Genomic DNA, 111156 nt, shown 5'->3' on the forward strand with positions numbered 1-111156 from the left:
CAACCCGGTCGCCATGGACGAAGGCCTGCGCTTCGCCATCCGCGAAGGCGGCCGTACCGTCGGCGCCGGCGTGGTCTCCAAGATCATCGCGTAATCTGTTAGAATCTGCGCCCCGATGTTGCCTGGGTAGGGCATCGGGGCGTAACCAAACGGGAAAAGAGGCGCAGGACGCTCCTCGTGTTCCCCAGACCAGGAAGGGTCGCGCCATTCAGGCAGTGTCAACAGGTCCCCTGTTGACCGCCGCGTTGTATGCGCGCTATACTTTTTGTCTGGGCAGATCGGGAGACCGGTCTGCCTCGATTTTTGAGGTCTATGGAAAGATCTTGTCGCCGCACGGGAATGTGCGGCGTCCGCATTCAGGATATTCATGGGACAAGGCAACCCAGAGGCCTTGTCCGTCGCTCTTTTAACGAAGGAACCCACCGTCATGGCGGACCAAAAGATCCGGATTCGGCTGAAGGCGTTCGATCATCGTTTGATCGACCGTTCGGCCAGCGAGATCGTAGAAACGGCAAAGCGGACCGGCGCGCAAGTGCGTGGCCCGATCCCCCTGCCGACCAAGATCGAGCGTTACACCATTCTCGTTTCCCCGCACGTCGACAAGGACGCGCGTGACCAGTACGAGACCCGCACGCACAAGCGCGTGCTCGATATCGTTGACCCGAACGACAAGACCGTGGACGCGCTGATGAAGCTCGAACTGGCTGCCGGCGTCGACGTTCAGATCAAGCTGACCTGAGGACTACGACCATGACGAAGAAATATTCGTTGGGCTTCGTGGGCCGCAAGGCTGGCATGAGCCGCGTGTTCACCGAAGATGGCCAGGCCATCCCGGTAACCCTGATTGAAGCCACCCCGAACCGCATCGCGCAGATCAAGACCGTCGAAGCCGACGGCTACAGCGCCGTGCAGGTGACCGTCGGTGCGCGTCGCGCTGCCCTGGTCAACAAGCCGGAAGCCGGTCACTTCGCCAAGGCGAAGGTCGACGCGGGTCGCGGCCTGTGGGAATTCCGCGTTGAAGACGCGCAGCTCGGCGATTTCGCCGTCGGCGGCGAAGTCAAGGCGGACATCTTTGAAGTTGGCCAGAAGGTCGACGTCCAGGGTGTCACCAAGGGTAAGGGCTTCCAGGGCACCATCAAGCGCTACAACTTCCGTATGGGCGATGCAACCCACGGTAACTCGCTGTCGCATCGCGCGCCGGGTTCCTTGGGCCAGCGCCAGACCCCGGGTCGCGTTTTCCCGGGTAAGAAGATGTCCGGCCACATGGGTTCGGTGCAGCAGAGCACCCAGAACCTTGAAGTGGTGAAGGTCGATGTCGAGCGTGGTCTGATCGCGATCCGTGGTGCCGTTCCGGGCGCAGCGGGTGGTGACGTGATCGTTCGTCCGGCTAGCAAGGCATAAGGAGAGATGACGATGGAACTCGTTATCACGGGTAGCAACAACAAGGTCTCGGTCTCCGATGCCGTGTTCGGTCGCGATTTCAGCGAAGATCTGGTTCACCAGGTCGTCGTTGCTTACCGCAACGCCGGTCGCGCCGGCACCAAGGCACAGAAGACTCGCTCTGAAGTGGCTGGTACCACCAAGAAGTCGAAGAAGCAGAAGGGCGGCGGCGCGCGTCATGGCGCACTGACGGCTCCGATCTTCGTCGGCGGCGGTGTCACCTTCGCGGCCAAGCCGCGCAGCTTCGAGCAGAAGGTCAACCGTAAGCAGTACCGTGCAGCCATGTGCGCGATCCTGTCCGAGCTGAACCGCCAGGGCCGTCTGACGATCGTGGAGTCCTTCGATGTCGAAGCGACCAACACCAAGTCGTTGATCGCCAAGCTGGCCGGCCTGGAAGTGGGCAAGCGTCCGCTGATCGTCACCGAAGATGCTTCCGAGCACCTGTACCTGTCGGCGCGCAACATTCCCTACGTGGAAGTGCGTGACGTGCAGGGCCTGGACCCGGTGTCGCTGGTCGGTGCCGACACGGTCGTCATCACCGCTGATGCGGTCAAGAAGGTCGAGGAGTGGCTGGCATGAGCGCCAACGAGAAAATCTTCAGCGTTCTTCGCGCTCCGCGAGTCTCCGAAAAGACCGCGCGCCTGCAGGAACATTCCAACCAGTATGTCTTCGAAGTCTCGAACGAAGCCACCAAGGCCGATGTAAAGGCCGCGGTTGAGCAGCTGTTCGACGTCAAGGTCGAGTCGGTCAACGTGCTGAACGTGAAGGGCAAGAACAAGTCCTTCCGTAACCGCACCGGCCGCCGCGGCGATTGGCGCAAGGCGTACGTGCGTCTCGCCGATGGCCAGTCCATCGATGTAACGGCCAAGGCCTGAGGTACATCCCATGCCATTGATGAAATTCAAGCCCACTTCCCCCGGCCGCCGTTCGGCCGTGCGCGTGGTTACGCCCGATCTGCACAAGGGCGCACCGCACGCAGCGTTGCTGGAGCCGCAGAGCAAGTCCGGTGGTCGTAACCACCACGGCCGCATCACCACCCGTCACGTTGGTGGTGGCCACAAGCAGCACTACCGTGTCATCGACTTCAAGCGCAACAAGGAAGGCATTCCGGCGCGCGTGGAACGCATCGAATACGATCCGAACCGCACCGCCCATATCGCCCTGCTGTGCTACGTCGACGGCGAGCGCCGCTACATCATCGCACCGAAGGGCCTGAAGGCCGGTGACCAGGTGATCGCGGGTTCGGATGCGCCGATCAAGACCGGCAACACCCTGCCGCTGCGCAACATCCCGGTCGGTACCACTGTCCACGGCATCGAACTGAAGCCGGGCAAGGGTGCCCAGATCGCGCGTGCCGCCGGCGCTGCCGTGCAGCTCGTCGCTCGTGAAGGCATCTACGCCACCCTGCGCCTGCGCTCGGGTGAAATGCGCAAGGTGCCGGTCGAGTGCCGCGCCACCATCGGTGAAGTCGGTAACGACGAGCACAACCTGGAAAAGCTGGGCAAGGCTGGCGCGAAGCGCTGGCGCGGTGTCCGCCCGACCGTTCGTGGTGCTGCCATGAACCCGGTTGACCACCCGCACGGTGGTGGTGAGGCGAAGGCCGGCCAGGGTAATCCGCATCCGGTCACCCCGTGGGGTGTCCCGACCAAGGGTTACAAGACGCGCAAGAACAAGCGCACCCAGCAATTCATCGTCCGCGATCGTAGGGGCTAATCGACCATGGCACGTTCACTCAAGAAGGGCCCGTTCGTCGATCACCACCTCGTCAAGAAGGTGGAGGCCGCTGCGGGTAGCAAGAAGCCGATCAAGACCTGGTCGCGCCGTTCGATGATCCTGCCGGAAATGGTAGGCATCACCATCGCCGTTCATAACGGTAAGAACCACGTTCCGGTGCTCGTCAACGAGAACATGGTCGGCCACAAGCTCGGCGAATTTGCCATCACCCGGACCTTCAAGGGCCACGGTGGTGACAAGAAGTCGGGCAAGTAAGGAGAGATGACAATGGAAGCGAAAGCAATCCTGCGCTCCGCGCGCATCTCTGCGCAGAAAGCCCGCCTGGTCGCTGACCAGGTGCGCGGCCTGCCGGCCGAGCGTGCGGTCAACCTGCTGAAGTTTTCGGACAAGAAGGCTGCCCACCTGATCAAGAAGGTGGTGGAGTCGGCTATTGCAAATGCCGAAAACAACCAGGGCGCCGACGTCGACGAGCTGAAGGTTCAGACCATCATGGTAGATGAAGGTCCGACCCTGAAGCGTTTCATGGCGCGGGCGAAAGGCCGCGGCACCCGCATCCTCAAGCGCACCAGCCACATCACTGTGGTTGTGGGCGCCGGCAAGTAAGCGGAAAGGAAAACACCATGGGTCATAAAGTTCATCCGATTGGTATCCGCCTCGGCATTTCCAAGGACTGGAACTCCAAGTGGTACGCCAACAAGGCCGAGTTTGCTGGTTACCTGGCAGCCGACCTGAAGGTGCGGGAAATGCTGCGCAAGAAGCTTGCGCAGGCCGGCATCAGCAAGATCCTTATCGAGCGTCCGGCCAAGACCGCTCGCGTGACGATCCACACCGCCCGTCCGGGCGTGGTGATCGGCAAGCGCGGTGAGGACATCGAGAAGCTGCGCAAGGAAGTGAGCGAAATGATGGGCGTCCCGGCGCACATCAACGTCACCGAAGTGCGCAAGCCCGAGCTGGACGCGCAGCTGGTCGCCGAGTCGATCGCGCAGCAGCTGGAGCGTCGCATCATGTTCCGCCGTGCAATGAAGCGCTCGGTCGGCAACGCGATGCGCCTCGGTGCCCTGGGCATCAAGGTCAACGTCGGTGGCCGCTTGAACGGTGCTGAAATCGCCCGTTCGGAGTGGTACCGCGAAGGCCGCGTGCCGCTGCACACGCTGCGTGCCGACATCGACTATGGCTTCGCTGAAGCCAAGACGACCTACGGCATCATCGGCATCAAGGTCTGGATCTACAAGGGCGAGGTTTTCGATTTCTCCCAGGTTGGCCAGGAAAAGCAGGACGATTCCCCGCGTAACGATCGTAACGATCGCGGCGACCGTGGTGACCGTCAGCGCCCGGCCCGTGAAGCGAGGTAACGACAATGTTGCAACCCAAGCGAACCAAGTACCGCAAGGTACACAAGGGCCGTAACGATGGCCTGAGCTGGAGCGCCAACGCTGTCAGCTTCGGCGAGTACGGCCTGAAGGCAACCGCCCACGGTCAGCTGACCGCGCGTCAGATCGAAGCGGCCCGCCGCTCGATCAGCCGCTACGTCAAGCGCGGTGGCAAGATGTGGATCCGAGTGTTCCCCGACAAGCCGATCACCAAGAAGCCCATCGAAGTCCGAATGGGTTCTGGTAAGGGCAACGTGGAATACTGGGTCGCCCAGATCCAGCCCGGCCGCATGATCTATGAAATTGAAGGTGTGGGTGAAGACGTGGCTCGCGAGGCGTTCCGCCTGGCGGCTGCCAAGCTCTCCGTGACCACCACCTTCGTGACCCGGACGGTGATGTAATGGATATCAAACAACTTCGCGAAAAGTCGGCTGACGATCTGAAGGCCCACCTGACCGATCTGCGTAAGGAGCAGTTCTCGCTCCGTATGCAGCAGGTTACCGGCCAGCTGCCGAAGACTCACGAAACCCGCCGGGTCCGCCGCGAGATTGCTCGCGTCAAGACCCTGCTCGGCAGCACCAAGTAAGGATGGCCGCGATGAGCGACAATACTGAAAACAAGACGCTGCGCACGGTCGAAGGCCGTGTCGTCAGCAACAAGATGGACAAGACGGTCACCGTGTTGGTGGAGCGCCTGGTCAAGCACGCCCTGTACGGCAAGTACATCAAGCGTTCGACCAAGCTGCACGCACACGACGCCGACAATGCCTGCAACGAAGGCGATGTCGTCCGCGTGACCGAGATTGCTCCGATGTCCAAGACCAAGAACTGGCGCGTGGTGGAAGTCATCACGCGTGCGGCTGAATAAGGAGATCTGAATCATGATCCAGATGCAGAGCTACCTCGAGGTCGCGGACAATTCCGGTGCCAAGGAAGTGATGTGCATCAAGGTGCTGGGCGGCTCCAAGCGTCGCTACGCCCACATCGGTGACATCATCAAGGTCACCGTGAAGGATGCGATCCCGCGCGGCAAGGTCAAGAAGGGTGAAGTGTTCGACGCCGTCGTGGTGCGTACCCGCAAGGGTGTGCGTCGCGCCGACGGCTCGCTGATCCGTTTCGACGCCAACGCTGCCGTCCTGCTCAACAACAAGCAAGAGCCGATCGGCACCCGCATCTTCGGACCGGTGACGCGTGAACTTCGTACCGAGAAGTTCATGAAGATCGTCTCGCTCGCTCCCGAAGTGCTGTGAGCGACAGGAGATAATCATGGCTAACCGTATCAAGAAGGGCGACCAGGTCGTCGTCAACACCGGCAAGGACAAGGGCAAGCAGGGCGAAGTCGTCCGCGTCGACGGCGATCGTGTGATCGTCGCCAACGTGAACATCGTCAAGCGCCACACCAAGCCGAACCCGCAGGCAGGCGTTGCCGGCGGCGTGGTCGAGCGTGAAGCGTCGATCCATATCTCCAACGTGAACGTGCTCAACCCGGCTTCGGGCAAGGGCGAACGCGTTGGTTTCAAGGTGCTGGAGGATGGACGCAAACTGCGTGTGTTCCGCTCCAGCGGTGAGGCGCTCGACGCCTGAGGATGCGCTGATGAATACCCGTCTCGAAAAGTTCTACAAGGAAGAAGTGGTGCCGGCGCTGATGAAGCAGTTCGGCTACACCAATCCGATGCAGGTTCCGAAGCTGGTCAAGGTCACCCTGAACATGGGTGTCGGCGAAGCAGCCACGAACAAGAAGATCCTGGAAAACGCCGTCGCCGACATGGCCAAGGTCTCCGGCCAGAAGCCGATCGTGACCAAGTCCCGCGTCTCGGTGGCGTCGTTCAAGATCCGCGATGGTTGGCCGATCGGCTGCAAGACCACGCTGCGTCGTGAAAAGATGTATGAGTTCCTGGATCGCCTGATCAACATCTCGCTGCCGCGCGTGCGCGACTTCCGTGGTGTCTCGGGTCGTTCCTTCGACGGTCGCGGCAACTTCAACATGGGTGTGAAGGAACAGATCATCTTCCCGGAAATCGACTTCGACGCTGTCGACGCGATCCGCGGCATGGATATCGCCATCACCACCACCGCCAAGACCGATGCGGAAGCGAAGGCGCTGCTGGCAGCGTTCAAGTTCCCGTTCCGTAACTGATACGTCGAGGAATCCGAAATGGCAAAGACCTCCATGGTCAACCGCGACCTGAAGCGCGCCAAGCTGGCCGTCAAGTTCGCTGGTAAGCGTGAAGAGCTGAAGAAGATCATCTCCAGCACGACCGCTTCGTACGACGAAAAGGCTGACGCCGTAGTCAAGCTGCAGAAGCTGCCGCGCGATTCGTCGCCGAGCCGCCACCGCAACCGCTGCGAACTGTCCGGCCGCCCGCGTGGCGTCTACAGCAAGTTCGGCCTCGGCCGCAACAAGCTGCGCGAAGCCACCATGCGTGGTGACGTGCCGGGCCTGCGCAAGGCCAGCTGGTAAGGGATTCGTCCCGGAACCTGCCCCGCATCCCCTGGGTGCGGGGCAGGGGGACCGACCGGTTCATTCAGGTTTGTCCCCAATTGAAGAGTCCGGCGCAAGTCGGGCTCTTTTTGCCGTATACTCCCGCGTCTTGCCTTTTCACAGGGGCGGGCGCCGGGCGGGCCATCGGCCTGCAGATCACAATGTGAAGGGTACTGGCCCATCCCAGGAACACAGCAAGATTTTCGCGAAAGCGGATATCGGTGCACTCAAAGGTATCGACTATGAGCATGACTGATCCCATCGCCGACCTGCTGGTACGCATCAAGAATGCGGCCGCGGTTGGCAAGCAGACGGTGAAGGCACCGTCCTCCAAGATCAAGGTTGCAATCGCAGAAGTGTTGAAGGCCGAAGGCTACATCACCGACCTGCGCGTCACCAAGATCGAGAACAACAAGGCCGAGCTTGAAATCGTCCTGAAGTATTTCGAAGGCAAGCCGGTCATCGAGACCCTGAAGCGCTTCTCGCGTTCGGGTCTGCGCCAGTACCGTGGCAAGTCCGAGCTGCCGAAGGTCCTCAACGGCCTGGGCATCTCCATCATCTCCACCTCCAAGGGCATCATGACTGATGCGCAGGCGCGCCAGTTGGGCGTCGGCGGCGAAGTCCTGTGCTTCGTGGCCTAAGGCGAGAAGGAAACTACTATGTCCCGCGTAGCCAAGAAGCCGGTCAACCTGCCCAAGGGCGTTGAACTGAACATCCAGCCTGACTCCGTCAGCGTGAAGGGCCCGAAGGGCACCCTGTCGCTGCCGAAGGTCGCTGGCGTTGAAATCACCATCGAGAACGGCGTTGCCAACCTGGCTGCCAACGATCCGTCGCTGACCGCCCTCACCGGCACCGTCCGCGCGATCCTGGCCAACATGGTCCACGGCGTCACCGAAGGCTTCGAGCGCAAGCTCGAGCTGGTCGGCGTCGGTTACCGTGCCGCCATGCAGGGCAAGGACCTGAACCTGTCGCTGGGTTTCTCGCACCCGGTCCTGTTCGTGGCGCCGGAAGGCATCACCCTGTCGACCCCGACCCAGACCGAAATCCTGGTCCAGGGCACCGACAAGCAGCGCGTTGGTGAAGTGGCAGCCAAGATCCGTGGCTTCCGTCCGCCGGAGCCCTACAAGGGCAAGGGTGTGAAGTACGCCGGCGAAGTCATCATTCGTAAGGAAGCCAAGAAGGCCTAATCAGGCGCGGGAACTTCCATGGGCGCCTGGCCTTCACCGGTCGGGCGTCTCAAAGCAAACGCCCGCTTCACTTCAGCTTTCAAGGAACTCAAATCATGAGCATCAACAAGAACATCGCCCGCCTGCGTCGCGCCAAGTCGACCCGTGCACACATCCGCGTTCTCGGCGTGCCGCGTCTGTCGGTGCTGCGCACCGGTCAGCACCTGTACGCCCAGGTCTTCACCGCCGATGGCTCCAAGGTGCTGGCCGCTGCCAACACCACCCAGGCCGACGTCAAGGAAGGCCTGAAGAACGGCAAGAACAGCGACGCCGCCGCCAAGGTGGGCAAGCTGGTCGCCGAGCGCGCCAAGGCTGCGGGCATCGAGAAGGTCGCTTTCGACCGCTCGGGCTACCGCTACCACGGCCGCATCAAGGCACTGGCCGATGCAGCCCGCGAAGGCGGCCTGCAGTTCTAAGGGATAAGGAAACGGGGCAGGTCCCCGTTTCCGCCTGCCTGCCGGCGTGGGTTGCGCCGGGCGACGTCCTTCTTCTGCAAGGCCGATCGAAACACCGCACCACTTCACAGCTATAAGCGGCCCCGAGCCGTACATACCCAATCAATCAAGGAATCAACATGGCAGAAGAACGTCAGCAGCGGGGTCGCGATCGCGACCGTAACCGCGAAGAGAAAGTCGACGACGGCATGATCGAAAAGCTGGTCGCGGTCAACCGCGTCAGCAAGACCGTCAAGGGCGGCCGCCAGTTCACCTTCACCGCACTGACCGTGGTCGGTGACGGCGCAGGCAAGGTCGGCTTCGGTTATGGCAAGGCGCGCGAAGTGCCGGTCGCCATCCAGAAGTCGATGGAGCAGGCTCGCAAGAACCTGGCCGACGTCGATCTGAACAACGGCACCCTGTGGCACCCGGTGAAGTCCGGCCACGGCGCAGCTCGCGTGTTCATGATGCCGGCCTCCGAAGGTACCGGTGTGATTGCCGGTGGTGCCATGCGCGCCGTGCTGGAAGCCGTTGGCGTCAAGAACGTGCTGGCCAAGGCCGTCGGTTCGCGTAACCCGATCAACCTGGTCCGTGCCACGCTGAAGGGCCTGACCGAAATGCAGTCGCCGGTCCGCATCGCGGCCAAGCGCGGCAAGAAGGTGGAGGATCTCAACCATGGCTAATGAAACCGGCAAGACCGTCAAGGTCCGCCTGGTGGGCGGCCTGCGTGGCACCCAGTCGCGTCACCGCCTGTCGGTGCGTGCCCTGGGCCTGAACAAGCTCAACGATGTCCGTGAACTGAAGGACAGCCCGCAGGTTCGCGGCCTGATCAACAAGGTTCATTACCTCGTCAAGGTTGAGGAATAATCCAATGACCATGCATCTCAATGAACTGAGCCCGGCACCGGGCGCGCGCAAAGAGCGCACCCGCGTCGGCCGTGGTATCGGCTCCGGCCTGGGCAAGACCTGCGGCCGCGGCCACAAGGGTTCGTTCGCCCGTAAGGGTGGCGGCAAGATCAAGGCTGGCTTCGAAGGCGGTCAGACCCCGATGCAGCGTCGTCTGCCGAAGGTCGGTTTCCGTTCCAAGATCGCCAAGGACACCGCGGAAGTGCTGTCCTACCAGCTGGAACGCCTGGAAGCCGGCGAGATCGACTTTGCCGCGCTGCGCGCTGCCAAGCTGGTCCCGAGCACCGCCAAGCGTGCCAAGATCGTCATGAAGGGCGACCTGACCAAGGCGTTCACCCTGAAGGGCGTCGCTGCAACGGCCAGTGCCAAGGCCGCGATCGAAGCTGCCGGCGGCAGCGTACAGGAGTAAGACATGGCGCAAGCTGGCATTGGTAACCTCGGCGGCGGGCTCGGCAAGTTCACGGAACTTCGCCAGCGTCTGCTGTTCGTCATCGGGGCATTGATCGTCTATCGCATCGGCTGTTATGTGCCGGTGCCGGGCGTGAATCCCGAAGCCATGCTTGCGCTCATGCAGGCGCAGGGCGGCGGCATCGTGGACATGTTCAACATGTTCTCGGGCGGCGCCCTGCACCGTTTCAGCATTTTCGCGCTGAACGTGATGCCGTACATCTCGGCGTCCATCGTGATGCAGCTGGCGGTCCATATCTTCCCGGCATTGAAGGCAATGCAGAAGGAAGGTGAGTCGGGCCGTCGCAAGATCACCCAATATTCCCGCATCGGCGCCGTGTTGCTGGCCGTGGTGCAGGGCGGCAGCATCGCGCTGGCGCTGCAGAACCAGGTGTCGCCGAGCGGCGCGCCGGTCGTGTACGCCCCGGGCATGGGCTTCGTGCTCACCGCCATCATCGCGCTGACCGCCGGTACGATCTTCCTGATGTGGGTTGGCGAGCAGGTCACCGAGCGTGGCATCGGCAACGGCGTCTCGCTGATCATCTTCGCCGGCATCGTCGCCGGCCTGCCGGGCGCGGTCATCCACACCGTGGAAGCCTATCGCGACGGCAACATGAGCTTCATTTCGCTGCTGCTGATCGTGCTGGTGGTGCTGGCCTTCACCTACTTCGTGGTGTTCGTCGAGCGTGGCCAACGTCGGATCACGGTGAACTACGCGCGCCGCCAGGGCGGTCGCAACGCGTACATGAACCAGACGTCGTTCCTGCCGCTCAAGCTGAACATGGCGGGCGTGATTCCGGCCATCTTCGCCTCCAGCATCCTGGCGTTCCCGACCACCCTGGCCATGTGGTCCGGCCAGGCCAGCTCGGCGACCTGGCTGCAGAAGGTTGCCAACGCCCTGGGCCCGGGCGAGCCGCTGCACATGATCGTGTTCGCGGCGCTGATCACCGGTTTCGCGTTCTTCTATACCGCGCTGGTGTTCAACTCGCAGGAAACCGCCGACAACCTGAAGAAGTCGGGCGCGCTGATTCCGGGCATCCGTCCGGGCAAGGCCACCGCCGACTACATCGACGGCGTGCTGACCCGCCTGACCGCGGCCGGTTCGCTGTACCTGGTGATCGTCTGCCTGCTGCCGGAAATCATGCGTACCCAGCTGGGTGCCTCGTTCTACTTCGGCGGCACCTCGCTGCTGATCGTGGTGGTGGTGGTGATGGACTTCATCGCGCAGATCCAGGCGCACCTGATGTCGCACCAGTATGAGAGCCTGTTGAAGAAGGCCAACCTGAAGGGCGGCAACCGCGGCGGTTTTGCCCGCGGCTGATAAGCCTGTTACACTTTCGTCTTCCTGACGTGATGGTCCTCCGCTTCGCGGACCTGGCCACACAAACGAAGGGCGGCCCCCGCAGCGGTTCCGGGTGGGGGTGAGATCGGGTCGTCCCGCGCGGGAGTAGCGCGGGCGGCACCGGGAAAGGGCACGAAAGCGCCTTTTCACCGGGGTCAACCTGATCCGGCGCCGGAGCCTGGGCACACTCCCTGGGCCGGGTTCGTGAAACCTTGTGTTTCACGGGCTTCCAAGTAGACCGGAACCTTGTTAGTATCGCTAGTTCACTTTTTGATCCATCCTGCCGGATTGGCGCGCCTTGGGTGCGCCGTCGGCCATCACTCAGCTGGAGAACCGCGTCATGGCGCGTATTGCAGGCGTCAACCTGCCAGCCCAGAAGCACGTCTGGGTCGGGTTGCAAAGCATTTACGGCATCGGCCGTACCCGTTCGAAGAAGGTCTGCGACGCCGCAGGCGTGACCTCGACCACCAAGATCCGCGATCTGTCGGAGCCGGAAATCGAGCGTCTGCGTCTCGAAGTCGGCAAGTACATCGTGGAAGGCGATCTGCGCCGTGAAATCGGTATCGCGATCAAGCGCCTGATGGATCTGGGCTGCTACCGCGGTCTGCGTCACCGTCGCGGTCTTCCGCTGCGTGGCCAGCGCACCCGTACCAACGCCCGCACCCGCAAGGGCCCGCGCAAGGCGATCAGGAAGTAAGGGACCTAAGAAATGGCTAAGCCCGTCGCTAAGACCAAGAAGAAGATCAAGCGCGTCGTCACTGACGGCGTCGCCCACGTCCACGCTTCTTTCAACAACACCATCGTGACCATCACCGACCGCCAGGGCAATGCTCTGTCGTGGGCGACCTCCGGTGGCGCTGGCTTCCGCGGTTCGCGCAAGTCCACCCCGTTCGCTGCCCAGGTGGCTGCCGAGAAGGCCGGCCGTGCCGCGCTCGACTACGGCGTCAAGTCCCTGGAAGTCCGCATCAAGGGCCCGGGTCCGGGTCGTGAGTCGGCCGTGCGCTCGCTGAACAACGTGGGCTACAAGATCACCAACATCATCGACGTGACGCCTATCCCGCACAACGGGTGCCGTCCGCCGAAGAAGCGTCGCGTCTAAAGGAGCGATAAGAAATGGCTCGTTATATCGGTCCTACCTGTAAGCTCGCCCGCCGCGAAGGCGCCGACCTTTCCCTCAAGAGCCCGGCGCGCGCGCTGGACTCCAAGTGCAAGCTGGAGCAGAAGCCCGGCCAGCACGGCGCCACCGCCCGTAAGGGCAAGCTGTCCGACTACGCCACCCAGCTGCGTGAAAAGCAGAAGGTCAAGCGTATCTACGGTCTGCTGGAGCGTCAGTTCCGCAACTACTACAAGAAGGCCTCGACCAAGAAGGGCAACACCGGCGAGAACCTCCTGCAGCTGCTGGAAACCCGCCTGGACAACGTTGTCTATCGCATGGGCTTCGCTGTGACCCGTCCGGCTGCCCGTCAGCTGGTCTCGCACCGCGGTGTCACCGTGAACGGCAAGTCGGTCAACCTGGCTTCGTACCAGGTCAAGGCTGGCGACGCTGTCGCGCTGTCCGAGAAGGCTGCCAAGCAGTTGCGCGTTCAGGAAGCCCTGACCGTGTCTGCCACGCACGACCTGCGTCCGTCGTGGGTTGAAGTGGATTCCGGCAAGTTCGCCGGCATCTTCAAGGCTGTTCCGGATCGTGCGGACCTGCCTGCGGATATCAACGAAGCGCTGATCGTCGAGTTGTATTCGAAGTAATTCACATTGGAGAATCCCCGGCGACGGCCGGGGATTCACTAGGAGAACCCGCAACATGACGGTTACCGCCAACCAGGTTCTGCGTCCTCGCGGTCCGCAGATCGAACGCCTTACCGACACCCGCGCCAAGGTCGTTATCGAACCCTTGGAGCGTGGTTACGGGCATACGCTGGGCAATGCCCTGCGTCGCGTGCTGCTGTCGTCCATCCCGGGCTTCGCCATCACGGAAGTTGAGATCGACGGCGTCCTGCACGAGTACACCACGCTCGAAGGCTTGCAGGAGGACGTGCTTGAAGTCCTGCTCAACCTGAAGGACGTGGCCATCCGTATGCACACGGGTGACAACGCGACGCTGTCGCTGTCCAAGCAGGGTCCGGGTGTCGTGACCGCTGCCGATATCAAGGTCGACCACAACGTCGAGATCCTCAACAACGACCATATCATTTGCCACCTGACCAAGGACACGGCAATCAATATGCGTCTGAAGATCGAGCGTGGTTTCGGCTACCAGCCGGCGGCCGCACGTCGTCGTCCGGATGAAGAAACCCGTGCCATCGGTCGTCTGGTCCTGGACGCCTCGTTCTCGCCGGTCCGTCGCGTCGCCTACTCGGTGGAAGCGGCCCGCGTCGAACAGCGTACCGATCTGGACAAGCTGGTGCTGGACATCGAAACCAACGGCACGATCGATGCCGAGGAAGCCGTGCGCACCGCCGCCGACATCCTCAGCGATCAGCTGTCGGTCTTCGGTGACTTCACCCACCGCGACCGCGGTGCAGCCAAGCCGGCCAACAACGGCGTGGATCCGGTGCTGCTGCGCCCGATCGACGATCTGGAGTTGACCGTTCGCTCGGCCAACTGCCTGAAGGCAGAGAGCATTTACTACATCGGCGATCTGATCCAGAAGACCGAAGTGGAACTGCTCAAGACCCCGAACCTCGGCAAGAAGTCGCTGACCGAGATCAAGGAAGTCCTCGCACAGCGCGGCCTTTCGCTGGGCATGAAGCTGGAGAACTGGCCGCCGGCCGGTGTCGCCCAGCACGGCATGCTCGGCTGATCCAGCACGACGCAAGATGCTTGACCCCGCACCTTCGGGTGCGGGGGCTTCACCGTAACACCACGCATCGACAGGCCCATAGCCTGCGGTGACGGTCGGCCAGGAGGGCCGGCATCGGACCAACCGCAGTCCAAGCAGCAACGCCAGGATGGCGACAGCGATACCCAACCGATCCAGCATTCAATCAAGGAATCACTCCCATGCGTCACATGAAGTCCGGCCGCAAGTTCAACCGTACCAGCGCCCACCGCGAAGCGATGTTCAAGAACATGGCCGCCTCGCTGTTCAAGCACGAGCTGATCAAGACCACCCTGCCGAAGGCCAAGGAACTGCGCCGCGTCGCCGAGCCGCTGATCACCCTGGCCAAGGTCGACTCCGTCGCCAACCGTCGTCTGGCCTTCGCCCGTCTGCGCGACAACGAAGCCGTGGGCAACCTGTTCACCATCCTGGGCCCGCGTTACGCGACCCGTCCGGGTGGCTACCTGCGTCTGCTGAAGTGCGGTTTCCGCGCTGGCGACAACGCTCCGATGGCCTACGTCGAACTGGTCGACCGTCCGGCTGCCGTGGCGGAAGCCGTCGAAGAATAATCGACGCGCAACACCCGTAATTCGGTGAAGAACCCGGCCTTGTGCCGGGTTTTTCCGTTTAGGGACAGGAGCCGTGCCGCGGGCGGACGAACACGCTGTCCGGTCTTCTACGCCGACAATCGGCACGTGCGTGGCGGCGGCGGCAGGTGAGGGCCTGTTAATCTTGGCGCCTGGACTTTGACGAGTGTTGGCAATGAATCCACTGCGCTGGAATTACCGCGCCCAGTTCCTGCTGGGGTTTTTGATCTGCGCCGGGCTGTTGGCCTACGCGATCTTCCTGCAGCTCAAGATCGGGCTGGAGCCGTGCCCGCTGTGCATCTTCCAGCGGATCGCCTTCGCCGCGCTCGGGCTGCTGTTCCTCATCGGCGCCCTGCATGGCCCGCGTGATCGCGCCGGGCGCGGCACTTACGGCGTGCTGGCCTTCATCGCCGCGGCCGTTGGCATGGGCATCGCCGGCCGCCACGTGTATGTGCAGTTGCTGCCCAAGGACATGGGCTCCAGCTGTGGCCCGCCGCTGGCGTTTCTCAGCGAAACGATGGGGCCGTTCGAGGTGTTCCGCACGGTGCTCACCGGCACCGGCGATTGCGGCAACATCGACTGGCGTTTCCTCGGCCTGACCATGCCGATGTGGAGCCTGGTGTGGTTCGTGCTGCTGGCCGCCTGGGCGCTGTTCGTCTCCTTCCGCACGCCGCGCGTCTGATCGAGGCGGCGCGCTGATCGCGCGCCTGCTGCGCCCGCCCGCATCATGCCGGCGGGCGCCGTCGTTCAGAAGTCCTGCTGAAGGCTCAGGTAGGCGCCGCGACGCGGACCCCACTGTGGGGCGAACACGCCGATGCCGCCGCCGTCGCGGAGTTGATAGCTGCGGTCCAGCGCGTTGACCAGTGCCAGCTGCGCGTGCAGCGGGTGGCCGCTGTCGGCGTTGAAATCATGCGCCGCGCTGAGGTTGACCTGCAGGTAGGACGGCAGCTCACCGCCATTGGGCACGCCCTCGATGTCCGAGCGCAGGCCGCTGCCATACACGTAGTTGGCCCCGACCCGGTTGTGGCCGGCGAACGCATAGCTCACGCCGCCGGAAGAGGTCAGCGTCTGGTCGTGGTCCAGGTGGATCCAGTTGTCCTGCACGTACGCCAGCGCCTCCGGGTCCAGGTTGTACTGGCCGGTGATCACCTGCTTGCCCATTGCCTTGTTGTAGGCCGCATTGACATACGCACCGAGCGGGCCGCTGCTGTAGTCGGCGCTGAACTCCACGCCATGCACGTGCCCGTAGCGGTAGTTGAAGGTGGAATAGATGTAGGCCGCGCCGAACTGGCCTTCGTCCTGCAGGCGGTCGACCTTGCGGTCGTAGGCGTCCAGGCCGAGGGTGAGGTGCTCGCCAACCTGCTGCGACACGCCCACGTCGTAGTAGTCGCTGCGCTCGGACAACGGCGTGGTGCTGCCGGTGACCGGCTGCTGGTTGGTGGTGCCGGCGTAACGCGCGATGTCGCTGCCGGCCACCAGTTCGCTGGCCGGCGGGGTGAAGTAGCGCGAGTAGCCGGCGTGCACGGTGGTGCTGTCGCTGGCGTTCCAGACAACGCCCAGGCGGGGGCTGAGCTGTCCTTCGGTGCCGCCGAAGGCCTTGTAACGGTCTGCGCGCAGGCCGTAGTTGACTGTCCAGTCCTGGCCGATCCGCCATTCGTCCTGCACGTACGCCGCCGCGGTGCTGGCATGGAAGGCGCTGGCATCGGCGATCACGATCGGCGTGGTGCTGGCCTGGTTGCCATCGGCGTCGACCGGAAACACCCAGGCGGTGCTGCCGGCGCGTGCGCGTTCGCTGTTGCCGTACAGGCCATAGCGCAGGGTGTGGTTGTCGCCCAGTGGCGTGGAGAAATCGGCCTGCACGGTGCTGGCGCGGTTGCTGCGGTCCACCTGCGAGGCCACGCCGTCGAAGACCAGGTCGCCGGCCACGTCGGGGTTGAAGGCCAGGTCGCTGTAACGCTGCCCGGCCGACACCTGGTAGGCGGTCTGGCCGAGCGTGCCCTGCAGCACCAGCATGCCGAAACGCGTGGTCTCGCCCTGGGTTTCGTCCAGCTGCGACGAATCGGCCTGGACCGTATCCAGGTAGCCGAACTGCGGCGTCTGGCCCGGGTTGACCGGGATCTGGAAGCGGTTGTTGGCGAAACCGGCGAACAGGCTCAGGCGGGTGGTGTCGTTGACCAGGTAGGTGAGGTCGGCGAATGCCTTGCCCTGGTGGGTGTCGTCGTGGTCGGGCCGGCGCGAGGCGGTGGGGTTTTCCAGGCCGACCTCGTTCTGGGTGTAGTTCCCGGTCAGGTACCAGCTCCAGCGGCCCTGGTTGCCCCACCACGAGGCGTTGGGGTTGAGGGTGCCGAACGACCCGGCGGTGATGCCGGCGCTGCCGCCATTGCCCAGCTCGGCGCCGCTGCGGGTGGTGATGTCGACCACCGCGGCGGTGCGTTCGCCGAACTGCGCCGGCAATGCGCCATCCATCAATCGGATGCTCTTGATGGTGCGCGCATCCAGGGTCTGGCCGAAGCCGGAGATCGATTCGGGCAGGAGCACGCCGTTGAGGCGGTACTGCAGGTTGGCGTGGTCGCCACGCACGTGCACGCCGCCGTAGCTGTCCTGGACCACGCCAGGCGCCTGCAGCAGCACCTGGCTGAGCGGGGCCGAGGCGCCCAGCGGCTGTTTCTGGATGTCCTCGGCGGTGATCTGGTACTGGCTGCTGCCGATGTCGGGGGAGAGGGCGTTGCGCGCCTGGTCGAGCTGGGCGCTGACGGTGACCGCGTCCAGGTCGGTGACGGCCGGAGGGGCGGCGTCGGCCGTGGCGGCCAGCGCGGGCAGGCTGGCCACGGACAGGGCCAGGGCGATACCGCGGGCAAGCAGGGATGGCTTCATGGGGGAGGACTTGGTGGCTGGACGTAGGGGAGGGGGCCGGCCTGGCGAGTGTTACTCCGTAACAAATCATGCGCCTGTCCACGGTAGGGAGGGAATGCGGTTTGGGGCGAGTGGCCGAGTTCGTTTTCCGCCGTTCAGCTGTCGCCGTCGCACAGGCGGCGCTTTGCGCCAGCGGCGCGCTCTGCGACCATGACCGGTCCCCACCCCCCGGAAGTCTGTGATGAGCCCGTCCGCACCGCCCGTAGTCGATCCCGCCGCCACTGCCGCCGCCGACAGCGCAGCCTGGTCGCCGGAGAGCTGGCGCGGCAAGACCGCGCTGCAGATGCCGACCTATCCCGACCCGCTGGCGCTGGACGCGGCCCTGCATGAGCTCAAGCGGTTGCCGCCGCTGGTGACGTCCTGGGAGATCCTGGCGCTCAAGCAGCAACTGGCCGATGCGCAGGAAGGCAAGCGCTTCCTGCTGCAGGGCGGCGACTGCGCCGAGAACTTCAGCGACTGCGAGTCGACCACCATCTCCAACCGGCTCAAGGTGCTGCTGCAGATGAGCCTGGTGCTGGTGCACGGCATGCGCAAGCCGGTGATCCGCGTCGGCCGCTTTGCCGGCCAGTACGCCAAGCCGCGCTCGGCCGATACCGAAACCCGCGACGGGGTAACCCTGCCCAGCTACCGCGGGGATGTGATCAACGGGCCGGAATTCACCGAGGCGGCGCGCCTGCCGGACCCGCGGCGGATGCTGCAGGCCCACGCGCACTCGGCGATGACGATGAACTTCGTGCGCGCCCTGATCGATGGCGGTTTCGCCGACCTGCACCACCCCGAGTACTGGAACCTGGACTGGGTGCAGCATTCGCCGCTGGCCGCCGACTACCAGAAGATGGTCGGCTCGATCGGCGATGCGGTGCACTTCATGGAGACCCTGGCCGGGGTGCGGGTGCACAACCTCAACCGCATCGATTTCTACACGTCCCACGAGGCGCTGCTGCTGCCCTACGAACAGGCGCTGACCCGCCAGGTACCGCGCCAGCACGGCTGGCTGAACCTGAGCACGCACTATCCGTGGATCGGCATGCGCACGGCGGCGCTGGATGGCGCCCACGTGGAGTACCTGCGCGGCGTGCGCAACCCGATCGCGATCAAGGTCGGCCCGTCGGTACAGCCGGACCAGTTGTTGCGCCTGATCGACGTGCTCAACCCCGATGACGAACCGGGCCGCCTGAGCTTCATCCATCGCATGGGCGCGGCGCAGATCGCCGAGAAGCTGCCCCCGCTGCTGGATGCGGTCAAGCGCGACGGCCGTCGCGTGCTGTGGGTGTGCGATGCGATGCACGGCAACACCGAGAGCACCAGCAACGGCTACAAGACCCGTCGCTTCGACAACGTGCGCGGCGAGGTGGAGCTGTCCTTCGACCTGCACGCCGCGGCCGGCACCCGTCTCGGCGGCGTGCATCTGGAGCTGACCGGCGAGGACGTGACCGAATGCACCGGCGGCGCCCGCGAACTGACCGAGCGTGACCTGGAACGTGCCTACCGCTCATCGGTGGACCCGCGCCTGAACTACGACCAGTCGCTGGAGATCGCCATGGCCATCGTGCGCAAGCAGCAGCATTACGCGGGCTGAGGCGTCGCAGCGGCGCCACGCACGGCGTGGCGCTGGCCGGCGTTGTCCACGCACGGCTTACATTCGCCTGACATGGTGGTCATGGCGATACAGGCATGCTGCGGCCTTCCTTCGATGATCGCAGGAGCGTGCAGTGACGGTGGACTGGCAGCAAGCGGCGTTGTACCTGTGGCCGATCGGCATTGCGCTGGCGGTCGGGCTCACCGGCTGGTGGTTGTTGATGGCGCTGACCCGCCGGCTCAAGGGCCGTGAGCAGCGTCGCGCGCGCATCGGCCGGGTGATCAGCCGCCCGATGGCGTTCGCGCTGCCGCTGCTGGTGCTGATTCCCGCACTGGAAGCTACGCCGCTGCAGGGCCATTGGCTGGACCAGTCGCTGCGCCTGCTGCACATCGGGCTGACCGCCTGCGTGATCTGGTTGCTGGTGCGCGCGGTGGCTGCCGGCGAGCAGGCGATCCTGCGCGACCACCCGATGGAGGTGGCCGACAACCTGGAGGCCCGCCGCATCCAGACCCAGACCCGCGTGCTCAGCCGGGTGCTGATGGGCGCGATCATCCTGGTCGGCGTGTCGCTGATCCTGTTGACCTTCCCGATGGTGCGCCAGATCGGGACCGCGTTGCTGGCCTCGGCCGGCATCATCGGCCTGGTCGCCGGCATCGCCGCCAAGCCGGTGTTCGGCAACCTGATCGCCGGCCTGCAGATCGCCCTGACCCAGCCGATCCGGCTGGACGACGTGGTGATCGTGGAAGGCGAGTGGGGGCGGGTGGAGGAAATCGGCAGCAGCTACGTGGTGGTGCGGATCTGGGATGAGCGGCGGATGGTGGTGCCGCTGACCTGGTTCATCGAGCATCCGTTCCAGAACTGGACCCGGCGCAGTGCCGACCTGCTGGGGACCGCGTTCCTGTGGCTGGACTACCGCGCACCGATCCCCGCCATCCGTGCCGAGCTGGAGCGCATCTGCAAGGGCGAGGCGCTGTGGGATGGCCGGGTCTGCGTGACCCAGGTGACCGAGACCACCGAGCACACGCTGCAGGTGCGCCTGCTGGTGAGTGCGCGCAACTCCGGCGATGCATTCGACCTGCGCTGCATCGTGCGCGAACGGATGCTGGATTTCCTGGCCCGCGAGCATCCGCAGGCGCTGCCGCGGACCCGCGCCGAACTGCTCCAGCAGCCCGATCCGGGCCTGCGTGGCCCGCGTTCGCAGCCGGCCGAGGACGTGCGCTCGCCGGGGGCCGAGGACGGCGCACCGGCGGTGGTGCCCGCGCCGTAGGCGCCGGTGGGCGTGGCGGCACGCCCCTCAGGGGGCGACGTTGTGCGGCAGCAGGGTGTGGGTGCCGAAGCGTGGCGGACGTCGGGCACGGGTGCGCTGCTCGTAGGCATAGCCCAGTTCGATCAGGCGGGGCTCGCTCCAGGCGGTGCCCATGAACAGCAGGCCCAGCGGCAGCCCGTTCACATGCGCCATCGGCACGCTCAGGCTGGGGTAGCCGGCCACGGCGGCGGCACTGTAGCTGCCGCCGGGGAAATCATCGCCGGCCCCGGCACGGATCGGCCAGGCAATGCCGGTGGTGGGGGCGATCAAGGCATCCAGCCGTTGCGCACGCAGGGCTGCATCGATGCCTGCCGGGCCCGCTAGGCGGCGGGCCTCGGTACGCGCCGCGATGTACGCCGGATTGCCCAGGCCGCCTGTGGAAGCCGCGCTTTCCATCAGGTCCTGGCCGAACGGCAGCAGTTCCTGGTCGGCATGCCCGCGGTTCCAGGCGATCACCTGGTCGAGGTCGCGCAGGGGCGCGTTGTAGGTGGTGAGATAGCGTTGCAGGCCCGCCTTGAACTCGTGCAGCAGCACGATCCGCTCGGCGTCTTCCCACTGGCCCTGGGTAGGCAGTTGCACGGGCACCACCACCGCGCCGGCCTCGCGCAGAACCTCCACGGCGTGCTGCAGCGCCGGGCCCACCCCGGGCAACTGGTCGAGCGGTCCCGACAGCACGCCGATGCGCGCGCCACGCAGGCCGTCCGGGTTCAGGCGTGAGGTGTAGTCGTAGACCGCGCGCCCGGGCATGGTCGCGGTGGCCGGGTCGGCATCGTCGCGGCCGGCCATCGCGGTCAGCAGGGCCGCCGCGTCGGCGACGCTGCGCGCCATCGGGCCGGCGGTGTCCTGGCTGAAGGAAATCGGGATGATGCCCTCGCGGCTGACCAGGCCGACGGTGGGCTTGAGCCCGACCACGCCATTGACCGCCGCCGGGCACACGATGCTGCCATCGGTCTCGGTCCCAATCGCCGCGGCCGCCAGGTTGGCCGACACCGCCACCGCGCTGCCGCTGCTGGAGCCGCAGGGCGTGTGGCTGAGCCGATAGGGGTTGCGGGTCTGACCACCGCGCGCGCTCCAGCCGGAGATGGACTGGCTGGAGCGGAAGTTGGCCCATTCGCTGAGGTTGGTCTTGCCCAGGATCACCGCGCCGGCCGCGCGCAGCCGGGTGACCAGGAAGGCGTCGTCGGGGCGGAACCTGGCCAGGGCCAGGGACCCCGCGCTGTTGCTCATCGGGCGCGCGCCGATGTTGTCCTTGAGCAGCACCGGGATGCCGTGCAGTGGGCCACGCAGCTGGCCGCGGCGGCGCTCGGCATCCAGTGCGGCGGCGTCCTTGAGTGCCTCGGGATTGAGCTCGATCACCGCGTTCAAGCGCGGGCCGGCACGGTCGATGCGGGCGATCCGCTCCAGGTAGGCGCGGGTCAGGGTGGTGCTGTCCAGCGCCCCGGCAGCCATCTGCGCCTGCAGGTCGACGATGTCGGTCTCGGCGTAGGCGAAGGGGGTATCCGGGCGCGGCGCGGCGGCCGCAGCGGGGGCTTCGCTGGCGTGCACCGGGGCAGGTGCAGGCGCACAGCCGCAGAGCGACACGATCATCAACATCGATGTCAGCGGCAGACGCATCAGGGTGTCCCGTAAACCGGCGCTCAGGCTAACCAGCCGGTGCCACGCTTGGCAACTCAGGAGGTAGCGGTGGGCGTGGGATGGCGCTTGCGGATATCGCGGGCGAGCACGCCGACCACGATCAGGTTGATCACCAGCACCGACCACGAGGCCCAGCCAGGGTGGCGGATGATGGCGTAGATATCGAACGGCAGGTAGATGCCGGCAGTGACGCAGCCCAGCCAGGACGCCCAGGCCTTGGCGCGCCAGAGGCCCCAGGCCTCGAAGAGATGCAGCACCCCGTAGGCCAGCATGGCCACGGCGGCCAGGTGCACCGCATCGGGATTGATCATGTTGAGCAGCGAGGGCAGGGTGCCGTGATCCGGGTCCAGGCTGAAACGCCGGATCAGGGCATTGACCGCATCGCGCAGGGGCTGCGGACCGAGCATTTCCAGCCCGGTCGCGGCCAACAGCGCCAGGACCGCCTTGCTGGCTTCCAGCAAGGCGATCAGGTGAAGCCCCGGATGCCTGTGAGGATCCGGGTTGTAGGGCTTGTCGATCACGACAATGGGTCCGATCAGCCGCCGCGCGACGCCTTCTTGCGCTCGCTTTCGGTCAGGCCCTTCTTGCGCAGGCGGATTTCCTTCGGGGTGATCTCGACCAGCTCGTCGTCTTCGATGAAGTCCAGGGCCTGTTCCAGCGAGTACTTGATCGCCGGGGTCAGCTGGATCGCATCGTCCTTGCCCGAGGCGCGCATGTTGGTCAGCGGCTTGGTCTTGATCGCGTTGACGGTCAGGTCGTTGTCCTTGGAGTGGATGCCGACCAGCTGGCCTTCATACACGTTGTCGCCTTCCGCAGCGAACAGCTTGCCGCGTTCCTGCAGCGGCCCCAGGGAGTACGCCGGGGTGGCGCCCGGAGCATTGGCGATCATCACGCCGTTCTGGCGCTTGGCGATCGCGCCCTGCTCCTTCGGGCCGTAATGGTCGAACACGTGGAACAGCAGGCCCGAACCCTGGGTCAGGGTCTTGAACTCGTTCTGGAAACCGATCAGGCCACGGGCCGGGATCTGGTATTCCAGGCGCACGCGGCCCTTGCCGTCCGGCTCCATGTTCTTCAGCTGGCCCTTGCGGGTGCCCAGCTTTTCCATCACGCCGCCCTGGTGCTGCTCTTCGATGTCCACCACCAGCTGCTCGATCGGCTCCATGGCCTGGCCGTCGATCTGCTTGATGATCACTTCCGGGCGCGACACGGCCAGCTCGTAGCCTTCGCGACGCATGTTCTCGATCAGCACCGACAGGTGCAGTTCGCCACGGCCGGAGACCAGGAACTTGTCGGCGTCTTCCAGCTGTTCGACCTTCAGGGCCACGTTGTGGACCTGTTCGCGATCCAGGCGGTCCTTGATCTGGCGGCTGGTCAGGAACTTGCCACCGGACAGGTCCTTGTTGCCGGCGAACGGCGAGTTGTTGACCTGGAAGGTCATCGAGATGGTCGGCTCATCGACGGTCAGTGCCGGCAGCGCTTCCGGGGTGTCCGGGTGGCACAGGGTGTCGGAGATGGTCAGCTCGGCGATGCCGGAGATGGCGACGATGTCGCCGGCCTCGGCGGTGTCCTGCTCGATGCGCTCCAGGCCCAGGAAGCCCAGCACCTGCGCGACCTTGCCGTTGCGCTTCTTGCCTTCACGGTCGATCACCGCGACCTGCATGTTCTTCTTCAGGGTGCCGCGCTGGATGCGGCCGATGCCGATCACGCCCACGAAGTTGTTGTAGTCCAGCTGGCTGATGCGCATCTGGAACGGGCCGTCCGGGTCCACTTCCGGCTTCGGCGCGTGCTGCATGATCGCTTCGTACAGCGGGGTCATGTCGCCGTCGCGCACGCTGTCTTCCAGGCCGGCATAGCCGTTCAGGGCCGAGGCGTAGACGATCGGGAAGTCGAGCTGCTCATTGGTGGCGCCGAGCTTGTCGAACAGGTCGAAGACCTGGTCGATCACCCAATCCGGACGCGAGCCCGGGCGGTCGACCTTGTTGACCACGACGATCGGCTTGAAGCCCATCGCGAAGGCCTTCTGGGTGACGAAGCGGGTCTGCGGCATCGGGCCGTCCATCGCGTCGACGAGGATCAGCACGGTGTCCACCATCGACAGCACGCGCTCCACTTCGCCGCCGAAGTCGGCGTGTCCCGGGGTGTCGACGATGTTGATCCGGTTCTTGATACCGGTCTTCTTGTCTTCCCAGGTGATGGCCGTGTTCTTGGCCAGGATGGTGATGCCACGTTCCTTTTCCTGGTCATTGCTGTCCATCACGCGCTCGGCGAGCACGGTGCGCTCGGAGAGGGTGCCGGACTGCTTGAGCAGCTGGTCGACGAGGGTGGTCTTACCGTGGTCGACGTGGGCGACGATGGCGATGTTGCGAAGATTTTCGATAGACATGCGAAAGGGGGCCAGTCGGCGCCGGATTTGGAAAAAGAAGTCCAACATTATACGGCCAAGATGACCAATCGCGAAAAGTCTCTTGCAAGCCTTGCCGGACGGGCATTCATCTCTGTGAGGGGCGCCTGTCCGGAGCACCGGTCGGGTGCCGCCGAGGGGGTGTTCGACCATCGTCAGGCAGGCCCCCTGCGAGTCCCGGGTGTATCCTATGGGGCTAACGACAAACCCCCGTACCCCAAGGATTTGCATGTCCCTCATCGCCACTTTCGACACCACCCAGGGCCCGATCAAGGTCGAGCTGTTCGCCGACAAGGCCCCGCTGACCGTCGCCAACTTCGTGAACCTGGTCAAGCACGGCTTCTATGACGGCCTGATCTTCCACCGCGTGATCCCCGATTTCATGATCCAGGGCGGCTGCCCGCAGGGTCGTGGCACCGGCGGCCCGGGCTACAAGTTCGAGGACGAGAAGAACGGCGTGCGTCACCAGGTGGGTTCGCTGTCGATGGCCAATGCCGGCCCGAACACCAACGGCAGCCAGTTCTTCATCACCCACATCAAGACCGATTGGCTGGACGGCAAGCACACCGTGTTCGGCCAGGTCCTGGAGGGTCAGGCCATCGTCGATTCGGTGAAGCAGGGCGACGTGATCCACTCGATCACCCTGGAAGGCGACACCGACGCCGTGCTGGCCGCCCAGGCCGAGCGCGTGGCCGAGTGGAACAAGCTCATCCCGGCCGCCTGATCCGATCCCGACGGCCCCCTGTGAAGGGGGCCGTTTTCACGTTCCGGCCGCCCCGCCAGGCCTGTCCCCGCCCGCGCGGCCATCTCCCCCATCGCTTCTTAGCTTCTTAGCAGAGGAAATCCCCATGAAAGCACCTGTTCGTGTTGCCGTGACCGGCGCCGCCGGCCAGATCGGCTACGCCCTGCTGTTCCGCATCGCCTCCGGCGACATGCTGGGCAAGGACCAGCCGGTCATCCTGCAGCTGCTCGAGCTGCCGGTCGACAAGGCCCAGGCCGCCCTGCGCGGCGTGATGATGGAACTGGAAGACTGCGCGTTCCCGCTGCTGGCCGGCATGGTCGGTACCGACGACGCCGAAGTGGCCTTCAAGGACGCCGACATCGCCCTGCTGGTCGGCGCGCGTCCGCGCGGCCCGGGCATGGAGCGCAAGGACCTGCTGCTGGAAAACGCCAAGATCTTCACCGCGCAGGGCGCGGCGTTGAACAAGGTCGCCAAGCGTGACGTCAAGGTGCTGGTGGTCGGCAACCCGGCCAACACCAATGCCTACATCGCCATGAAGTCGGCACCGGACCTGAACCCGCGCAACTTCACCGCCATGCTGCGCCTGGACCACAACCGTGCGCTGAGCCAGCTGTCGACCAAGCTCGGCAAGCCGGTCGGTGGCATGGAGAAGCTGATCGTGTGGGGCAACCACAGCCCGACCATGTACCCGGACTACCGTTTCGCCACCGCCGATGGTGCCTCCATCGCCGAAGCGATCAACGACCAGGAATGGAACGCGTCCACCTTCATCCCGACCGTGGGCAAGCGCGGCGCGGCGATCATCGAAGCCCGTGGCTCCTCCTCGGCCGCCTCGGCCGCCAATGCTGCCGTCGACCACATCCGTGACTGGGTGCTGGGCAGCAACGGCAAGTGGGTCACCATGGGCGTGCCGTCCGACGGCTCCTATGGCATCCCGGAAGGCGTGATCTTCGGCTTCGCGGTCACCACCGAAAACGGTGAGTACACCCTGGTCAAGGACCTGCCGGTGGACGACTTCAGCCAGAAGTACATCGACAAGACCCTCGCCGAGCTGGAAGAAGAGCGCGCCGGCGTGGCCCACCTGCTGGGTTGATCGATCCGCGGGCGCATACCGACCGTTGGTCGGTGAGTTGACGAAAACGCCAGGCATCGCCTGGCGTTTTTTTTTGCCCGTCCGGTAGAGCCGAGCCATGCTCGGCTCGCCGTGCGCAGCACGGCAACGATCGGCGCCAAAGCAGCCGAGCATGGCTCGGCTCTACCTGGCCGTGCGACCGAGGTCGGGCGTCCCACGCCTCACCATCGGACCCTGCTCGACAAACGGTGAGCACACGCTGGTCAGGGATCTGCCGGTGGACCACCCGGTAGAGCCGAGCCATGCTCGGCTGGCCGTGCGCAGCACGGCAACGATCGGCGCCGAAGCCGCCGAGCATGGCTCGGCTCTACCGGGCCGTGCGACCGAGGGCGGACGGCCCCCGCCTCACCATCGGACCCTGTTCGACAAACGATGGGTACACGCTGGTCAGGGATCTGCCGATGGACCACCCGGTAGAGCCGAGCCATGCTCGGCTGGCCGTGCGCAGCACGGCAACGATCGACGCCGAAGCAGCCGAGCGTGGCTCGGCTCTACCTGGCCGTGCGCAGCACGGCAACGATCGGCGCCGAAGCAGCCGAGCATGGCTCGGCTCTACCCGGCCGTGCGCAGCACGGCAATGATCGGCGCCGAAGCAGCCGAGCATGGCTCGGCTCTACCGGGTCCTACGACCAAGGTCGGACGGTCGGGCACCGACCATCGGACTATGCTCGATCCCATGGCTTTGTCTGGGAGGGCTGTCATGCGTTACGAGGAAATGTACCGACGTTCCATCGATGAACCCGAGGCGTTCTGGGCCGAGGAGGCGCAGCGCATCTACTGGCACAAGGCACCGGAGCAGATCCTCGACTACAGCACCCCGCCGTTCCGGCGCTGGTTCGTCGGTGGGGAAACCAACCTCTGTTACAACGCGGTCGATCGGCACCTGGCCGAGCGACCCGACCAGCTGGCGCTGGTGGCCGTCTCCACCGAGACCGACGTGACCCGCGAGATCACCTACCGCGAGCTGTATCGCGAGGTGAACGCTTTCGCCGCCGTGCTGCAGCGGCTGGACGTCGGCCGCGGCGACCGCGTGGTGATCTACATGCCGAACATGGCCGAAGCGGTGTTTGCGATGCTGGCCTGCGCCCGCATCGGCGCGATCCACTCGGTGGTGTTTGGCGGCTTCGCCGCGCACAACCTGGCACTGCGCATCGATGATGCCCAACCCAAGCTACTGATCGCCGCCGATGCCGGCAAGCGCGGCGGCAAGGTCATTCCGTACAAGGCGATGGTGGATGCCGCGTGCGCCGAAGCCGCCTCGCCACCGCCGCACGTGCTGATCGTGTCGCGCGGGCTGGACCCGGCCGAGCCGAAGGTGCCCGGCCGCGACCTCGACTACGCCACCTTGCGCGAGGAAGTCGGCGACCAGGACGTGCCCGTGGTGTGGCTGGAATCCAGCGAGCCCAGCTACCTGCTGTATACCTCCGGCACCACCGGCAAGCCCAAGGGCGTGCAGCGTGATGTGGGCGGCTACGCGGTGGCGATGGCGCAGTCGATGCAGACCGTGTTCGACTGCAAGCCGGGACAGGTGATGTTCTCCACCTCGGACGTGGGCTGGGCGGTTGGCCATTCCTACAACGTGTACGGGCCGCTGATCGGTGGCTGCACCTCGCTGCTCTACGAAGGGCTGCCGACCCACCCCGACCCCGGCATCTGGTGGGCACTGTGCGAGCAGTATGGGGTGCGCACGCTGTTCTCCTCGCCCACCGCCATCCGCGTGCTGAAGAAGCACGATACCGACTTCATCACCCGCCACGACCTGGATGCGCTCAAGTACGTGTTCCTGGCCGGCGAACCCCTCGACGAGCCGACCGCGCACTGGATCAACGATGCGCTGGGCAAGCCGATCATCGACAACTACTGGCAGACCGAAACCGGCTGGCCGGCGCTGACATTGCTGCCCGGCGTGGACATGAAGCCGGTGCGCTTCGGCTCGCCCGGCTTCCCCAACCTCGGCTACAAGATGAAAGTGATCGACGAGAACACCGGCGACGAAGTCGCGCCCGGGCAGAAGGGCGTGCTGGTGATGACCCCGCCGTTGCCGCCGGGCTGCATGAGCACGGTATGGAAGGACGACGACCGCTTCCTGCAGAGCTATTTCAGCCACTTCAAGGAGCTGCTGTACAGCTCGCTGGACTGGGCGATCCGCGACGAGGATGGCTACACCTTCATCCTGGGCCGCACCGACGATGTGATCAACGTGGCCGGGCACCGCCTGGGCACGCGCGAGATCGAAGAGTGCATCTCCGGCCACCCGCTGGTGGCCGAGGCGGCGGTGATCGGGGTCAAGGACGAGTTGAAGGGCCAGGTGCCGCTGGTGTTCGTCACGCTGCGCCAGGCGGTGGAGGGTGACGGCAGCGCGGTGATCACCGAGATGATGCAGCGGGTGACCCAGTCGCTGGGCGCGCTGGCGCGACCGGCGCACATCCACATCGTCAACGCCCTGCCCAAGACCCGCTCGGGCAAGCTGCTGCGGCGCTCGCTGCAGGCGCTGGCCGAAGAGCGTGATCCGGGCGACCTGTCCACGCTGGATGATCCGGCGGCACTGGACGAGATCCGGCGCGCGCTGGGGCGGTGACCCGCACCGTCCGCTTCGCCGGGGACGAACACGCAGGCGCGGCCCCGGACGGGGCCGCCGCGGACCCGGTCGCCGTGCGGCGCAGCATGGCTGTCGAACACAGGATGCGGGCGGGCAGGGCGCTGGCTGCGGCGATCGGCTGGGGCGGCCTGCTGGCCCATGCGGTGTATCCGATTGCCGAGGCGGGGTGGCACTCGCGACGACTGAACCTCCTGCACGATCGCGTTGCCGGTCCTGCTCATGGTCCTCATCCGCGCTACCGCCGGCATCTGCAGTTCCGCGCCGACGCCTGACCGATGCGTGCTGCAGCGCATTATCGGTGTCGGCCGGCCTCAGGTAAGCTCCGAACGTGACCGCTGCAGGCCCCGGGGCCTGGCGGTGCGTGCTGGGGACACGGTGCGCACGGGGGCGCCGGCGTGGGCAACCACCTGGAACGGTCGCAAGGGGACGCACGGGCACCGGCCGAGGGCTGGCTGCCGGGCGTGGCAACACCGCAGTAACAGGGGGAACCACCACATGGCCTATATCCATGCCAAGACGGCCGCGGGCCGTCAGGAAATCGAAGACCGCGCTCGGCGCCTGCCGCCGGCATTGCGGTCCATTCTGCTGATGGTCGATGGTCAGCGCGATGACGACGCGTTGACCGCGCTGTTACCGGGCCTGCGCGCGCCGGAGGACGCATTGGCACAACTGGCGCAGGCCGGACTGATCGAAGTGGTTGGCGGCGCGGTTGCGGCACCGGCCGCGCGCACGCTCACCGCCGGCCGCGAGCAGGATCCAGACCTGTACAAGCGCCTGTACGACTGGATGAGCGAATCGGTGCGCAGGCACCTCGGGCTCAAGGGCTATTTCATGCAGCTCAAGATCGAGCGCTGCACCGATGCCGGCGCGTTGGAGAAACTGTGGCCGGACATGGCCGCCGCGGTCGCCAAGGCCAGGAGCCCGGCGTTGGCCAGCCGCTGGCTGAGCGACACCCATGCGCTGCTCGACGCACCCGCCGCGCCAGCGACAGCGGTGCCGGACACGGCGACCGCGGTTCCTGGCTGAATCGTGGCGTCTTGGAAGGGTGGTGGTCGTCGCGCCCGGGCGTTACCTTGCCTGGCTACACCCGCAGGAGCCACGCGATGGACCCCACGAAGGACGATGACGGCACCCCGGGCTGGGATGCGATCAACGCGGCGCTGGCCGCGCTGTATCCCGGCCAGGAGCCGAAGCATTACGGCACGGCGCTGCCCTACACATTGGGCGGCGACGATCCGCTGGACGGCATCAGCGTGTACTGGGCCGACGCCCCGCGCCCGCACTGGCACTACGTCACCTACGGCTTCTCCGAGCTGTACGACAAGCAGAGCGATGACGCGGCTGACAGCGGCTACGGTTTCGAACTGACCTTCCGCCTGGCCGCCGCGCCGGGAGAGGCGCCGGACGCCGCGCCGCCGGTGTGGCCGATGAACCTGCTGCAGAACCTGGCGCGTTATGTATTCGGCAGCGGCAATGTGTTCGAGGCCGGCCATCATCTGGACGCCAACGGTCCGATCGCGCTGGAGACCGATACCGTGCTGCGCCACCTGGCCCTGGTCGAGGATCCGCAACTGCCGGCGCGTGACACCGCCAACGGCCGTATGCGTTTCCTGCAGGTGGTGGGCCTGAGCGATGACGAGATGGCCGCGGTGCGGCGCTGGTCGACGCAGGGCGTGCTGGACGCGTTGGCGCCGGCCATGCCGCTGTGGATCACCGACCTGCAGCGCGGCTCGCTGCTGGCCGATCCGGCGCTGGCCGCGGCGGTCGAGGCCGGCAGCGCCCGCGAGGGCTCCACCACCGGCATGCTGTTCATCGAAACGCTTGGATGGGCGGTGGAGGGCGACACCGTCGAACTGGTGCTCGGCGCCGGCCAGGTGCCGGGCGTGCTGGAGCTGTTGCCACTGCGGCTGGACCACGGCCGTGCGCTGACCCTGGCCGACCGCGAGCGAAGCTGGCGCTTCGAGCCGGGCGAGGCCGACCATGTCGCGCTCGAACAGGACAGCGCGCGCTGCGTGCTCAGCCCGGCCACCCTGCGCGGCGTGCTGGAGCACGTGCAGGCCCAGCGCGGCACCTACCCGCTGCCCGGTGGCCGCCTGCGGATCCGGGTGGTGCCGACCGAGCTGCGCGACGCCAGCGGCAACGTGGTGCGTACGCTCGGCTAGCAGGGCGCAGGGTGCTACCGCCACACAAAAAAGAGAGCCCGGCAGTGCCGGGCTCTCTTCTTATATATGCGCAACGCCGAGCGACTCAGCTCAGGCCTTCGGCCTTCAGCGTGGCCTGAACGCCGGCATCGGCGTCCATGCGCTTCTTGTAGGCGGCGATGTTGTCCAGGCCGCTCAGGTCGACCTTGGCGCCCGCCGCCCAGCGCAGGGTGATGTAGAAGTACGGGTCGGCAAAGCTGCGGAAACCGGCCAGCCACGGGCGGTCGGCGAGCTGCTTGTCGGCACGTTCGAACAGGCCGCGCAGGCGCTTGAGCGCGGTGGCGCGGATGGCGTCGTACTGGCTGTCGTCTTCGATGAAGGTGCCCGGGCCGAACAGCGGCTTGAACGCCGGGTGCAGGTCCGAGTTGACGAAGGACAACCAGCGGGTGGCCTCGGCGCGCTGCTGGGCGCTGCCGTCACCGGCCAGGCCGGCCTGCGGGTAGGTATCGGCGATGTAGCCCATGATCGCCGCGTTCTGGGTCAGGATGAAATCGCCATCGACCACCGCCGGCACCGAGCCGGCCGGATTGATCTTCAGGAACGCCGGCGCCTTCAGGGTGTCCTTGTCGAGCAGTTCCACCTCGAACGGCTGGCCGGTCCACTGCAGGGCGATGTGGTCGGCGGTGGAGCAGGCACCGGGCTTGCTGTACAGCTTCATGGGAACTCCGTTGGGAGGGTGATGGGGCAGCCGCTCACTATTCCAGAGCGGGACCCGTATCCTCAACGGTATGGCCGTAACAGATCGTTACGACGCGCGCGGCTTGAGTTTCTGCACGCGGTAGAAGGTGTGGTCGCCGATCGTGGCCACCTGGTAGGCGTTGCGCCAGCTCGGGTTGGCGATCGACAGCGCGGCGAAGTGGCTCGCCCCGGGCACGATCTCCTTGCGCTCACCGGCCGGCAGGGCCCAGTTGCGTTCGGCATCGAAGGCCACGGTCATCGCTTCCTGCCAGGCGTCCGCGTTGCCCAGCTGGGTGCCGGGGGCGACGATGGTCGGGGCGAACTGCTTGCGCGCGGTGACCACCTTGCACATCGAGTCGCCCCACAGGCCGCTGTCCAGCCGGCGCAGGGCCACCTCCGCGACGGCTTGCTGGCCGCGCAGGGTCTGGTCACGCGCTTCGAGGTAGACGGTCGTGCTCAGGCACAACGAATCGGCGGCAGGCTGCGGCAACAACTGTGACAGCCAGAGAATCCAGGCCAGTTTCATAAATCTCCTTGCTCCGTGTGGGCCGCACCTGGCTGTCCATCCGATCGTGCGGACGGGGCGAGGGTACGACTTGGCGTCATGGGGAGGCGGCCATCGGGGCCGCCCGGGAGCGGACCCGAACAAGACGTGGGGTCCGCGCGCTCACTCGAACTGGGTGGTGAGCGGGAAAGTTGGCGCACGATAGGGGGCCATTTCCCAATGCATCCTGAACCCGAAGGCTTGACATTCAGGTTCGGAGCGGGGCCCGGATCGCGTTCACGGGCCCGTATTCAGGTCGCTGTCGGGCGCCCTCAGAGTGCGGCGGCGAGGTGGCTTCCCTGGTGGATGGCGCGCTTGGCGTCCAGTTCCGCGGCGACATCCGCGCCGCCGATCAGGTGCGCGTTGATCCCGGCCGCCTGCAGTGCCGCATGCAGATCGCGGCGCGGTTCCTGCCCGGCGCAGACCACCACGTGGTCGACCGGGAGGGTCTGTTCCTGGCCATCGATGCGGATGCGCAGGCCGTCATCGTCCACGCCCAGGTACTCCACGCCGCCGAGCATTTTCACGCCCTTGGCCTTGAGCGTGGCGCGATGGATCCAGCCGGTGGTCTTGCCCAGCCGGGCGCCGGGCTTGCCCGGGCTGCGCTGCAGCAGCCAGACCTTGCGCGCGGCCGGCTCCGGCGCCGGCCTGGCCAACGCGCCGCGCCCTTCGAAGGTGGGATCCACGCCCCATTCGGCCATCCAGCGGGCCGGGTCCAGCGCGCTGGACGGACCATCATGGACGAGGAACTCGCCGACATCGAAGCCGATCCCGCCAGCGCCGATGATCGCCACCTGTGCGCCGGCCTGGACCCGGCCAAGCAGTACGTCCAGGTAGTTGACCACCTTGGGGTGGTCGGCGCCGGGGAAGTCGACCCGACGCGGGGTGATCCCGGTGGCCACCACCACCTCGTCGAAGCCGGCCAGCGTGGCCACGTCGGCCACGGTACCCAGCTTCACGTCCACGCCGGTCTGCTCGAGGGTGTGGCGGAAGTACCGCAGGGTCTCGTGGAATTCTTCCTTGCCCGGGATGCGCTTGGCCACGTTGAACTGGCCGCCGATCTCGCTGCCGGCGTCGAACAGGGTGACCGCGTGGCCGCGCCCGGCCGCGACCGTGGCGCACGCCAGGCCGGCCGGGCCGGCGCCGACCACCGCCACGCGCTTGGCCACGGTAACCGGGCGGTAGACCAGCTCGGTCTCGTGCGCGGCACGCGGGTTGACCAGGCAGCTGGCGGTCTTGTTCTCGAACACGTGGTCCAGGCACGCCTGGTTGCAGGCAATGCAGGTATTGATCGCCTCGGGCCGACCGGCGCGGGCCTTGTTGGCCCACTCCGGATCGGCCAGCAACGGGCGCGCCAGCGACACCATGTCCGCGCCGCCGCCGGCCAGGATGCGCTCGGCCACGTCGGGCATGTTGATGCGGTTGGTGGCGATCACCGGCACCTGCACGTGCGGCTTCAGCTTGGCGGTGACCCCGGCAAAGGCCGCGCGCGGCACCGAGGTGGCGATGGTGGGGATGCGTGCTTCATGCCAGCCGATGCCGGCGTTGATCAGCGTGGCGCCGGCGGCTTCGATCGCCTTGGCCTGCGCCACGATTTCCGCCCAGTTGCTGCCGTCCTCGACCAGGTCGACCAGCGACAGGCGGTAGATGATGATGAAGTCCGGGCCGCACGCTTCGCGGATGCGGCGCACGATCTCCACCGCAAAGCGCATGCGCTGGGCCGCATCGCCGCCCCAGCGGTCGGTGCGCTTGTTGGTGCGCGGGGCGATGAACTCGTTGATCAGATAGCCTTCCGAGCCCATCACTTCGACGCCGTCATAGCCGGCCTCGCGCGCCAGCCGCGCGCTGCGCGCGTAATCGGCGATATGGCGCTCCACGCCGCCGGCGGACAGCGCGCGGGGGGTGAACGGATTGATCGGTGCCTTCTGCTTCGACGGTGCCACCGACAGGGGGTGGTAGGCATAGCGGCCGGCATGCAGCAGCTGCAGGCAGATCTTGCCGCCGTTGGCGTGCACCGCGGCCGTCACCTGGCGATGCGGGCGGACCTCCCACGGCCAGGACAATTTGCCGCCGAACGGCTTGAGCCAGCCGACCACGTTCGGCGCAAAGCCGCCGGTGACGATCAGCCCCACGCCGCCGGCAGCGCGCTCGGCGAAGTAGGCGGCCAGGCGCGGGAAGTCGCGGGCGCGGTCCTCCAGGCCGGTGTGCATGGACCCCATCAGGATGCGATTGCGCAGCTGGGTGAAGCCCAGGTCCAGCGGAGCGAACAGGTGCGGATAGGCGGGGGATTCGGCGGGGGACTCGGCGGCTGGCGACATGTCGATACGCTTGCGTACGGAAGCGCGAAGGGTGCCGCGAAAGGCCCTCACAAGCAAGGGGGCGCTTCGCGGCATCCTTCGCGCTTCGCCCGCGGTTTGCGGTGCGAACCGCGGGCCCCCGGGCATGCCACCACCGTTGGCCAGCACTACGCGGGCCCGGATGCCCTCAGGGGGTGGCTGCCGCCGGGGCAGGCTTGCGGATGCCGAACAGCGGCAGGGTCACGCCGCACAGCGGGCCGATCAACAGCGCGAAGGCGAGGGTGCCGACGCCGACGTTGCCGCCGAGCTGCCAGCCGATGACCAGCACGCTGCCTTCGATCCCGCTGCGCACCACCCAGATCGGCCAGCCGGTGCGGGCGTGCAGGCCGGTCATCAGGCCATCGCGGGGGCCGGGGCCGAAACGCGCGCCGATGTACAGGCCGGTGGCCAGGGCGACGATCAACAGGCCGGACAGGAACATCGGGATCTGCCACGCCAGGCCATGCACCTCCGGCAGCAGCCACAGGCCGAACTGCGCGCTGGGGCCGATCAGCATCACGTTGAGCACCGTGCCCAGGCCGGGCTTCTGGCGGATCGGCCACCACAGCAGCAGCACCAGCGCGCCGACAACATTGGTGGCCACGCCGAACGACAGGGGCGTCTGCAGGGCGATGCCCTGAGAAAGCACGTCCCAGGGCGCCACCCCGATCGCGGCGCGGATCATCACTGCCGCCCCCATGCCGTACAGGAACAGGCCGATCAGCAGTTGCAGCAGGCGCAGCGGGAGCGAGGTGGGCATGGCGACATCACCGGGAGGGCCCTTGAATGTAGGTCGGGCGGGGGAGGGCCGACAGATACAGATAGGTGGCAATGTGCGCCGACAGCCGCGGTCGGCGCGCGGGTGCCGTCACTCCCAGCCGGACAGCACCAGCTTGCCGATCGTGCTGCCGCTTTCCAATTGGCGGTGGGCCTGGCGCAGGTTGGCCGCATTGATCACGCCCAGGTGCGCACTGCGCGTGCTGCGCAGCGCGCCGGCGTCGACCAGGCTGGCTACCCGGCTCAGGATGCGGTGCTGTTCGATCCTGTCCGCAGTGCGGAACCTGGCGCGGGCGAACATGAATTCCCAATGGATCCCGATGCACTTGGCCTTGTACAGGTCGCCGATGCGCACTGCATCGCGCGGCTCGACGATCAGGCCCACATGCCCCTGCGGGGCCAGCAGCTCCCCCAGCACGTCCCAATAGCGGTCGGTGTCGGCGAGGTTGAGGGCGACATGCACATGCGCGATGTCCAATGCCTGCAGCTGGGCGGGCAAGGGGTGGCGATGGTCGATCACGTGGTGGGCGCCCATCTGCCGGCACCACTGCGCGGAGGCCTCGCGTGAGGCGGTGGCCACCACGGTGAAGCCCGCGTGGCGCGCCAACTGGATCGCGATCGAGCCCACGCCGCCGGCGCCGCCGATGACCAGCAGTACCTGGCCGGCATGACGGCGGTCATCGAACTGTAATGGCATGCGCTGGAACAGCAGTTCCCACGCGGTCAACGCGGTCAGCGGCAATGCGGCGGCATCGGCGAAATCCAGCGTGGCCGGCTTGCGCCCCACCAACCGCTCATCCACCCATTGCCACTGCGCGTTGCAGCCGGGACGGGTGACATCGCCGGCGTAATAGACTTCGTCACCGGGCAGGAACGCGGTGACCTCCGGCCCGACCGCGTCCACCACGCCGGCGGCGTCGTAGCCGAGGATGCGCGGCGGGTCCTCTTGCTGCGCGCGCGGCGCGCGTTGTTTGGTGTCCACCGGGTTGACCGATACCGCGTGGACGCGGATCAGCAGATCCGCGCCGGTGGGAATTCCCGGTGGCGGCACGTTCAGGTCGAGCAGCGAGGCGGGGTCGTCGATCGGCAGGTAACGCGTTAAACCCACGGCTTTCATGGCGGCTCCCACGCAGGATTCGCATCCATCATACGACCGTATACAACGCTGTTCCTGCGCTGAATCAAGACGCTGCGCGTTACGCTGCGGAATAATGCGTCGGATGTGACACGCCCGGTAGGGGATGCGAAAACCCTTGTCGTTGCTGGGTCTTGCGCAATTTCATCAACCTGTATAGGGTGCCACCAGCTGGGCCGGGTAGAGGTCTGGCCGTCGTCTTCACATGTTACGTGACCGTTAACATCACCTTCACCCTCCTGAGCATAATGTTCGCGGCGGTGGCGTGCTGAATCGGCAGTCTGAAAACGACGCAGGTGCTGGCCCATGCCTCTACCGGTTTCATACCCCCGAAATAGGAGCTGTACTCAATGAACAAGAAGATCCTTACTGCCGCGCTGCTGGGCGGTCTGGCTTTCGCCCAGGCTGCATCGGCGCAGGATTTTGATGACCGCTGGTACCTGACCGGTTCGGCCGGCTTCAACTTCCAGGATAGCGACCGTCTGACCAACGACGCTCCGTTCGTGACCCTGGGCCTCGGTAAGTTCATCAGCCCCAACTGGTCGCTGGACGGCGAGCTGAACTACCAGAACCCGAACTTCGATGCCAACCAGGATCTGAACTGGAGCCAGTACGGCGTCTCGCTCGACCTGCGTCGCCACTTCATCTCTGAAGGCCGCGGCTGGAACCCCTACCTGCTGATGGGTCTGGGCTACCAGAAGTCGGAAGAAGAGTACGGCTCGCTGAACCTGAACGGTCCGCGTGAGCGCAAGGACGGCAACCTCGGCGCCAAGGTCGGTGTCGGCCTGCAGACCACCTTCGAAAAGCGCGTTGCTGTCCGCGCCGAAGTGGCCTACCGCGCTGATTTCGACGACCAGAGCGTTTCCGCTCCGGACGAGAGCTGGTTCGGCGACGTGCTGGCTTCGGTCGGCGTCGTGATCCCGCTGGGCCCGGCCCCGACCGCTGCTGTGGTTGCCCCGGCTCCGGTGGCTCCGAGCTGCGCAGACCTGGATGACGACGGCGACGGCGTCAACAACTGCGACGACAAGTGCCCGGATTCGCAGCCGGGTCAGACCATCGGTCCGGACGGTTGCCCGGTGCCGGTCTCCATCGATCTGAAGGGCGTGAACTTCGACTTCGACAAGGCGACCCTGCGTCCGGACGCCGTGGCGATCCTGAGCGAAGCCACCGAGATCCTGAAGCGTTACCCGGATCTGCGCGTTGAAGTTGCCGGTCACACCGACTCGAAGGGTACCGACGCTTACAACCAGAAGCTGTCGGAGCGTCGCGCCACCACCGTGTATGACTACCTGACCAAGAACGGCGTGTCCGCTTCGCGTCTGGTGGGTCCGATCGGCTACGGCGAGAGCCGTCCGATTGCACCGAACACCAACCCGGATGGTTCGGACAACCCGGAAGGTCGTGCAAAGAACCGTCGTACCGAGCTGAACGTCCAGAACTAATCCTTCTGGTAGTACAGCCTCAGAAGAGGGCCCGGCATTGCCGGGCCCTTTTTTTTGTTCCTTTTTTCCATCCCGGGCGGCGACAAGCATGTGGCGCGCTGGTGACGCGGGTGTCGGTGGGTCGGGCGCTGGGGCCCCATGCCCTTGGAGGCGAAATAAAGGAGGAGGGGGCGGCCGCAGGCCGACGCCGGGGGACATTCGCCGGAAAGGGCATGGGGCCCCAGCGCCCGACCCACCGACGGAAGTGAGAAAAGCCTGGTGTCGACCTCCCCACCGCAAGCGAGCCCCGTCGCGGTCGGTAGGCTCCTGGGCAAAATAAAGGAGGAGGCCGCCCCGCGGCCGGGGGACACTACGCCAGGGGCCTACCGGCCGCGACGGGGCCCTTACGCTCGCGTATCACCCGATCGAAGCCAGCGTTTAAGGGATCGAAGAAGAAATCAACAATAAATCCAACAAGTTGCCGTATTCATTGAATGTGGGATCTTGAAAGCCGTTGTGGCGCTGTTAAACTCGCCGCGTCACCCTATTCCCTGGATGCATCCCATGCTGCGTATCGCACTGGCCGCCGTGCTCGGCCTGGCCCTGATCCCCACCGCCTACGCAGCCGTGGATTGCTCGGCACGTGCCATCAGCGCCTCGCCGCTGCCGCTGCCGGCCACCGCCATCGCGCCGGTTGCCGAAGAGCTTTACATCCGCAACGTCCAGCTTGGCATGCCCGCTGGCGTGCTCACCTCCAATTTCGACCAGCAGCAGTCGCTCGACCGCGTCCTGCAGCGCCTGCGCATCGACGGCTGCCAGAACATCGCCAAGGCCATGCCCGGTGCACCGGCGATCAAGGCCAACGACCCGGCCGCCTACAAGCCGGCGACCGAATTCGACAATACCCCGTGGCGCTTCGACATGAGCCAGAACGGCAAGCGCATGACCGCCGAAGAGTTCGACGCCTGGATGAAGGCGCGCGGTGTGCGCGTGGTCAAGGCACGTCCGGTTCCCGCCGCCGCACCGGCTGCCGCCGACGCACCGGCTGACACCAAGCCGGGCGAGAAGAAGTAAGCCGCGCGCTGCGCGGAGCACGATGAGCACACGCCGGCCCCCCGCCGCGCCTGCATCCCGACCACGCCGCCCCGAGCGGCGTGCGTCACCGGCAAGTCCCGCGCGCAGTGACGGCGCCACGCGCCACGGCCTGGCGCGCGTCTTGTCCAAGGCCGGCCTGTGTTCACGCACCGAAGCGGCGCGCTGGATCCAGGCCGGGCGGGTCACCGTCGATGGCCGCGTCATCAACAATCCCGAATTCCCCATTGTCGATGGGCGCCACCAGGTGCGCGTCGACGGCCAGCCGCTCGACGCTCCGCGGCGCATCCACCTCATGCTCAACAAGCCGCGCGGCCTGGTCACCACCGCGCAGGACGAGCAGGGCCGCGACACCGTCTACCGGTGCTTCGATGGCGCGGGCCTGCCCTGGATCGCCCCGGTGGGGCGCCTGGACAAGGCCAGCGAAGGGCTGCTGTTGTTCAGCAACGACCCGCAGTGGGCGGCGCGGCTGACCGATCCGGTCACCGGCCCGGACAAAACCTACCACGTGCAGATCGACGCCATTCCCGATGCCGCCCAGTTGCAGGCGCTGTGCACGGGCGTGGAAGAAGAGGGCGAACGGCTGCGCGCGCGCCGCGCCACGCTGCTGCGCAGCGGTGAGAAGACCGCCTGGCTGGAAGTGGTGCTCGACGAAGGCCGCAACCGGCACATCCGCCGCCTCCTCGCTGCCCTGGACATCAACGTGCTGCGCCTGGTGCGCGTGGCCATCGGGCAGCTGCCGATGGGCGAGCTGGGCAAGGGGGCCTGGCGCGAGCTGAGCCCGCACGATCTGGATGCGTTGTATGCCGCGGCCGATGGCGCCGCGGCCCCGCCGTGACTTTCCAGCCTGCCCGTGCGTGGCAGGCAGACCGAACCGGGCAATGGATGGCCTTGTACCCGACGTTCCATTCACTACCGGGAGATTCCCCCATGCACGCCAACCTCCTCAACCGCCCGCTGTTCCGCGGCGCCTGCCTGCTGCTGCCGGCCGTGCTGCTGACGGCCTGTGGCGGCCACAAGCAAACGGCCAAGGCCGATGCGCCGGTCATCGAGAACATGGTGGAAGTCAAAACGCCCGAACTCGATGGGCGCGGCAGCTACCGCTTCATGATGAGCAATGGCGACAAGAAAATGTCCGCCGATGAGTTCGACGCCTGGATGAAGGCCAATGGCATCCGCGTGGCCAAGGGCAATGGCCAGGACCGCCCGGTGGCGGCACCGGTGGTGGTGGCCAGCAAGGAACAGGCCAAGGACAAGAAGAAAAAGAAGAAGTAAGCGGGTAACGCCGGACGTGGGTCGGCGGGGGCACGCAGGCGTGCCCCGGCCAGGTGTTCATGACACCGCTGCGGAGGGCCGCCACCCATGCGGTGGCGCCACCCGAGGGAGGTGCGTCAGTTCTTGATCACGCCCAGCTCGACGCCGATGCGGGTGAACGCATCGATCGCCCGGTCCAGGTGGGCACGCGTATGCGCGGCGCTGATCTGGGTGCGGATGCGCGCCTGGCCCTTGGGCACCACCGGGAAGAAGAAACCGATCGCGTAGATGCCTTCTTCCAGCAGGCGCTCGGCAAACGTCTGCGCCAACGGCGCGTCGTACAGCATCACCGGGCTGATCGGGTGCACGCCGGGCTTCACGTCGAAACCGGCGGCGGTCATCTTCTGGCGGAAGTAGGCGGTGTTCTCGGCCAGGGTGCTGCGCAGGTCGTCGGCGGCGGCCAGCATCTCGAAGGCCTTGATGCCGGCGGCGACCACGTGCGGCGGCAGCGAGTTGGAGAACAGGTACGGGCGCGAGCGCTGGCGCAGCAGTTCGATCACCTCGGCGCTGGCACAGGTGAAGCCGCCCAGCGCGCCGCCCATGGCCTTGCCCAGGGTGCCGGTGATGATGTCGATCTTCTCCAGCACGCCCTTGACCTCGGCCGAGCCGCGGCCGGTCGCGCCGAGGAAGCCGGTCGCGTGGCACTCGTCGATGTGCACCAGCGCGTTGTACTTCTTCGCCAGCGCGGTGATCTCATCCAGCGGGGCGATGAAGCCGTCCATCGAGAACACGCCGTCGGTGGTGATCAGCTTGGTTTTGCAGCCGGCGGCATCGGCGGCCTGCAGCTGGGCTTCCAGGTCGGCCATGTCGCAGTTGGCGTAGCGGAAACGCTTGGCCTTGCACAGGCGCACGCCGTCGATGATCGAGGCATGGTTGAGTGCGTCGGAGATGATCGCGTCGTTCTCGCCCAGCAGCGGCTCGAACAGGCCGCCGTTGGCGTCGAAGCAGGCCGCGTACAGGATGGTGTCCTGCTTGCCGAAGAAGTCGGCGATCTGCTTTTCCAGCTGCTTGTGCAGGTCCTGGGTGCCGCAGATGAAGCGCACCGAGGCCATGCCGAAGCCGTGGCTGTCCAGGGCGTCCTTGGCCGCCTGGATCAGGTCGGGATGGTCGGCCAGGCCCAGGTAGTTGTTGGCGCAGAAATTGAGCACCGTGCGACCGTCGTCCAGGGTGATCTCGGCCGACTGCGGGCTGGTGATGATGCGTTCGGACTTGAACAGGCCCTGGGCGCGGATCGCCTCCAGTTCTTCAACGTAGTGCTGGGTCAGCGGGGCGGAGGTGGCATCGCTCATGGCAGGCAGTCTTCGGCACGGGAAACCCGGGATTTTACCTGCCGGGACGCGGTGCCGGGGGGTGGGCCGCAGGCCAGGCCCGCACAAGGGCGGCAAGACAGTTGCAGACGTGATTGTTGCATCGCAATATCAATCAGGTTAAAAAACCGTAAACCACGCCGCATCCGCCCACCCACGTCCCGGAGAGACCCCGCATGAACCACGCCACGCGCTGTACCGCCGCCGCTGTGCTCTGCGCCGCCCTGATCGCCCCGTTCGCCGCCAGTGCCCAGGACGAGGCCGAGTCTCCGTTCAGCTGGAACATCACGGCGGTCTCGGATTACGTCTTCCGCGGTGCGTCCCAGACCGACGAAAACCCGACCGGGCAGGCGGGCTTCACCTATACCTCGCCGGTCGGGCTGTACGCGGGCGTGTGGGGCTCCGGGGTGGACTTCGGCGCCGGCAGCCCGGATTTCGAGGTGGATTACTTCGTCGGCTACAACATCGATGTCAGCGAAAACGTCAATGTCGATGTGATGGTCAACCGCTACACCTACCCGGGTGCCAGCGACCTTGCCTACAACGAACTCATCACCAAGACCACGTTCGCCGAGCACTACAGCGCGACGGTGGCCTACAGCAACGATGTGTGGAATTCCGGGACCGATGGCTGGTACTACGGGGTGGGCGCGGAGTGGCCGCTGGCCCATGATTTCGCGGTGACCGCCAACCTGGGGCGCAGCACCTTCGAGAAGGATGTCGGCAACGATTACACCGACTGGAACGTGGGCGTGAGCAAGGCGATCGGCATGGTGACCGTGGGCCTGGGCTATTACGGCACCGACGGCAACGGCAAGGACAACTTCGGCAAGCTCGCCGACAACCGCGTGGTGCTGACCTTCTCCGTCGGCAAGTAGGCCACGGCGGGCGCGCATCGCCGGTCATGAAAAAGGCGCCCGATGGGCGCCTTTTTCGTTTCCGTGCCGGGGGCGGCCTGTGCCGGGCATCGCACCGGGAGCCGCCAGGTCACCGCCCCTGGGGGGACTCAATTCCAGCTCAGCACCACCTTGCCGGCCTTGCCCTGTTCCATCAGGTCGAAGCCCTTCTGGAAGTCGTCGATCGGCAGCTGGTGGGTGAGCACCTTGCCGAGCGGGAAGCCGGACAGCACCAGCTGGGTCATCTTGTACCAGGTCTCGTACATCTTGCGGCCGTAGATGCCCTGCACGGTCAGGCCCTTGAAGATGATCTTGTCCCAGTCGCAGCCGGCGCCCTTGGGCATGATGCCGAGCATGGCGATCTTGCCGCCGTGGTACATGCAGTCGAGCATGTCGTTGAACGCACGCGGGTTGCCGCTCATTTCCAGGCCCACGTCGAAGCCCTCCATGTGCAGGTCCTTCATCACGTCCTTGAGCGAGGTGTTGGACACGTTGACCACGCGGGTGGCGCCCATGTCGGCGGCCAGCTTCAGGCGGAAATCGTTGACGTCGGTGACCACCACGTTGCGCGCGCCGATGTGCTTGCAGATACCGGCGGCAATGATGCCGATCGGGCCGGCGCCGGTGATCAGCACGTCCTCGCCGATCACGTTGAACTCCAGCGCGCAATGCGCGGCGTTGCCGTAGGGATCGAAGAAGGCGGCCAGCTCGGACGGGATCTGGTCCGGGATCGGCCACAGGTTGCTGGCCGGCATCACCATGTACTCGGCGAAGGCGCCGTTGACGTTGACGCCGATGCCCACGGTGTTGGGGCACAGGTGCGGGCGACCGCCGCGGCAGTTGCGGCAGTGGCCGCAGACGATGTGGCCTTCGGCCGAGACGCGCTGGCCCACTTCGTAGCCGGTGACGCCCGGGCCGATTTCGGCGATGCGGCCGACGAACTCATGGCCGATGGTCAGGCCCGGCTTGATGGTGCGCTGGCTCCATTCGTCCCACAGGTAGATGTGCAGGTCGGTACCGCAGATGGCGGTCTTTTCCAGCTTGATCAGGACCTCGTTCGGGCCCGGGGTCGGGACCGGAACGTCTTCCAGCCAGATGCCCTTGGCGGCTTCACGCTTGACCAGGGCCTTCATTGTTTGCTGCGCCATCTCGGTGGAACTCGTCAGGGGGAAAACGCGGATTATAGAGCCGCCGGCGGGTTTCCCATGTTGCGTTGCGGGTGGTTCGGGGTGGGGGCAGCGCTTCCTTCTGGCGAGGGAGGTGCCGGGCAGGCCGGTGCACGACACGCCGTGAACCCCGTCCTTGGGGCTCGGTATTGCCATCCATGGCACTACACGGTCCTGCACCGGCCTGCCCGGCACCTCCGGACACATGGCCGCGAGTGGCGGAATGCCACTGGGGGAGACGGTAGAGCCGGGCCATGCCCGGCTGGCCGCGCACGGCGCGGCAATGATCGGCGTCGGTCACACTCCCCATGACTTCCGGGGTGCGGCCCGGGGCAGGGGGCGGGCTAGAATCGGCGGTTCTCTTTGCAAGGGGCTGCTCAATGCGCTCGAACCTGCTCGCTTTTTCCGTCGTCGCCAGCCTCGGGCTGGTCCAGGTCGCCCATGCCGCCGAAGGCATGTGGGTGCCGCAGCAGCTGCCGGAAATCGCCGGCCCGCTCAAGCAGGCCGGCCTGAAGCTGTCGCCGGAGCAGATCTCCAACCTGACCGGCGACCCGATGGGTGCGGTCGTGGCGCTGGGCGGCTGCACCGCCAGCTTCGTCTCCCCGCAGGGCCTGGTGGTAACCAACCACCATTGCGCCTACGGTGCGATCCAGTTGAACTCGACCGCCGAGAAGAACCTGATCAAGGACGGTTTCAACGCGCCGACCCTGAAGGATGAGCTGAGCGCCGGCCCCAACGCCCGCGTGTACGTGCTCGACCAGATCACCGATGTGACCGCGCAGGCCAAGGCCGCGATCGCCGCCGCCGGCAAGGATCCGCTGGCCCGCACCCGCGCGCTGGATGCGTTCGACAAGGCGCAGACCGCCGCCTGCGAAGCCGACGCCGGTTTCCGCTGCCGTCTGTTCAGCTTCTCCGGCGGCAACACCTACCGCCTGTTCCGCAACATGGAAATCAAGGACGTGCGCCTCGTCTATGCGCCCCCGGGCAGCGTCGGCAAGTTCGGCGGCGACATCGACAACTGGATGTGGCCGCGCCACACCGGCGATTTCTCGTTCTACCGCGCCTACGTGGGCAAGGACGGCAAGCCGGCCGCCTTCTCGGCCGACAACGTGCCTTACCAGCCCAGGCACTTCCTGAAGTTCGCCGACCAGCCGCTGGGCGCCGACGACTTCGTGATGGTGGCCGGCTACCCGGGCCGCACCAACCGCTACGCGCTGGCCGGCGAGTTCGATGAAACCGCCCGCTGGACCTACCCGACCATCGCGCGCCACTACAACGCCGTGCTGAAGATGATCGACGAGGCCGGCAAGGCCGACCCGGACGTCAAGGTGAAGTACGCCGCCACCGCGGCCAGCATGAACAACGTGGCCAAGAACTACGCCGGCCAGCTGGAGGGCTTCAAGCGCATCGACGCGGCCGGCCAGAAGCAGGCCGAAGAAGCCGCGGTGCTGGCGTGGCTGAAGAAGCGCGGTGCCGCTGGCAAGCCGGCCCTGGCCGCGCATGCGCAGCTGGTCCAGCACCTGGACACGAGCAAGGCCACGCGTGAGCGCGATCTGTTCGTCAGCCAGTTCAACAGCACCTCCGCGGTGGGCACGGCGATCAGCCTGTACCGGCTGTCGATCGAGCGCAGCAAGGCCGATGCCGAGCGCGAAGCCGGTTACCAGACGCGCGACCTGCCCTCCATCGAAGGCGGCCTGAAGCAGATGGACCGCCGCTATGTCGCGCGCATGGACCAGCAGCTGCAGACCTACTGGCTGAGCCAGTACGTGGCCCTGCCGGCCGCGCAGCGCAGCAACGAGGTGCTCAACCAGTGGCTGGCGGGCAGCGATGCGGCGGCCGTGCAGGGCTTGGTCGGCAAGCTCTCGGGCACCAGGCTGGGCAGCCTGGATGAGCGCCTGAAGTGGTTCAAGGCCGACCGCGCGGCCTTCGAGGCCAGCACCGATCCGGCGATCCAGTACGCGGTGGCGGTGATGCCGGCGCTGCTGAAGCAGGAAGAGCAGAAGAAGACCCGCGAAGGCGAGTCGCTGGTGTCGCGCCCGCTGTACCTGCAGGCGGTGGCGGACTACAAGAAGAGCAAGGGCGAGTTCGTCTACCCGGACGCCAACCTGTCGCTGCGCATCACCTTCGGCAACGTCATGGGCTACGGCAAGGACGGCGTGAACTACACCCCGTTCACCACGCTGGAAGGCGTGGCCGCCAAGGAAACCGGCGAAGACCCGTTCGATTCGCCCAAGGCGCTGCTGGATGCGGTCAAGGCCAAGCGCTATGGCGGCCTGGAAGACAAGCGCCTCGGCTCGGTGCCGGTGAACTTCCTCTCCAACCTGGACATCACCGGCGGCAACTCCGGCTCGCCGGTGCTCGATGCGAACGGCAAGCTGGTCGGCCTGGCCTTCGACGGCAACTGGGAGTCGGTCAGCTCCAACTGGGTGTTCGACCCGGTGATGACCCGCATGATCGCGGTGGACAGCCGCTACATGCAGTGGATCATGCAGGAAGTGGCGCCCGCGCCGCAGTTGCTGAAAGAGCTGAACCTGGCCGACTGACCCCTCAACACCCCGCGGCGCACGCCGCGGGGTTTTTCGTTGCGCGCGTGCCGGCTGCGGGCGGGCCATCACGCACCGCACGCGCGGCCGGCATGACCTGGCCGACCCGACGCACGACCGCACGACCGCACGACCGGATGTGCGCGACGGCGGCAGCGGGGCAGGGCACGCGGTATCATGCGTGTCCCTCGATCATTCACGCCATGTGAACGATTGCGACAGCCTTCCTCCCCGCAAGGACTCCCAGTACGCATGCGCATCCTGCTTGCCCGCCACGGTGAAACACCGTGGAATGCCGAAGGCCGCTACCAGGGCCAGATCGATATCCCGTTGTCACCGATCGGCGAAGCCCAGGCGCAGGCCCTCGGGGAGCGCCTGAGGTCGGTGGATATCACGCGTGCGGTGGCGTCGCCGTTGTCGCGCGCGCAACGCACCGCGCATCTGGCGCTGGGCACCGAGCGTGCGCCGATGCTGCTGACCGAGCCGGACCTGCAGGAAATCGCCCACGGTGAGTGGGAAGGCCTGCTGGCCAGCGAGATCCACGACAAGGACCCGTCGCGGCTGCAGGCCTGGCGCGATGAGCCGGACACCGTGCTGATGCCGGGCGGTGAATCGCTGCGCTTGGTGCTGGAACGCAGCTGGCGCGGCCTGGCCCGCGCGGCTGATGGCCTCGGCGAGCACGACACCCTGCTGGTGGTCGCGCACGACGCGGTCAACCGGGTCATCCTGTGCCGCATCCTGGGGCTGCCGCTGTCGCGCCTGTGGACGTTCCGCCAGGCCCCGACCACGTTGAACCTGCTGGAAGGGCCCGACCTGGACCAGCTGGAGGTGGTGCGCCTGAACGACTGCGCCCACCACACCCCGTTCTTCGGCGAAGCCAAGCACCGCGCGCTGTAATCGCCCCGCGTCCCATCCCGTCGTCCGCCCCATCGATCCAACGCCCATGACCACCGCCCGCCCGCTTACCCTCTCCGATTGGCTGACCTACATCGAGCAGCAGCACCCGGCCAGCATCGACATGGGCCTGGACCGCGTGCGCAGCGTGGCGCAGGCGATGGGGCTGGCACAGCCGGGGGCGCACACCATCGTGGTCGGCGGCACCAACGGCAAGGGCTCCACGGTGGCCTTCATCGAAGCGATCGCGCAGGCCGCCGGCTGGCGGGTCGGGGCCTACACCTCGCCGCACCTGCTGCGTTACAACGAGCGCGTACGCATCGATGGCCAGGACGTTTCCGACGCGGCGTTGATCGCCGCATTCAACGCGATCGAAGATGCGCGCGGCAGCACCACGCTGACTTATTTCGAATACGGCACGCTGGCCGCATTGCAGGTGTTCGGTACGGCCGGGCTGGACCTGGCGGTGCTGGAAGTGGGCCTGGGTGGGCGGCTGGATGCGGTCAACATCATCGATGCCGACGTGGCGGTGATCACCACCGTGGACATCGACCACAGCGACTGGCTGGGCGAGGACCGTGAGGCCATCGGTGCGGAGAAGGCCGGCATCATCCGTGGCTGGAAGCCGGTGATCCTGGGCGAGACCGACCCACCGTCCAGCGTGCTGGCGCGCGCATACCTGCTGGGGGCCAATGCGATCCGCGGCGGCAGCGATTTCTTCGCCGACGTGATCGATGCGCAGCACTGGCGCTGGCGTGATGTCGGCTTCCGCATCGACCTGCCCATGCCATCGCTGCGCGGGCCGATCCAGTTGCGCAATGCGGCCTCGGCCATCGCCGCGCTGCGCACGCTGGACATGCCGCTGCCCCGTGCCGCGATCAGCGCCGGGGTGGCCAATGCCCGTATCCGCGGTCGCCTGCAGCAGGTCGAGCGTGATGGCGTGGCGGTGCTGGTGGACGTGGGCCACAACCCGCAGGCCGCACGCGAACTGGCCATCGCGCTGAACGCCGCGCCCGTGGCCGGGCGCACCGTGGCGGTGTTCGCCGCGCTGCAGGACAAGGATGCCGTCGGCGTGGTGCAGGCGCTGGGCGAACAGGTGCAGGACTGGCACCTGGCCGGCCTGGAGGGCGCCCGTGCACAAACGGCCACTGCCCTGCAGGCACGCCTTCACGACACCGCCGCCGCCAGCGGCACCTGCCATGCCAGCGTGGCCGATGCGCTGCACGCTGCGCTGGCCGGGAGCGCGGCGGGCGACCGCGTGCTGGTGTTCGGCTCGTTCCACACTGCCGCGCAGGCATTGCAGTGGCTGGACGCCGCTGAGTAAGCCGCCGCTGCACCGCGCCGCGCCCGTTCAGCCGGCGCAGGCACCGCTCACGCGGACACCCGTATAATCGCCGTGGCATTCCGCCGCGCCGCCCCTGCCTGCCTTCCGTGGATACTCCTCTGAAACAGCGACTGATTGGTGCCATCGTCCTGGTGGCGTTGGCCGTGATTTTCCTGCCCATGCTGGTCAAGGGGCCTGCGCCGGACAGCGGTGTGGCAAGCGTGCCGATCAGCGCGCCGGCAGCACCGTCGGACGGCCAGTTCGAGACCCGTGAGCTGCCGTTGGTGGCGCCTACCGGCGCGGCCACCGGCCTGCAGGGGCCCTCCAGCACCCAGCCGCTGCAGGACGCCGCCGACGCGGCACCGGCCGCCGCCGATTCCTCTCCGGCCGTGGCCGCAGGCAATTTCGCGGTCAGCTTTGGCGCCTATGGCAGCCAGGCCGATGCCGATGCGGTGATCGCCTACCTGAAGAAGTCGCAGCTGCCTGGTTTCAGCGAGCCGGCTACGATCAACGGCCGCCAGGCCTGGCGGGTGCGCGTGGGGCCGTATGCCGATCGTGCCGAGGCCGAGGCTGCCCGCCTGCAGGCGGTGAAGGTGCGCAACGACGTCAAGGCCGAGGTGGTCACCCTGGACGCACGCGCGGACAACGCGGTTGCCGCGGCGCCGGCTGCCACGCCGACGCCGGCCGCTGCCAGCGCGTCCAGCGCCACCGCGGCCGCGGCCGCGGCCGGCAACACGGTCCAGACCGAATCGCTGCCGCCCGAGCCGGTGGCTGCGGCCAAACCGGCCGCGCCCAAGCCCGAACCGAAGCCCGACCCCAAGCCGGCCGCTGCCGCGTCCAAGCCGGAGCCGGCCAAGCCGGACACCGCCACGGCTGCCAAGCCGGTGGCCGCACCGGCCGCGCCGGCCGCCAGCAGCGTGGGCTTTGCCGTGCAGCTCGGTGCCTTCGGCCAGGCGGCCGAGGCCAACGCGCTGCGCGACAAGGTGCGCGCCGCCGGTTTCAGTGCTTTCGTAGAGCAGGTACGCACCGACAAGGGCACGCTCAACCGCGTGCGCGTCGGCCCGGTCGCCAACCGAGCAGAGGCGGAGAACCTCAAGGCTCAGGTTGCGTCCAAAGTCGGCGTGGCCGGCATGGTCCGGCCACACCCCTGATGCCGTCCGCGCGCCCGTGGCTTGAGCCCGGCCCGTCCCACGGCGGAGGACGCGCATGATCGATTTCGTGCTGCTGGCCGTGATCGGCATTTCCACCCTGCTGGGCGTCATGCGGGGGTTTGTCAGCATCATCATCAGCACCTTGTCCTGGCTGCTCGGCGGCTGGGCGGCGCTGATGTTCGGCAAATCCTGCGCCGGCTGGTGGTCGGCGCCCTCCGCGCCGGGCACCGAGCATTTTTTCGCCGGCTACCTGAGCGTCTTCCTGATCGTGATGGTGTCGGTATGGGGCATCGGCCTGGTGATCCGCCAGGCGGTGCGCTCGACCAGTTTCAATGGCGCCGACCGGACGCTGGGCGGTGCGCTGGGCGTGGTCCGTGGCGCGCTGATCGGCTGCGTGCTGCTGCTGGTGGCGTCGTACACGCCGCTGCCCCGCGAGGCAGCCTGGCGCGACTCCAACCTGCGCGTGGTGCTTGGCCCCGGGGTGGGCTGGATGCAGGCCAAGATGCCGCGCATGCCCGCCATGCCGCAGATGCCCAGCCTGGATCGCATGCCCAGCCTGGACGGCATGAAGGACCTGCCGATGGCGCTGCCGGAGGTGAACATGTCGCAACTGCCCGGCGGGGAGTTGGGCAAGCCGGGCCTGACAGGCGATAATGGCGTGCTGGGCGGGTTGCTGGCAGGGCGCGGATGGCCGCGGCCCTTGGATGAGACCCCGCAGCAGGCGGGAGACCCGGCCGATGTCGGGGCGCGCAGTGGCACGTCTGGTTCGTCCCAGAACACCGATCCGGCGCGTGTGCGTCCGGACCAACCCGATCCGGCACGGAGAGGGTCCCCCGGCCAGGCACGGCCACCTTCACAGTAGATGGGCACAGCCCAGCGGAGATTCGCACCATGTGTGGCATCGTCGGAATCGTCGGCAACCAGAACGTCGCCGGGCAGTTGTATGACGGCCTGACCGTCCTCCAGCATCGTGGCCAGGACGCGGCCGGCATCGCGACCGCCGATGGCACCCGCCTGCGCGTGCAGAAGGCCAACGGACTGGTCCGCGATGTGTTCGATGCCAAGCGCATGTCCACCCTGGAAGGTCGCGTCGGCATCGCCCACGTGCGTTATCCGACCGCCGGCTCCGAGGGCATGGACGAAGCGCAGCCGTTCTACGTGAACTCGCCGTACGGCATCGCGCTGGCCCACAACGGCAACCTGATCAACACCGAAAGCCTGCGCCAGCAGGTGTTCGAGCAGGATCGCCGCAACGTCAACACCGACTCGGACAGCGAAGTGCTGCTGAACGTGTTCGCCTACGAACTGGACGCGCAGCGCCAGCTCACCCCGGAAGCGGCGATCCGCGCCGTGGCCGGTGTCCACCGCCGCTGCAAGGGGGGCTACGCGGTGATCAGCGTGGTGCTGGGCCTGGGCCTGGTCGCCTTCCGCGACCCGCATGGCATCCGTCCGCTGGTGCTGGGCAAGCGTGCGCATGCCGAAGGCGATGAGTACATCGTGGCCTCCGAATCGGCCGCGCTCGACGTGCTGGGCTTCCAGCGCGTGCGCGACGTGCGCCCCGGCGAAGCCCTGGTCATCACCGCGCGTGGCGAACTGTTCTCGGAGGTATGCGCCGAGCCGGCCGAGCACAGCCCGTGCATCTTCGAATACGTGTACTTCGCGCGCCCGGACTCGATGATCGACAACGTCTCGGTGCACAAGGCGCGCATGCGCATGGGCATCAAGCTGGGCGAGAAGATCCTGCGCCTGCGCCCGGACCACGACATCGACACCATCATCCCGATCCCGGACACCTCGCGCGACGCCGCGCTGGAGATCTCCAACACGCTCGGGGTGAAGTACCGCGAAGGCTTCATCAAGAACCGCTACATCGGCCGCACCTTCATCATGCCGGGGCAGGGTGAACGGGTGAAGTCGGTGCGCCGCAAGCTCAACCCGATCCACCTGGAGTTCCGCAACCGCGTGGTGCTGCTGGTCGACGATTCGATCGTGCGCGGTACCACCAGCCAGCAGATCGTGCAGATGGCGCGCGACGCCGGCGCGCGCAAGGTGTACCTGGCCAGCGCCGCACCGCCGGTGCGGTACCCGAACATCTACGGCATCGACATGCCGGCCGCCGAGGAACTGGTGGCGCACAACCGCAGCATCGAGGAAATCGAGAAGCACCTCGGCTGCGACTGGCTGATCTACCAGGACATCGAAGACATGGAAGCGGCGGTGCGCGAAGGCAACCCGGAACTGAAGGCGTTCGACTCGTCGTGCTTCAACGGCGTCTATCCGACGGGCATCGAGCCGGGGTACTTCGAGCGTATCCAGCAGTTGCGTTCGGACGACGCCAAGCACAAGCGCCGCGCCTGAGGCCGTGCCGATGGCCGGGGAGTTGCCGCTGGAGGCGGCCGGTGACCTGCTGCGCGCGGCGCAGCAGTGCCTGGCCGCAACCGATCCACTGCACAAGGTGGCCCTGACCCAGGCCTATGCGGCGCAGTTCCGCGCGGGCCAGCTCAAGGCCCGTGCCGATGCCGCCCCGGCCGATCCGATCCGGATGCCCGGACGACCGGCCAGGCCGAGCCTGGTGCACCCGCGCGACCTGCCCAAGCGTGGGCTGGGCAGCGCTGAAGGGCGTGCCGCCTTCATCCATGCCATCGCGCATATCGAACTGAACGCCATCGACCTGGCCTGGGATGCGGTGTACCGCTTCCGCGGGCTGCCCGGTTCGTTCCATGCCGACTGGGTGAGCGTGGCCGATGATGAGTCGCGCCACTTCATGCTGCTGCATGGCCGGCTGCAGGCGCTGGGGTTCGACTACGGTGATTTCGACGCGCACAACGGGTTGTGGGAGATGTGCGAGAAGACCGCACACGACGGCCTGGCCCGGATGGCGCTGGTGCCGCGCGTGCTCGAGGCGCGCGGGCTGGACGTCACCCCCGGCATGATCACCAAGCTGCGCTCGGCCAACGACCACGCCACCGCCGATGTGCTGGAGATCATCCTGCGCGAGGAAGTGGCGCATGTGGCCGCGGGTTCGCGCTGGTATCACTGGTATTGCAACCGCGCCGGGGTCGAACCGCGTGCGCGCTTCATCGCGTTGTTGAACGAGTACGCCGGCGGCTTTTTGTACGGCCCGTTCAACCTGGAGGCGCGCCTGCTGGCCGGGTTCGACGAAGAAGAGCTCGCCGACCTGATCGAGCAGGCCGGACGCACCAGCGGCCCGGCACGGTAGAGCCACGCCCTGAGTGGCTGCTTCTCTCGATCCGGGACCGCGTGCAGCCACCCATGGGGTGGCTCTAGGAGGGACGGTGTAGAGCCACGCCATGCGTGGCTGCTTCTTTCGATCCGGGACCGCGTGAGCCACGCCATGCGTGGCTGCTTCTTTCGATCCGGCCCCACGCGCAGCCACCCATGGGGTGGCTCTACGGGGGGCGGTGTAGAGCCACGCCATGCGTGGCTGCTTCTCTCGATCCGGGACCGCGTGCAGCCACCCATGGGGTGGCTCTACGAGGGCGTTGTAGAGCCACGCCATGCGTGGCTGCTTATCTCGATCCGGGACCGCGTGCAGCCACCCATGGGGTGGCTCTACGAGGGGCGGTGTAGAGCCACGCCATGCGTGGCTGCTTCTCTCGATCCGGGAACCGCGCGCAGCCACCCATGGGGTGGCTCTACGGGACCATCGTAGAGCCACGCCATGCGTGGCTGCTTCTCCATCCGACGCCATGAACCGCCGCCCCTGCGGGCGCATCACACGTTGGGCAACACCACGCGCTTGCCGTCCTCGGTGGGGCGGTTGATGTAGAACAAGCCTGGCCCGGGGCGGTACGGCAGTTCGCGCGTCGCTTCGTCGGCGGCGTACAGCAGGGCGGTGTCGCCCAGTGCGTCGAAGTTCCAGTGCGCGGACTGCATCAGGTAGCGTTGGCGCAACAGCCGCTCCTGTGTCGCATCGAGTGCCTGGCCAGCAAGCACGCGCGCGGCGATCGGCAGCAGGTCGCCGGGCAGCGCCAGCTCGGGCACCTCGTCCACGGTCCGCAGCCAGCGTACGCCCGCGACCGTTGCGCGCTGTTGCATCAGGCGCAGCGCCACCCACTGGTAGCGCCCGTCGATCTCGCGCTTGAGTACCACCGCCGCATGCGCGAACAACCGCCACTGCGGTCGCACGCTGACGCTGCCGGCTACCCGCTGCGCCTGCCAGCGATGCCACACGTCCACCCACAGCGCATCCTCGCCCAGGCCCAACGCCTGCTGCCAGCGCACGCACGCGGCCTGCGCCTGTCGGTAAACCTCGGTGGCGCGCAGCACGGCCAGGGGCGGCGCCTCGGTGTCGGCCAGGCCATGCTCGAGTACACGCTGGCCCAGCGGTCGGGTGAGCAGTTTCGGTCCTTCGACGCGCTGGTCGTAGCCGCCGCCGATGTTGGCGTGCACGCCGGGCAGGGCGATTTCCTCGTGTTCCGGGGCGACGCTGGTCAACGCGAAATGATGGCGGTGCTCGTCGCGTGCGACCAGTTGCAGCACTTTGTCGGCGCAGCCGCTCGGCAGGCCCACTTCGGGCAGTTCATCGTGCTGCTGGCGATTGATCGCCACGACGGTATCGAACAGGCCGACGAAGCGGGCCGGTCGCGCCGGTACCGCCTCCTCGCCGGCCAGTTGCCAGCCGGTACGGCGCAGCTGTTCGCGCAACCAGGTGCGGCCATCGGCACGGTTTAGCCGGTGCACCGCGTCGCGTGCCGACGCGGCGCCCCGCGAAAAACCGAACAGATCGATGCGGACGCTCCCCAGCACGGCATGCGGGTGCGCGCGCGCCAGGCTGCGCAGGGCATCGGGCAGGCGCTCGTCGAGTGCGCGGCGTACCTTGGCGCGCACACCGGTGCGCCCGATGCCGAAGGCAAGCCCCATCAGGTCGTCATCTTCCCCGCTGCGCGTGCCGACGCCTTCGATGTAGATCGCCAGCGACAAGGCGCTGCCCGGTGCCGGCGTGGTGCGGTCATCGGGATACAGCGCATGCAGTTGCGCGATGTTGGTCAGGCCGTTGCTGTAACTGCTGGTCAGCCGGCTCTGGTAAGGCGAGGCGTCGTCGGCCACCAGCGGTGCCGTGGGGCGGGGCGCGGGCGTGGTGCTGCCGGGCGGGCGCGAGGCACGCAGCAGGTTGTCGGCGTTGTTGCGGGTGCCGTCGAAAAACAGGCCGATCTGCAGCGACAGCGGCGCGGTGGGTGGCGGCGTGGGCGGTCCTGCCATGGCGCGGGGTCCCCGGGGTGCAGGGCAAAGGTAGCGCGAAAATGACGCGAACGCGACGTCGCTGAACCGTGCGGTCGGCGGTCACAGTTCCGAATGTTCGTCCGTAGGAATTGTTGAATTCACGCTCACGGTTGGCGCCATATGGGCGGGCCCCGCCCGATGGGGCTGCACCGCAGCAACGACTACCACCCCGTTTTCCACTCAAAGAGAGACGACACGATGTCCAGATCGATGAGCAAGGCCGCAGGTGTGATCACGTTGTGCCTGGCCGCGGCAGGTGCTGCCAGCGCCGCTCCGCTGTTTGAACCGGTCACGGTGCTCAGCCGCGCCGGCGCCGCCAACCAGCCCGCCGCGCAGGCGGTCCTGTCGGCCGCGTCCACGGCGGCGGTGCAGGAAGTACGCGTGGATGCCGGCGCGGTGGGCGCGAACCAGCGCCAGCTGGAATTCGAACTGTTGGGTACCCCCGTGCAGGCGCTGCAGCAGCGGGTGCAGGCACTGCCGGACGGCGGCAGCATCTGGTACGGGCAATTGCAGGCCGGCAACGCTAAAACAGCGGGCAAGGCCACGGCGTCCGATCCGGCCAACTCGGTGATCCTGGTGCGCTCCGGCGACACGGTGACCGGCTCGATCCGCAAGGACGGCCAGCTCTATCGCCTGCGCCCGCTCAGCGACGGTCGCCACGTTCTGGTGGAAGTGGACGAGTCGCGGATGCCGGCCGACCACCCGGCCGACTACAACAGCCTGCCGCAGGTAGCCATGCCGGTCAGCGACCGTGCCGGCATCGCCGCCGCGTCGTCGGGCTCCCCGGCCACCATCCGCGTGCTGGTGGTGGCCACCAATGGCGCGGTCGCCGCGTATGGCGGCAACATGCAGTCGCTGGTGCAACTGGCCGTGGCCGAATCCAACCAGGGCTACATCAACAGCAACGTCGGCATCACCCTGGAGCTGGCCGGTTACGAGACCACCAGCTATGCCGAGTCGAGCAGCTTCTCCACCGATCTGTCGCGCTTCCGCAGTACCACCGACGGGGTGATGGACAGCATCCACACCAGCCGCAACAACACCCGCGCCGACGTCGCGGTCCTGGTCATCAACAATGCCAGTTCCTGCGGCCTGGCCTCGGGCATCGGCTCCACCGCCGCCACCGCGTTCGCGGCGGTGCATTGGGACTGCGCCACCGGCTATTACTCCTTCGCGCATGAAATCGGGCACCTGCAGAGCGCACGCCACGACATCGCCACCGATCCCAGCACCTCGCCGTACAGCTATGGCCACGGCTACCGCTACGAGCCGTCCAGTGGCGCACGCTGGCGCACGATCATGGCTTACGCGTGCACGGCCGGCTGCCCGCGGTTGAACTTCTGGTCCAACCCGAACATCAGCTACAACGGCGTGCCGATGGGGATTGCGTCCAGCGCCGACAACCAGCGCGTGCTGGTCAATACCAAGGCGACGGTCGCCGCGTTCCGCTGAGTGGCGGCGCCCGCGACCGCAGTGGCTGCGGTCGCGGGGTGGTGAGGCTCAGCGTGCCAGCGTATCCAGCGTCCAACCCTGCGCGGTGACGCGCAGCACCGAGCCTTGTTCGTACCAGTCGCCCAGCACGATGCGGGTGCAATCGCGGCCACCGACCTGCAGGGCATGGATCGCCGGGCGATGGGTGTGGCCGTGGATCAGGGTGTCCACGCCATGGCGGGCGAAGTTGGCCTCCACTTCGGCCGGCGCCACGTCGGTGACGGTTTCGAAGGTGGATCGATCGTCCTGCTTCATTTCCGACTGCCGGGCCTGGCTGGCATCACGTGCCTTCTGCGCGAAGGCGATACGCGCGGCCAGCGGCTGGGACAGGAACTGCGCCTGGAACTGCGGGTCGCGGGTCTGCGCGCGGAACTGCTGGTAGGCGACGTCGTCGGTGCACAGCAGGTCGCCGTGCTGCAGCAGCACCGGGCGCCCGTACAGGTCGATGACGCTGGGGTCGGGCAGGATGCGGAAGCCGGCGCGACGGGCATAGTCGTTGCCGACCAGGAAATCGCGGTTGCCGCGGATGAAATACACCGGCACGCCGGCATCTGCCACCGCATGCAACGCATCGGCGACGGCATCGGCGGCCGCCGACGGGGTGTCATCGCCGATCCAGGCCTCGAACAGGTCGCCGAGGATGTACAGCGCTTCGGCCTGCATCGCTTCATCGCGCAGGAACGCCAGGAACAGCTCGGTAATGGCTGGACGGCTCGGGTCCAGGTGCAGATCGGAAATGAACAGCGTGGTCATGCGCGCATTGTAAAACGGGTTACACCGGCAGCGGCAGCCATCTCAGACTGGCACCGGCCAGCGCGGTCGCGATGGCCGTGGCGGCCAGTACGTCGCTGGGGTAGTGCAGCCCCAGTACCACGCGCGAGAGGCCGATCGCCACGGTGAACGGCACCAGCAGCGGTGCCAGCCAGGGGTAGTAGGCTAGCGCCACGATGGTGAAGGACACCGCGTGCAGGGTATGCCCGGAGGGGAAGCTGAATTCGTCCAGCGGTGCCACCCAGGCGCGGATGCGCAGGTCGGCCGCATACGGCCGTGGACGCCGGGTCCAGCGCTTCAGGCCCTTGTACAGCAGCAGCGCCATCAGTCCGGTGGCGGCCATGTGCAGGGAGGCGCGCAGCCCTTCGAGACCGTCCACCAGGACCAGCGCGGCCATCAAGCCATACCAGAACGCACCATCGCCGAGCCGGCTGACGGCGGCGAAGGCCTGGCGCACGCGGCGGCGCCGGCAGTAGTGATTGGCGCGCCGGCACCAACGGGTCTCGCGCCCGCGCAGGGCCTCAAGCCGCGTGGTCTGCATGCGGCCTCCGCGCCTGCGCCAGTTCGGCAAGCAGTGCATCGAACTCGGCCACCACCTGCTGTGGGTGCAGGCGCCGCATGGCAGTGGCGGCATTGCGGCCGAGCCGTGCACGCTGCACGTCGTCACCGGCCAGCTGCAGCGCGGCGGCCAGGAACGCGGCGTCATCGTTCACTGCAATGCCACTCTCGTCGGTGCGCAGGTGTTCGCGTGCCGCGCCGTAGTCGAAGGCCACCGTGGCCACGCCGCTGGCCATCGCTTCCAGGGTGACATTGCCGAAGGTCTCGCTGCGACTGGGGAACAGGAACAGATCGCCGCTGGCGAAGTGCCGGGCCAGCGCCTCGCCGCGCTGTACGCCGCAGAAAATGAAATCGGGGTTCTCATGCGCCAGCTTCTCGCGCGAAGGGCCATCGCCCACCCAGATGAAACGTGCCTTCGGCCGCGACTGCTGCACTCGGCGGAAGGCCTTCACGGCAAGGCCGAGGTTCTTTTCCGGGGCGATGCGTCCCACGTAGATGGCCGCGAAGCCGTTGCCGTCGATGCCCCATTCCTCGCGCAGGGCCGGGTCGCGACGCTGCGGATCGAACTGGCTGCTGTCCACCGCGCGGGCCAGCAGCCGCACCCGCTCGAACCCCTGCTCGCCCAGGAACTGTTTCAGCTCCTGGGTGGGTACCAGGGTGGCGTCGGCCTGGTTGTGGAAGCGCCGCATCCAGCGCAGCGCGGCGGCCTGCAGCCAGGCCACGCCGTAGTCGGGCAGGTACTCGTCGAAGCGGGTGTGGAAGCCGGTGGCCACCGGGATGCCGAGCCGGCGCGCGGCGCGCAGGGCCGACCAGCCGAGTGGGCCCTCGGTCGCGATATAGATGGCATCGGGGCGCTGCTGTTGCCACTGGCGGGCCAGCCGCTTGGGGGCGGGCATGCCGAAGCGCAGGCCGGGGTAGCGCGGCAACCCGGCCCCCGGCACCAGCAGGGTGTCGTGGGCATGCTCGGCTTCGCTGGCCTGGCGCGGGCGCACCAGGTCGACCTGGTGGCCGGCGGCGCGCAGTCCCTGTTCCAGTCCCTGCACGGTCAGGGCGACGCCGTTGACCTCGGGGGGATACGTTTCGGTGACGATGGCATAGCGCATGGCGGGCCTCCGGGTTGCGTCCATGCTCGGCCCGGGCGATGTAGTGGACATTACGTGGATATGACCGGCCGATGACGCGCGCTGGGTTGCGCGTGCCGTGGGCGTCCGCAACCCGGCGGGATCGTTCCTGGCGGCCAGTGGCCACCACGCCTGCAAGGACGGCAGGACAAAAAAAACCACGGCCCCGAAGGGCCGTGGTGGGGTGCAGCGGTATTACCCGGCAGCGATCAGAAACGCTGCTGGTACTTCATGTACACGAAGCGGCCGATGTCGTAGCCACCGTAGTAGGAGAACACCGAGTTCGGCTTGGTGTACATGTTCGGGCCGTACTTCTCGAACACGTTGTTGGCACCGACCGACACGGTGGCATCCCACGGCAGGTTGTAGCGGAACTGCACGTCGTGGAAGGTCACCGAACCACGCTCGTTGTAGTTGCGCGAACCGGAGTACCACGGCGCACGCACGCCCGGATCGGAGCACTCGTCCGGATGCGCGGTTGCGTTCAGGCACTGCTCCTTGACACCGGAGTAGTAACGCGCGGTCCAGCTGATGCCGAAGTCGCCCAGATCCCAACCCAGGGTCAGGTTGGAACGCACGCGGAAGCCGCTGGTGGCGTTGGTGGCGATCCCGTTGGTCGGGGTCGGCACGACGCTGGTGTCGTTGGTGGAACGGTAGATGTTGGAGCTGACGTAGGTGGTCGACCAGTTGGTGCTGAACTTGCCCAGGCTGTCGGTGTCCAGACGGTAGGTCAGGTCCATGTCGTAACCTTCGGTTTCCAGGAAACCGGCGTTGCGATTGCCGTAGGTCAGCTTGTTGACGATGCCCAGCGCCGGGTCACGGGTGAACTGTGCGCAACGCGAATCGATGCCCTGCTCGTAGCAGTCGATCAGGATCTGGTTCGGGCTGTCAGCAACGATGGTGTTGTCGATGCGGATCTTCCACCAGTCCAGCGACACGTTGAAGTTGCTGATGAAGCTCGGGCTCCACACCACGCCGAGCGTCTTGCTCTTGGAGGTTTCCGGCTGCAGCAGCGGGTTGGAGCCGTTGGTGAACGGCACCGGGGTCTGGTCGGTGCTGCTGGTGATCGGCACGTTGCCCTGCTTCAGCTGACGGTAGGTGTCGGCATTGGCGATGTCGCGGGCGCAGCGGGCGCGCACGGCGGCGCTGGTACGCGACGGACCGTAGACGGTATCGCAGGGATCGGCGTAGCCGGTGGTGAAGGTTTCAGAGCCGCCGCCGTACAGGTCGGAGATGGTCGGGGCACGGAAGCCTTCGGCCCAGGTGCCGCGGACCAGGATCTGGTCGATCGGGCGCCACTTGAAGCCGAACTTGCTGTTGAGCGTGTTGCCGAAGGTGTCGTAGTCCGAGAAGCGCGTCGCCGCGTTCAAGGTCAGTTCCTTGGCACCCGGCAGGTCGGCCAGGACCGGCACGTTGAACTCGACGTACGCTTCCTTGACCTTGTAGCTGCCACCGGTCGGGCCGGAGGCCAGGTTGGTGGTCGCACCGGTCTGGGCCAGCGCATCGGGGATGAACTCGCCGGTTTCCTTGCGGTTTTCCAGGCCGAACGCAAAGCCTAGGTCGCCGGCCGGCAGCGTCACGATGGAGCCGGCGATGGTGGCGAAGAAGTTCTTGCCGACGGTCTTGCCGGTGGAGTCTTCCGCCGGCATGAGGTAATCGATCAGGGCCTGGTTGCCGGTGAGACCGTACGGATCGGTCACGCCTGCAGCGACCAGCGGGTTCCAGACCATGCAGTTGGCGATCGGGGCGGCGGCGCTGCCGCACTCGACCTTGCCGGTGGCGGCGTTGTAGTACGACGGGCCGACCGCGTTCTTCACGCGTTCCTTGTGCAGGTTGCCGGTGGCGTGCTGGCGCAGTTCGTTCTTGTTGTACTGGTAGCCCACTTCCCAATCGAAGTAGCGCTCGCCGATGTTGAACGAACCATCGAAGGCGGCCACGGCGCGGTAGGTCTTGAGCGAGCTGTCGCTGACGCGCGGCACTTCCCAGGTGCGGTGGTTCCAGGCCACGGCGGTCGGGGTGGCGTAGCCGTTCTTGCGGCCGAACGGGTTGAAGTAGCTGTCGATCGACATCGGGCCGATGCCGGCCGTGGACGACTGCAGCGGGTAGCCGGCGACCTGGCGGCTGGAATCACGCTTGTTGTAGCCCAGCTGCGTGCTGAAGCGGATGTCGTCGGTGATGTTCAGGCGACCGTCGACGAACAGCGAGTCCCGCTTCAGCGGGTAGTTCAGGTGCATCTGCTCGTTGGTGTTGCTGACATCGCCGTCCGGTGCATTGGCGTTGGTCAGGTGGTAGTTGGCCGGGTTGAGCGGGTTGGCACCCCGGTTGAGCGAGTAGCTGCAGGTGGCGGTGCCGGTGCAGCCCGGGCCGCGCAGGCCGGTGATCTGGCCGTACTGGCTGACGGTGGTCCAGGCTTCGGTCGGGTGGCGGTCGGTGTTGCCGTAGGCGCTGAAGCCACGGTCCTTGGCCCACACGGCCTTTTCTTCGGTATGTTCGGCCGAAACGGTGATCGAGCCGCGGTCGTTGGCCCAGCCGGCCACCACGTCGAAGCGGTCGCGGGCGCCGTCGCCCTGGCTGTACTGGCCGTGGTAGACGTTGGCGGTCACGCCGGTGACATCATGGCGGGTGATGATGTTGACCACGCCGGCCATGGCGTCCGAGCCGTAGATGGCCGAGGCGCCGTCCTTCAGCACTTCCACGCGTTCCACTGCCGACACCGGCAGGCTCGACACGTCCTGGTAGCCGGAGGTGCTGATGCCCAGGCGCTTGCCGTTGATCAGCACCAGGGTGCGCTGCGCGCCCAGGTTGCGCATGTCGATGTAGGTGCCACCGGCGTTTTCGCCGGCGCTCAGGACGTTGGCGCGGCTGATCGCCGGGCTGCCCATCGCGGTGACGTTCTGCAGGATGTCGGCGACCGAGCTGAAGCCCTGGCGTTCGATGTCCGTACGGGTGATGGCCAGCACGGGCTGGGCGTTCTCCACGTCAACCTGGCGGATGCGCGAACCGGTGATTTCGATGCGGTCCAGGTTGGTAGCGGTCGGCGCGTCCTGTGCCGTCGCCGGCGCGGCCATCAGGCCCGCGGTACCGGCGATCAGGGCACAGCGGATCGCGTGCCCCAATACGTTGGTGCGTGAATTCATGTGCGCTCTCTCTCTCTTTCGGAACTGAATCAAAAAGGAGCCGGCGGGCCCAAGTTCCCGCCGTCCCAAAATCCGGCCCAAGAAGGCCGGTTACCCCGATCATAGTCTCGGTAGTTAAGGTCGTGTAAAGCCAAAGTGAAACTTTTTTCACAATGGCGCGCGGACCTGAACAAAAAGTGAGCGGCAGCAGATAGTTGCAGATGCGGCGCACGCCGGCCGCTGTACCGATTTGTGTCGCAATGTAGCTTTATGCTGCGGCGCAGCATGGCGCCGTGCGCGAAAGGCGGCGTTCGACGCCGGGTTGGCGGGGGGCCGCAGGCAGGGAGCACGCACGATCGAGCCGCCGGACAGGGCCGGGCGGACGGGGGCGGGTGCACGCGGGGTGGGCGGGCGGCCGTGGCGGCCGCCACGCCCGGGATCAGGCCACGAACGGGCGGAACTGCACGCCCAGGCCGGCCATGCCGTCGGTTTCGCCGATCAGGTCGGCACGCAGCAGCGGCCGGGCATCGATGAAGGCCTGGGGCAGGATCAACGACAGGCGGCTGTCGTCGGCGGTCAGCTCCAGCGCCGGCATGGGGGTGTCTTCATGCGCGCGGTTGAGCAGGACGGCCAGCCGCAGCAGGGCGGTCATCCGTCGCGCCGGTTGCAGCAGGCGCTCGGGCAGGGCCTCGAAGGCCGACTTGGACACGTTGCGGCGATGGCTGCGGACCAGGGCGGCCAGCAGTTGCTGCTCCTGCCGCGAGAAGCCGGCGATATCCGAGTTCTCCAGCACGTAACTGCCGTGCACGTGGTAGCCGCTGTGGGCGATCATCAGCCCCAGTTCGTGCAGGCGCGCGGCCCAGCCGAGCATGCGCGCATCGTCCGGGTCCAATCCCCAGCTCGCTTCGACCTGGCCCAGCAGGTTCATCGCGGTGCGTTCGACCCGGTCGGCCTGGACGATGTCGATGCCATAGCGCAGGGTCAGCGCCGCCACCGATTCATCGCGCAGGTCGTTCTCGCTGGCGCGGCCGAGGATGTCGTACAGGATGCCTTCGCGCATGGCGGCCTTGCTGACCAGCAGCTTCTCCAGGCCCAGGGCCTGGAACGCCGCTTCCAGCACCAGGATGCCCCCGGCGATGATCGGGCGCCGATCGGCCGACAGCCCGGGCAGGTTGATGTCCTCGATGCGCTTGGCCTTGAGCAGCTCGTCGCGCAGCTGCGGCAGGGCCTCGGCGGTGATCGCGCCCTTGCTCAGCTTCATCGTCGCGCAGATCTCGCTGATCGCCTTGTGCGTGCCCGATGAGCCCAGCGCTTCCTGCCAGCCCAGTGCGCGGTACTTGGTGGCGAACTGCTGGAATTCCGCGCCGATCTCGGTCAGCGCGTCCTTCCAGCGCTTGCGGCTGAGCTTGCCGCCCGGGAAGAAGCGCCGGGTGCTGGCGATGCAGCCCGCCTGCAGGCTCTCGCGCTCCAGGGTCTGCATGCCCTGGCCGATGATGAATTCGGTGGAGCCGCCGCCGATGTCGATCACCAGCCGGCGCTGGTCCGGCTTGGGCGGCTGCGCATGGGCCACGCCCAGGTAGATCAGGCGCGCCTCTTCGCGGCCGCTGACTACTTCGATTGCATGCCCGAGCGCGGTCTCGGCCGGCATCAGGAAGGCCTGCGGCGAACGCAGCTGGCGCACCGTGTTGGTGGCCAGGGCGCGCACGCGCACCGAGGGGATCGCACGGATGCGCTGGCCGAACCGGGCCAGGCACTCCAGCGAGCGCTGGCGCGCCTCGGCGGACAGGCCGCCCTTGCCATCCAGGCCGTCGGCCATGCGCACCGTCTCGCGCAGGCGGTCGACCACCCGCAACTGCCCGAGCGTGTAACGCGCGATGACCATGTGGAAACTGTTGGAACCCAGGTCGATGGCGGCGAGCAGGTCGCCATCCTGCAGGGCGGGCGGAGTCGTGGAGGTATGCGGCATGGGCGAATGTTAGCCGAAGGGCGGGGCGTGAAGTCACCGCGCGGCCTTCACATGGGATGCGACGGGACGTCGCAGCGGTTCACGGCGCTGGCGCGCGCCGGCCAGTACTGCCGCGATGCATCCGACGGCTTGAGCCGCCGGGTCGGCGGGCGCGCCAACAGGCGCGGGGTGTGGGGGCAAGCGGCGCCCACGGCCTGCATGGCACGCCGTGGGGCGACAGCGCAAGCGCTGTCGCGTACACCTACAGGCCCTGCATCAACGCCATCTGCGCCGCGTGCGGTGGCTCGTCATGCCCAGGCGTGCACTTGGCGTACTCACCGTCGGCGCGCAGTTCCCACGCGTTGAGGTTGTCGTCCAGGTAGTTCTGCAGCACGTCGCGGTACACCTTGCGCGCCAGCTCGGGGTCCAGGATCGGGAAGCAGGTCTCCACCCGGCGCAGCAGGTTGCGTTCCAGCCAGTCGGCGCTGGCGCAGTACAGCTCGGCCGCCCCGTCGTTGCCGAACCAGTACACCCGGCTGTGTTCCAGGAAGCGACCGACGATCGAGCGCACCCGGATGTTGTCCGACACGCCCGGCACGCCCGGCCGCAGCGTGCAGGCGCCGCGCACGATCAGGTCGATCTGCACGCCGGCCTGCGAGGCGGCGTACAGCGCGCGGATCACCTGCGGCTCGTTGAGGGCGTTCATCTTGGCGATGATCCGGCCCGGGCGGCCACTCGCGGCCAGCCGGGTTTCGCGATCGATCCGCTGCAGCAGCCCCGGGTGCAGGGTGAACGGCGATTGCAGCAGGCGCTTGAGCTTGGTCCGCGGGGCCAGCCCGGACAGTTGCTGGAACAGCAGGTGCACATCGTTGCCGATATCCGGATCGGCGGTGATCAGGCTCAGGTCGGTATACGCGCGCGCGGTGCCGCTGTGGTAATTGCCGGTGCCCAGGTGCACGTAGCGGCGCAGCTTGCGGCCCTCGCGGCGCACGATCAGCAGCATCTTGGCGTGGGTCTTGTAGCCCACCACGCCGTACACCACCTGCACGCCGGCTTCCTGCAGGCGGTCGGCCAGGCCGAGGTTGGCTTCTTCGTCGAAGCGCGCGCGCAGCTCGACCACCACGGTGACGTCCTTGCCGTTGCGCGCGGCCTGGATCAGCGCATCGACGATCTGCGAATCCTTGCCGGTGCGGTACAGCGTCTGCTTGATCGCCAGCGCGTTGGGATCCACCGCGGCCTGCTTGATCAGGTCCAGCACCGGGGTGAACGCATCGAAGGGATGGTGCAGCAGCACGTCCTTGCGCGCGACGACGTCGAAGATGCCATCGCCATCGCGCAGCACGCGCGGGTTGAGCGTGGGGTATTTCAGTTCCGGGCGGGCCAGCAGGTCGTACAGCTGGATCACGCGGTTGAGGTTGACCGGGCCGTCGATGCGGTACACCGCGTTTTCGGTCAGGCCGAAGTTCTGCAGCAGCGTGCGCACGATGTCACGCGGGCAGTCCTGCGCGATCTCAAGCCGTACCGCCGGCCGATAGCCGCGGTCCACCAGCTCGTCGCGCAGGGCCAGCGCGAGGTTTTCCACTTCTTCCTCGTCCACCACCAGTTCGGAGTTGCGGGTCACGCGGAACTGGTACGCGCCCTGGACTTCCATGCCGGGGAACAGCTCGTCGACGAAGGTCGACAGCACCGAGGACAGGAACACGTAGGTCTGCGCGCCCCCGAGTTTCTCCGGCAGCTGGATGATGCGCGGCAGCGAGCGCGGTGCACGCACGATGGCCAGGTGGCCGGCGCGGCCGAACGCGTCGGTGCCCTTGAGCACCACCACGATGTTCAGCGACTTGTTGAGGATCTTCGGGAACGGGTGCGAGGGGTCCAGGCCCAGCGGCGACAGCACCGGCATGATCTCGTTGCGGAAGTACGCGCGCAGCCAGCGCTTCTGGCGATGGTTCCAGGAGTGGCGGCCGAGTACGTCGATGCCCGCCTCGTGCAGTGCCGGGCGCAGGGTCTCGTTCCAGCAGCGGTACTGCTGGTCCACCAGCTGGGCGGCGCGGTCATGGATGGCGTTGAGGATGGCCTGCGGGGTCATGCCGTCCGGCGCGGGCGGCAGGCCGAACTCCTGCGCATGGCGCACGGCGGCGGCGCGGATCTCGAAGAATTCGTCCAGGTTGGTGCAGGAGATGCACATGAAGCGCAGCCGTTCCAGCAGCGGCACCTGGGTGTCCATGGCCTGGGCCAGCACGCGGAAGTTGAAGTCCAGCTGCGACAGCTCGCGGTTGATGTACAGCGCCGGGTCGCGCAGCGGATCGTTGTCAACCGGCACGGCGATGGGGACGAGAGTGCTCATGCGGAGAAGTCTTCTGCAGAAGGAAGGGAGGCCGTCTCGGTGCGCGCGCGCACCTGGTCGGCGTCGAAATGGCACGAGAACACGCTGCCCTTGCCGACCTCGCTCTGGATCTCCAGGCGTGCGTGGTGCAGGCCCAGGATGTGCTTGACGATCGACAGGCCAAGGCCGGTGCCGCCGCTCTCGCGTGAGCGGCTGCTGGACACGCGGTAGAAACGTTCGGTCAGGCGAGGCAGGTGCGTGGCGGGGATGCCGTAGCCGGTATCGCGCACGCTGAGCACCACGCCCTGGCCCTCGCGGGCCAGTTCCACTTCCACCCGGCCACCGGCGGGGGTGTAGCGCACCGCGTTGGTGACCAGGTTGGAGAAGGCGCTGTGCAGCTCCTTGTTGGACCCTTGCAGGTCCACCCCGGCGTTGTCGACCACGCTGATCTGGTGGCGGCCCTGGCTGTGCGCCTCGGCCTCGCGGCGCAGCGTGGCCAGCATCGGCGCCATCGCCACCGCTTCTTCTTCGGTGTGTTCCTGCGACTCCAGTCGCGACAGGGTCAACAGGTCCTCCACCAGCTGGGCCATGCGCTGGGACTGCTTGCGCATCTCCTCCAGCATCGGGCCGGTGCCGGGGAAATCCTCCGGCTCCATCATGTCCAGGTAGCCGTGGACCACGGTCAGCGGCGTGCGCAGCTCGTGCGAGACGTTGGCCACGAAGTCGCGGCGGACCTGTTCCAGGCGCAGCAGCTTGCTCACGTCACGGGCGATCAGCAGCCAGTAATCGGGCGAGTAGGGAATCAGGCGCAGGTTGAGCCGGATCGCCGGATCGACCGGCGAGGGCACGTCCAGGATCGGTTCGGCATTGCGGCCGCCGGCCAGCCAGTGCGCCAGCGGCATCGGCTGCAGGCGCTCGACCAGCGCCTCGCCGAGGTCGCCGGGGTGGTGCAGGCCGAGCAGCGAGGTGGCCGCTTCGTTGAACCACTGCACGCGCTGGCTGTTGCGGTCCACCACCACCACTGCATCGGGCAGCGCGGCGGCGGCCGCACGGTAGCTGCGCAGCATGTCCAGCAGGCGCCGCTTGCGCGTGCGCATCTCCAGCTGGTTGCGATACAGCAGGCGGTCCAGTTCGTTCCACACTCCGGTGCCGTCGCCCACGTCCCAGCGATGGCGGGCGGTCAGCCGGCGCAGCACCCGGCGCAACCGCCAGTAGTGCCAGGCCAGCGCACCGATCGCGGCCAATGCGATGCACATCCACACATGCCCGGAGAGCAGGCCCAGCACACCGGCCGCCAGCAACAGGAGGGCGAGGGTGGCCAATGTCTTCAACCAGGCGGAGCGGATGTGGCGCGGCATTGCGGTCTCGCAGAAAGTGCAGTCCTCGGACGCGATCCAAGGTTATAGCAGGAGTGGCCGCCACCCGGCGCAGGCGCCAGGCAGCGGCCCGACGAGACTCAGGTCGAGGTCGAGAAGCGGTAGCCCGCGCCGCGCACGGTCTGCACCATGTTCTCCGCGCCGAACGGTTCCAGTGTCTTGCGCAGGCGGCGGATGTGCACGTCGATGGTGCGCTCCTCCACGTACACGCTGCCGCCCCAGACATGGTCCAGCAGCTGGGCGCGGGTGTAGACGCGTTCGGGGTGGGTCATGAAGAAATGCAGCAGGCGGTATTCAGTGGGACCGATCGGCACCGGCTGGTCGCCGGCGAACACGCGGTGCGCGGCACCGTCGATGCGGATCGAGCCGACGGCCACGCTGCCATCTTCATCGTCGTCGCGGGCCCGGCGCATGACCGCACGGATCCGGGCCAGCAGCTCGCGGGCCGAGAACGGCTTGACCACGTAGTCGTCGACCCCGGCTTCCAGGCCGCCGACGCGATCGTTCTCTTCGCCGCGGGCGGTGAGCATGATGATCGGCACCTCACGGGTGAGGGCCTCCTTGCGCCAGCGCCGGGCCAGGTCCAGGCCGCTGGTGCCGGGCAGCATCCAGTCCAGCAGGATCAGGTCCGGGACGCGGTCGGCGATCGCGGTCTGGGCCTCGCGGGCATCGCCGGCGTGGATCGGGTCGTAGTCGCCCTTGCGGAGGGCGAAGGCGACCATTTCGCGGATCGCGGGCTCGTCATCGACGATCAGAATGCGTTTCTGCACGTGCGCACCGTATTGCTTATCAGACCGGGATTGAGCCCAGTAGACTACGGTTTCATGACATGTTTGTGACGACCCCGGCGCACATTGCCGCGCGTTGCCATCCCACGGTCATCCGGGCGCTGCCAGGCCGCCGGCTCAGCGCCGTTCCAGTTCCGGGTCGCGGATGCCCTGGCGGCGCATCTCCAGCACGGTCGGGGTGATGCTTTCGATACGCGCATCGACCCGGGCGCGGCCCACGTAATCCAGTGCCGGCTGCTTCTTCAAGGCCTGCAGCTGCATCAACGCCTGCTCCGGGCGGCCGTTCAGGAAGGCGGCCTCGGCGTAGGCCTCACTGGCGCGCACGGTATCGCCGGCCAGTTCGCTGGCGCGGGCGTAGCGCAGTTGGAACACCGGATCATTGCCGCTTTGCGACAGCAGCGGGCGCAGCATCGCCTGGGCGCGCTGGCCGGCTTCGCGGCCGCCCTGCTCATTGAGGATCTCGGCGAAGGTCAGCGCCACCGGGCGGCTGCCCGGGTGTTGGCGCAGCAGGGTCTCGAAGCGGGCGTTGGCCTGCGTCGGCTGGCCCGAGCGCGACTCGGCCTCGCCCAGCGCCAGCCCCACCCACAGGTTGTCCGGGTGGTCGCGCAGCAGCTCGGCCAGGTCGCGACGGGCCTCGCCCGCGCCGCTGTTGCGCAGCCGCGCCAGTGCCAGGCCATAACGCTGCGGCTCGGTCAGCCCGGTCTTCTGCGCGCGCTGCAGGTTCTCGTACTCGCGCACCACATCGGCGGGGGTATCGGCACTCAGCACGCGCAGGCGTTCTCGGGCCCATTCGAACTGTCCGGTGGCGCCGCGGCTCAGGCTGTTGACCGAGATCTGCATGGACGCGGGCAGCATCGGGTTGGTGCCGCGCACGATCGGGTCGGACAAGGCCGGGTCCGCCGGGTTCACCCGCTCCTGGCGGACCCCGCCGGGCACCTCGGTGGTGAGCAGCACGGTGTCCTTCTTCATCTGCTCGGCCCGCGCCTTGGCCTCGCTGATGCGGGTGGTATTGACCGGGTGGGTCTGCAGGAAGTCCGGCACCGAGTAGCCGCCCGCGTTGCCGCGCATCGACGCGGACATGCGCTCGAAGAACCCGGCCATCGCGTCCACGTCGTAGCCGCTGCGCGCCAGGGTGCGGATGCCCAGGCGGTCGGCTTCGGACTCGTTGCTGCGGGTGTAGTTGATCTGGCGCTGCTGCATCAGGCCCATGCCCGAGGTGATCGCCGCCATCGTCGCATCGCCCGAGGAATTGCCCCCGGCCTGCTGCGCGGCGACCACCGCTGCCAGCATGCCCAGCAGGATCGGGATCTGGTCGCGCTGGGCCCGTTCCACCCCGCGCAGCACGTGCTGCTGGGTGACATGGGCGATTTCGTGGGACAGCACCGCGGCCACCTCGTCCTCGCGCTCGGCGGTCAGCACCAGGCCTGCGTTCACCCCGACGTAGCCGCCCAGGGTGGCGAAGGCATTGATCTGGCGGTCCTTGAGCATGAAGAACGTGTAGGACTGGCGCGGTTGGGCGCTGTTGGAGCCCAACCGCGTGCCCATGTTCTGCAGCCAGTCATCCACCAGCGGGTCATCCAGCAGGTAGCCGTAGTTGCGCAGTTCGCGCAGCATCATCCCGCCATACTCGGCCTGGCGGGCCGGGGTCAGCAGCTCACCGGCCGAGGAGCCGATGTCCGGCAGCTTGGCGTCCTGGGCCGAGGCCAACGGCACGGCCAGGGCGAGGGTCAGCGCGGCGGAGAGCAGCAGAGGGCGCAATCGGGGCTCCAGGGCGGATGGGGCGGGCAGGCGGGACGGCAGCGTGGCGGGGGCGGGCCGGGCAGTGTTCGATCCACAGTGTTGCGGTGATGACGTGGAAAATCCAGCAGCCGGCTACCATATACAGACACTCGTTTGTCCGTGGAGTTTCCCGTGAGCCAAGATGCTGCGTCCACCCCGGGTGGCGCCCCCGCCATCACCATCTATTCGACTGCCGTGTGCCCGTATTGCGTGGCCGCCAAGAACTTCCTGAAGAGCAAGGGTCGCGACTGGACCGAAGTGCGCATCGACCTGGACCCGGTCGAACGCGAAAAAATGATGGCCAAGACCCGCCGCACCAGCGTGCCGCAGATCTTCGTCGGCGACGTCCACGTGGGCGGGTACGACGACATGATGGCCCTGCACCGCGCCGGCAAGCTGGAACCGCTGCTGGCCGGCGAGGGCCAGGCATGAGCGCGGCCGACGACGGCAGCAAGGACCGCATCGCCGAGTTCACCGAGTTCCGCCAGCGCATGAACCAGCGCATCCTGGGCGAGCCCAACCAGGTCGTGCGACGCTTCTTCGCGCTCGACACCCAGACCTACCAGGCCGGCGCGCTGGACGTGAAGACCAAGGAGCTGTTGGGCCTGGTCGCCTCGATGGTGCTGCGCTGCGATGACTGCATCAGCTACCACGTGGCCCAGTGCAAGGACGCCGGCGTGACCCGCGAGGAGTTCTTCGAAACCTTCTCGGTCGGCCTCGTGGTCGGCGGCTCCATCGTCATCCCGCACCTGCGCCGCGCGGTCGATTTCCTCGACCAGCTCGAAGGCGGCGCGGACGCCCCGACCGTTCACGAACACTGAGGTCCGGGGCCGCAACGGCCCCGTCCCGGCACAGCCGACCGTTGGCCGGCTGTTCCATCCCCGCCCCGGCACGGCCGACCGTTGGCCGGCTGCTCCATTCCCGCCCCGGTAGAGCCGACCGTTGGTCGGCTGCTCTCCGTTCATGTTCGACGCGGCCACCGACCGACGGTCGGTGAATGCGGAATCCGCTACCCGTTGGTTGCGGGCCATCGGCCGGCACCACCGCCCTCGGTCTGGAGCAGCGTCCTTCTGCCGCAGGGGCGCGCCGAAGGCGGGGGCAGGGGAGGTGCAGGGCAAGCCGCAACGCGGTTCGCCCTAGCCGCCTCCGACCAATGGCCTATTTGGGGTCTCCTGAGCGGGTAAGGCATAATTGCGGGTGAAACTTCCCTTGCGCCCGCGTTCCGCGCACCTGACGGACGGCGCTTCCCCCTCGGTTCGGACTACACATCAATGACGCAGAAAATCACGGTCATCCGCGGCGACGGCATCGGCCCGGAGATCATGGACGCTACCCTGTTCGTGCTCGGCAAGCTGGACACCGGTTTTGAATACGAAGACGCCGACGCGGGCCTGGTCGCGCTGGAAAAGCACGGCGACCTGATGCCGGCTTCCACGCTGGAATCGATCGCGCGCAACAAGATCGCCCTGAAGAGCCCGCTGACCACCCCGGTCGGTGGCGGCTTCACCTCGATCAACGTCAGCCTGCGTCGTCATTTCGACCTGTACGCCAACGTGCGTCCGGCGGTGTCCTTCCCGAACACCAAGTCGCGTTTCGGCGATGGCGTGGACCTGATCACCGTGCGTGAGAACACCGAAGGCGCCTACCTGGCCGAAGGCCAGGAAGTGTCGGCCGACGGCGAGACCGCGTTCTCCGGCACCCGCATCACCCGCAAGGGCTCCGAGCGCATCGTGCGCTACGCCTTCGAGCTGGCCCGCAGCACCGGCCGCAAGAAGGTCACCGCCGTGCACAAGGCCAACATCATCAAGTCGACCTCGGGCCTGTTCCTGGCCGTGGCGCGCGAAGTGGCGGCCAAGTACCCGGAGATCGAGTTCCAGGAAATGATCGTCGACAACTGCTGCATGCAGCTGGTGATGCGTCCGGAACAGTTCGACATCATCGTCACCACCAACCTGTTCGGCGACATCATCTCCGACCTGTGCGCCGGCCTCGTCGGCGGCCTGGGCCTGGCCCCGGGCGCCAATATCGGTGAGAACGCGGCGATCTTCGAAGCCGTGCACGGCACCGCGCCGGACATCGCCGGGCAGGGCAAGGCCAATCCGTGCGCGCTGCTGCTGGCGGCCGCGCAGATGCTGGACCACGTCGGCCAGACCGACAACGCCGAGCGCCTGCGCAAGGCGATCGTCGCCACCCTGGAAGCCAAGGATTCGCTGACCGGCGACCTCGGCGGCACCGGCAACACCATGGGCTTCGCCCAGGCCATCGCCAGCCGCCTGTAAGCGCGCGGGTAGGTTGTCCAGAAAGCGGGGCGCTTCGGCGTCCCGCTTTTTTGTTGCCTGTTGGAGCGCGCTGGCGCTGGCGATCACGAGGAGGGCATCCATCAATCTGTGCGAGAAGAGCACAGATGGTGTGCGTGTAACTGGCTGTTTCTGCACGGATCCGGCGCGCACCATGCACGCCATCCCAACCACAGCAGGAGCTTCCCCATGCACTTCGCCTCCCTGATCGGCCTGGCCGGCATCCTCGGTGTCGCCACCGCGTCCGCCCAGCCCGCTGCCGAGCCGGCTCACCCGACCATCCGCCACATGGCGGGGGCGCCTGACGCCACCGCCCTGCCGGCCGGCAAGACCGCGTTGCTGGTGATCGACTTCCAGAACGAATATTTCGCGGGTGGCCGCATGCCCATCCCCGATGGTGACGCCGCCCTGGCCCAGACCCGCCGCCTGGTGGACTTCGCCGACGCCCACGCGATCCCGGTCATCCACGTCCAGCACGTGTTGCCGGCCGGGGCGCCGCTGTTCGCCGCAGGCGGCCGCACGGTCCAGTTCCACCCGCGGATGCAGCCGCGCAAGGGCGAGCAGGTGATCGCCAAGGACAACGTCAGCGTGTTCGCCGGTGCCTCCGGCCCGGTACTGGAGCAGGCGCTCAAGGACGCCGGGATCGACACGCTGATCATCGCCGGTCTGCAGACCCACGCCTGCGTCGCCGGTGCCGCGCGCGATGCCGCGCCGAGGGGTCTGAACGTGATCGTTTCTTCCGATGCCACCGCCAGCCGTGATCTGGACCTGCACGACGGCAGCCGGGTCGGGCACGCCAGCCTGCACGCCGCCGCGCTGGCCAGCATCGAAGACACCTACGGCACCGTGCTGGGCACCGATCAGATCCTGGCGCTGCCGGTCCGCTGAGCCACACCGGCCTTGCTATGCTGCCGGCACCGCCACAGGTGCCGGCCGCTGCACGGGAGCGTGATGGACCAGTTTTCCGCCATGAAGGCGTTCCGCAGCATTGTCGACGCCGGCAGCTTCACCGCCGCCGCCGAACGCATGGACACCACCCATTCGTCGATGTCGCGGCAACTGCGCCAGCTGGAAGTGCACCTGGGCTCACGCCTGCTGGATCGCAACAGTCGCCGGCTGACGCTGACCGAAGCCGGACGCGCCTTCTACCAGGACTGCGTGGACATCCTGGACCGGCTGGAGGTGGCCGAGCAGCGCCTGCAGGCCGATCGTGACGTACCCAGCGGGCTGCTGCGGGTCAGTGCCCCGCTGGTGATCGGCACCCTGGAGCTCTCGCAATGGCTGCCTGCCTTCCTGGAGCAGTACCCCGGCATCGAGCTGGATCTGTCCTGCGATGATCGCCTGGTCGATCTGATCGGCGGCGGTTTCGACATGGCCCTGCGCATCGCCGGGCCGCTCGCCGACAGCACCTTGGTGGCACGCGAACTGGCCGTGACCGAAATGGTGCTGGTGGCATCGCCGCGCTACATCGCGCAATGGGGGCTGCCTCGCCAGCCCACGGACCTGGCCCGGCATGCGCTGATCGGCTTCGCCGGGGCGCGCGCGCTGTCGGCGTGGTCATTGACCTCGGCGCGCAGCGCGCAGGTGGAGGTCATCCCGCACGGGCGGCTGCGCGTGGATGCGATTCCGGCGCTGCACGCGGCGGTACTGGCGGGGCAGGGCATCGCGGCGTTCACCCGCCTGACCGTGCAGGACGATCTGCTGCACGGGCGACTGGTGCGCGTGCTGCCCCAGTACCACGCGGGCCGCCGGCACTACTACGCGGTGTACCCGCACGCACGCCAGTTGGCGCCCAAAGTGCGCGCGCTGGCCGAGTTCATGGCCCGCCATTACGCCGCGCTCCAGCACGGGCGCCCGGTGATCCCGGAGGCATGAAAAAGGCGCCTTGCGGCGCCTTCGTCATATCGCGTCGTGAGCGTGGCTCAGCGCTGCTGTATCTTCGACAGCAGGCGCAGGAATTCCACGTACAGCCACACCAGCGTGACCATCAGGCCGAACGCGCCGTACCACTCCATGTACTTCGGCGCGCGGGCGTCCGCACCGGTTTCGATGAAGTCGAAGTCCAGCACCAGGTTCAGTGCGGCCACCACCACCACGAACAGGCTGAAGGCGATGCCGAGCCAGCCACCCTGGTGGATCATCGGCACGTTGATGTTGAAGAAGCTCAGCACGAACGAGGCCAGGTACAGCAGCGCGATGCCGCCGGTGGCCGCGACCACGCCCAGCTTGAAGTTCTCGGTGACCTTGATCAGGCCGCTGCGGTAGACCGCCAGCATCACGAACAGGGTGCCGAAGGTGAGCATCACCGCCTGCATCACGATGCCCGGGAACTTGGCGTTGAACACGGCCGAGATCGCGCCGAGGAACAGGCCTTCGACCAGCGCGTACATCGGCGCGGTCACCGGCGACCATTCCTTCTTGAAGATCGTCACCAGTGCCAGCACCAGGCCGCCGACCGCGCCGGCGATGGTGTACAGCATCGCGCCGCCGGTGGGCAGGCCGTTGGCGTCCACCGACTGGCTCCAGGCGAAGGCGGCGGTGATCACGCTCAGCAGCAGCAACAGGCCGGTCTTGTTGACGGTGCCGTTGATCGTCATCGCCTGGTCCGGCGAGGTCACTACAGAGCCGCTGGCCAGGTCGAGGAAAGTCGACTCGGAAAGTGCGGGATTGCCGCTGCGCATTGCCAATCTCCTTGAAGGGGTAGGGTTTCGACCATCCGGTCGCTGCGCCGAGCATAGCCGATAGAACGGTGCCGGATCAGGACAGCGACGACAACGTGAAATAAGCGTTGACAGATGGCTCGCCGATTCCCACAATAGCCGACTCTTTCGGGGGGAACCTCGGAGGGATTTACCGCCGGGGTATAGCGCAGTCTGGTAGCGCGCCTGCTTTGGGAGCAGGATGTCGGGGGTTCGAATCCCTCTACCCCGACCAAGCCTGCTCAAAACGGGATTGGAATGCGATAATCCGGTCAGGGCGCCCGTAGCTCAACTGGATAGAGCACCGGCCTTCTAAGCCGGCGGTTACAGGTTCGATTCCTGTCGGGCGCACCATCGGGTGCATGCGTCAGGAAGCAAAGGTTTCAGTGGTGGCTGTAGCTCAGTTGGTTAGAGTACCGGATTGTGATTCCGGTGGTCGGGGGTTCGAATCCCCTCAGCCACCCCACTGATTTAAAACCGGGTTCACCGAAAGTGAATCGGGGTTGCAAAAGAAGGCACACACGATACAATGTGCGCTTGAGTTTTCAGGGCTGTTAGCTCAGTTGGTAGAGCAGTTGACTCTTAATCAATAGGTCCAAGGTTCGAATCCTTGACAGCCCACCAAGACAGAAGCCGCATGGTTCGCCAGGCGGCTTTTTTCTTGCCTGCGACCAACACCACGCCCGCAGCAGAGGGTAGTGCCGAGCCATGCTCGGCAACGGGCCATCCCAAGCGCCCGCAGCAAACGGTAGTGCCGAGCCATGCTCGGCAATAGGCCATCCCAACGCCCGCAACAAACGGTAGTGCCGAGCCATGCTCGGCAATAGGCCCTCCCAACGCCCGCAGCAAACGGTAGTGCCGAGCCATGCTCGGCAATCGGCCCTCCCAGCGCCCGCAGCAAACGGTAGTGCCGAGCCATGCTCGGCAATAGGCCCTCCCAACGCCCGCAGCAAACGGTAGTGCCGAGCCATGCTCGGCAACAGGCCATCCCAGCGCCCGCAACAAACGGTAGTGCCGAGCCATGCTCGGCAACAGGCCATCCCAACGCCCGTAGCAAACCGTAGTGCCGAGCCATGCTCGGCAACTGGTCATCGGCCGGCAGTATCCCAGTCGCGCGCATTCGCCTCCCATTCAAACAAAACGCTTGCGCCACCCGCAGGAAATCCTGCATAATTCGCCTCCCGATTTCGGGCTGTTAGCTCAGTTGGTAGAGCAGTTGACTCTTAATCAATAGGTCCAAGGTTCGAATCCTTGACAGCCCACCAAGACAGAAGCCGCCTGGTCCGCCAGGCGGCTTTTTTCTTGCCCGGCGTTCGGTGTGCTGAAGGTAGGAGAGCCCCCTTGAGTCAAGGGGGCGCGGCGAAGCCGCGGGGTTCTGGGTGCTGATAAGAGGGGCCCGCGTGTTGCGCAGCAAGACGTGGGGCTGCAGCGCGAATGCGCAGCAGCTCCCCCACCAAGACAGAAGCCGCCTGGTCCGCCAGGCGGCTTTTTTCTTGCCCTGCGTTCGGTGTGCTGAAGGTAGGAGAGCCCCCTTGAGTCAAGGGGGCGCGGCGAAGCCGCGGGGTTCTGGGTGCTGATGAGAGGGGCCCGCGTGTTGCGCAGCAAGACGTGGGGCTGCAGCGCGAATGCGCAGCAGCTCCCCCGCCAAGACAGAAGCCGCCTGGTCCGCCAGGCGGCTTTTTTCTTGCCCGACTGTTCCGTGCGCTAGCGGGAGGAGAGCCCCCTTGAGTCAAGGGGGCGCGGCGAAGCCGCGGGGTTCTGGGTGCTGATGAGAGGCGCCCGCGTGTTGCGCAGCAAGACGTGGGCTGCAGCGCGAATGCGCCGCAGCTCCCCCACCAGGTCAGGCGCCGCCTGGGTCCGCCCAGGTGGTTTCTGGGGTGCTTTGTGAGGCCGGCAGAGGCGTCCGCTGACCTCTTCCAGGCGCGGCGTCGCCGGAAAAGGCATGGCGGCCCAGCGCCCACCCCACCGACCGCCGTCAAAAAACCCGGCGCCTGCCTGAGGTTTGCGTGCAGCAGGCCAAGCCCGTCACCCCGATTCCGCAACCTGCGGACTGGCGCACGAACGGCAGCCGTCAATCGCGCTTCACTCGGGCTTCCGCGCCCCGGCGCACGCTCCAGGAATCGCCCCGATGAACACCCGAACCACCGCCCGAACCTTGGCCGCCATGCTGCTGGCTGCCTGCACCGCCGCCGCCATGGCAGCGCCGCCGCAGGACCTGGCCGCGCCCGGCGTCAGCGAGGCCGGGCTGGCCACCACCGTGGTCCGCGACCACGTGCAGGAAGGCGAGTTCGTGCCGGCCCGGCCGTTGCCCGGCGATCCCGCAAACCCCTTTGCGCGCACCGTGCTGCGCACCGGCGTGGCCGAGGACGACACCCAGCCGGCACGTCCACTGCCCGTGGAGTGACGGACGGGCGGGTGATGACCTTCCGCTTTGTTGCTCGGCCTGCAACAATGCGCCCCTGCCCAGCGCAGGCCTCGCGAAAGTGGCGGAATTGGTAGACGCCCTGGATTTAGGTTCCAGTGCCGCAAGGCGTGGGGGTTCGAGTCCCCCCTTTCGCACCAGTCATCCCGGCCCCTGGCCGGCACCATGACGATGGGCACGTCCCGGATCCCGGGAGACGGCCGCATGCTGCCCGGGCCGCCCTTCACGGCCGCCCCAGCCCTGCGCTGGCGGCGCTGGCCGATATCGGCGAAACTACAGGGCTGCGGCGGGCATGCGCGTCAACGACCCCGCGTTCAAAACCCGTTCCATCCATCACATCGTGCCGGGGGCGTTGCCGCCGGTGGCAGGAGTCAACATGCAAGCTTCGATCGAATCCACTGGCAATCTGGAACGCCGCCTGACCTTCTCGCTGCCGGAAGACCGCCTGCAGACCCACATCAGTGGCCGTCTGGGCGAAATCGCCCGCACCGCGCGCATCAAGGGCTTCCGCCCGGGCAAGATCCCGGCCAAGGTGATCGAACAGCGTTTCGGCCCGCAGGTCCGCAGCGAGGCCGTCGACGGCCTGCTGCGCGAGACCTTCGACGCGGCCCTGCGCGAGCATGAACTGCGCATCGCCGGCACGCCGCGCATCGACAAGGGCGAGGAAGGCGAGTTCTCCTTCGTCGCCACCGTCGAGCTGATCCCGGACTTCGGCGATGTCGACGTCAGCAAGCTGACCGTGGTCCGCCATACCGCCGAGATCAGCGATGCGGACATCGACCAGATGATCACCAACCTGCGTGAACAGCGCCGCAGCTGGAGCCCGGTCACCCGTGGCGCCCAGGACGGCGACCTGGTCGCGCTGGAAACCTTCTCCCAGGCCGGCGACGAGCGCCTGCCGGCCGAAGGCAGCGAAAAGGGCAGCGTGATCGTGGGCCAGGGCATGATGTTCGAGCAGATCGAGCAGGGCCTGGTCGGCCTGGCCAAGGGTGAGGAAAAGACCCTGGACGTCGAATTCCCCGCCGATTGGCGCGTGCCCGCGCTGGCCGGCAAGCAGGTCAAGGTCACCGTCAAGGTGGTGGACGTGTCCGCCCCGGTGCTGCCGGACGTGGACGAGGACTTCATCAAGAGCTTCGGCGTGAAGGGCGGCGACGTGGAGCAGTTCCGCAAGGACATCCGCGCCAACCTCGAGCGCGAGCTGAAGGGCGCGCTGATGAACCGCCTGCGCCGGGAAGTGGGCGAGCAGCTGATCGCGGCCTACGCCTCGGTGGAACTGCCGCCGCGCCTGGTCGAGAACGAAGCCCGTGCGATGCTGGCCCAGCAGGTCGAGCAGATCCGCCGCAGCGGCCGCAATCCGGGCGACATCCCGGCCGACGCCCACGAAGGCTTCAAGGACGCCGCCTCCAAACGCGTGCTGGTCGGCCTGCTGGTCGGTGAAGTGGCCCGCAGGAACGACCTGCGCCTGGACCCCAAGCGCCTGAATGAAACCATGCGCCTGATCGCCTCCACCTATGAAGAGCCGGAGCAGGTCATTGAGATGTACCGTAATGACCCCCAGCTGATGAGTGGGCTGCAGAATCGCGTGATGGAAGAGCAGGTGATCGACTGGATCGCCGAGCGCGCCCAGCACACCGAAGAGCAGCTGTCGTTCCAGGACGCGATCCGCCAGTAAGCGGCCCGTGTTTTACGCCCCGCGCCCCGGCGCGGGGTCGTTCCCCCCAAAATAGGTGCCTCACTAATGGACAACCGAACCACAGCCCTGAACATGGTTCCGATGGTGGTCGAACAGACCAGCCGCGGCGAGCGCGCCTATGACATCTATTCGCGCCTGTTGAAGGAGCGTCTGATCTTCCTGGTGGGCCCGATCGACGATCACATGGCCAACGTGGTGGTGGCGCAGCTGCTGTTCCTGGAAGCGGACAATCCGGAAAAGGACATCAGCATCTACATCAACTCGCCCGGTGGCGTGGTCACCGCCGGCATGGCGATCTACGACACCATGCAGTACATCAAGCCGGACGTGAGCACCATCTGCGTCGGCCAGGCGGCCTCGATGGGCGCCCTGCTGCTGGCCTCCGGCGCGGCCGGCAAGCGTTATGCGCTGCCGAACTCGCGGGTGATGATCCACCAGCCGCTGGGCGGCTTCCAGGGCCAGGCCACGGACATCGACATCCATGCCCGTGAAATCCTGACCCTGCGTTCGCGCCTGAACGAGGTGCTGGCCAAGCACACCGGGCAGTCGCTGGAGACCATCGCGCGCGATACCGAGCGCGACAACTTCAAGAGCGCGGCCGATGCGGTGGCCTACGGTCTGGTCGACCAGGTGCTCGAGCGCCGTCCGGAAGAGTCGATCACCCCGGCGTGATGATGCAGCCAGGCCGGCATTCCGGCTTGTTTCCGCAGGGTCGGGCCGGACTGGCGTCCTCCCGACCCTGTGCTATTCTCGAATCGAACCCCCGTTCAGCGGGTGGGGTAACTGGGTAAGCGAAGCATGAGCGAAGACCGCCAAGGTCGTTCCACGGACACCGGCAAGATCCTCTACTGTTCTTTCTGCGGGAAGAGCCAGCATGAGGTGCGCAAGCTGATTGCGGGCCCGAGCGTGTTCATCTGCGATGAGTGCGTGGAGCTGTGCAACGACATCATCCGTGAAGAACTCGAGGAAAAGGCGCAGTCGGCGCGCAGTTCGCTGCCCAAGCCGCGCGAGATCCTCGAAGTCCTCGACCAGTACGTGATTGGCCAGAACCGGGCCAAGCGCACGCTGGCCGTGGCTGTGTACAACCACTACAAGCGCATCGAGAGCCGGCAGAAGAACGACGAGGTCGAACTGGCCAAGTCGAACATCCTGCTGGTCGGTCCGACCGGTTCGGGCAAGACGCTGCTGGCCGAGACCCTGGCCCGCCTGCTCAATGTGCCGTTCACCATGGCCGACGCCACCACGCTGACCGAAGCCGGTTACGTGGGCGAAGACGTGGAAAACATCATCCAGAAGCTGCTGCAGAAGTGCGACTACGACGTCGAGAAGGCACAGCAGGGCATCGTCTACATCGATGAAATCGACAAGATCTCGCGCAAGAGCGAGAACCCGTCGATCACCCGCGATGTGTCCGGCGAAGGCGTCCAGCAGGCCCTGCTGAAGCTGATCGAAGGCACCGTGGCCAGCGTGCCGCCGCAGGGCGGGCGCAAGCATCCGCAGCAGGAATTCCTGCAGGTGGACACCAAGAACATCCTGTTCATCTGCGGCGGCGCGTTCGCCGGGCTGGACAAGGTGATCCAGGCCCGTTCCAACGACGCCGGCGGCATCGGCTTCGGCGCGAAGGTCAAGAGCTCCGAGCGCAAGCAGGAAGTGGGCAAGGTGCTGGCGGAAGTCGAGCCGGAAGACCTGATCAAGTTCGGCCTGATTCCGGAGTTCGTCGGCCGCCTGCCGGTGGTGGCGACCCTGGAAGAGCTGGACGAGGCCGCCCTGGTCAGGATCCTGACCGAGCCGAAGAACGCCATCACCAAGCAGTTCAAGAAGCTGTTCGAGATGGAGCACGTGGAACTCGAGTTCCGCCCGGACGCCCTCTCGGCCATTGCCCGCAAGGCGCTGAAGCGCAAGACCGGTGCCCGTGGCCTGCGTACCATCGTCGAATCGGTACTGCTGGACACCATGTACGACCTGCCGTCGGCCGAGAACGTCAGCAAGGTGGTGGTGGATGAATCGGTGATCGAACACAAGTCCGAGCCGTACCTGATCTACCAGACCCCGCCAGCCCCTGAACAGAAGGCCGCAGGCGCGGAGTAATCGGTTCAAGCGTTTGAATTGAAACAAGTTTATTAGAACAGCTTGCATCTAGAAGCCGATGGCCCCATAACGAGGCCATCGGCTTTTTTTGTATCCGGGCGAGGCCGCCCGGAGGCCATCCCCACTGTTCCACTGGAGCCCACATGGCCCGTTCCCCTACTGAGACTCTCGACCTGCCGGTACTGCCGCTGCGTGACGTGGTGGTGTTCCCGCACATGGTCATTCCGCTGTTTGTCGGCCGCGACAAGTCCATGCACGCGCTGGAACAGGCGATGGCGGCGGACAAGCGCATCCTGCTGCTGGCACAGAAGTCGGCCGAGACCGACGACCCCAACGCGGCCGATCTTTACCAGGTCGGCACGCTGGCCCAGGTGCTGCAGCTGCTGAAGCTGCCTGACGGCACCATCAAGGTGCTGGTGGAAGGCCTGTCGCGGGTCAACGTCACCCAGGTCACCGAGCGCGACGGCGCGCTGCACGGCGTGGCCACCGAAATCGAATCGGACGAATCGCGCGAGCCGCGCGAGATCGAGGCGATCGCCCGCTCGCTGATGTCGCTGTTCGAGCAGTACGTCAAGACCAACCGCAAGCTGCCGCCGGAGCTGCTGCAGACCCTGGCCGGCATCGACGAGCCCTCGCGCCTGGCCGACACCATCGCCGCGCACATCAGCGTGCGCCTGGCCGACAAGCAGCGCCTGCTGGAAACCCTGCAGATCGGCGACCGCCTGGAAATGCTGGTCGGCCTGGTCGACGGCGAGATCGACGTGCAGCAGATGGAAAAGCGCATTCGCGGCCGCGTGAAGTCGCAGATGGAAAAAAGCCAGCGCGAGTACTACCTCAACGAGCAGATGAAGGCCATCCAGAAGGAACTGGGCGACCTGGACGACGCGCCGGGCGAGCTGGACGAACTGGCGCGCAAGATCGCCGAGGCGGGCATGCCCAAGCCGGTGGAGACCAAGGCCAAGGCCGAACTCAACAAGCTCAAGCAGATGTCGCCGATGTCGGCCGAAGCCGCGGTCGTGCGCAACTACCTGGACTGGCTGCTGGGCGTGCCGTGGAAGAAGCGCACCAAGGTGCGCAAGGACCTCAAGGTTGCGCAGGACACGCTGGATGCCGATCACTTCGGCCTGGACAAGGTCAAGGACCGCATCCTGGAATACCTCGCCGTGCAGTCGCGGGTGAAGCAGATGAAGGGCCCGATCCTGTGCCTGGTCGGCCCGCCCGGCGTGGGCAAGACCTCGCTGGGGCAGTCGATCGCCAAGGCCACCAACCGCAAGTTCGTGCGCATGAGCCTGGGCGGCGTGCGCGACGAGGCCGAGATCCGTGGCCATCGTCGGACCTACGTCGGCTCGATGCCGGGCCGTATCGTGCAGAACCTCAACAAGGTGGGCAGCAAGAACGCGCTGTTCGTGCTCGACGAGATCGACAAGATGTCGATGGATTTCCGTGGCGATCCGTCCTCGGCGCTGCTGGAAGTGCTCGACCCGGAGCAGAACAACGCCTTCAACGACCACTACCTGGAAGTGGACCTGGACCTGTCCGAAGTGATGTTCGTGGCGACCTCCAATTCGCTCAACATCCCCGGCCCGCTGCTGGACCGCATGGAAGTCATCCGCATCCCCGGCTACACCGAGGATGAGAAGCTCAACATCGCCATGCGCTACCTGGTGCCCAAGCAGCTCAAGGCCAATGGCCTCAAGCCGGAGGAACTGGAGATCGAGGCCGACGCCATCCAGGACATCGTGCGCTACTACACGCGCGAATCGGGCGTGCGCAACCTCGAGCGCGAAGTGGCCAAGATCTGCCGCAAGGTGGTCAAGGACATCGCGCTCGCCGGCCCGGCCGGGCTGCCCAAGCCGGCCAAGGCCGGCAAGAAGGCCAGCGCGAAGAAGAAGGCGCTGGTGGTGGTCAATGGCAAGAACCTGGACAAGTACCTGGGCGTGCGCCGGGTCGACTTCGGTCGTGCCGAAGAACAGAACGAGATCGGCCTGGTCACCGGCCTGGCCTGGACCGAAGTCGGTGGCGATCTGCTGCAGATCGAATCGACCCTGGTCCCGGGCAAGGGCCAGCTGATCCTCACCGGCCAGCTCGGCAACGTGATGAAGGAGTCGGCCTCGGCCGCCCTGTCGGTGGTGCGCTCGCGCGCCGAACGCCTGGGCATCGACAACGAGTTCCTGCAGAAGCACGACGTGCACGTGCACGTGCCCGATGGCGCCACCCCGAAGGACGGCCCCAGCGCCGGCATCGCGATGGTGACCTCGCTGGTGTCCACGCTGACCAAGGTGCCGATCCGCGCCGAGGTGGCGATGACCGGCGAGATCACCCTGCGCGGTCGCGTGACCGCGATTGGTGGGCTCAAGGAGAAGTTGCTGGCGGCGCTGCGCGGCGGCATCACCACGGTGATCATCCCCGAAGAGAACCGCAAGGACCTGGCGGACATCCCGGCCAACGTGACCCGCGACCTGAAGATCATTCCGGTGAAGTGGATCGAAGAGGTGCTGGACCTGGCCCTGGAGACCCCGCTGACCCCGAAGAAGGCCAAGAAGGATGGGGCGCGCGTCACAGTGCGCAGCAAGAGCAAGACAGCTTCCAACGCGCGCGTCAAGCACTGACGCGCCATCTGGAAATCGCCGAAACCCGCGTCGTTATTGGCTTTTCAGCTTGCGCGGGTAGGGGTGCGCTGGTATAAAAGCAGCACTCGCGAGTCAGCACTCACTGACGTCGGCGAATCGAGAACTTCACTGGCGTCCGGCCGCAGTCTGGGTCGGATGCTTCACTGTCGAACATGCGGAATCCCCGCCAAAGGAGCTGTACAGAATGAACAAGACCGAATTGATCGACGCCGTTGCCGAGGCTGCCGACCTGACCAAGGCCGAGTCCAACCGCGCCGTCGACGCCGTCATCGCTTCCATCACCAAGGCCCTGAAGGGCGGTGACGCGGTGACGCTGGTGGGCTTCGGTACGTTCCAGGTTCGCGCGCGTGCTGCCCGCACCGGCCGCAACCCGAAGACCGGCGACACCATCAAGATCGCTGCATCGAACAATCCGTCGTTCAAGGCTGGCAAAGCCCTGAAGGATGCCGTAAACTAAGCGGCTTGCTGGGGTGCTTAGCTCAGCGGTAGAGCGTCTCCTTTACACGGAGAGGGTCGGGGGTTCGAAACCCTCAGCACCCACCACAGCACCGCCAGTAAAAGTTTGAAATGTGGAGCGGTAGTTCAGCTGGTTAGAATGCTGGCCTGTCACGCCGGAGGTCGCGGGTTCGAGTCCCGTCCGCTCCGCCAGTTTCAATAGGGCCCCTGAGCGATCGGGGGCCTTGTTTTCTCCAGCGATGTACGTCGCGGTGAAAGGTGGTAGAGCCGACCGTTGGTCGGCTGAAAAAAGTTCAAGCGCGGAGCGGTAGTTCAGCTGGTTAGAATGCTGGCCTGTCACGCCGGAGGTCGCGGGTTCGAGTCCCGTCCGCTCCGCCAGTTACAAAAAAATCCTCGAAAAAAAGCAGTATTCGGGGTAGGTTTTCTGAATATCTTCGGATAGAATGAGCGCCTGCAAAGTTTCAAGCGCGGAGCGGTAGTTCAGCTGGTTAGAATGCTGGCCTGTCACGCCGGAGGTCGCGGGTTCGAGTCCCGTCCGCTCCGCCAATCTTTGAAGAGCCCCTGGTGAAAACCAGGGGCTTTTTTTTGGCTTTTCTCCCAATGAGAACGGGACCGTCCTGTTGCACCGGCGGGAGCAGGTGGCGTACGTCCGTGCTCGTTCGTCCGGGTAGTCCCGGCGACGTCGTGGATCGGGTGGCGGCGCCGTTCGGAATTACTGCGAGCGTGAGGCCCCGCAGCCGCCGCCAGGCCCCTGGCGCAACGGTCCCTCGGCCTGGCGGACTCCTCCGTTATTTTGCCGAGGAGCCTGCCGACCGCGACGGGGCTCGGCTCGCGGTACAGGCGCGGTGTCGGACGTTTTTTTTGCGGCCGTTGGTGGGTTGGGCGCTGGCTCCCCATGCCCTTGGAGGCGAAATAAAGGGGGAGGGGGCGGCCGTAGGCCGACGCCGGAGGACATTCGCCGGAAAGGGCATGGGGAGCCAGTGCCTGACCCGCCAACAGTCGCGTCCGGCGTGGGCCACAGCGCGCTTCGTGCGTTTCAGGCCGATGGCAGAGAGCCGGCTTTGCCTGCTGCGAAAGCATCCAGCGCACCATGCCCAGCTGCCGACGCCGGGATCGATGCAGGTGCGACATCCAGCGGCCCGCAGCCGTTGCGGTAGCGGCCCCGCGCCTGCCCGCGCGGGTTTTGGAGCCACGCCGGAAGCGGGTTACACTGCCCGGCTCGCCACTCAGGCCATGATTTTTCCCATGCTGCAGAAACTTCGCGACAAGACCTCGGGCTGGATCGTTACGGTGATCCTGGGGCTGCTGATGATTCCGTTCCTGTTCGTGATCGACTCCAGCTACCTCGGTGGCGTGGGCGCGCAGAACGTGGCCAAGGTGGCAGCGCCGCCGACGTGGTGGCGCTCGGCGCCGTCGTGGTGGCCGATGTCGTTCCTGTGGCAGCACCATGAGATCAGCTCGCAGGACTTCCGTGTCCGCTTCGAGCAGGCGCGCCAGCAGGCCCGCCAGGAGCAGGGTGAGGACTTCGACCCGCGCCATTTCGAAAGCACCGAGAACAAGCTGGCCGTGCTCGAGCAGATGATCGACGAGCAGGTCGTGCGCCTCGCCGGCGAGCAGTCCGGCATCGTGATCGGCGACAACGCCGTGCGCGAGTACATCGCCGCGATCCCCGCGTTCATCGGCGCCGATGGCAAGTTCAACGACAACCAGTACCGGATTGCGCTGGCCAGCGGCAATCCGCCGCGCACCCCGACCCAGTTCGAGGCGCTGGTGCGCGAAAGCATCCAGCAGGCCGTGATCCCGTCCGCGCTGCAGTCGTCCGGTTTCGTCACCCAGGCCGAGACCGAGCGCCTGCTCAAGATGCTGGGCGAAACCCGCGACATCGAACTGGCCGCGCTGCCGGACGTGCCGGCCGACACCGCGCCGGTCACCGACGCGCAGATCAAGCAGTGGTACGACGGCCACCTCAAGCAGTTCCGCCAGCCGGAAACCGTGTCGCTGGAATACGTTGAAATCAACGGCGCCAGCCTGCCGCCGGCCACGGCCGCCGACGAAGCGACCCTGCGCAAGCGCTATGACGAAGAGAAGGCGCGCTTTGCCACGCCCGAACAGCGACTGGCCTCGCACATCCTGATCGCCGCCGATGGCAGCGATCCGGCCAAGCTCAAGGCGGCCGAAGAAAAGGCCCTGCGCCTGACCGCCGATGCCAAGAAGCCGGGTGCCGATTTCGCCGCCCTGGCCAAGGCCAACTCCGAAGACCCCGGTTCCAAGGAACACGGTGGCGACCTCGGCTGGGTCGAGCGCGGCGCGATGGTCAAGCCGTTCGAAGATGCGCTGTTCAACATGCAGGCCGGTGAAGTGACCGGGCCGGTCAAGACCGACTTCGGCTACCACGTGCTGCTGCTGCGCGAGAAGAAGGGCGGCGAAAGCCGTTCGTTCGAGCAGGTGCACGACCAGCTGGTGGCCGAGCAGCTGAAGGCGGACAACGAGCGTGCGTTCACCGAGCTGAGCGGCCGCCTGGTCGACCTGGTCTACAAGAACCCCACCTCGCTGGAAGGCGCGGCCAAGGAACTGAACCTGCCGGTGCAGACCCTGGGCCCGTTCACCCGCGCCACCGCCAGCGGCGTCGCCGCCAACCCGGCGGTACTGCGCGCGGCGTTCTCCGACATCCTGACCCAGGACGGTACGGTCAGCGACCCGATCGAGATCGCGCCCAACCACAACGTGATGATCCGGGTGACCGAGCACAGCCCGGAGCAGGCACTGCCGCTGGACAAGGCGCGCGAACAGGTGATCGCCGCGATCCATGCCGACCGTAGCCGCCAGGCCTCGGAGAAGGCCGCGGACGCGCTGCTGGCCAAGCTCAAGGCCGGGCAGAGCCTGCAGGAACTCGCCGTCAGCGAGAAGCTGCAGCTGAACCCGATGCCGGGCCTGCCGCGTACCCAGCCGGTTCCGACCCCGGAAATCAACCGCGCCGTGTTCTCTGCGGTTGCGCCGACCGAAGGCAAGCCGAGCTACGGCAAGGTGGCGGTGCAGGGCCGGTACGTGGTCTATGCGGTGACCAAGGTCAGCCCGGGCAACCTGGCGGAGATCCAGCCGGAGCAGAAGAAGGCCTTCAGCGAACAGCTGAACCAGATCGACGGCCTGGCGGCGGCCAAGGCCTACATCGAGGCCATGCGCAAGCACTACCGCGTACAGACCGAAGAAGCCAACCTGTAACCGATCCGGTCGCAGCGGCAGCAGAAGGCCCGGCATTGCCGGGCCTTCTGCGTTTGTGGGGTGGGGCACGTGCGGCCCCTGCGCGCGCCGCCGTGGCGCCCAGCGCGGGCCTCCGGTGGCCGTCCATCCCCCGGAAACGACGATGCCCGGCATCGCCGGGCATCGTGGTCATCCTCATGGCCGGCGGGAAATCCCGTCAATCCTCCACGCGCAGCACCGCGCCCGGCTTCAGCACGCTGCTGCCGGTGAGCCCGTTCAGCGACAGCAGGGCCTTGAGCGGCATGCCGTAGCGGCGCGCGATGGTCCATGGCGACTCACCGTCGCGCACGGTATGGCGGCGGTTGCGCGGGCGATCGGCGCTGCTGGCCACGGTTCGGGCGGCGCGCGGGGCGGCGGGGGCGGCCTTGGCCGTCGGCAGGGCATCGCTGGCCGTGGCGGGCGCGTCCACCGCGGCGACGGTGGCCATCACCGCAGCGCTGGCATCCGCCGGTGCATGCGCCGCCGGCGCCAGCACGGTCACTTGGCCGCTCGGGCGGCCCTTGCCGCTGGCCAGCGCCGGGTTGAGCCTGGCGATCCGTGCCGGGTCCAGGGAGCGCTGTGCGGCCCACTGCTGGACGCTGGTGCCGGCCGGCAGGGTGTGGCCCTTCAGCACCGGCACGGTGCGGTCCAGCGAGGCCATCACGCCGGGCTTGGTCTCGGCGTTCTCCAGCACGCAGGCCAGCGCGTGCAGCTTCTCGACGTAGGCGTAGGTGATCGGCGACAGGCCCGGCAGTTCGGCCGGGCGCGCGTTCTGCGCGTTCATCCCGGCCTTGCGCAGTGACTGCAGTACCCGGTACTCGCCGGCGTTGTAGGCCATGGTGGCCAGCCGCCAGTCGCCGCCGAACATGCCGTGCAGGGTTTTCAGGTAGCGCACTGCGGCCTGGGTCGAATCGACCGCCGAGAGGCGGCCGTCGTAACCGGCGGTCATCTGCACGCGGTGGTTCTTGGCGGTGGTGGCGATGAACTGCCACAGGCCCGCCGGACCGCTGCCGTTGCGGGCATTGGGGCGGTAACCGCTTTCCACGAACGGGATCAGGGCGAACTCGGTCGGCAGGTTCGACCGGCGCAGTTCCTCGACCACGTAGCCGAACAGCACCAGGGCATCGTCGTCCTGGTTGGCCAGGCGCGAGGGCGCATGGGCAAACTGTTTCTGCCAGCGCGGGCTGGTGGCCTCGGCATTGCAGGTCGGCTCGGCCAGGCCCTCACGGAAGCTGGCGAAGATCTCCTGCCCGTTGCGCACCGAGACCGGCGGCAGGGCGCTGGCCTCCAGTGGCAGCTGCGACAGGCCGGCCACGTTCTGCGACATGCCGGCACTCAACGACTGGGCGCTCGCGCCGCCGGCCAGGGACAACCCCAGGCCGAGCGCGAGCGGCAACAATCGCCGGCTCATGTACGGAATCCGTCTTTCCAGCCGCGCAGACCTGCGACGACATCGACTTCATCGGTGACGGGGCGACCCAGGTAGGCACTGACGGCCTGCTGGATCGAGTGCGTTCCGGTACGCAGGAACGGATTGCATTCAAGCTCGCTGGCCAGTGACACGGGCAGCGTGGGGCGGTCATCGCGGCGCATGGCCAGGGCCTCCTCATGGCGCTGCAGCAACGCAGCGTTGGTGGGGTCGACATGCCGCGCGAAGACGGCATTTGACACGGTGTATTCGTGCCCGCAACACAACAACAGGTGCGGCGGCAGGGACGCCAGCTTGTGCAGGGATGCCAGAAGCTGGGACGGCGTACCTTCGAACATGCGGCCACAGCCCAGGCTGAACAGTGCGTCGCCACTGAAAAGATGTTCAGCGGTGTGAAGCGCGACATGCGAACGGGTGTGACCGGGCACGGATACTACGTGGAACCTTTGGCCCAATGCCTGAACGGGTTCACCTTCAACGACCCGATGGGTCGCCAGGGGGATGCGCGGATCGGCCGGTGCATGCACCTCCAGCCCCGGGTAGCGGGCCTGCAGCTCGGCCACGCCGCCGATGTGATCGTCGTGGTGATGGGTGAGCAGGATCGCCCGTGGCACCCATCCCTGCTGCGTTGCGGCAGCCACCACCGGCGCCGCCTGGCCCGGATCGACCACGACCGCCTGGCCGTCTTCGGCGACCAGCGCCCAGATGTAGTTGTCCGCAAATGCGGGTAGGGCAGTGAGTCGCATAGAATTGGACCATGCCCGCCGCGCCGAGCCCCCGTCAAGCGTCAGTCGCATCCTGGTTTGATACTGAACCTGCGCAAGTGCTGTGCCAGTTGGAGTTCGAGCGGTTGACGCCGTTGCTGAACGAGCGGCCGAGCACGCCCTGGCTGTGGCTGGCGCCGACCGCCGCCTGGACCGCCCTGGCCGACCTGCCCGGACGCGGCCTGCGCCTGCATCGCGAGGCCGGCGGTTATGCCGGCGACACCCGGTGTGGGCTGCCGTTGCCGCTGCCCAACGAAAGCGTCAACGCGATCGTGCTGCAGCACGTGACCGCACGCGATGCCGAGCACCTCATCGCCGAGTGCGAGCGGGTGCTGATGCCCGGTGGGCGGTTGTGGCTGTCCACGCTCAATCCGTTCAGTCCGTATCGCCGCCAGTGGCGCCACCACGGGCTGGTGGTACGCACGCCGCAACGCCTGCGGCACACGCTCGAGCGGGCCGGTCTGGCCTGCGAGCAGCTGGATTACCTGGGGCCGATGTGGGCCAACCGTGCCCCTGGCCTGCGCAGCCTGGCGCCGCTGCGCGCAGCCTGCCTGTTCACCGCCGAGAAACGCACCCTGGCCCTGCCAGGACCTACGCCACTGCCGGTACGCCGTTGGCACGGTACCGTGGCGACCTGATCTGGAATGCAATGAAGACAATCGAACTACACACCGACGGCTCCTGCCTTGGCAACCCCGGCCCCGGCGGCTGGGCGGCCTTGATGCGCTACAACGCGCACGAGCGCGAGTTGAGCGGCGGTGAAGCGCACACCACCAACAACCGGATGGAACTGATGGCGGCCATCTCCGGGCTGGAGGCGCTGACCGAGCCCTGCAACATCGTGCTGTTCACCGACTCGCAGTACGTCCGCCAGGGGCTGACCCAGTGGATGCCGGGCTGGATCCGCAAGAACTGGAAGACCGCCGGCGGCGATCCGGTCAAGAACCGCGACCTGTGGGAGCGTCTGCACGCGGCCACGCTGCGCCACCAGATCGACTGGCGCTGGGTGAAGGGGCACTCCGGCGACCCGGACAACGAACGCGTGGACCAGCTGGCGCGCGACGCCGCGATCCGGATCCGCGCCGCCGGCCCGGTACACTGAGCCCATGCGTCAGATCATCCTCGATACCGAAACCACCGGCCTGGAGTGGCGAAAGGGCAACCGCATCGTCGAAATCGGCTGTGTGGAGCTGCTTGAGCGCCGGCCCAGCGGCAACAATTACCACCAGTACATCAAGCCGGACTGCGAGTTCGAACAGGGCGCGCAGGAAGTCACCGGGCTGACCCTGGAGTTCCTGGCCGACAAGCCGGTCTTCGCGCAGATCGCCGAGGAGTTCCTGGCCTTCATCGATGGCGCCGAGCTGATCATCCACAACGCCGCGTTCGATATCGGCTTCCTGGACAACGAGCTGTCGCTGCTCGGCGACCACTACGGCAAGATCACCGACCGCTGCACGGTGATCGATACGCTGAAGATGGCGCGCGAGCGCTTCCCGGGCCAGCGCAACTCGCTGGATGCGCTGTGCAAGCGGCTCGGCGTGGACAACGCCCATCGCCAACTGCACGGCGGCCTGCTCGATGCGCAGATCCTGGGCGATGTGTACATCGCGCTGACCTCGGGCCAGGAAGAAATCGGTTTCGGTTCGGTCGACGACGCCAAGGGCAGCACCGCCCATGCGCAGGCGTTTGACACCTCGCGCCTGTTGCCGCGTCCGCGCGTGGTGGCCACCGCCTCCGAGCTGGAAGCGCACGAGGCGCGGCTGGCCAAGCTGCGCAAGAAGGCCGGCCACGCGATCTGGGACGGCGAGCGCGTGATGGCCGAGGCGGGCTGACCGCAGGGCGCCGCATGCCTGGATCTGCCGGGTGGCGCCACGCCAGGCGTGGCTGCGGCCCGGCTGGCGGTGTGCACGGGCCGGAGCGGAGGGCAGCCGGGCGTGGCTCGGCTCTACCCGGGGTGGGGCCGCCCGGGTGTAAGTCGGGCGGTGATGCCGATCTCGCTTAGGGCCACGTCGGTGCGGCGACCGTCAGCCTTCGAATCCGCATGCTCGGCCCGTGCTCATCGAGTCGGCATGGCGCAGCGTCCGCCGCCGCGCGACCGGTCGGCCTCAGTGGCAGCGCACCAGGATCACGGTGATGTTGTCCGAACCGCCCCCGTCCAGGGCGGCCGCCACCAGGGTGTCCACGCATTCCTGGGCGCTGGCGTCGTCGTAGGCCAGGGTGCTTGCGATGCCCTTGTCCTCCACTTCTTCGGTCAAGCCGTCGCTGCACAGCAGCAACTGCATGCCCGGGCGCAGTTCACCGGTGGTGGTAGCCACGTTCAGGTGCGCCGGATCGGTCACTCCCAAGGCCTGGGTGACCACGTTGCGGTGCGGATGCGCGCGCGCCTGCTCGGCGGTCAGGTTGCCCTGCGCCACCATTTCCTGGACCACGCTGTGGTCCTGGCTGAGCTGGGCCAGGGCGCCGTCGCGCCACAGGTAGGCGCGGCTGTCACCGACCCAGGCCACTTCATAGCGATTGCCCTGTACGCGCGCGGCCACCACGGTGGTGCCCATCGGCAGGCTGTCGTTGCGGCGGCGCGAGGTACGGATGATTTCCTCGTCGGCGACCCGGATCGCATGTGCCAGGGTCGCGCCCTGGCGGATCTCGCGCACGATGGTTTCGCGCGCCAGGGCGCTCGCCACCTCGCCGCAGGCGTGCCCGCCCATGCCGTCGGCGACCAGCCACAACGCCAGTTCGCCATCGCCGTAGTAGGTGTCCTCGTTGAGGTCACGGCGCAGGCCAGGGTGGGTGAGGTGTCCGAATTCGATCATGAGGGGGCGGCAGCCAAGGGGACGTTGCAGGGGATAACGGCATGATCGCGGGCCGCCGGACATCCGGCAAGGCATCCAGACAGAAGAAATTCACTTGCGTGGCAAACGAATGACTTGTCGTCGGCGCATCCTGCCCGTATCATTCGCCTCCCGGTTCGCCGGGACCATCTGGAGAGGTGGCAGAGCGGTTGAATGTACCTGACTCGAAATCAGGCAGGCGTTTATAGCGCCTCGGGGGTTCGAATCCCCCCCTCTCCGCCAGACACGCAAAAAAGGCTACCCAACGGGTGGCCTTTTTTGCGTGTCTGGCGGAGAGGGGGGTGAAGCGAAGACACGCCGGGGTTCGACGGATTCGTCTGGAACGAATCCGGACAGCCGAACGGCTGGCCCTGGAGCGCGCAGCGCGGAAGGGCTGGGCCCATGGATGGGCCCAGCAATCCCGGCAATGAAGCGGCCACCCTCGTTCCGGGTTCGACTCTCCGACGGAGAGGCAGCGCCGTACGAAGGGCGGCCGCTGTGGGACGGACGTGCGCCGAGCATCACGAAGCCACGCATGGCGTGGCTCTACCGGGCCGCAGGCGCCCGTCATCACCGTCCGCTAAACTGCCGATCTCCCGTAACGGATGTCCCCCATGACCGCTGAAATCCTGGTTCCCGTGTCCTTCGGCGAGCTGCTGGACAAGATCTCGATCCTGCAGATCAAGTCCGAGCGCATCGACGATGCCGCCAAGCTGGCCAACATCCATGCCGAGCTGAGTGCGCTGGAGAAGACGTGGATGGCGCATCCGGCCGCGGTCAAGGACATCGCGCGCCTGCGCGCCGAGCTGAAGGCGGTCAACGAGCGCCTGTGGGACATCGAGGACAACATCCGCCTGCAGGACAAGGCGCAGGCCTTCGACGAGGACTTCATCGCCCTGGCCCGCAGCGTCTACCTGGAGAACGACCAGCGTGCGCGGATCAAGAAGGACATCAACCTGGCGCTGGGCTCGGGTTACGTCGAAGAGAAGTCGTACAAGGATTACGCGCCCAAGGGCGCGTAATTCCGTCGGCCTGCGACGCTAAAAGGGGGGGGGCCGAACGCTCGCCGGCAGCCCCGTGATGTCCGCCTGCCGGTCAGGCCGGGCGGTGATCGGCGACATAACGCTCGAACGCGGCGATGCCGTCTTCGACGGTGATCAGCTGCATCACGTCGTCGAACTCGATCTTGGTGCCCCATTTCAGTTCGCTGGCCGGCTTGCCGAGGAACTTGCGCGCGGCATCGTCGTAGCGGTCCACACAGTAGCGGCGGTCCGAATACGGTCCACTGCGGGCCGGATTGCTGGCCGCGTGCAGGCCCAGCACCTTGCTGCCCATGGCGTTGGCGATGTGCATCGGGCCCGAGTCGGGGGTCATCACCAGCGCGGCGCGGGCCAACAGGGCCGGCAGCTGCTTGAGCGTGTCCTTGCCGACCAGGTCCAGCGCCGGGGTCTGCAGCTGGGCCTGGATGGCATCGGCCATGTCGCGCTCCAGCGTGCTGCGCCCGCCGCACAGCACCACCCGCCAGCCACGCGTGCCGGCGTGGTTGGCCACCGCCGCATAGCGGTCGGCATACCAGTTGCGGCGCACGTGGCTGGAGCAGGGCGAGATCATCAGCACGGGGCGGCCATCGTCCTGCCACTGCGCCTGCGCCCAGGCCACCGCCGCTGGCGGAATGGCCAGGTCCCAGCTGACCTCGGTCTGGCGGATGCCAAGCGGCTCGCCGAAGCTGCCGATCGCATCCAGTACATGGATGCCGGGGCGGTCGGGAATGCGTTCGTTGATGAAAAGGCCGTGAAGATCCTTGGAGCGTGCCTTGTCGTAACCGATCCGGCGCACGGCCGGCACGAACGCGGACAGCACGTTGGCGCGGAAGGCCACCTGCATTTGCAGCAGCGCCTCGAAACGCCCCGGCGGGAACCCGCTGCGCAGGGCGCGCATGCCGGCCAGCCCGGTCTTCTTGTCGTAGGGGTGGAATACCACGCCCGGCAGGCCATCAAGCAGCTTGTGCCCGGCCTTGTCGATGATCCAGTGCAGCGGCGTGCCCGGCCTGGCCTGCTGCAGGGTCCTCACCAGCGGCACCACGTGGGTGACGTCGCCGAGTGCGGACAAACGCAAAAGACACAAGGAAGAGGACGCTGATGCCATGGTGTTGTTAGACTCGAAGGAATGGTCGCATTCGACGCCACTGAAGCGCTGACGCCCTGCCGCGATGGACGCGGCATGGGTGCCATTCTGTTCGACCGCGAACGGCTGCGGCAAGCCGAGATCGGCCTGTTCTCGCCCGCCCACTGGGCCGAGCGGGCGCGTCCGGTCGGCGATGGCGGCCGTGGCGGGGCCTGGTTCGTGGATGCGCCGTTCGGCCAATGCGTGCTGCGCCAGTACCTGCGCGGCGGCATGGCGGCCAAACTCAGCCGCGATCAGTACCTGTGGCGCGGTGCCAACCGCACCCGCAGTTTTGCCGAGTTCCGCCTGATGCGCGCCCTGCGCGCGCTGAAGCTGCCGGTGCCGCAACCGATCGCCGCGTTCTACATGCGCGACGGCATGCGCTACCGCGCGGCCATCCTGATGGAGCGGCTGGAAGGCGTGCGCTCGCTGGCCGACCGCGCGCTGGTCGCCGGCCGTGGTGCGCCATGGGAAGAAACCGGGCGGCTGATCGCGCGGTTCCATCGCGCCGGGCTGGACCACGCCGACCTCAACGCCCACAACATCCTGTTCGACGCCAATGGCCATGGCTGGCTGATCGATTTCGACCGCTGCGTGCAGCGCATCCCGGCCACCCGCTGGCGTGAGAAGAACCTCAAGCGCCTGCTGCGCTCGCTGATCAAGCTGCGCGGCGAGCGCAGCCAGGACGACGTGGAAAAAGATTACGCACGGCTGCGCCGTGCCTACGACCTGGCCTGGAACCGGGGCTACTGATGGAGTGGGCACTGCGTTTCATGGGCGTTGGCAATGCCTCGGCGGTCCAGCTCGGCTCGCCGATGGCCGTGATCGAGCGCGAAGGCAGGCCCTGGCTGACCATCGATTGCGGTGGGGAAGGCCTGACCGCTTTCCAGGCCCAGTACGGGCACGTGCCGCAGGCGCTGTTCGTCACCCATGTGCACCTGGACCACGTCGCCGGCTTTGAACGGCTGTTCGTGGATGCGTTCTTCTCGCCGCACCGGCGTGGCCGCATCCGCGTGTACGTGCCGGCCACGGTGGTGCCGCTGCTGCACAGGCGCGTGGCCGACTACCCCAATGTGCTGGCCGAGGGCGGCGCCAACTTCTGGGATGCCTTCCAGCTGATCGTGGTGGGCGATGCGTTCTGGCACGACGGCGTGCGCCTGGAGGTGTTCCCGGTGCGTCACCACTGGCCGGAAACCGCGTACGGCCTGCGCCTCAAGGGCGCCGTGGTGTGGAGCGGGGATACCCGGCCGATTCCGGAAATGCTGGCGCGTTATGCCGACGACAACGAGCTGATCGCCCACGACTGCGGCCTGCACGGCAACCCGTCGCACACGGGCGTTGACGACCTGGAGCGCGAATACAGCGCTGCGTTGCAGGCGCGGATGATGCTCTACCACTACGCCAGCGAGGCCGATGGCGATGCGCTGCGCCAGCGCGGGCATCGTGTCGCGCTGCCCGGCGAATGCGTGCCGCTGGCCACGCCGACGGCCATGCACGTACTGGCCCAGGACCCGCCCTGAGCATGGCGTCCGCACCGGACCCGGCTGCGCTGGCTGCTCACCTTGAAGCCCTCGAACGCGCCCTGCATGCCCCCGGGGTGCGGGGCGATTCGGCGCGTCTGGCGGACCTGCTGGATAGCGACTTCAGTGAGATCGGCAGTTCCGGGAACTGCTACGGGCGCGCGGCGGCGCTGGTCGACATTCCCGCCGAGCGCACGGCGGTGGAGATCGTCTCTGAGGACTATCGCATTGTCCTGCTGGCGCCGACCCTGGCCCAGGTGCGTTATCGCAGCTGGTATGTGATCGAGGGGGTGCGCCAGCGCGAGGTGCTGCGCAGTTCGCTGTGGCGACTGAGCGGGGCCGCGTGGCGGGTGGTGTTTCATCAGGGCACGCCGGCGGCGGCAGGCGGCAGCGACACGTCGGCGTAGCCGGGCCCCAAAAAGGTGGCGGCCCCGCCGGCTGACCTCGGCGCCCGCGTCGATCGATACCGTTGCTGCCTTCCGGCCCTGGCGGGATTTTCGACCTAGCGTCGCGAGGGGCCGACGGGGCCACCATAGAGACGTTCCACACGTGGGGCGATCAGGGATCGGTGCCCAGCATTGGAAGCTGTACTGCAGAAGCAGGCCCCCGTAGTGCAGTCGCGCATTCTAGCGCATGCGTGGCACGCAGTGCCAGCGCATGCCGCTCAGTCCGCGCGCTGCCAGAGCAGGTCCAGGTCGCCGTCCACGAAGCCCAGGCCGATACCCGCCACCTGGTGGGTCAGGCGCGGACCGAAACGGGGCGTGTCCAGTGCCTGCAGCAACGCCGCGCGCACTGCGGCCAGGCACGCTTCCCAGCCCTGGCCGGTCAGTGCAAAGGGGAGCTCGATCTCGCGCACGGGCGGCGCCCATATCTCGTCGCAGGGCCAGTCCGTATCGTTCGCATCGAAGCGGTCGGTGCCGACCAGTTCGATGCAGAATCCGGCGTCGTCGCCTGCTGCGCCTTCGCTGAGGTTGAACGACAGCCCCACGACCGCCTCCGGTAGCGGCGCTTGTAGCGCCTGCTCCAACCAGTCGGCCAGTGTCGGATGAATCGGCATGCGCCTTTCCTGCATCAGGGCGGGACAGGATGCCACGCGGCAGGCATGGAGCTGAATCAACCGCGTCCCAGGGCTGAACCCTGCGCAAAGCGGCGGATCTGCAGGTGCCTGGATCGAAACGGCGTTGCTAGAATCGGCGGCAGGAGGAACGACCTCCCCCGCAACGGGAACCAACGACCAGGACGACCTGGCCCCCATCAAGGAGGGCCGCATGGCCTGGATCTATCTGTTGGCAGCCGGTGTACTCGAAATCGTCTGGGCGTTCGCGATGAAGCAGTCCGACGGGTTCAGCAAGCTCACGCCCTCGATCATCACCCTTGCCGCCATGATCGCCAGCTTCTGGCTGTTGTCGCTGGCCATGCGCACGTTGCCACTGGGCACCGCGTACACGATCTGGACCGGCATCGGCGCGGTGGGCGCGTTCGTCATCGGCATCATCTTCCTGGGCGAAACGATCAATGCGATGCGGATCGGCGCGGCGGTGCTGATCGTGAGCGGGCTGGTGCTGATGAAGGTGTCGAGCAGCTGAGTGCCCACCCGCTCCGGTGGCCCCCTGTAAGGGGCCACCGATAGGCGGTCCATCATCGAGGGTCAGGGCGCCAGCGTTGCGGCGATACTGTCCAGAAGTGAACGCTCGAGCGTTCCTTTTGCCCTGCACGTGGTCAATCCGTGCGTGAATTGCCCCTCCTGTCCGGTGTTGAAGCTGGACGTATCGTTCACGGTCTGGGGAGGGCGGCGGTTGAAGTTCATGTCCAGCTCGAATGTGGACGCGTCATCGAAATTGCGGGTACGTAGCGGACGGTGACCTTCACCCGCGTGGATGTGTCATCGAGTGCCGTGGCGAAGATGTTCATCTTGCCGGACAGGGTCATCCTTCGCTCATGCGTATAGAGGTTTCCGGCATTCACTGCCTCGTACCGCGCAAAATCCGCCGCGCCTGCGTAGGCGTAGTCCCGCCTGCCACGCAGATTCTTCACCCACAGGGACCACTGGCCACAATCCAACGCGCTCCCTGCCTCGGGTACCGAGAACGACAGGGTGATGAGCCCGGACGCCTTGTCGATGTTGTCGATCACGAAGGACGTTTCGGACAGGTGCGAGACCAGGGCCCGCCACGTGGTGTCGAAGGGGGCGGAAAAATCCTGGCTGTTCCGGATATCAAGCGGAGCGGTGGGCGGGGTGTAATGGGAATCGCCGTCGAGTAGCTTGCCGTACGCTGCCATCGGAACGCTGAGCGCGGTTGCCGTCAGGCAGGCGATGATGATCGTTCGAAACACGGGTTTCCTCCTTGACTGTGTCGTGCCGCGAGCACGTTGCCGTGCGGCATCGTAGCGCCGGCCCGGTCACCATGAACAGGGGCATCCGGCAGGATGTCCTCCCGCGCTATGCCAGCGATAGCGCCATGCCCACGGCATCCAGGCCCGGGCCATGGCCATCGCTCACCACGCCTGTCACTTCAAACCCTGTGCGCGGTAGAAGTCGCAGCTGTGCTGGCTGGTGCTCAACACCACGCGGCGCGCGCCACGCGCACGTGCCTGCTGCAGGCGCGCGTGCGCCAGTTCGCTGCCGAGCCCCTGCCGGTGCATGGCCCGTTCCACCATGCCCCAGCAGAACGCGGCGGTCAGCGCGTCGTCCATCGCCAGTCCGCCGCATGCCACCACCCGGCCGTGGCGTTCGATCACCAGGTAGTCCGCAGGCCGCGCAGGCTGCTGCAGGTAAGTGGCAAAATCCGCACGTTCATGCACGCCGAAGAACTGCGGGACGTTGCCGTCGAAGAGGGCCAGGCAGGCGGGTGTATCGGCAGCGGTGAAGGCGCGGATCGGGGACATGGACTGCATGCGGGTGGGCGGATCGGCTGACTGTGCCACGAACCCGGCAGTCGGCGCGCCGCGCTACCCAGACAAATAAAAAGGGCCACCCGATGGGCAGCCCTTTTCATGTGTGTGGCGGAGAGAGGGGGATCGGATCGACCCGAACCTAACCTCTTGACCCTGCAGCAGACCGCAAACCGGACATGTGTCCTAGGTTGTGTCCCCAGACTGTAGGCGATCCCTGAATCCGTGGGAAGAGCAGCCGAAAACCAAAAAGGGCCGCATCTGGCGGCCCTTCTAGTTCCCTACAGTTTCCTTTTAGCTACTGAGTCAACTGCGCATACATCACGAGCAGGAGCATCGGCAGTCCGCTCAGCAGTGCGAAGGCTCCGAAGCCGCCCATCAAGGTCAGCAGCGTCATGACCCACCACTGCCACCAAGCGAACCCGGTATCTCTAGCTTGGGCAGCTCGTGTCTCGACCGGATACCGCAGTGCCGCCTTCCGGCTTGCGCGTCGGGCCATGAGCGGCCCGACGACGAATCCGAAAGGTCCGAGGAAGAGCAGGGTTCCCGAATACCACCAGAAGAACCGGTCGCGCGGTGTCATCAGCCTGCGGTTGGTAAGGGAGGCATGGTCCAGCAGGCGAGGGGGCTGAGCGCTCATTTTGCGTAGGCCTTCCAGGTTCCCGACTCCTTGGCATACCGAAGATTTTTGCTGACCGGGACAGGCACCTGCCGAACTCCAATCTCGATGGTCACCGTCCCAGTGGTGTCGCACCGATAGCCGGCCACGTCCTGAGCCTCCACGCACCCGGTGAGGTGAAAGTCTTGAACACTGGTGATTTGACCGGCTCCACTTTGGGTAAGAAGGACGGTCAAGGCCTTTTCGGCGTCACTGTTGGAAGGCGGGCCGCCACAGGCAGTCAGTGCAAACGCGGTCGCCAAGCCGGCGAAGGCAAGCTTCGGTGCTTTCATAGTCATTCCTTGGGAGTGAGGTGGGCGGTGGTGGGCCGCCCTTGTGTGCTAAGCGAACCAGCGGGCCGGCTTACCGGTCCTGGTTTCCTTCAGGCTCGAAGCCTGCGATCCACATCCGGCTGTCCTTGAACGGTGTCAGCAGCCCGGAGGCCCCAGGGTGCAGGTCGGCGGTTTGAATGAACCCCGAAACCCAAGCCACGCGAAGCGCCACATCGACAGCTCGGTCCGACACGCCGGGGCGAGATACGTTGACCACAAACGGCTGGGCGGGCGGGTTGGGGCCGGTAGACCGGCTGGCCCCCGTGTTCGGCTTGCCCGACGGCACCCGAACGCCCATCAGGATGTCGCGGCCCTTCCAGAGCGCCGCCGTATTGAGCTCGGCGGTGTCGCCCAGGTCGTCGGTCTCCGTCAGGGCTGCGTTGGCGCAGGTCCGGAAGACTTCGGTCGTGGACGCGTTCGCGCTGGTCCAGATTCTTGCCTCGACGGTCCAGCAGGGCAGGGACGCACCCCATTCCTGGAACGACAAGGCAACGCGCGGCCAATCCAGCCGGCCCTGCTGGGATTGCTGGTGGTTGCCGGTCTTGAAGAGGTTCCGCAGCTTCCCGGCCCCGCTGACCGGAGAATAGATGGCGCCAGATGCGGCAGTCGACTTTGAGCTGCCTTGGGCCGGTTTAACCCCAACCATTTGCTGCCCTGCGTCCTTCAGGCTCGCTCCCAGTTGGCGGAAAAAGCCTGGGCGATTCGGCACCTCTTCCTGCTCAGCGTGGCTCTGCGCCCCCGCAGCGTAGGAGGTCAACAGCAGCGCGGCAGCCAGGCTGATGGCCATCTTTGTCTCGAACTTCCTCATGAAAACCCCTGTGGTTGGACGGGAGAGTGCTACATTTCATGAAGAGTCTGCCATGCATTGAGGGACCACGTCATGCTGTCCACCCGAGTTTTCAACATCCGTTCACGTGCCCAAAGCTTCCCCCCGCTCCCTCTTCGCCGCCCGCCTCAAGCAGGCCAGGGAACTGCGTGGCATCGCCAGCCAGCGAGCGCTGGGAGTGCTGATGGGGCTCGATAAGAAGCTGGCCAGTAGCCGGGTGAACCGGTATGAGACCGAGGTCAGCGGTATTGACCTGGATGGACTCGGGAAGCTGGCCGACGTGCTGGGCTTGCCAATGGCCTATCTGGTAGCCGAAGACGAAGTCATTGCGGATGCCATCTTGGCTCTCTCCCAAATGAGCCGTAAGGAGCGAGTTCGTGCCCTGCGAGCGTTGATTGAAGCGCGCCCTTCTTCGGCCCAGGATTGACGAAAAGGCGCATAAAGCTGCCAAGCCACGCCCAACATGGTTCACGGGAGTGACCAAAACGCCTACTCTCATGAACCATGTTGAATGCGTCAATGCGCTGGATAAAAGCCTTTAATATCAATGCTTTGTGTCGAAAAAATGACTATGATAGCGTGTAGCTCTATCTAGATACTGGGGTTGGGGATGAGAAAAACTTCCAGCATCGATCTCCGAGCCGCAAGTTATGGCACTTATCCAGTCCATCCTCGATTTTTTTGAACGCATGGCCTCCCAGACGGATCCGGTCTTTGCTGCGGCATTGCTCCTCGTCGTAATGGCCCTTTCTCTGGTGGGGATGTCCCTCTACGTGGTCTTGGCCGCAATCAGGAAGCGGAAAGAATGAGCACCAGATGGGGGAGCTTCCCGAAAGCAGCAGTGGACTCTGGAAAGCTGGCCTCCCTCACCGGGGCCAATGGTGAGGTGGGCACGCACATCGCCGCCCATAAGGTCTACTTGGCGCTCGCGCTAGAGGTGAACTTTCATACTCGCCAGGTCGAAATGGGGATGTCATTCCTGCAGGAGCGCACCGCCCTTGCTAGGCCGATGTTGGGCAGAGCCTTGTCGGCCTTGGAGCAGGCTGGCGTGTTGCAGGTAGAGCGTGACGGCTATCGGAACCGCTATATGCAGCTTCTGCATGCCCCGAACGCCTTTAGGCAGGTCCCAAGAGCTGTGACTAACCAGGCGCTGAAGTTCAAGTTCAATCGAGGGGTGACTGTCTTGGCAGCCTGGAAGCTTCTGCCGGTCCTGCTCTTCTTGCGTGATGGCAAAACGGGTGATGCACAGGCCAAGCATGAGACGCTCCAGCGTTACTCACGCGTGCGGCCCGAACATGTCAGTGCTGGGATCTCGCAGTTGGTGGAATGGGGGCTGGTTAGACACCGTCCCACAGAGAGCAACCGCAACGGCCATCCAAGCTTCGTCTATCGATTGACTGGGGAGTTCGGGGGCGGCGCACCCGAGAGCGGTGGCTCGGTCACTCCGGTGCTGAAGCCAAACATTGTCCCCTTCTGACAAGGGGCGAGTAGTCAGTGGTTGCGTGCTTCCGGCGACAGCGCAGGTAGCCAAAGTCGCGGGTGAAAACCATAACTACTTTTCTTTAGCTGGGGGGGGGGGGGGGGCATGTTCATCTACGTAGATGAGTCCGGCAGCTTCGTTCCTGCTGCGAAAAGCGACAGTTGGTGCGTCGTTGCGGGCTATGTCGTCCCAGAGGTTGCCAGGAAGCGCGTAGAGCAGTCGCTAGGCCTGCTCAAACGGGGCTTGGGGCGCGGGTTTCAGGATGAGGTCAAACTGAAAGACTTGTCGGAAGCGAACCTCAAGCGTTTTCTAGGCGAGCTTGGCAAGCTTGAATCAACGCTCTTCATCTCTGCTATAGACCTTGGCCATCAAGACCCAAAAGTGGTTCTGGCCCATCAGAAGAAGCAGGTCGAGAGTGTTCGAGCCAACCGGCCCAACATGCTCTACGAAGAGGGGCGTGCTTCCATAGATGATCTGTCGGGGAGGCTGGAGCGCCTGTCTCCGCAGCTATATACCCAGATGGTGGCCCAGATAGACCTATTGGATCAGGTCTACCGGATGACTACGCTCTACTACGTCCAACGGCTCCCGGCCACACTTAGCAGCTTCAAGTGGCGCATGGATGAGAAGAACTCAGCTCGCCCGTTGTTCGAGCAAACACTGACCCATATGGCACCTGCTCTCATCCAAGCTAAATCCTTGCGAGACCCCGGAATCTTTGTGGAGGAGTTCGACTACTCCCACTTTGAAAAGCACTTCAGAAATGCCCCCGATGACATCCCGGCCTACCTACAGGAGGCCGCTGGTCCCACCATCAAGTCAACGGTCAACTTGGGCGCAGTCATGCGGGATTCGAAGTTTGTCCGCTCGCATGATGTTCCTGGCGTTCAAGTGGCTGACCTATTGGCGTCGGCATGGCGCAGGCTCTTGAGGGGAGAGTTCGATGACAACGACGGGATCGCCCATCTCTTGGGCCGACTGACGGTTCAGCGGCAGAAGCCGAACCCGCCCATCCATTTGTTGTTGTTGGGCGAGGAGCGTTGGGCAGAAGGGTCAGCCTATCGTGCCGCCTTGATAGCAAAGAAGAGCGCAAGGCCCATGCTGCGCAAACGTTAAGAAGGGCGCGTGTCAGAAGGGAACATTTGTCTGCTCCATCGGACAGTGACATGGACAAGCTCACGGCCATCGACGAGCCCCAGATCACGCCCAAGAAAAGCACGAACCTCTTCCGGTTCATATCCTCGCTCATGATCGGGCCCCCTCTCGTGCGGCCGCACGAGCTTCAAGGTGCCTGATTCCACGCTCGCGCAGTTGCTGGCGCAGTGATGCATGCATGCCCATCTTCTCGCTGACGAGCAACAAGGCCCCGACGATTTCTGCCGGGTCCCAGTCGCCTGCGCCCGCTGCGATGGTCAGCCCGCCGAGAACGATTTTCCGATGTGCGTCCACCGAACGGAACAGTGCAGCGCGCTCTTTTGCCTTGTCCCTTGCCGCCTGACGCGCCAGCCGCACCTTCTATTGCTTCTCAGCAATAAGTAACTTGGCTTGCTCCTTAGCGGTGGCTTCCATCAGCTTCGCCAGTTTCAGTTTTTGCTTCTCAATATCCGCCACGATGCGCCTGCATACAAACTTTGATACACCATGCAAGCAGATTCCGCGCGGAGCGCAAGGGGGAAGTGCCCCGCAGTTGGCACGAGCGAGCAGCGAGCGCCGCTTTTGATTTTGGCTAAAAACTTGACAGTTTCTACGTGCATGGGACGCTGGGTTTTGGGGCTTGCGAGCGAAGCGAGTAGCCCGGTTCTCATGCGGTTTTCGAAGGGTGCGAAGCGCCCAAAGAAAACAACAAGAGCGCACTTAGAGTAATCCTTTCGGGATTACGTGCGGTCAGGGGCTTCGCCCCCGACACCCCGGCGCGCTACGCACGCCAGCCCCCATTGCTGGCCCACCAAGGGCTGCGCTCGGAGACTGGATTGGCGATTTACCACCTCACTGCTAAGGCTTACTCGCGTCAGAGAGGACATTCGTCCACTGCTGGCGCTGCCTATCGTGCAGGGGTGCGGATCGAAGACGCTGTAACCGGGGTCGTCCACGACTACACGCGCCGCCAAGGCGTCGCATTTTCGGCACTCTGCCTTCCTGGCGCAAAGAAAGCCGACCGGGCAGAGTTCTGGAGCCGGGTCGAGGCCCATCACAAGCGCGCAGACGCCATTACGTGCCGCGAGGTGGAGGTGGCGCTCCCCGCCGAACTCTCAGCTGAAAGGCGCCAGGAGCTGGCCCATGGCTTTGCCTGCCATTTGGCTGAGCGCTACGGCGTGGCGGCTGACCTAGCCATCCACGAACCGAGCCGGGGAGGGGACGAACGCAATCACCATGCCCACATTCTGCTCAGCGCGTGCAGCGTCAAACCGGACGGGGGTTTGGGGAAGAAGGCTGTGGCATTGGACCCCATCGCGTGCAAGCGAGCCAAGCAACTTACCTTGGTGGACCGGGAACGCGAGTTCTGGGCCACGTCCGTCAACCGCATGCTGGCCAGCCAAGGCTTGGCTGCACGGGTGGACCATCGGTCGTTGTTGAGCCAGCAGGTCGCAGCTGTCCAGAAGAGTGATTTTGCCAAAGCGGCCGAGTTGGACCGCCCGGCCACCAAACACGAAGGAAAAACGGTCACGCAAGCCCGCCGTCGTGGCGAGCGACTCCCGCGCGCCAAGCGCAACGACCGCGTGCGCAACGCGTCAGCCAGCCGAGTGACGGCCCACGCAAAGCGCGTTGAGGCGTTGAAGGGCCGGGCCGCAGCGGAGGGAAGCTTAGCCCAGGTAGACGAGCAAGCCCTGCATGCGCAAGCACTTTTCGAACGTCACAAAGAATCGGCGGGGCGCTTTGGCGCTGGTGTCCACCGACCTCACGATCCTCGTCCGGCGGTGCTCCGGCTCCCGGTCCAATTCCTTACGCCAATGGCAGGCACCGCCGTTCGGTTGCGTGGACAACGTCCCGCTGCGCACAAAGCTGAGGCATCCATGCCTCGGCCCGCCGCTGGCACGGGTAGCCATCAGGGAAAAGGGGAGGCAGCCATTGAGCGCGCCTCACGCATCAACACACCCAACAGACAGGCGGAACTCATGGCCGGAGAGCAAGTAGTGAAGAGTTTGGACGAGATGATTGAACACATGCTCGAGGTGGCACGCCGCGCGCTTCAGTCGACCTGCGCCACGCCATTGGAACGCTCTGCTGCGCGCACGCTGCTACAGCGTCGTGATGACTTGGCCGAAATGCGTCAGGCACATGTGGAGGCCAAACAGGCAAGGGAGGACGCCAGGCTGGCGCGGCGACGCGCAGAGGCAGACGCCAACGTGGCACTAGAAGGCACGGATTTCCGGTCCAAGGCGCTGCGCGCGTTTGGGCTTCCCACCATTAAGGACCGGGCTGCGCAGACTGCTCAAGCGCGGGAGCGGCAAGCCAAGGCGAAGGAACAGCAGGCACGCAAGGTTCGCGACGAGACGAGGGAGGCCAAGAACAACGCCGGGATGGCGTTCGACCTGGCACAGGCGGATTTTCTGACCCACTTTCCGCAGCAGTTCCCGCCGGTCAAGCCCACTGCCGAGCTTGCACCGTCGCGAGATATGGCCGCAGTGCGGCCGTGCCCGACGCAGGCCCCTGAGTTACCGAGGTCGGTCAGTCCGTCTCGTCGGCCGTCGCCGCGGCCTTAGGGCCTAGATAGCGCTCGGGAGGGGCTTTGAACTCAATCAGCCTCTCCGATAGCTTTTGGACCCGACGGGCTGGGCACCGCCTTCGTGGCACGCGCCGCTGTATAGTCTGAGTCTGCTTAGCAACCAATGGACAGGGGCAATGGCTACCAGCAAAAAGGCAGCAAAAAAGGGAAGCGCTAAAAGAACCACGAAGAAGGTTGGGAAGGGCAAGAAGGCCGCTTCTAAACCCATCGCCCGAAAACAAGCTGATAACGATGCTGCTCGCACGCGAACGGCCCGACCGTATCCTGCTTCATCGTTCACCGATGCCCTCACCTTAGGCGAGGCCATCATGCGGTTTGCCTCTGGTGATCGAGTGCGGCGGCTGACGCTGCTGCAACAGATGAACAAGTCGCCGACTAGTGGTCCGACGAAGCAAATGATCACCAACTCGGGAAAATACGGAATCACGAGTGGGTCCTACGCTGCGGAATACTTGGAGCTGACAGAGAAAGGTCGGCTTGTTGTAGATAGTTCTCGTCCAGACCAAGAGCGGAAGCGCGCCTCCTTTGAACTTGCAGTTGAGGGCGTTGCACCATTTAAAGTGCTCTACGATCATTACAAAGACAAGCGGTTGCCCGAACGGGAAATCATGAAGGATGTCATTGGCGACTCGGCCATTGATGTTCCTGATCTCGACGAATGCGTGGATACATTCACTGTGAACGTTAAAGATCTGGACATGCTTAGGACGATCGGCGGTGCTGAGACTTTGGTCTCCATCGAACAAGTCGTTGAGGAGCTGGGCCGGCACGGTGGAGGCGAGGGTGCGGCACAAGGATCTTCGCTACAAGCGGCGAAGCCACCTCAGATAGTAAAAAATCTGAACGATAACCAAGGTAAGTCGACTGACTGGGGGCAGGTGTGCTTTTACATCACCCCCATCGGTGCGGAGGACAGTGTTGAGCGGAGGCATGCTGATCTTTTCATGTCTTCACTGGTCCAGCCCGCGCTTGAAGAGCTTGGGCTAACTGTTGTCAGAGCTGACCATATCGGCGAACCTGGAATGATCACAACGCAGATTTTGGAATATCTGAAGAAATCTCGCCTCGCGATCGCTGATCTTTCCTACCTAAATCCTAATGTGTTCTACGAGGTTGCTCTACGGCACGCCCTGCGCCTGCCTGTAGTGCAAATAATCAGGAAGTCAGATAGGTTGCCGTTCGATGTCAATCAAGCCAGAACACTCGTCTTCGATACTAGTGACATCTACAGTTTGGTCCCGAAGCTCCAGACGTATCGCGCCGAGATCGCGACGCAGGCGAGAAAAGCACTCGAAGATCCCGAAAGCGTGGGCAACCCTGTAAGCATCTTCTATCCAGATTTCTATGACTAACAAAGGTATCTGCCCCGGCCCTCTTGACAAGCAGCCGGGGCGAACTACTTTGAATGTCACGGCCCCCGATTTTGACCGACTCGGAGGCGAGCAAGGCAGATAGCACTACGACACGCTCAGGCAAGGCCCCTTGAGGCCACTCAAGCAGCCTGGACACTCGTAAGTTCCCTCCTTTCTCTCCTCCCTGTCTGCCAGCCTTTTGGGCCGTTGGTAGCCGTAACTCGTTGCCGGTGGAAATACCGGCTGCGCACATGGATAACTGGGAGCTCGCAAGGGCTTGGGTTGACCGCCACCAGGGTGCGCAGGCTTTGATGCAGGGGGACCGGGCGCTGTATGGCCTGCAACCTGCGCCAACCAGGTAGTTCAAGCGTCGCAGAGGCGTGGGGAGTGCTCAATCTGGCCCCACTCGTGTGCCCTGTCACGGTCCGACTATCAGCGGTTTGTGGCCCAAGGATGGCAGCTAGGATGATATTTCCCGGCGACGGCTGGGGAGCGGGCAAGCCCACAGGAGAGACGCCACATAGTGGTGACGGAACCCTGAGCCGGCGCGGTTGGACCGCGTGAATCCGTCGTAGCGGTGTAGTCCATCTATCACCGCGCCCGACTGTCGGGCCGTCCTTTGAGGCGGTAACCAACGGGGGCAAAGTCACCCCTGCCGCCTCGCGCGGAGGTCCTAGGGGAGACTTTGCCCTTCATCGTCGGGGGGAGCCGGAGGCGACCCCCAAGATGAAGGGCAAAGCAGGGGAGCTTAGCTAAGCTTTAAGGGGAAAGAGGTAGGCCCATGCAGGTCTTTCCTGTTTCAGCAAAGCATATCGGCGCGCGCCGCCCCCTTGCGCATCGAGCCAGATGCGCTAGAAACTAGGAATGGACAATGCCACTCGCCGAGCCGCCACTAGGGCGGCAGACAAATTTTTGAAAGCCGCCGGATACGATGCGAAGGGAGCAAGCCTGCGCAAGACCGCGAAGAAGAAATGCAAAACGACCCGCGTCACCCGACAAGTGGAAAAAGCCCGGCAAAAGCGCGGAAGGTCGGTGTGCTGAAAGAATATTTAAGTGGTTGTTAGGTTAAAGGCTTGCGCACTTTGGCGAGGCATGGCAAAACATCGGTGTCGGCGGTTTTCCCGCGAAAGCGGGTCGAGTATTGTTCCCTTAAGGGATAATGAAGATGTTTTTTCCCGCGTTGTCTGGGGTGTCTCACAAGCAAGTTCCGGCTGGGAGTTTTTGTTCCCCGCATCAGCGGGGATGAATCGGAACGTTCACCACCCTGTGGGTGGCTTAAAAGAAGGCTCTGCCCGTCGACACTTAAAAGCCCTCGCTCACGCGGGGGCTTTTCTTTTTATCTTTGCTTTTTCCCGTCTAGTCACCCCGGCACGCGCTCAATCGAAATCGAGCAGCCCCTTTGAAGGGTCGCGTTTCGGAACAAAGACCTTGAGCTCAAAGCGATAGTGGTCTCGCGTCAATACATCGATGCCGGTCTCTTTGACGACTTCAAACGCTCGGATTTCAGCATGAGGCGAGAAGGTGGTGAACTGAGAGAGTGCCTGCGCGATAGCGTTCTCAATGTCGTTCAACGATGCAGCTTTAAGGGACTTGGGTGATTCTTCCATGTTTATCCTTTTTGTCTGTGGTGTTGCATTTGAATGTTGGGTTTTCGACTTCCCATTGACTACCCTGTCCACCGCTCGAAAGCCTAAGCTCGTTCACCTCGAAGAAGCCTTGCAAGGGCTGACAGGTTGAGTCCATAGGAGAGCACTGCCAGTCCCGGAGAGACACCTTTGAGGCCTTCCAGCTTTTCCCGTGCCGTGAAGCGGCGGCTATAGGTGGCATGGTGCTCGTCGTCCAGCTCATGGCCCACCAGCTGGGCCCGCATTTCGGAAACCACCCCGGCCCCCTGCAACTCTTGAATCAGGGTCTTGCGCAGCGAATGGAAGCCCCTTTTGGCTTCCGGCCAGTTCGCTCCGACCTGTTCCAGGTGCCGACCAAACGCCTTGGTGATCCAGTTCCCAGCGCCGTTCTTCGCATTAGCCTTGGCACCAGGGAAAAGCCTCGGGGCCTTCTGGGCTCGGAGGGTGTGCACCCAGTCGAGGAAGCCCAGCTTGATGAGGTCGGGGTGCACGGGGATTGTGCGCAGACTGACCTCGGTCTTCACCTTCTGGTGCTCCCCCTCGTCCGACACGCGAATGCACGGGAGGCCGTCCACCATCAGCACGTCTTCGACCAAGAGCTGGCCGACTTCCGAGGCTCGGGCACCAGTGTAGAGTCCAATCAGCGAGGCCCAGCGGGCGGATAACGCGAGCTCTTCAAACGCCGCCGGCGCAAACAATGCTTGGACCTGGTGGGCATCGTAAGCCCGGAATCCAAACTTCTTCCGGGCGCGTTTTTCCCGCGTGGAGTAGGTGATATGGCCGGCCGCTGGGTTGTCGCCTTTGGGGTAGTGGCCGGACGCCATGGCCCACTCGAAGAATCCGCCCTTGCCACCGATGTAGGACTGTTTATTGGTCAGGGTCGGGGTGGCCGCGCCCCCGTCCCGCATGTGCTGATACCAGCGGGCCAAGTCGGAGCGGGTGATGGAGTGGAGCTTGGACTTATCGCCCAGGAAGGACACCAGCGCCTCAATGGCGGTCTTCTTGATGGTGAACGTCTTGGGCAGGCAGCCCGGCTGGATGCTGGCCAGCCACGCGTCCCGGGCCTTGCCCAGGGGAATGGTCTCCACGGCGGGCTTTGAGATGCGGTTGGGCGTGGGAAGGGGGGCGACCTCACTACGAATGAGCTCGGAAAGAGCACTGGGCCGCTGGGCCGTCAGTTCCATCATCTGCTGATAGAGCGTCACGTCCTCTGGGGTATCGATCTGCCAGTGCTCGGTCACCGTTCCGTCTGCGGCCTTGGTCCGGTTCAAGGTCAGCTTTTGGAGCGGGTCGCCGCTGGTCAAGCGGTCCAGCAGCTCACCAATGTCCTCGTCCTTCGTTTCCATGCGCCGTTCCCTCAACACGTCGAAGGCTTGAGCATAGCGCGCAGCCAAGCCTAGGGCCCGCAGCTGGGCTACGGCCAGCTCAGACGTGCGAAGGGTGCGCTTGAAGATGCGTCGGCCAATGATGGCCTGAAGATCGGTGGGGACCCGTTGCCGGAAGGACCAAAGCCCAGAGGGCGAGCGAACAAGATGGTGTGGGATGCGCATCGAGAGATGTGTCCCGATTTGTGTCCTGTATCCGGCCACCCCAGAAAAGCAAAAACCCCTGCGTTAACAGGGGTTTGCGTAATCTGGCGGAGAGAGGGGGATTCGAACCCC

General features: G+C 66.0%; 111 protein-coding genes, 12 tRNA genes, 1 other RNA gene and 1 pseudogene (1 of these 125 only partly in view). 88 read left to right on the forward strand and 37 right to left on the reverse strand.

The window, feature by feature from the left end; genetic code table 11:
* The 29 genes and pseudogenes from M2421_RS19150 to M2421_RS19290 form a co-directional block, all read left to right on the forward strand.
* A pseudogene (locus M2421_RS19150) lies at window positions 1–94 on the forward strand (elongation factor Tu); the annotation flags it as partial.
* Window positions 95–427: 333 nt separating this feature from the next.
* Window positions 428–739, forward strand: a complete 312-nt coding sequence (gene rpsJ, locus M2421_RS19155; RefSeq protein WP_010341589.1) for a 30S ribosomal protein S10 — start codon at window positions 428–430, stop codon at window positions 737–739.
* An 11-nt stretch (window positions 740–750) separates the two neighbouring features.
* Complete coding sequence (gene rplC, locus M2421_RS19160) at window positions 751–1401, forward strand: 50S ribosomal protein L3 (RefSeq protein WP_019186145.1); 651 nt, start codon at window positions 751–753, stop codon at window positions 1399–1401.
* A 12-nt stretch (window positions 1402–1413) separates the two neighbouring features.
* A complete protein-coding gene (rplD, locus tag M2421_RS19165) occupies window positions 1414–2019 on the forward strand; it encodes a 50S ribosomal protein L4 (protein ID WP_128095571.1) in 606 nt (201 codons plus the stop codon).
* Window positions 2016–2315, forward strand: a complete 300-nt coding sequence (rplW, locus tag M2421_RS19170) for a 50S ribosomal protein L23 (protein WP_038690294.1) — start codon at window positions 2016–2018, stop codon at window positions 2313–2315. Before rplD ends, rplW begins: the two co-directional genes overlap by 4 nt.
* Before the next feature lie 10 nt (window positions 2316–2325).
* Window positions 2326–3153: a 50S ribosomal protein L2 gene (gene rplB / locus M2421_RS19175; RefSeq protein ID WP_038690292.1), complete on the forward strand. Its 828-nt coding sequence runs from the start codon at window positions 2326–2328 to the stop codon at window positions 3151–3153.
* Window positions 3154–3159: 6 nt separating this feature from the next.
* Complete coding sequence (gene rpsS, locus M2421_RS19180) at window positions 3160–3429, forward strand: 30S ribosomal protein S19 (protein ID WP_017355409.1); 270 nt, start codon at window positions 3160–3162, stop codon at window positions 3427–3429.
* Between the two features lie 12 nt (window positions 3430–3441).
* Window positions 3442–3777, forward strand: coding sequence for a 50S ribosomal protein L22 (gene rplV, locus M2421_RS19185; protein WP_017355410.1), 336 nt, complete (start codon window positions 3442–3444; stop codon window positions 3775–3777).
* A 17-nt stretch (window positions 3778–3794) separates the two neighbouring features.
* Window positions 3795–4526, forward strand: a complete 732-nt coding sequence (rpsC, locus tag M2421_RS19190) for a 30S ribosomal protein S3 (protein ID WP_042614225.1) — start codon at window positions 3795–3797, stop codon at window positions 4524–4526.
* A 5-nt stretch (window positions 4527–4531) separates the two neighbouring features.
* Complete coding sequence (gene rplP / locus M2421_RS19195; RefSeq protein WP_068849463.1) at window positions 4532–4945, forward strand: 50S ribosomal protein L16; 414 nt, start codon at window positions 4532–4534, stop codon at window positions 4943–4945.
* Entirely contained in the window at window positions 4945–5130 is a 186-nt protein-coding gene (rpmC, locus tag M2421_RS19200; protein WP_017355413.1) for a 50S ribosomal protein L29, read from the forward strand. The genes rplP and rpmC overlap by 1 nt, the downstream gene beginning before the upstream one ends.
* A gap of 11 nt (window positions 5131–5141) precedes the next feature.
* Window positions 5142–5411, forward strand: coding sequence for a 30S ribosomal protein S17 (gene rpsQ / locus M2421_RS19205; protein ID WP_017355414.1), 270 nt, complete (start codon window positions 5142–5144; stop codon window positions 5409–5411).
* Between the two features lie 13 nt (window positions 5412–5424).
* The gene (gene rplN / locus M2421_RS19210) at window positions 5425–5793 is read left to right on the forward strand and encodes a 50S ribosomal protein L14 (protein WP_038690286.1); all 369 of its coding nucleotides are present in this window, start codon (window positions 5425–5427) and stop codon (window positions 5791–5793) included.
* Between the two features lie 16 nt (window positions 5794–5809).
* Window positions 5810–6127, forward strand: coding sequence for a 50S ribosomal protein L24 (rplX, locus tag M2421_RS19215; protein WP_017355416.1), 318 nt, complete (start codon window positions 5810–5812; stop codon window positions 6125–6127).
* Window positions 6128–6137: 10 nt separating this feature from the next.
* Window positions 6138–6680, forward strand: a complete 543-nt coding sequence (gene rplE, locus M2421_RS19220) for a 50S ribosomal protein L5 (RefSeq protein WP_038690283.1) — start codon at window positions 6138–6140, stop codon at window positions 6678–6680.
* Between the two features lie 18 nt (window positions 6681–6698).
* A complete protein-coding gene (gene rpsN / locus M2421_RS19225; RefSeq protein ID WP_256776220.1) occupies window positions 6699–7004 on the forward strand; it encodes a 30S ribosomal protein S14 in 306 nt (101 codons plus the stop codon).
* A 263-nt stretch (window positions 7005–7267) separates the two neighbouring features.
* A complete protein-coding gene (gene rpsH / locus M2421_RS19230; RefSeq protein WP_019186156.1) occupies window positions 7268–7666 on the forward strand; it encodes a 30S ribosomal protein S8 in 399 nt (132 codons plus the stop codon).
* Window positions 7667–7684: 18 nt separating this feature from the next.
* Window positions 7685–8212, forward strand: a complete 528-nt coding sequence (rplF, locus tag M2421_RS19235) for a 50S ribosomal protein L6 (RefSeq protein WP_259209887.1) — start codon at window positions 7685–7687, stop codon at window positions 8210–8212.
* Between the two features lie 95 nt (window positions 8213–8307).
* Window positions 8308–8667: a 50S ribosomal protein L18 gene (gene rplR / locus M2421_RS19240; protein ID WP_038690277.1), complete on the forward strand. Its 360-nt coding sequence runs from the start codon at window positions 8308–8310 to the stop codon at window positions 8665–8667.
* A 158-nt stretch (window positions 8668–8825) separates the two neighbouring features.
* The gene (gene rpsE, locus M2421_RS19245; RefSeq protein ID WP_259209890.1) at window positions 8826–9368 is read left to right on the forward strand and encodes a 30S ribosomal protein S5; all 543 of its coding nucleotides are present in this window, start codon (window positions 8826–8828) and stop codon (window positions 9366–9368) included.
* A complete protein-coding gene (gene rpmD, locus M2421_RS19250; RefSeq protein ID WP_259209892.1) occupies window positions 9361–9552 on the forward strand; it encodes a 50S ribosomal protein L30 in 192 nt (63 codons plus the stop codon). Before rpsE ends, rpmD begins: the two co-directional genes overlap by 8 nt.
* A gap of 4 nt (window positions 9553–9556) precedes the next feature.
* Window positions 9557–10000: a 50S ribosomal protein L15 gene (rplO, locus tag M2421_RS19255; protein ID WP_019186161.1), complete on the forward strand. Its 444-nt coding sequence runs from the start codon at window positions 9557–9559 to the stop codon at window positions 9998–10000.
* A gap of 3 nt (window positions 10001–10003) precedes the next feature.
* Window positions 10004–11359 (forward strand): preprotein translocase subunit SecY, encoded by a 1356-nt coding sequence (secY, locus tag M2421_RS19260; RefSeq protein ID WP_259209896.1) that lies wholly within the window; start codon window positions 10004–10006, stop codon window positions 11357–11359.
* 361 nt (window positions 11360–11720) lie between these two features.
* Window positions 11721–12077 (forward strand): 30S ribosomal protein S13, encoded by a 357-nt coding sequence (rpsM, locus tag M2421_RS19265; RefSeq protein WP_019186163.1) that lies wholly within the window; start codon window positions 11721–11723, stop codon window positions 12075–12077.
* Between the two features lie 12 nt (window positions 12078–12089).
* The gene (rpsK, locus tag M2421_RS19270) at window positions 12090–12479 is read left to right on the forward strand and encodes a 30S ribosomal protein S11 (RefSeq protein WP_017355427.1); all 390 of its coding nucleotides are present in this window, start codon (window positions 12090–12092) and stop codon (window positions 12477–12479) included.
* A gap of 14 nt (window positions 12480–12493) precedes the next feature.
* A complete protein-coding gene (gene rpsD / locus M2421_RS19275) occupies window positions 12494–13123 on the forward strand; it encodes a 30S ribosomal protein S4 (RefSeq protein ID WP_038690262.1) in 630 nt (209 codons plus the stop codon).
* 55 nt (window positions 13124–13178) lie between these two features.
* Window positions 13179–14177, forward strand: a complete 999-nt coding sequence (gene rpoA / locus M2421_RS19280) for a DNA-directed RNA polymerase subunit alpha (RefSeq protein WP_259209902.1) — start codon at window positions 13179–13181, stop codon at window positions 14175–14177.
* Window positions 14178–14377: 200 nt separating this feature from the next.
* On the forward strand, window positions 14378–14764 hold the full coding sequence (gene rplQ / locus M2421_RS19285) for a 50S ribosomal protein L17 (RefSeq protein WP_038690259.1): 387 nt from the start codon (window positions 14378–14380) through the stop codon (window positions 14762–14764).
* A gap of 193 nt (window positions 14765–14957) precedes the next feature.
* The gene (locus M2421_RS19290) at window positions 14958–15464 is read left to right on the forward strand and encodes a disulfide bond formation protein B (RefSeq protein ID WP_259209905.1); all 507 of its coding nucleotides are present in this window, start codon (window positions 14958–14960) and stop codon (window positions 15462–15464) included.
* A 65-nt stretch (window positions 15465–15529) separates the two neighbouring features.
* Here the strand turns inward: M2421_RS19290 and M2421_RS19295 are convergent, their stop codons facing one another.
* A complete protein-coding gene (locus tag M2421_RS19295) occupies window positions 15530–17656 on the reverse strand; it encodes a TonB-dependent receptor (RefSeq protein ID WP_259209907.1) in 2127 nt (708 codons plus the stop codon).
* Window positions 17657–17876: 220 nt separating this feature from the next.
* Here M2421_RS19295 and M2421_RS19300 point away from each other — a divergent pair, with 220 nt between their 5' ends.
* Complete coding sequence (locus tag M2421_RS19300) at window positions 17877–19274, forward strand: 3-deoxy-7-phosphoheptulonate synthase class II (RefSeq protein WP_259209909.1); 1398 nt, start codon at window positions 17877–17879, stop codon at window positions 19272–19274.
* Between the two features lie 139 nt (window positions 19275–19413).
* On the forward strand, window positions 19414–20541 hold the full coding sequence (locus tag M2421_RS19305) for a mechanosensitive ion channel family protein (RefSeq protein WP_259210046.1): 1128 nt from the start codon (window positions 19414–19416) through the stop codon (window positions 20539–20541).
* 27 nt (window positions 20542–20568) lie between these two features.
* On the opposite strand, the gene M2421_RS19310 is transcribed toward M2421_RS19305, so the two are convergent.
* The 3 genes from M2421_RS19310 to typA are packed head-to-tail and all read right to left on the reverse strand — an operon-like array spanning window position 20569 to window position 24598.
* On the reverse strand, window positions 20569–22194 hold the full coding sequence (locus M2421_RS19310; protein WP_259209910.1) for an amidase: 1626 nt from the start codon (window positions 22192–22194) through the stop codon (window positions 20569–20571).
* A 56-nt stretch (window positions 22195–22250) separates the two neighbouring features.
* Window positions 22251–22736, reverse strand: coding sequence for a DUF2127 domain-containing protein (locus tag M2421_RS19315; RefSeq protein ID WP_259209912.1), 486 nt, complete (start codon window positions 22734–22736; stop codon window positions 22251–22253).
* Between the two features lie 14 nt (window positions 22737–22750).
* Window positions 22751–24598: a translational GTPase TypA gene (typA, locus tag M2421_RS19320; RefSeq protein ID WP_259209915.1), complete on the reverse strand. Its 1848-nt coding sequence runs from the start codon at window positions 24596–24598 to the stop codon at window positions 22751–22753.
* A 247-nt stretch (window positions 24599–24845) separates the two neighbouring features.
* On the opposite strand from typA, the gene M2421_RS19325 reads away from it, so the two are divergent.
* The 6 genes from M2421_RS19325 to M2421_RS19350 all read left to right on the forward strand — a co-directional run bounded on the left by M2421_RS19325 (window position 24846) and on the right by M2421_RS19350 (window position 31251).
* A complete protein-coding gene (locus tag M2421_RS19325; RefSeq protein ID WP_259209917.1) occupies window positions 24846–25340 on the forward strand; it encodes a peptidylprolyl isomerase in 495 nt (164 codons plus the stop codon).
* A gap of 124 nt (window positions 25341–25464) precedes the next feature.
* The gene (locus M2421_RS19330; RefSeq protein ID WP_019186175.1) at window positions 25465–26451 is read left to right on the forward strand and encodes a malate dehydrogenase; all 987 of its coding nucleotides are present in this window, start codon (window positions 25465–25467) and stop codon (window positions 26449–26451) included.
* Between the two features lie 739 nt (window positions 26452–27190).
* Window positions 27191–29068, forward strand: a complete 1878-nt coding sequence (gene prpE, locus M2421_RS19335; protein WP_259209919.1) for a propionate--CoA ligase — start codon at window positions 27191–27193, stop codon at window positions 29066–29068.
* Window positions 29065–29361, forward strand: coding sequence for a hypothetical protein (locus tag M2421_RS19340; RefSeq protein WP_259209920.1), 297 nt, complete (start codon window positions 29065–29067; stop codon window positions 29359–29361). The genes prpE and M2421_RS19340 overlap by 4 nt, the downstream gene beginning before the upstream one ends.
* A 223-nt stretch (window positions 29362–29584) precedes the next feature.
* Window positions 29585–30115: a hypothetical protein gene (locus M2421_RS19345; RefSeq protein WP_259209922.1), complete on the forward strand. Its 531-nt coding sequence runs from the start codon at window positions 29585–29587 to the stop codon at window positions 30113–30115.
* A gap of 77 nt (window positions 30116–30192) precedes the next feature.
* A complete protein-coding gene (locus M2421_RS19350; RefSeq protein WP_259209925.1) occupies window positions 30193–31251 on the forward strand; it encodes a suppressor of fused domain protein in 1059 nt (352 codons plus the stop codon).
* 85 nt (window positions 31252–31336) lie between these two features.
* Here M2421_RS19350 and M2421_RS19355 read toward each other — a convergent pair whose 3' ends face one another.
* The 5 genes from M2421_RS19355 to M2421_RS19375 all read right to left on the reverse strand — a co-directional run bounded on the left by M2421_RS19355 (window position 31337) and on the right by M2421_RS19375 (window position 36742).
* Window positions 31337–31948 (reverse strand): glutathione S-transferase N-terminal domain-containing protein, encoded by a 612-nt coding sequence (locus M2421_RS19355; RefSeq protein WP_259209927.1) that lies wholly within the window; start codon window positions 31946–31948, stop codon window positions 31337–31339.
* Window positions 31949–32035: 87 nt separating this feature from the next.
* Window positions 32036–32494 carry a cell wall hydrolase gene (locus tag M2421_RS19360; protein WP_259209928.1) on the reverse strand — a complete coding sequence of 153 codons (459 nt, stop codon included), beginning with the start codon at window positions 32492–32494 and terminating at the stop codon, window positions 32036–32038.
* A gap of 290 nt (window positions 32495–32784) precedes the next feature.
* On the reverse strand, window positions 32785–34830 hold the full coding sequence (locus tag M2421_RS19365) for an NADPH-dependent 2,4-dienoyl-CoA reductase (RefSeq protein WP_259209930.1): 2046 nt from the start codon (window positions 34828–34830) through the stop codon (window positions 32785–32787).
* Between the two features lie 166 nt (window positions 34831–34996).
* Window positions 34997–35608, reverse strand: coding sequence for a hypothetical protein (locus M2421_RS19370; protein WP_259209932.1), 612 nt, complete (start codon window positions 35606–35608; stop codon window positions 34997–34999).
* 108 nt (window positions 35609–35716) lie between these two features.
* Window positions 35717–36742, reverse strand: a complete 1026-nt coding sequence (locus M2421_RS19375; protein ID WP_259209934.1) for a zinc-binding alcohol dehydrogenase family protein — start codon at window positions 36740–36742, stop codon at window positions 35717–35719.
* 368 nt (window positions 36743–37110) lie between these two features.
* Between M2421_RS19375 and M2421_RS19380 the strand changes: the two genes are divergently transcribed.
* The 4 genes from M2421_RS19380 (at window position 37111) to M2421_RS19395 (ending at window position 40548) form a co-directional block, all read left to right on the forward strand.
* A complete protein-coding gene (locus M2421_RS19380) occupies window positions 37111–38202 on the forward strand; it encodes an OmpA family protein (protein WP_259209936.1) in 1092 nt (363 codons plus the stop codon).
* A gap of 543 nt (window positions 38203–38745) precedes the next feature.
* The gene (locus M2421_RS19385; RefSeq protein WP_259209939.1) at window positions 38746–39255 is read left to right on the forward strand and encodes a hypothetical protein; all 510 of its coding nucleotides are present in this window, start codon (window positions 38746–38748) and stop codon (window positions 39253–39255) included.
* 22 nt (window positions 39256–39277) lie between these two features.
* Window positions 39278–40111 carry a pseudouridine synthase gene (locus tag M2421_RS19390; RefSeq protein ID WP_259209940.1) on the forward strand — a complete coding sequence of 278 codons (834 nt, stop codon included), beginning with the start codon at window positions 39278–39280 and terminating at the stop codon, window positions 40109–40111.
* 92 nt (window positions 40112–40203) lie between these two features.
* Window positions 40204–40548 (forward strand): hypothetical protein, encoded by a 345-nt coding sequence (locus M2421_RS19395; protein WP_259209942.1) that lies wholly within the window; start codon window positions 40204–40206, stop codon window positions 40546–40548.
* A 116-nt stretch (window positions 40549–40664) separates the two neighbouring features.
* Here the strand turns inward: M2421_RS19395 and kbl are convergent, their stop codons facing one another.
* Complete coding sequence (gene kbl / locus M2421_RS19400; RefSeq protein WP_259209945.1) at window positions 40665–41876, reverse strand: glycine C-acetyltransferase; 1212 nt, start codon at window positions 41874–41876, stop codon at window positions 40665–40667.
* Window positions 41877–42070: 194 nt separating this feature from the next.
* Between kbl and M2421_RS19405 the strand changes: the two genes are divergently transcribed.
* Window positions 42071–42772 carry a TorF family putative porin gene (locus tag M2421_RS19405; protein WP_259209947.1) on the forward strand — a complete coding sequence of 234 codons (702 nt, stop codon included), beginning with the start codon at window positions 42071–42073 and terminating at the stop codon, window positions 42770–42772.
* Between the two features lie 128 nt (window positions 42773–42900).
* Here the strand turns inward: M2421_RS19405 and tdh are convergent, their stop codons facing one another.
* Window positions 42901–43923, reverse strand: a complete 1023-nt coding sequence (tdh, locus tag M2421_RS19410) for an L-threonine 3-dehydrogenase (RefSeq protein WP_259210047.1) — start codon at window positions 43921–43923, stop codon at window positions 42901–42903.
* A 413-nt stretch (window positions 43924–44336) separates the two neighbouring features.
* On the opposite strand from tdh, the gene M2421_RS19415 reads away from it, so the two are divergent.
* From M2421_RS19415 to M2421_RS19445, 7 genes are all read left to right on the forward strand, one after another.
* Window positions 44337–46499, forward strand: a complete 2163-nt coding sequence (locus M2421_RS19415) for a S46 family peptidase (RefSeq protein ID WP_259209950.1) — start codon at window positions 44337–44339, stop codon at window positions 46497–46499.
* A gap of 252 nt (window positions 46500–46751) precedes the next feature.
* Window positions 46752–47396, forward strand: a complete 645-nt coding sequence (locus M2421_RS19420; RefSeq protein ID WP_259209953.1) for a histidine phosphatase family protein — start codon at window positions 46752–46754, stop codon at window positions 47394–47396.
* A gap of 46 nt (window positions 47397–47442) precedes the next feature.
* Window positions 47443–48717, forward strand: coding sequence for a bifunctional tetrahydrofolate synthase/dihydrofolate synthase (gene folC / locus M2421_RS19425; protein WP_259209954.1), 1275 nt, complete (start codon window positions 47443–47445; stop codon window positions 48715–48717).
* A gap of 107 nt (window positions 48718–48824) precedes the next feature.
* On the forward strand, window positions 48825–49868 hold the full coding sequence (locus tag M2421_RS19430; RefSeq protein ID WP_259209956.1) for an SPOR domain-containing protein: 1044 nt from the start codon (window positions 48825–48827) through the stop codon (window positions 49866–49868).
* A 55-nt stretch (window positions 49869–49923) separates the two neighbouring features.
* On the forward strand, window positions 49924–50730 hold the full coding sequence (locus tag M2421_RS19435; protein ID WP_259209958.1) for a CvpA family protein: 807 nt from the start codon (window positions 49924–49926) through the stop codon (window positions 50728–50730).
* Between the two features lie 29 nt (window positions 50731–50759).
* The gene (gene purF / locus M2421_RS19440) at window positions 50760–52226 is read left to right on the forward strand and encodes an amidophosphoribosyltransferase (RefSeq protein ID WP_259209960.1); all 1467 of its coding nucleotides are present in this window, start codon (window positions 50760–50762) and stop codon (window positions 52224–52226) included.
* 10 nt (window positions 52227–52236) lie between these two features.
* Complete coding sequence (locus M2421_RS19445; RefSeq protein ID WP_259209962.1) at window positions 52237–53088, forward strand: ferritin-like domain-containing protein; 852 nt, start codon at window positions 52237–52239, stop codon at window positions 53086–53088.
* Between the two features lie 515 nt (window positions 53089–53603).
* On the opposite strand, the gene M2421_RS19450 is transcribed toward M2421_RS19445, so the two are convergent.
* Complete coding sequence (locus M2421_RS19450; protein WP_259209964.1) at window positions 53604–55091, reverse strand: DUF2235 domain-containing protein; 1488 nt, start codon at window positions 55089–55091, stop codon at window positions 53604–53606.
* A 219-nt stretch (window positions 55092–55310) separates the two neighbouring features.
* Here M2421_RS19450 and M2421_RS19455 point away from each other — a divergent pair, with 219 nt between their 5' ends.
* The gene (locus M2421_RS19455) at window positions 55311–56564 is read left to right on the forward strand and encodes a zinc-dependent metalloprotease (protein ID WP_259209966.1); all 1254 of its coding nucleotides are present in this window, start codon (window positions 55311–55313) and stop codon (window positions 56562–56564) included.
* A gap of 48 nt (window positions 56565–56612) precedes the next feature.
* Here M2421_RS19455 and lpxH read toward each other — a convergent pair whose 3' ends face one another.
* From lpxH to M2421_RS19500, 9 genes are all read right to left on the reverse strand, one after another.
* Window positions 56613–57356, reverse strand: a complete 744-nt coding sequence (gene lpxH / locus M2421_RS19460) for a UDP-2,3-diacylglucosamine diphosphatase (RefSeq protein WP_259209967.1) — start codon at window positions 57354–57356, stop codon at window positions 56613–56615.
* A 19-nt stretch (window positions 57357–57375) separates the two neighbouring features.
* Entirely contained in the window at window positions 57376–57915 is a 540-nt protein-coding gene (locus M2421_RS19465) for a phosphatase PAP2 family protein (protein ID WP_259209969.1), read from the reverse strand.
* The gene (locus M2421_RS19470; protein ID WP_259209972.1) at window positions 57896–59035 is read right to left on the reverse strand and encodes a glycosyltransferase family 1 protein; all 1140 of its coding nucleotides are present in this window, start codon (window positions 59033–59035) and stop codon (window positions 57896–57898) included. Before M2421_RS19470 ends, M2421_RS19465 begins: the two co-directional genes overlap by 20 nt.
* Before the next feature lie 227 nt (window positions 59036–59262).
* Window positions 59263–62190 (reverse strand): TonB-dependent receptor, encoded by a 2928-nt coding sequence (locus M2421_RS19475; RefSeq protein ID WP_259209973.1) that lies wholly within the window; start codon window positions 62188–62190, stop codon window positions 59263–59265.
* A gap of 418 nt (window positions 62191–62608) precedes the next feature.
* Window positions 62609–64135: an exopolyphosphatase gene (gene ppx / locus M2421_RS19480; protein WP_259209974.1), complete on the reverse strand. Its 1527-nt coding sequence runs from the start codon at window positions 64133–64135 to the stop codon at window positions 62609–62611.
* 241 nt (window positions 64136–64376) lie between these two features.
* Entirely contained in the window at window positions 64377–66458 is a 2082-nt protein-coding gene (ppk1, locus tag M2421_RS19485; RefSeq protein ID WP_259209975.1) for a polyphosphate kinase 1, read from the reverse strand.
* Entirely contained in the window at window positions 66455–67795 is a 1341-nt protein-coding gene (gene phoR / locus M2421_RS19490; protein WP_259209976.1) for a phosphate regulon sensor histidine kinase PhoR, read from the reverse strand. Before phoR ends, ppk1 begins: the two co-directional genes overlap by 4 nt.
* A 98-nt stretch (window positions 67796–67893) precedes the next feature.
* Complete coding sequence (gene phoB / locus M2421_RS19495; protein WP_068849561.1) at window positions 67894–68583, reverse strand: phosphate regulon transcriptional regulator PhoB; 690 nt, start codon at window positions 68581–68583, stop codon at window positions 67894–67896.
* Between the two features lie 135 nt (window positions 68584–68718).
* On the reverse strand, window positions 68719–70359 hold the full coding sequence (locus M2421_RS19500; protein ID WP_259209980.1) for a M48 family metalloprotease: 1641 nt from the start codon (window positions 70357–70359) through the stop codon (window positions 68719–68721).
* Between the two features lie 153 nt (window positions 70360–70512).
* Here M2421_RS19500 and grxC point away from each other — a divergent pair, with 153 nt between their 5' ends.
* The 5 genes from grxC to M2421_RS19525 all read left to right on the forward strand — a co-directional run bounded on the left by grxC (window position 70513) and on the right by M2421_RS19525 (window position 74552).
* Entirely contained in the window at window positions 70513–70812 is a 300-nt protein-coding gene (grxC, locus tag M2421_RS19505; RefSeq protein WP_259209982.1) for a glutaredoxin 3, read from the forward strand.
* Window positions 70809–71201 carry a carboxymuconolactone decarboxylase family protein gene (locus tag M2421_RS19510; protein WP_259209984.1) on the forward strand — a complete coding sequence of 131 codons (393 nt, stop codon included), beginning with the start codon at window positions 70809–70811 and terminating at the stop codon, window positions 71199–71201. The genes grxC and M2421_RS19510 overlap by 4 nt, the downstream gene beginning before the upstream one ends.
* 450 nt (window positions 71202–71651) lie before the next feature.
* Complete coding sequence (locus M2421_RS19515) at window positions 71652–72659, forward strand: isocitrate dehydrogenase (RefSeq protein WP_256776272.1); 1008 nt, start codon at window positions 71652–71654, stop codon at window positions 72657–72659.
* 207 nt (window positions 72660–72866) lie between these two features.
* Window positions 72867–73565 (forward strand): isochorismatase family cysteine hydrolase, encoded by a 699-nt coding sequence (locus M2421_RS19520; protein WP_259209988.1) that lies wholly within the window; start codon window positions 72867–72869, stop codon window positions 73563–73565.
* Between the two features lie 63 nt (window positions 73566–73628).
* Window positions 73629–74552, forward strand: coding sequence for a LysR family transcriptional regulator (locus M2421_RS19525; protein ID WP_259209989.1), 924 nt, complete (start codon window positions 73629–73631; stop codon window positions 74550–74552).
* Between the two features lie 47 nt (window positions 74553–74599).
* On the opposite strand, the gene M2421_RS19530 is transcribed toward M2421_RS19525, so the two are convergent.
* A complete protein-coding gene (locus M2421_RS19530; RefSeq protein WP_259209990.1) occupies window positions 74600–75358 on the reverse strand; it encodes a Bax inhibitor-1/YccA family protein in 759 nt (252 codons plus the stop codon).
* Between the two features lie 176 nt (window positions 75359–75534).
* On the opposite strand from M2421_RS19530, the gene M2421_RS19535 reads away from it, so the two are divergent.
* From M2421_RS19535 to M2421_RS19615, 17 genes are all read left to right on the forward strand, one after another.
* A tRNA-Pro gene (locus tag M2421_RS19535) sits at window positions 75535–75611 on the forward strand.
* A 42-nt stretch (window positions 75612–75653) separates the two neighbouring features.
* Window positions 75654–75730 (forward strand) — tRNA-Arg (locus tag M2421_RS19540).
* Window positions 75731–75765: 35 nt separating this feature from the next.
* Window positions 75766–75842, forward strand: a tRNA-His gene (locus tag M2421_RS19545).
* Between the two features lie 82 nt (window positions 75843–75924).
* A tRNA-Lys gene (locus M2421_RS19550) sits at window positions 75925–76000 on the forward strand.
* A 565-nt stretch (window positions 76001–76565) separates the two neighbouring features.
* Window positions 76566–76641 (forward strand) — tRNA-Lys (locus M2421_RS19555).
* A gap of 863 nt (window positions 76642–77504) precedes the next feature.
* The gene (locus tag M2421_RS19560; RefSeq protein WP_259209992.1) at window positions 77505–77780 is read left to right on the forward strand and encodes a hypothetical protein; all 276 of its coding nucleotides are present in this window, start codon (window positions 77505–77507) and stop codon (window positions 77778–77780) included.
* Between the two features lie 73 nt (window positions 77781–77853).
* Window positions 77854–77938 (forward strand) — tRNA-Leu (locus M2421_RS19565).
* A gap of 236 nt (window positions 77939–78174) precedes the next feature.
* Window positions 78175–79470, forward strand: coding sequence for a trigger factor (gene tig, locus M2421_RS19570; RefSeq protein WP_259209995.1), 1296 nt, complete (start codon window positions 78175–78177; stop codon window positions 79468–79470).
* Between the two features lie 66 nt (window positions 79471–79536).
* Entirely contained in the window at window positions 79537–80163 is a 627-nt protein-coding gene (gene clpP, locus M2421_RS19575; protein WP_038690153.1) for an ATP-dependent Clp endopeptidase proteolytic subunit ClpP, read from the forward strand.
* Between the two features lie 126 nt (window positions 80164–80289).
* On the forward strand, window positions 80290–81579 hold the full coding sequence (gene clpX, locus M2421_RS19580; RefSeq protein WP_259209997.1) for an ATP-dependent Clp protease ATP-binding subunit ClpX: 1290 nt from the start codon (window positions 80290–80292) through the stop codon (window positions 81577–81579).
* 143 nt (window positions 81580–81722) lie between these two features.
* Complete coding sequence (gene lon / locus M2421_RS19585; RefSeq protein ID WP_259209998.1) at window positions 81723–84188, forward strand: endopeptidase La; 2466 nt, start codon at window positions 81723–81725, stop codon at window positions 84186–84188.
* 205 nt (window positions 84189–84393) lie between these two features.
* The gene (locus M2421_RS19590; RefSeq protein WP_038690141.1) at window positions 84394–84666 is read left to right on the forward strand and encodes an HU family DNA-binding protein; all 273 of its coding nucleotides are present in this window, start codon (window positions 84394–84396) and stop codon (window positions 84664–84666) included.
* An 11-nt stretch (window positions 84667–84677) separates the two neighbouring features.
* A tRNA-Val gene (locus tag M2421_RS19595) sits at window positions 84678–84752 on the forward strand.
* Window positions 84753–84780: 28 nt separating this feature from the next.
* A tRNA-Asp gene (locus tag M2421_RS19600) sits at window positions 84781–84857 on the forward strand.
* Between the two features lie 109 nt (window positions 84858–84966).
* Window positions 84967–85043 (forward strand) — tRNA-Asp (locus M2421_RS19605).
* A 91-nt stretch (window positions 85044–85134) separates the two neighbouring features.
* Window positions 85135–85211, forward strand: a tRNA-Asp gene (locus M2421_RS19610).
* A 699-nt stretch (window positions 85212–85910) separates the two neighbouring features.
* The gene (locus tag M2421_RS19615) at window positions 85911–87884 is read left to right on the forward strand and encodes a peptidyl-prolyl cis-trans isomerase (RefSeq protein ID WP_259209999.1); all 1974 of its coding nucleotides are present in this window, start codon (window positions 85911–85913) and stop codon (window positions 87882–87884) included.
* Window positions 87885–88080: 196 nt separating this feature from the next.
* Here M2421_RS19615 and M2421_RS19620 read toward each other — a convergent pair whose 3' ends face one another.
* Both M2421_RS19620 and gloB read right to left on the reverse strand, forming a co-directional pair.
* A complete protein-coding gene (locus M2421_RS19620; protein ID WP_259210000.1) occupies window positions 88081–89313 on the reverse strand; it encodes a lytic transglycosylase domain-containing protein in 1233 nt (410 codons plus the stop codon).
* The gene (gene gloB / locus M2421_RS19625; protein ID WP_259210001.1) at window positions 89310–90077 is read right to left on the reverse strand and encodes a hydroxyacylglutathione hydrolase; all 768 of its coding nucleotides are present in this window, start codon (window positions 90075–90077) and stop codon (window positions 89310–89312) included. Before gloB ends, M2421_RS19620 begins: the two co-directional genes overlap by 4 nt.
* Window positions 90078–90088: 11 nt before the next feature.
* On the opposite strand from gloB, the gene M2421_RS19630 reads away from it, so the two are divergent.
* From M2421_RS19630 to dnaQ, 3 genes are read left to right on the forward strand one after another with little or no spacing between them, the layout of a single operon-like run.
* Window positions 90089–90733 carry a class I SAM-dependent methyltransferase gene (locus M2421_RS19630; RefSeq protein WP_259210002.1) on the forward strand — a complete coding sequence of 215 codons (645 nt, stop codon included), beginning with the start codon at window positions 90089–90091 and terminating at the stop codon, window positions 90731–90733.
* An 11-nt stretch (window positions 90734–90744) separates the two neighbouring features.
* Window positions 90745–91197 carry a ribonuclease HI gene (gene rnhA, locus M2421_RS19635; protein WP_259210003.1) on the forward strand — a complete coding sequence of 151 codons (453 nt, stop codon included), beginning with the start codon at window positions 90745–90747 and terminating at the stop codon, window positions 91195–91197.
* 4 nt (window positions 91198–91201) lie between these two features.
* Window positions 91202–91927 (forward strand): DNA polymerase III subunit epsilon, encoded by a 726-nt coding sequence (dnaQ, locus tag M2421_RS19640; protein ID WP_259210004.1) that lies wholly within the window; start codon window positions 91202–91204, stop codon window positions 91925–91927.
* 273 nt (window positions 91928–92200) lie between these two features.
* On the opposite strand, the gene M2421_RS19645 is transcribed toward dnaQ, so the two are convergent.
* Window positions 92201–92905, reverse strand: coding sequence for a protein phosphatase 2C domain-containing protein (locus M2421_RS19645; protein WP_259210005.1), 705 nt, complete (start codon window positions 92903–92905; stop codon window positions 92201–92203).
* Window positions 92906–93075: 170 nt separating this feature from the next.
* Between M2421_RS19645 and M2421_RS19650 the strand changes: the two genes are divergently transcribed.
* Together M2421_RS19650 and M2421_RS19655 are read left to right on the forward strand one after the other, a co-directional pair.
* Window positions 93076–93166, forward strand: a tRNA-Ser gene (locus tag M2421_RS19650).
* A 371-nt stretch (window positions 93167–93537) separates the two neighbouring features.
* Entirely contained in the window at window positions 93538–93945 is a 408-nt protein-coding gene (locus M2421_RS19655) for a DUF6165 family protein (protein WP_259210006.1), read from the forward strand.
* A 73-nt stretch (window positions 93946–94018) separates the two neighbouring features.
* Here the strand turns inward: M2421_RS19655 and M2421_RS19660 are convergent, their stop codons facing one another.
* Window positions 94019–95068: a glycosyltransferase family 9 protein gene (locus M2421_RS19660; protein WP_259210007.1), complete on the reverse strand. Its 1050-nt coding sequence runs from the start codon at window positions 95066–95068 to the stop codon at window positions 94019–94021.
* Between the two features lie 21 nt (window positions 95069–95089).
* Here M2421_RS19660 and M2421_RS19665 point away from each other — a divergent pair, with 21 nt between their 5' ends.
* Genes M2421_RS19665 through M2421_RS19675 form a run of 3 tightly spaced genes read left to right on the forward strand, consistent with a single transcriptional unit; the run spans window position 95090 to window position 97013 of the window.
* Entirely contained in the window at window positions 95090–95839 is a 750-nt protein-coding gene (locus tag M2421_RS19665; protein WP_259210008.1) for a 3-deoxy-D-manno-octulosonic acid kinase, read from the forward strand.
* The gene (locus M2421_RS19670) at window positions 95839–96606 is read left to right on the forward strand and encodes an MBL fold metallo-hydrolase (RefSeq protein ID WP_259210009.1); all 768 of its coding nucleotides are present in this window, start codon (window positions 95839–95841) and stop codon (window positions 96604–96606) included. The genes M2421_RS19665 and M2421_RS19670 overlap by 1 nt, the downstream gene beginning before the upstream one ends.
* A gap of 2 nt (window positions 96607–96608) precedes the next feature.
* Window positions 96609–97013 carry a DUF4440 domain-containing protein gene (locus M2421_RS19675; protein WP_259210010.1) on the forward strand — a complete coding sequence of 135 codons (405 nt, stop codon included), beginning with the start codon at window positions 96609–96611 and terminating at the stop codon, window positions 97011–97013.
* Window positions 97014–97034: 21 nt separating this feature from the next.
* On the opposite strand, the gene ffs is transcribed toward M2421_RS19675, so the two are convergent.
* Window positions 97035–97131: signal recognition particle sRNA small type (ffs, locus tag M2421_RS19680), an RNA gene on the reverse strand.
* A 139-nt stretch (window positions 97132–97270) separates the two neighbouring features.
* Complete coding sequence (locus M2421_RS19685; protein ID WP_259210011.1) at window positions 97271–97663, reverse strand: hypothetical protein; 393 nt, start codon at window positions 97661–97663, stop codon at window positions 97271–97273.
* Window positions 97664–97874: 211 nt separating this feature from the next.
* Between M2421_RS19685 and M2421_RS19690 the strand changes: the two genes are divergently transcribed.
* A complete protein-coding gene (locus tag M2421_RS19690) occupies window positions 97875–98192 on the forward strand; it encodes a multidrug efflux SMR transporter (protein WP_259210012.1) in 318 nt (105 codons plus the stop codon).
* Window positions 98193–98409: 217 nt separating this feature from the next.
* On the opposite strand, the gene M2421_RS19695 is transcribed toward M2421_RS19690, so the two are convergent.
* The 5 genes from M2421_RS19695 to M2421_RS19715 form a co-directional block, all read right to left on the reverse strand.
* Entirely contained in the window at window positions 98410–98940 is a 531-nt protein-coding gene (locus M2421_RS19695; RefSeq protein WP_259210013.1) for an outer membrane protein assembly factor BamC, read from the reverse strand.
* Window positions 98941–99114: 174 nt separating this feature from the next.
* On the reverse strand, window positions 99115–99492 hold the full coding sequence (locus tag M2421_RS19700) for a GNAT family N-acetyltransferase (RefSeq protein ID WP_310440394.1): 378 nt from the start codon (window positions 99490–99492) through the stop codon (window positions 99115–99117).
* 304 nt (window positions 99493–99796) lie between these two features.
* Window positions 99797–100138 carry a hypothetical protein gene (locus M2421_RS19705; protein ID WP_259210014.1) on the reverse strand — a complete coding sequence of 114 codons (342 nt, stop codon included), beginning with the start codon at window positions 100136–100138 and terminating at the stop codon, window positions 99797–99799.
* Window positions 100135–100449, reverse strand: coding sequence for a hypothetical protein (locus M2421_RS19710; protein WP_259210016.1), 315 nt, complete (start codon window positions 100447–100449; stop codon window positions 100135–100137). The genes M2421_RS19705 and M2421_RS19710 overlap by 4 nt, the downstream gene beginning before the upstream one ends.
* Before the next feature lie 70 nt (window positions 100450–100519).
* Window positions 100520–101296 (reverse strand): hypothetical protein, encoded by a 777-nt coding sequence (locus M2421_RS19715; protein WP_259210017.1) that lies wholly within the window; start codon window positions 101294–101296, stop codon window positions 100520–100522.
* A gap of 106 nt (window positions 101297–101402) precedes the next feature.
* Here M2421_RS19715 and M2421_RS19720 point away from each other — a divergent pair, with 106 nt between their 5' ends.
* The 4 genes from M2421_RS19720 (at window position 101403) to M2421_RS19735 (ending at window position 103910) form a co-directional block, all read left to right on the forward strand.
* The gene (locus tag M2421_RS19720) at window positions 101403–101741 is read left to right on the forward strand and encodes a helix-turn-helix transcriptional regulator (RefSeq protein ID WP_259210018.1); all 339 of its coding nucleotides are present in this window, start codon (window positions 101403–101405) and stop codon (window positions 101739–101741) included.
* Window positions 101742–101964: 223 nt separating this feature from the next.
* Window positions 101965–102123 (forward strand): hypothetical protein, encoded by a 159-nt coding sequence (locus tag M2421_RS19725; RefSeq protein WP_259210019.1) that lies wholly within the window; start codon window positions 101965–101967, stop codon window positions 102121–102123.
* Window positions 102120–102791: a hypothetical protein gene (locus M2421_RS19730; protein WP_259210021.1), complete on the forward strand. Its 672-nt coding sequence runs from the start codon at window positions 102120–102122 to the stop codon at window positions 102789–102791. Before M2421_RS19725 ends, M2421_RS19730 begins: the two co-directional genes overlap by 4 nt.
* A 108-nt stretch (window positions 102792–102899) precedes the next feature.
* Window positions 102900–103910 (forward strand): DUF3800 domain-containing protein, encoded by a 1011-nt coding sequence (locus M2421_RS19735; protein ID WP_259210022.1) that lies wholly within the window; start codon window positions 102900–102902, stop codon window positions 103908–103910.
* Window positions 103911–104039: 129 nt separating this feature from the next.
* Here M2421_RS19735 and M2421_RS19740 read toward each other — a convergent pair whose 3' ends face one another.
* Window positions 104040–104306, reverse strand: a complete 267-nt coding sequence (locus M2421_RS19740; protein WP_259210023.1) for a conjugal transfer protein TraD — start codon at window positions 104304–104306, stop codon at window positions 104040–104042.
* 458 nt (window positions 104307–104764) lie between these two features.
* Here M2421_RS19740 and M2421_RS19745 point away from each other — a divergent pair, with 458 nt between their 5' ends.
* The 3 genes from M2421_RS19745 to M2421_RS19755 all read left to right on the forward strand — a co-directional run bounded on the left by M2421_RS19745 (window position 104765) and on the right by M2421_RS19755 (window position 108911).
* On the forward strand, window positions 104765–106495 hold the full coding sequence (locus tag M2421_RS19745) for a MobA/MobL family protein (RefSeq protein WP_259210024.1): 1731 nt from the start codon (window positions 104765–104767) through the stop codon (window positions 106493–106495).
* Between the two features lie 139 nt (window positions 106496–106634).
* Window positions 106635–107870, forward strand: a complete 1236-nt coding sequence (locus tag M2421_RS19750; protein ID WP_259210025.1) for a hypothetical protein — start codon at window positions 106635–106637, stop codon at window positions 107868–107870.
* Between the two features lie 864 nt (window positions 107871–108734).
* Window positions 108735–108911 (forward strand): hypothetical protein, encoded by a 177-nt coding sequence (locus M2421_RS19755; protein ID WP_259210026.1) that lies wholly within the window; start codon window positions 108735–108737, stop codon window positions 108909–108911.
* Window positions 108912–109246: 335 nt separating this feature from the next.
* Here M2421_RS19755 and M2421_RS19760 read toward each other — a convergent pair whose 3' ends face one another.
* From M2421_RS19760 to M2421_RS19770, 3 genes are all read right to left on the reverse strand, one after another.
* A complete protein-coding gene (locus M2421_RS19760) occupies window positions 109247–109477 on the reverse strand; it encodes a hypothetical protein (protein ID WP_259210027.1) in 231 nt (76 codons plus the stop codon).
* An 83-nt stretch (window positions 109478–109560) separates the two neighbouring features.
* Window positions 109561–111045 carry a site-specific integrase gene (locus M2421_RS19765; protein WP_259210028.1) on the reverse strand — a complete coding sequence of 495 codons (1485 nt, stop codon included), beginning with the start codon at window positions 111043–111045 and terminating at the stop codon, window positions 109561–109563.
* An 84-nt stretch (window positions 111046–111129) separates the two neighbouring features.
* Window positions 111130–111156 (reverse strand) — tRNA-Ser (locus M2421_RS19770); it runs 66 nt beyond the window's last position.

The organism is Stenotrophomonas sp. BIGb0135 (assembly GCF_024810105.1).
Lineage (GTDB): Bacteria > Pseudomonadota > Gammaproteobacteria > Xanthomonadales > Xanthomonadaceae > Stenotrophomonas > Stenotrophomonas maltophilia_AB.

What these genes read in the sequence shown, in the direction of transcription:
- rpsJ (WP_010341589.1), top strand. Translation starts at nt 428, where the DNA reads ATGGCGGACCAAAAGATCCGGATTCGGCTGAAGGCGTTCGATCATCGT.
- rplC (WP_019186145.1), top strand. Translation starts at nt 751, where the DNA reads ATGACGAAGAAATATTCGTTGGGCTTCGTGGGCCGCAAGGCTGGCATG.
- rplD (WP_128095571.1), top strand. Translation starts at nt 1,414, where the DNA reads ATGGAACTCGTTATCACGGGTAGCAACAACAAGGTCTCGGTCTCCGAT.
- rplW (WP_038690294.1), top strand. Translation starts at nt 2,016, where the DNA reads ATGAGCGCCAACGAGAAAATCTTCAGCGTTCTTCGCGCTCCGCGAGTC.
- rplB (WP_038690292.1), top strand. Translation starts at nt 2,326, where the DNA reads ATGCCATTGATGAAATTCAAGCCCACTTCCCCCGGCCGCCGTTCGGCC.
- rpsS (WP_017355409.1), top strand. Translation starts at nt 3,160, where the DNA reads ATGGCACGTTCACTCAAGAAGGGCCCGTTCGTCGATCACCACCTCGTC.
- rplV (WP_017355410.1), top strand. Translation starts at nt 3,442, where the DNA reads ATGGAAGCGAAAGCAATCCTGCGCTCCGCGCGCATCTCTGCGCAGAAA.
- rpsC (WP_042614225.1), top strand. Translation starts at nt 3,795, where the DNA reads ATGGGTCATAAAGTTCATCCGATTGGTATCCGCCTCGGCATTTCCAAG.
- rplP (WP_068849463.1), top strand. Translation starts at nt 4,532, where the DNA reads ATGTTGCAACCCAAGCGAACCAAGTACCGCAAGGTACACAAGGGCCGT.
- rpmC (WP_017355413.1), top strand. Translation starts at nt 4,945, where the DNA reads ATGGATATCAAACAACTTCGCGAAAAGTCGGCTGACGATCTGAAGGCC.
- rpsQ (WP_017355414.1), top strand. Translation starts at nt 5,142, where the DNA reads ATGAGCGACAATACTGAAAACAAGACGCTGCGCACGGTCGAAGGCCGT.
- rplN (WP_038690286.1), top strand. Translation starts at nt 5,425, where the DNA reads ATGATCCAGATGCAGAGCTACCTCGAGGTCGCGGACAATTCCGGTGCC.
- rplX (WP_017355416.1), top strand. Translation starts at nt 5,810, where the DNA reads ATGGCTAACCGTATCAAGAAGGGCGACCAGGTCGTCGTCAACACCGGC.
- rplE (WP_038690283.1), top strand. Translation starts at nt 6,138, where the DNA reads ATGAATACCCGTCTCGAAAAGTTCTACAAGGAAGAAGTGGTGCCGGCG.
- rpsN (WP_256776220.1), top strand. Translation starts at nt 6,699, where the DNA reads ATGGCAAAGACCTCCATGGTCAACCGCGACCTGAAGCGCGCCAAGCTG.
- rpsH (WP_019186156.1), top strand. Translation starts at nt 7,268, where the DNA reads ATGAGCATGACTGATCCCATCGCCGACCTGCTGGTACGCATCAAGAAT.
- rplF (WP_259209887.1), top strand. Translation starts at nt 7,685, where the DNA reads ATGTCCCGCGTAGCCAAGAAGCCGGTCAACCTGCCCAAGGGCGTTGAA.
- rplR (WP_038690277.1), top strand. Translation starts at nt 8,308, where the DNA reads ATGAGCATCAACAAGAACATCGCCCGCCTGCGTCGCGCCAAGTCGACC.
- rpsE (WP_259209890.1), top strand. Translation starts at nt 8,826, where the DNA reads ATGGCAGAAGAACGTCAGCAGCGGGGTCGCGATCGCGACCGTAACCGC.
- rpmD (WP_259209892.1), top strand. Translation starts at nt 9,361, where the DNA reads ATGGCTAATGAAACCGGCAAGACCGTCAAGGTCCGCCTGGTGGGCGGC.
- rplO (WP_019186161.1), top strand. Translation starts at nt 9,557, where the DNA reads ATGACCATGCATCTCAATGAACTGAGCCCGGCACCGGGCGCGCGCAAA.
- secY (WP_259209896.1), top strand. Translation starts at nt 10,004, where the DNA reads ATGGCGCAAGCTGGCATTGGTAACCTCGGCGGCGGGCTCGGCAAGTTC.
- rpsM (WP_019186163.1), top strand. Translation starts at nt 11,721, where the DNA reads ATGGCGCGTATTGCAGGCGTCAACCTGCCAGCCCAGAAGCACGTCTGG.
- rpsK (WP_017355427.1), top strand. Translation starts at nt 12,090, where the DNA reads ATGGCTAAGCCCGTCGCTAAGACCAAGAAGAAGATCAAGCGCGTCGTC.
- rpsD (WP_038690262.1), top strand. Translation starts at nt 12,494, where the DNA reads ATGGCTCGTTATATCGGTCCTACCTGTAAGCTCGCCCGCCGCGAAGGC.
- rpoA (WP_259209902.1), top strand. Translation starts at nt 13,179, where the DNA reads ATGACGGTTACCGCCAACCAGGTTCTGCGTCCTCGCGGTCCGCAGATC.
- rplQ (WP_038690259.1), top strand. Translation starts at nt 14,378, where the DNA reads ATGCGTCACATGAAGTCCGGCCGCAAGTTCAACCGTACCAGCGCCCAC.
- M2421_RS19290 (WP_259209905.1), top strand. Translation starts at nt 14,958, where the DNA reads ATGAATCCACTGCGCTGGAATTACCGCGCCCAGTTCCTGCTGGGGTTT.
- M2421_RS19295 (WP_259209907.1), bottom strand. Translation starts at nt 17,656, where the DNA reads ATGAAGCCATCCCTGCTTGCCCGCGGTATCGCCCTGGCCCTGTCCGTG.
- M2421_RS19300 (WP_259209909.1), top strand. Translation starts at nt 17,877, where the DNA reads ATGAGCCCGTCCGCACCGCCCGTAGTCGATCCCGCCGCCACTGCCGCC.
- M2421_RS19310 (WP_259209910.1), bottom strand. Translation starts at nt 22,194, where the DNA reads ATGCGTCTGCCGCTGACATCGATGTTGATGATCGTGTCGCTCTGCGGC.
- typA (WP_259209915.1), bottom strand. Translation starts at nt 24,598, where the DNA reads ATGTCTATCGAAAATCTTCGCAACATCGCCATCGTCGCCCACGTCGAC.
- M2421_RS19325 (WP_259209917.1), top strand. Translation starts at nt 24,846, where the DNA reads ATGTCCCTCATCGCCACTTTCGACACCACCCAGGGCCCGATCAAGGTC.
- M2421_RS19330 (WP_019186175.1), top strand. Translation starts at nt 25,465, where the DNA reads ATGAAAGCACCTGTTCGTGTTGCCGTGACCGGCGCCGCCGGCCAGATC.
- prpE (WP_259209919.1), top strand. Translation starts at nt 27,191, where the DNA reads ATGCGTTACGAGGAAATGTACCGACGTTCCATCGATGAACCCGAGGCG.
- M2421_RS19345 (WP_259209922.1), top strand. Translation starts at nt 29,585, where the DNA reads ATGGCCTATATCCATGCCAAGACGGCCGCGGGCCGTCAGGAAATCGAA.
- M2421_RS19350 (WP_259209925.1), top strand. Translation starts at nt 30,193, where the DNA reads ATGGACCCCACGAAGGACGATGACGGCACCCCGGGCTGGGATGCGATC.
- M2421_RS19355 (WP_259209927.1), bottom strand. Translation starts at nt 31,948, where the DNA reads ATGAAGCTGTACAGCAAGCCCGGTGCCTGCTCCACCGCCGACCACATC.
- M2421_RS19360 (WP_259209928.1), bottom strand. Translation starts at nt 32,494, where the DNA reads ATGAAACTGGCCTGGATTCTCTGGCTGTCACAGTTGTTGCCGCAGCCT.
- M2421_RS19365 (WP_259209930.1), bottom strand. Translation starts at nt 34,830, where the DNA reads ATGTCGCCAGCCGCCGAGTCCCCCGCCGAATCCCCCGCCTATCCGCAC.
- M2421_RS19370 (WP_259209932.1), bottom strand. Translation starts at nt 35,608, where the DNA reads ATGCCCACCTCGCTCCCGCTGCGCCTGCTGCAACTGCTGATCGGCCTG.
- M2421_RS19375 (WP_259209934.1), bottom strand. Translation starts at nt 36,742, where the DNA reads ATGAAAGCCGTGGGTTTAACGCGTTACCTGCCGATCGACGACCCCGCC.
- M2421_RS19380 (WP_259209936.1), top strand. Translation starts at nt 37,111, where the DNA reads ATGAACAAGAAGATCCTTACTGCCGCGCTGCTGGGCGGTCTGGCTTTC.
- M2421_RS19385 (WP_259209939.1), top strand. Translation starts at nt 38,746, where the DNA reads ATGCTGCGTATCGCACTGGCCGCCGTGCTCGGCCTGGCCCTGATCCCC.
- M2421_RS19390 (WP_259209940.1), top strand. Translation starts at nt 39,278, where the DNA reads ATGAGCACACGCCGGCCCCCCGCCGCGCCTGCATCCCGACCACGCCGC.
- M2421_RS19395 (WP_259209942.1), top strand. Translation starts at nt 40,204, where the DNA reads ATGCACGCCAACCTCCTCAACCGCCCGCTGTTCCGCGGCGCCTGCCTG.
- kbl (WP_259209945.1), bottom strand. Translation starts at nt 41,876, where the DNA reads ATGAGCGATGCCACCTCCGCCCCGCTGACCCAGCACTACGTTGAAGAA.
- M2421_RS19405 (WP_259209947.1), top strand. Translation starts at nt 42,071, where the DNA reads ATGAACCACGCCACGCGCTGTACCGCCGCCGCTGTGCTCTGCGCCGCC.
- tdh (WP_259210047.1), bottom strand. Translation starts at nt 43,923, where the DNA reads ATGAAGGCCCTGGTCAAGCGTGAAGCCGCCAAGGGCATCTGGCTGGAA.
- M2421_RS19415 (WP_259209950.1), top strand. Translation starts at nt 44,337, where the DNA reads ATGCGCTCGAACCTGCTCGCTTTTTCCGTCGTCGCCAGCCTCGGGCTG.
- M2421_RS19420 (WP_259209953.1), top strand. Translation starts at nt 46,752, where the DNA reads ATGCGCATCCTGCTTGCCCGCCACGGTGAAACACCGTGGAATGCCGAA.
- folC (WP_259209954.1), top strand. Translation starts at nt 47,443, where the DNA reads ATGACCACCGCCCGCCCGCTTACCCTCTCCGATTGGCTGACCTACATC.
- M2421_RS19435 (WP_259209958.1), top strand. Translation starts at nt 49,924, where the DNA reads ATGATCGATTTCGTGCTGCTGGCCGTGATCGGCATTTCCACCCTGCTG.
- purF (WP_259209960.1), top strand. Translation starts at nt 50,760, where the DNA reads ATGTGTGGCATCGTCGGAATCGTCGGCAACCAGAACGTCGCCGGGCAG.
- M2421_RS19445 (WP_259209962.1), top strand. Translation starts at nt 52,237, where the DNA reads ATGGCCGGGGAGTTGCCGCTGGAGGCGGCCGGTGACCTGCTGCGCGCG.
- M2421_RS19450 (WP_259209964.1), bottom strand. Translation starts at nt 55,091, where the DNA reads ATGGCAGGACCGCCCACGCCGCCACCCACCGCGCCGCTGTCGCTGCAG.
- M2421_RS19455 (WP_259209966.1), top strand. Translation starts at nt 55,311, where the DNA reads ATGTCCAGATCGATGAGCAAGGCCGCAGGTGTGATCACGTTGTGCCTG.
- lpxH (WP_259209967.1), bottom strand. Translation starts at nt 57,356, where the DNA reads ATGACCACGCTGTTCATTTCCGATCTGCACCTGGACCCGAGCCGTCCA.
- M2421_RS19465 (WP_259209969.1), bottom strand. Translation starts at nt 57,915, where the DNA reads ATGCAGACCACGCGGCTTGAGGCCCTGCGCGGGCGCGAGACCCGTTGG.
- M2421_RS19470 (WP_259209972.1), bottom strand. Translation starts at nt 59,035, where the DNA reads ATGCGCTATGCCATCGTCACCGAAACGTATCCCCCCGAGGTCAACGGC.
- M2421_RS19475 (WP_259209973.1), bottom strand. Translation starts at nt 62,190, where the DNA reads ATGAATTCACGCACCAACGTATTGGGGCACGCGATCCGCTGTGCCCTG.
- ppx (WP_259209974.1), bottom strand. Translation starts at nt 64,135, where the DNA reads ATGCCGCATACCTCCACGACTCCGCCCGCCCTGCAGGATGGCGACCTG.
- ppk1 (WP_259209975.1), bottom strand. Translation starts at nt 66,458, where the DNA reads ATGAGCACTCTCGTCCCCATCGCCGTGCCGGTTGACAACGATCCGCTG.
- phoR (WP_259209976.1), bottom strand. Translation starts at nt 67,795, where the DNA reads ATGCCGCGCCACATCCGCTCCGCCTGGTTGAAGACATTGGCCACCCTC.
- M2421_RS19510 (WP_259209984.1), top strand. Translation starts at nt 70,809, where the DNA reads ATGAGCGCGGCCGACGACGGCAGCAAGGACCGCATCGCCGAGTTCACC.
- M2421_RS19515 (WP_256776272.1), top strand. Translation starts at nt 71,652, where the DNA reads ATGACGCAGAAAATCACGGTCATCCGCGGCGACGGCATCGGCCCGGAG.
- M2421_RS19520 (WP_259209988.1), top strand. Translation starts at nt 72,867, where the DNA reads ATGCACTTCGCCTCCCTGATCGGCCTGGCCGGCATCCTCGGTGTCGCC.
- M2421_RS19525 (WP_259209989.1), top strand. Translation starts at nt 73,629, where the DNA reads ATGGACCAGTTTTCCGCCATGAAGGCGTTCCGCAGCATTGTCGACGCC.
- M2421_RS19530 (WP_259209990.1), bottom strand. Translation starts at nt 75,358, where the DNA reads ATGCGCAGCGGCAATCCCGCACTTTCCGAGTCGACTTTCCTCGACCTG.
- M2421_RS19560 (WP_259209992.1), top strand. Translation starts at nt 77,505, where the DNA reads ATGAACACCCGAACCACCGCCCGAACCTTGGCCGCCATGCTGCTGGCT.
- tig (WP_259209995.1), top strand. Translation starts at nt 78,175, where the DNA reads ATGCAAGCTTCGATCGAATCCACTGGCAATCTGGAACGCCGCCTGACC.
- clpP (WP_038690153.1), top strand. Translation starts at nt 79,537, where the DNA reads ATGGACAACCGAACCACAGCCCTGAACATGGTTCCGATGGTGGTCGAA.
- clpX (WP_259209997.1), top strand. Translation starts at nt 80,290, where the DNA reads ATGAGCGAAGACCGCCAAGGTCGTTCCACGGACACCGGCAAGATCCTC.
- lon (WP_259209998.1), top strand. Translation starts at nt 81,723, where the DNA reads ATGGCCCGTTCCCCTACTGAGACTCTCGACCTGCCGGTACTGCCGCTG.
- M2421_RS19590 (WP_038690141.1), top strand. Translation starts at nt 84,394, where the DNA reads ATGAACAAGACCGAATTGATCGACGCCGTTGCCGAGGCTGCCGACCTG.
- M2421_RS19615 (WP_259209999.1), top strand. Translation starts at nt 85,911, where the DNA reads ATGCTGCAGAAACTTCGCGACAAGACCTCGGGCTGGATCGTTACGGTG.
- M2421_RS19620 (WP_259210000.1), bottom strand. Translation starts at nt 89,313, where the DNA reads ATGAGCCGGCGATTGTTGCCGCTCGCGCTCGGCCTGGGGTTGTCCCTG.
- gloB (WP_259210001.1), bottom strand. Translation starts at nt 90,077, where the DNA reads ATGCGACTCACTGCCCTACCCGCATTTGCGGACAACTACATCTGGGCG.
- M2421_RS19630 (WP_259210002.1), top strand. Translation starts at nt 90,089, where the DNA reads ATGCCCGCCGCGCCGAGCCCCCGTCAAGCGTCAGTCGCATCCTGGTTT.
- rnhA (WP_259210003.1), top strand. Translation starts at nt 90,745, where the DNA reads ATGAAGACAATCGAACTACACACCGACGGCTCCTGCCTTGGCAACCCC.
- dnaQ (WP_259210004.1), top strand. Translation starts at nt 91,202, where the DNA reads ATGCGTCAGATCATCCTCGATACCGAAACCACCGGCCTGGAGTGGCGA.
- M2421_RS19645 (WP_259210005.1), bottom strand. Translation starts at nt 92,905, where the DNA reads ATGATCGAATTCGGACACCTCACCCACCCTGGCCTGCGCCGTGACCTC.
- M2421_RS19655 (WP_259210006.1), top strand. Translation starts at nt 93,538, where the DNA reads ATGACCGCTGAAATCCTGGTTCCCGTGTCCTTCGGCGAGCTGCTGGAC.
- M2421_RS19660 (WP_259210007.1), bottom strand. Translation starts at nt 95,068, where the DNA reads ATGGCATCAGCGTCCTCTTCCTTGTGTCTTTTGCGTTTGTCCGCACTC.
- M2421_RS19665 (WP_259210008.1), top strand. Translation starts at nt 95,090, where the DNA reads ATGGTCGCATTCGACGCCACTGAAGCGCTGACGCCCTGCCGCGATGGA.
- M2421_RS19670 (WP_259210009.1), top strand. Translation starts at nt 95,839, where the DNA reads ATGGAGTGGGCACTGCGTTTCATGGGCGTTGGCAATGCCTCGGCGGTC.
- M2421_RS19675 (WP_259210010.1), top strand. Translation starts at nt 96,609, where the DNA reads ATGGCGTCCGCACCGGACCCGGCTGCGCTGGCTGCTCACCTTGAAGCC.
- M2421_RS19685 (WP_259210011.1), bottom strand. Translation starts at nt 97,663, where the DNA reads ATGCCGATTCATCCGACACTGGCCGACTGGTTGGAGCAGGCGCTACAA.
- M2421_RS19690 (WP_259210012.1), top strand. Translation starts at nt 97,875, where the DNA reads ATGGCCTGGATCTATCTGTTGGCAGCCGGTGTACTCGAAATCGTCTGG.
- M2421_RS19700 (WP_310440394.1), bottom strand. Translation starts at nt 99,492, where the DNA reads ATGTCCCCGATCCGCGCCTTCACCGCTGCCGATACACCCGCCTGCCTG.
- M2421_RS19705 (WP_259210014.1), bottom strand. Translation starts at nt 100,138, where the DNA reads ATGAGCGCTCAGCCCCCTCGCCTGCTGGACCATGCCTCCCTTACCAAC.
- M2421_RS19710 (WP_259210016.1), bottom strand. Translation starts at nt 100,449, where the DNA reads ATGAAAGCACCGAAGCTTGCCTTCGCCGGCTTGGCGACCGCGTTTGCA.
- M2421_RS19715 (WP_259210017.1), bottom strand. Translation starts at nt 101,296, where the DNA reads ATGAGGAAGTTCGAGACAAAGATGGCCATCAGCCTGGCTGCCGCGCTG.
- M2421_RS19725 (WP_259210019.1), top strand. Translation starts at nt 101,965, where the DNA reads ATGGCACTTATCCAGTCCATCCTCGATTTTTTTGAACGCATGGCCTCC.
- M2421_RS19730 (WP_259210021.1), top strand. Translation starts at nt 102,120, where the DNA reads ATGAGCACCAGATGGGGGAGCTTCCCGAAAGCAGCAGTGGACTCTGGA.
- M2421_RS19735 (WP_259210022.1), top strand. Translation starts at nt 102,900, where the DNA reads ATGTTCATCTACGTAGATGAGTCCGGCAGCTTCGTTCCTGCTGCGAAA.
- M2421_RS19750 (WP_259210025.1), top strand. Translation starts at nt 106,635, where the DNA reads ATGGCTACCAGCAAAAAGGCAGCAAAAAAGGGAAGCGCTAAAAGAACC.
- M2421_RS19755 (WP_259210026.1), top strand. Translation starts at nt 108,735, where the DNA reads ATGGACAATGCCACTCGCCGAGCCGCCACTAGGGCGGCAGACAAATTT.
- M2421_RS19760 (WP_259210027.1), bottom strand. Translation starts at nt 109,477, where the DNA reads ATGGAAGAATCACCCAAGTCCCTTAAAGCTGCATCGTTGAACGACATT.
- M2421_RS19765 (WP_259210028.1), bottom strand. Translation starts at nt 111,045, where the DNA reads ATGCGCATCCCACACCATCTTGTTCGCTCGCCCTCTGGGCTTTGGTCC.